The 90,919-nt window shown below is 60.6% G+C and carries 51 protein-coding genes, 3 tRNA genes and 1 other RNA gene (1 of these 55 only partly in view); 44 read left to right on the top strand and 11 right to left on the bottom strand.

Annotated elements, in window-relative coordinates; all coding sequences use genetic code 11:
• From VI215_02565 to VI215_02485, 17 genes are all read left to right on the top strand, one after another.
• A partial coding sequence (locus VI215_02565; protein HEY6191188.1) for a T9SS type A sorting domain-containing protein occupies positions 1–3,184 on the top strand: 3,184 nt, incomplete at its 5' end.
• A 439-nt stretch (positions 3,185–3,623) separates the two neighbouring features.
• Positions 3,624–7,823: a T9SS type A sorting domain-containing protein gene (locus VI215_02560; GenBank protein ID HEY6191187.1), complete on the top strand. Its 4,200-nt coding sequence runs from the start codon at positions 3,624–3,626 to the stop codon at positions 7,821–7,823.
• 540 nt (positions 7,824–8,363) lie between these two features.
• Positions 8,364–13,544, top strand: coding sequence for a T9SS type A sorting domain-containing protein (locus tag VI215_02555; protein ID HEY6191186.1), 5,181 nt, complete (start codon positions 8,364–8,366; stop codon positions 13,542–13,544).
• A 634-nt stretch (positions 13,545–14,178) separates the two neighbouring features.
• Positions 14,179–21,237, top strand: a complete 7,059-nt coding sequence (locus VI215_02550; GenBank protein ID HEY6191185.1) for a T9SS type A sorting domain-containing protein — start codon at positions 14,179–14,181, stop codon at positions 21,235–21,237.
• Positions 21,238–21,404: 167 nt separating this feature from the next.
• Entirely contained in the window at positions 21,405–23,186 is a 1,782-nt protein-coding gene (locus tag VI215_02545) for a YCF48-related protein (protein ID HEY6191184.1), read from the top strand.
• 235 nt (positions 23,187–23,421) lie between these two features.
• On the top strand, positions 23,422–24,177 hold the full coding sequence (locus tag VI215_02540; GenBank protein ID HEY6191183.1) for a glycosyltransferase family 2 protein: 756 nt from the start codon (positions 23,422–23,424) through the stop codon (positions 24,175–24,177).
• The gene (locus tag VI215_02535; GenBank protein HEY6191182.1) at positions 24,170–26,269 is read left to right on the top strand and encodes a tetratricopeptide repeat protein; all 2,100 of its coding nucleotides are present in this window, start codon (positions 24,170–24,172) and stop codon (positions 26,267–26,269) included. Before VI215_02540 ends, VI215_02535 begins: the two co-directional genes overlap by 8 nt.
• An 80-nt stretch (positions 26,270–26,349) precedes the next feature.
• Positions 26,350–28,284, top strand: a complete 1,935-nt coding sequence (locus VI215_02530; protein ID HEY6191181.1) for a tetratricopeptide repeat protein — start codon at positions 26,350–26,352, stop codon at positions 28,282–28,284.
• 17 nt (positions 28,285–28,301) lie between these two features.
• Positions 28,302–30,101: a tetratricopeptide repeat protein gene (locus VI215_02525; GenBank protein HEY6191180.1), complete on the top strand. Its 1,800-nt coding sequence runs from the start codon at positions 28,302–28,304 to the stop codon at positions 30,099–30,101.
• Between the two features lie 208 nt (positions 30,102–30,309).
• On the top strand, positions 30,310–30,990 hold the full coding sequence (locus VI215_02520) for a DUF1573 domain-containing protein (protein HEY6191179.1): 681 nt from the start codon (positions 30,310–30,312) through the stop codon (positions 30,988–30,990).
• A gap of 467 nt (positions 30,991–31,457) precedes the next feature.
• Positions 31,458–33,341: a YCF48-related protein gene (locus VI215_02515; GenBank protein HEY6191178.1), complete on the top strand. Its 1,884-nt coding sequence runs from the start codon at positions 31,458–31,460 to the stop codon at positions 33,339–33,341.
• Positions 33,342–33,587: 246 nt separating this feature from the next.
• Positions 33,588–34,856, top strand: coding sequence for a YCF48-related protein (locus VI215_02510; protein ID HEY6191177.1), 1,269 nt, complete (start codon positions 33,588–33,590; stop codon positions 34,854–34,856).
• A 384-nt stretch (positions 34,857–35,240) separates the two neighbouring features.
• A complete protein-coding gene (locus VI215_02505) occupies positions 35,241–42,170 on the top strand; it encodes a YCF48-related protein (GenBank protein ID HEY6191176.1) in 6,930 nt (2,309 codons plus the stop codon).
• A 451-nt stretch (positions 42,171–42,621) separates the two neighbouring features.
• Complete coding sequence (locus VI215_02500) at positions 42,622–44,277, top strand: PAS domain-containing protein (GenBank protein HEY6191175.1); 1,656 nt, start codon at positions 42,622–42,624, stop codon at positions 44,275–44,277.
• A complete protein-coding gene (locus VI215_02495) occupies positions 44,255–44,962 on the top strand; it encodes a response regulator transcription factor (GenBank protein HEY6191174.1) in 708 nt (235 codons plus the stop codon). The genes VI215_02500 and VI215_02495 overlap by 23 nt, the downstream gene beginning before the upstream one ends.
• Before the next feature lie 492 nt (positions 44,963–45,454).
• Positions 45,455–45,928 carry a response regulator transcription factor gene (locus tag VI215_02490; GenBank protein ID HEY6191173.1) on the top strand — a complete coding sequence of 158 codons (474 nt, stop codon included), beginning with the start codon at positions 45,455–45,457 and terminating at the stop codon, positions 45,926–45,928.
• A 68-nt stretch (positions 45,929–45,996) separates the two neighbouring features.
• Positions 45,997–49,368, top strand: coding sequence for a fibronectin type III domain-containing protein (locus VI215_02485; GenBank protein HEY6191172.1), 3,372 nt, complete (start codon positions 45,997–45,999; stop codon positions 49,366–49,368).
• An 82-nt stretch (positions 49,369–49,450) separates the two neighbouring features.
• Here VI215_02485 and VI215_02480 read toward each other — a convergent pair whose 3' ends face one another.
• Positions 49,451–49,912: a response regulator transcription factor gene (locus VI215_02480; protein ID HEY6191171.1), complete on the bottom strand. Its 462-nt coding sequence runs from the start codon at positions 49,910–49,912 to the stop codon at positions 49,451–49,453.
• A 344-nt stretch (positions 49,913–50,256) separates the two neighbouring features.
• On the opposite strand from VI215_02480, the gene VI215_02475 reads away from it, so the two are divergent.
• From VI215_02475 to VI215_02450, 6 genes are all read left to right on the top strand, one after another.
• Positions 50,257–51,846 carry a T9SS type A sorting domain-containing protein gene (locus VI215_02475; GenBank protein HEY6191170.1) on the top strand — a complete coding sequence of 530 codons (1,590 nt, stop codon included), beginning with the start codon at positions 50,257–50,259 and terminating at the stop codon, positions 51,844–51,846.
• Between the two features lie 362 nt (positions 51,847–52,208).
• Positions 52,209–52,283 (top strand) — tRNA-His (locus tag VI215_02470).
• A 107-nt stretch (positions 52,284–52,390) separates the two neighbouring features.
• Positions 52,391–52,463 (top strand) — tRNA-Glu (locus VI215_02465).
• Between the two features lie 54 nt (positions 52,464–52,517).
• A complete protein-coding gene (locus VI215_02460; GenBank protein HEY6191169.1) occupies positions 52,518–53,492 on the top strand; it encodes a sugar phosphate nucleotidyltransferase in 975 nt (324 codons plus the stop codon).
• 14 nt (positions 53,493–53,506) lie between these two features.
• Positions 53,507–54,652, top strand: a complete 1,146-nt coding sequence (metK, locus tag VI215_02455; GenBank protein HEY6191168.1) for a methionine adenosyltransferase — start codon at positions 53,507–53,509, stop codon at positions 54,650–54,652.
• 40 nt (positions 54,653–54,692) lie between these two features.
• Complete coding sequence (locus VI215_02450) at positions 54,693–55,973, top strand: adenosylhomocysteinase (protein ID HEY6191167.1); 1,281 nt, start codon at positions 54,693–54,695, stop codon at positions 55,971–55,973.
• Between the two features lie 92 nt (positions 55,974–56,065).
• Here VI215_02450 and VI215_02445 read toward each other — a convergent pair whose 3' ends face one another.
• The 8 genes from VI215_02445 to VI215_02410 all read right to left on the bottom strand — a co-directional run bounded on the left by VI215_02445 (position 56,066) and on the right by VI215_02410 (position 67,381).
• Positions 56,066–57,544 (bottom strand): DUF4173 domain-containing protein, encoded by a 1,479-nt coding sequence (locus VI215_02445; protein HEY6191166.1) that lies wholly within the window; start codon positions 57,542–57,544, stop codon positions 56,066–56,068.
• A gap of 14 nt (positions 57,545–57,558) precedes the next feature.
• On the bottom strand, positions 57,559–57,861 hold the full coding sequence (locus VI215_02440; protein HEY6191165.1) for a transcriptional regulator: 303 nt from the start codon (positions 57,859–57,861) through the stop codon (positions 57,559–57,561).
• Positions 57,858–58,460, bottom strand: coding sequence for a hypothetical protein (locus tag VI215_02435; GenBank protein HEY6191164.1), 603 nt, complete (start codon positions 58,458–58,460; stop codon positions 57,858–57,860). The genes VI215_02440 and VI215_02435 overlap by 4 nt, the downstream gene beginning before the upstream one ends.
• A gap of 173 nt (positions 58,461–58,633) precedes the next feature.
• Positions 58,634–59,641: a cation diffusion facilitator family transporter gene (locus VI215_02430; GenBank protein ID HEY6191163.1), complete on the bottom strand. Its 1,008-nt coding sequence runs from the start codon at positions 59,639–59,641 to the stop codon at positions 58,634–58,636.
• Positions 59,638–61,932, bottom strand: coding sequence for a thioredoxin domain-containing protein (locus tag VI215_02425; GenBank protein HEY6191162.1), 2,295 nt, complete (start codon positions 61,930–61,932; stop codon positions 59,638–59,640). Before VI215_02425 ends, VI215_02430 begins: the two co-directional genes overlap by 4 nt.
• Positions 61,933–62,004: 72 nt before the next feature.
• Positions 62,005–62,080: transfer RNA gene (locus tag VI215_02420), tRNA-Ala, on the bottom strand.
• Positions 62,081–62,147: 67 nt separating this feature from the next.
• Positions 62,148–63,884 carry a DUF885 domain-containing protein gene (locus VI215_02415; protein HEY6191161.1) on the bottom strand — a complete coding sequence of 579 codons (1,737 nt, stop codon included), beginning with the start codon at positions 63,882–63,884 and terminating at the stop codon, positions 62,148–62,150.
• Between the two features lie 221 nt (positions 63,885–64,105).
• Positions 64,106–67,381, bottom strand: a complete 3,276-nt coding sequence (locus tag VI215_02410; GenBank protein HEY6191160.1) for a PDZ domain-containing protein — start codon at positions 67,379–67,381, stop codon at positions 64,106–64,108.
• A 252-nt stretch (positions 67,382–67,633) separates the two neighbouring features.
• On the opposite strand from VI215_02410, the gene VI215_02405 reads away from it, so the two are divergent.
• From VI215_02405 to VI215_02370, 8 genes are all read left to right on the top strand, one after another.
• Complete coding sequence (locus VI215_02405; GenBank protein HEY6191159.1) at positions 67,634–68,278, top strand: nucleotide exchange factor GrpE; 645 nt, start codon at positions 67,634–67,636, stop codon at positions 68,276–68,278.
• 2 nt (positions 68,279–68,280) lie between these two features.
• Positions 68,281–69,456, top strand: a complete 1,176-nt coding sequence (dnaJ, locus tag VI215_02400; GenBank protein ID HEY6191158.1) for a molecular chaperone DnaJ — start codon at positions 68,281–68,283, stop codon at positions 69,454–69,456.
• A gap of 42 nt (positions 69,457–69,498) precedes the next feature.
• A complete protein-coding gene (locus VI215_02395; protein HEY6191157.1) occupies positions 69,499–69,981 on the top strand; it encodes a helix-hairpin-helix domain-containing protein in 483 nt (160 codons plus the stop codon).
• Positions 69,978–70,850, top strand: a complete 873-nt coding sequence (locus VI215_02390; protein HEY6191156.1) for a hypothetical protein — start codon at positions 69,978–69,980, stop codon at positions 70,848–70,850. Before VI215_02395 ends, VI215_02390 begins: the two co-directional genes overlap by 4 nt.
• Complete coding sequence (gene rsmD / locus VI215_02385; protein ID HEY6191155.1) at positions 70,847–71,392, top strand: 16S rRNA (guanine(966)-N(2))-methyltransferase RsmD; 546 nt, start codon at positions 70,847–70,849, stop codon at positions 71,390–71,392. Before VI215_02390 ends, rsmD begins: the two co-directional genes overlap by 4 nt.
• 21 nt (positions 71,393–71,413) lie before the next feature.
• On the top strand, positions 71,414–71,917 hold the full coding sequence (gene coaD, locus VI215_02380) for a pantetheine-phosphate adenylyltransferase (GenBank protein HEY6191154.1): 504 nt from the start codon (positions 71,414–71,416) through the stop codon (positions 71,915–71,917).
• Positions 71,914–73,116 carry a pyridoxal phosphate-dependent aminotransferase gene (locus tag VI215_02375; GenBank protein HEY6191153.1) on the top strand — a complete coding sequence of 401 codons (1,203 nt, stop codon included), beginning with the start codon at positions 71,914–71,916 and terminating at the stop codon, positions 73,114–73,116. Before coaD ends, VI215_02375 begins: the two co-directional genes overlap by 4 nt.
• 69 nt (positions 73,117–73,185) lie before the next feature.
• Positions 73,186–73,545, top strand: a complete 360-nt coding sequence (locus VI215_02370) for a zinc ribbon domain-containing protein (GenBank protein HEY6191152.1) — start codon at positions 73,186–73,188, stop codon at positions 73,543–73,545.
• A 154-nt stretch (positions 73,546–73,699) separates the two neighbouring features.
• Here the strand turns inward: VI215_02370 and VI215_02365 are convergent, their stop codons facing one another.
• Positions 73,700–74,278, bottom strand: coding sequence for a hypothetical protein (locus VI215_02365; GenBank protein HEY6191151.1), 579 nt, complete (start codon positions 74,276–74,278; stop codon positions 73,700–73,702).
• 180 nt (positions 74,279–74,458) lie between these two features.
• Positions 74,459–76,186, bottom strand: coding sequence for a lamin tail domain-containing protein (locus VI215_02360; GenBank protein HEY6191150.1), 1,728 nt, complete (start codon positions 76,184–76,186; stop codon positions 74,459–74,461).
• Positions 76,187–76,440: 254 nt separating this feature from the next.
• Here VI215_02360 and VI215_02355 point away from each other — a divergent pair, with 254 nt between their 5' ends.
• The 13 genes from VI215_02355 to VI215_02295 all read left to right on the top strand — a co-directional run.
• Positions 76,441–77,610, top strand: coding sequence for a hypothetical protein (locus tag VI215_02355; GenBank protein ID HEY6191149.1), 1,170 nt, complete (start codon positions 76,441–76,443; stop codon positions 77,608–77,610).
• A gap of 3 nt (positions 77,611–77,613) precedes the next feature.
• Positions 77,614–79,023: a glycosyl transferase family protein gene (locus tag VI215_02350; GenBank protein HEY6191148.1), complete on the top strand. Its 1,410-nt coding sequence runs from the start codon at positions 77,614–77,616 to the stop codon at positions 79,021–79,023.
• Positions 79,024–79,087: 64 nt separating this feature from the next.
• A complete protein-coding gene (locus tag VI215_02345) occupies positions 79,088–79,456 on the top strand; it encodes a response regulator (protein ID HEY6191147.1) in 369 nt (122 codons plus the stop codon).
• A 192-nt stretch (positions 79,457–79,648) separates the two neighbouring features.
• Positions 79,649–79,749, top strand: an RNA gene (ffs, locus tag VI215_02340) — signal recognition particle sRNA small type.
• 42 nt (positions 79,750–79,791) lie between these two features.
• Entirely contained in the window at positions 79,792–81,474 is a 1,683-nt protein-coding gene (locus VI215_02335; protein ID HEY6191146.1) for a T9SS type A sorting domain-containing protein, read from the top strand.
• A 629-nt stretch (positions 81,475–82,103) separates the two neighbouring features.
• Positions 82,104–83,762 carry an Rne/Rng family ribonuclease gene (locus VI215_02330; protein HEY6191145.1) on the top strand — a complete coding sequence of 553 codons (1,659 nt, stop codon included), beginning with the start codon at positions 82,104–82,106 and terminating at the stop codon, positions 83,760–83,762.
• 59 nt (positions 83,763–83,821) lie between these two features.
• Positions 83,822–84,925, top strand: a complete 1,104-nt coding sequence (gene gcvT / locus VI215_02325) for a glycine cleavage system aminomethyltransferase GcvT (GenBank protein HEY6191144.1) — start codon at positions 83,822–83,824, stop codon at positions 84,923–84,925.
• On the top strand, positions 84,915–85,679 hold the full coding sequence (locus VI215_02320) for a 2-phosphosulfolactate phosphatase (GenBank protein ID HEY6191143.1): 765 nt from the start codon (positions 84,915–84,917) through the stop codon (positions 85,677–85,679). Before gcvT ends, VI215_02320 begins: the two co-directional genes overlap by 11 nt.
• A gap of 14 nt (positions 85,680–85,693) precedes the next feature.
• Positions 85,694–88,156 (top strand): DNA translocase FtsK, encoded by a 2,463-nt coding sequence (locus tag VI215_02315; protein HEY6191142.1) that lies wholly within the window; start codon positions 85,694–85,696, stop codon positions 88,154–88,156.
• Positions 88,157–88,819, top strand: a complete 663-nt coding sequence (lolA, locus tag VI215_02310; protein HEY6191141.1) for an outer membrane lipoprotein chaperone LolA — start codon at positions 88,157–88,159, stop codon at positions 88,817–88,819.
• Between the two features lie 30 nt (positions 88,820–88,849).
• Positions 88,850–89,905 (top strand): lysylphosphatidylglycerol synthase transmembrane domain-containing protein, encoded by a 1,056-nt coding sequence (locus VI215_02305; GenBank protein ID HEY6191140.1) that lies wholly within the window; start codon positions 88,850–88,852, stop codon positions 89,903–89,905.
• A complete protein-coding gene (locus tag VI215_02300) occupies positions 89,895–90,578 on the top strand; it encodes a hypothetical protein (GenBank protein HEY6191139.1) in 684 nt (227 codons plus the stop codon). The genes VI215_02305 and VI215_02300 overlap by 11 nt, the downstream gene beginning before the upstream one ends.
• A 145-nt stretch (positions 90,579–90,723) precedes the next feature.
• Positions 90,724–90,919, top strand: the beginning of a protein-coding gene (locus tag VI215_02295; protein HEY6191138.1) for a peptidylprolyl isomerase. It continues 458 nt past the right edge of the window; 196 of the gene's 654 nt are visible here — the first part of the coding sequence; its start codon is at positions 90,724–90,726; its stop codon lies off the right edge, out of view.

The following is a 90,919-nucleotide window of genomic DNA, read 5'->3' as shown; positions in this document are numbered from 1 at the left end:
CAGGGCCTCGGGACCCCAGTCGCTCGGCACCGCGCTGGGCGGGCGCATCGCCGGAGCCGTGGACATCAACGGACACCTCGTAGGGGGTGACATTCTCCTGATCGTGGACTACACCAACGGCGGATCGAAGCCTGTGATCAGTGTCCGGGAGTGGAGCACCAACAGCGGGGGATCCTGGTTCCTGATCGCCGATTCTCTCACGACCGGGAAAGCATTCGTTGTGACCAACACCAGCAATGTCGCGGCTGTAGCACCCGGACAGGGCGTCTCGCCCAACGGGTCCTTCACCGACACCACCGTTGCGCTTCAGTTCGTCGAGTTCGGCCTCGATCTGACGGGATTAAACCTCTTGCCGATCGATCCCTGCAATCCGCTGGCAACGGCGTTGTTCCAGACTCGATCCTCGGCGTCATTCACAAGTTCGTTGATGGATTTTGCGCTGGGCAGATTCGCGGTCATTCCGCCTCCGCTGGCGGACGCCGGACCCGATCAGGCCAGCTGTCCGCAGGGTGATGTATCCACCTTCACCCTCGCAGGAAGCGCGGCGAACGGCACCCCGCTCTGGTCGGTCCTGAGCGGACGGGTCGCAATTACGGACCCGACTTCGCTCACCTCCACGATCACCGATACCGGAACGGGAACCGCTGTTCTCCTTCTGACGGTGACGAGCAACCAGAATTGCGGCGCGGCGACGGACACAGTCGTCTTCACAATCAATCCGAACCCGACGGTCTCGGTGAACAACACCGACGTCTGCGGAGGAGTTTCGGGCACGCTCACGGCAACGCCCTCCGGCGGAACCGGCGCGAAGACGTTCGCGTGGAGCACGGGCGCGACGACCTCCACGATCAGCTCGAGCACGGCTGGAACCTATAGCGTCACCGTGACCGACTCGAAGGGCTGCACGGGCTCCGGGTCCGGGACGCTCTCTCTCAATCCGAATCCGACGGTCTCCGTGAATAGCCCCACGGTATGCGCGAGCGCATTGCCTGCGACCTTGACTGCGACACCGGCCGGCGGGACGGGTGCTGCTACGTTCTCGTGGAGCACCGGGGCAACCACCTCGACGATCAGCACGAGCACGGCCGGCACCTACAGCGTGACGGTCACAGATACGAAGGGCTGCACGGGCTCCGGTACAGGCACGCTCACGGTCAATCCGAATCTGACCGTATCGGTCAATAACCCGGCGGTCTGCGGCGGGCTCGCGGCCACCCTGACGGCATCCGCCAGCAGCGGCACGCCCGCTTACACGTATTCCTGGAGCACCGGCGCGACGACCTCGACGATCAGCACCACCACGGCGGGAACGTTTTCCGTTACGGTGACCGATTCGAAGAGCTGCACCGGCTCGGGATCGGGCACGGCGACTGTTAATCCGAATCCGACGGTCTCGGTGCCGAACGTGGAAGTTTGCGCGAGCGCGGCTCCTGCGACGTTGACCGCGACGCCATCGGGCGGAACGGGCGCTTCGACGTTTGCGTGGAGCACAGGCGCGACGACCTCGACGATCAGCACGAGCACTGCCGGCACCTACAGTGTGACGGTCACGGACACGAAGGGCTGCACGGGCTCGACGTCGGGTACGTTGACCATCGATCCGAATCCCACGGTGACGGTGGCAAATGACAGCGTCTGCCCGGGAAGCTCGGCGACTCTGACGGCCAATGCGTCCGGCGGGACAGGCGCGAAGACGTACGCCTGGAGCACCGGCGCGACGACCTCCACGATCAGCACGAGCACGGCCGGGACGTATAGCGTGACGGTGACCGATACGAAGGGATGCACCGGCTCAGGTTCGGCGAGCGTCATTACACGGACGCCGCCGTCTCCGAGCGCGACAGGCGGATCGATCACCTGTTTCGATCCCTGCACGACGATCTCGGCGAGCCCGGCGGGCCTGACCTATAGCTGGACGGGACCGGGTGGATTCACCTCCTCTGCCCAGAGCCCGACGGTCTGCGACTCGGGGGATTACTCGGTGACGGTGACCGATACGCACGGTTGCACGGGCACCGCATCGGCGCATGTGTCGAATGTTATTCCACCGAGCGGGACCTGCGGGGCGGACGGCGCGATCACCCTGGGCTTCGAACTCGACGGCGATCCAAACGCCGTCGCGCCGAATCCTCCGGATGATTGGAATCTGATCTTCAACGGATCGGCCCACCCGACTTCCACGACCGGAATAGTCTCTGATTTTCCGTCGAAAGCCGACGACTATTTCGTGATCGGAACGAAGGACATCGTGGATGTCACCCAGTGGCACTATAACGTTCAATCGACCCCGGATAAGGACGATATCCTGAACGCGGGAGCGGCCGAATACGGTACGCGGCTCTATTTCTTCGGCGACCGGTACTCGGTGAACGGGAATGCGCAGATCGGATTCTGGTTCTTCCAGGACACTGTCCATCTTAATACGAGCAGCAACACATTTACCGGACAACATGAAATCGGAGACCTCCTGGTCCTCTCCAACTTCATCCAGGGCGGAGGGACTCCGGTCATCTTCGCGTACGAATGGGTCGGAAGCGGCGGATCGGATGGTTCGCTGAACAAGCTTACGCTGAACGCCTCCAATTCGTTTGCAATAACCAATTCGACGGTGAGTACGCCGCCATGGCTCTACAACCCGAAGGGAAAATCGCCGTCGTCTTATCCGAAGGGCGCATTCTTTGAGGGCGGAATAGACGTGGCGTGTCTGCCCGGTGTGAACCCCTGTTTCGCCTCATTCTTGATCGAAACAAGGGCATCCGCATCGGTGACCGCCGAATTGAAAGACTTCGTCATCGGGAGCTTCACAGTGGGAGTCGGCGCCCAGGCGCAGGCAGCACTGGCTCCACGCCTCAATGGCGGCGAGCAGGCTCAGTCTGTCGCGAAGCCGGCCGGTTATGCTCTCCATGCGAACTATCCGAATCCGTTCAACCCCACGACGCAGATCAAGTTTGATCTGCCCGAGGCGAGCCATGTCAGGTTGAGCGTGTTCAACATCCTGGGCCAGGAAGTCGCGTCTCTCGTGAACGGGACGATGGGGGCGGGCTTCCAGTCGGTCGAATGGAACACCTCGAACCGGGAGGGAGCGGCATTGCCGTCAGGTGTTTATTTCTACAGGCTGCAGGCGACTTCCTTGACGAGCGGAACGGAGTTCCACGGGGAGATGAAGATGGTGTTGATGAAGTAAGCCGTCAGGAAATGGATAAAACGATGGGGTGGTTCCAAGCGAGCCACCCCGTTGTTTTACTCCCGCGTCATTCTCGATAGACAATCGGATGATGCGTCGCCGTCAAAAATAATTCGCGATCATTCGCAAATTAATATAATCAGGTAAAGCGAAAATGTGACTATTGACACTATTGGATTACTTTCGTACTATGGACCTGTGCGCTAAGACGGGAGCTTTGTTTGTTCGTCCCAGGTTTACTCTCTATCCGGCTCTGAAGCAATAACCTCTCTGTAATTGAGTTCAAAAACTTTTTTTAATTCGATCTATAATTCCTTTATGGACGGGGGGTCTATCACCTTTTCCCGATTTCTTTTCTTCTCACCGTCCCTGAGAATTAAAACCCACTTATCCAATGAGTAACTTTTCATCCACAACCACATCACAGGAGAGTATCGTCATGATGCTCAATACAGTATCCAATATGCTTCGCGCAAGGGTCACGGCATTGCCGGCGCTCTGTTGCGCGATTCTGGTATGCACGCTCGCGTTCACGAGCGGCGCATACGCGCAAACTCCTCCTGCCGGTACTCCCGGCAGCGCGGCGAACGTCGAGATCGACGCCAACTTCTTCTCGGGCGTCACCTTCACGGGCGCAGCGTTTCTCTCCGGCAACGACTGGTCGCAAGGCCCGACCGGGAGCGCGCTCCTTCTTCAATCCGGAGGAGTTTCGGTTCTCGGGTTGAACAACGCCACGAACAGCCTTTGGTTCCGCGATCCGAACTGGGGAACGGGGAACGACGGGACGCAGTACACAGGCGGCCAGAAGAACGACCAGGCGATCGATTCCGCCAGCACACACTGGGGCGTGGTCGACTCGACCTTCGGCGGCGGAAGCCCACAGAAGAACGACATCACCAACTGCTACATCAGCACGCAGGTGGACGGAGCGACGGGCCACCGTTGGGTGGTCGCGGGCTTTGAGACACGCGCAACCAACGGCGTGAGCTTCGCAGGTTTGGAATTAGACCAGAAGGGTATGTTCGTCGACCGCAGAGTGCCTGGAAGCAACAAGATCACCGGACGCGCTTCGGGCACAGGAGCAGTCGGCGGCCGCATCGCGGGCGTAGTCGACATTAATAACCACCTGGTCGGCGGCGATATTCTATTGATCGTGGATTACACGAACGGCGGATCGAAGCCGGTCGTGAGCGTCCGCGAGTGGAGCACCAATAGCGGCGGATCGTGGGTCCTGATCGCCGATTCACTCACCGCGGGCAAGGGATTCGTCACCACGAATGCGGCGAACATTCCGGCGGTAGCTCCGGGACAGGGCGTCTCACCGCAGGGAAACCTGACGGATACGACGATTGCGTTGCAGTTCGTCGAATTCGGCCTCGATCTCACGGGATTGAACCTGTTGCCGATCGACCCATGCAACCCGCTGGCAACAGCGCTCTTCCAGACGCGTTCCTCAGCGTCGTTCACAAGTTCTTTAATGGATTTTGCCCTCGGCAAGTTCGCGGTCATTCCGCCTCCCGAGGCGCATGCGGGGCCCGACCAGGCGGTTTGCCAGACAACCGATCCCACGACATTCACGCTCGCGGGAAGCGCGACGAACGGTACGCCATTGTGGTCGGTCCTGAGCGGCCGGGTTGCGATTACGGACCCCACCTCCCTGACGACGACGATCACCGACACGGGAACAGGAACAGCGGTTCTTCTTTTGACGGTGACGAGCGGCCAGGGCTGCGGCGCTTCGCTCGATACGGTCGTGTTTAATGTGAATCCGAACCCGACGGTCTCGGTCAATAGCCCCGAGGCATGCTCAGGGAGTTCGGCCACGTTGACCGCCACACCTTCGGGCGGGACGGGCGCCGTCACATTCTCATGGAGCACAGGCGCGACAACCTCGACGATCAGCACGAGCACGGCCGGAACCTACAGCGTGACCGTGACCGATACGAAGGGTTGCACGGGCTCAAGCACAGGCACCCTGACGGTCAATCCGAACCCGACGGTTTCCGTCAATAGTCCGGAAGCATGTTCAGGGACTTCGGCCACCCTGACCGCGACGCCGAGCGGCGCACATGCAGCCGGCGCGACATTCTTATGGAGCACAGGCGCGACGACCTCGACGATCAGCACGAGCACGGCGGGGACCTACAGCGTGACCGTGACCGATACGAAGGGTTGCACGGGCTCCGGTTCAGGCACCTTCACGGCGAATCCGAATCCGACAGTCTCGGTGAATAGCCCGGAGGCTTGCGCGGGGTTCGCGGCCACATTGACCGCAACGCCATCCGGCGGGACCGGTGCCAAGACGTTTGCCTGGAGCTCGGGCGAAACGACCTCGACGATCAGCACGAGCACGGCCGGAACCTACAGCGTGACCGTGACCGATACAAAAGGTTGCACCGGCTCGAGCACAGGGACGCTCACTGCCAATCCGAATCCGACCGTCTCGGTCGACAATTCCTCGGCCTGCCAGGGCGGCGCTGCGACACTGACAGCGACCCCGTCGGGCGGGACCGGCTCGAAGACGTTCGCATGGAGTACCGGCGCGACGACATCGACGATCAGCACGAGCACGGCTGGAACCTACAGCGTGACCGTGACCGATACGAAGGGCTGCACCGGAACAGGTTCAGGGACGGTTGGAATCAACCCCGGACTGACAGTCTCCGTCAACAGTCCCGAAGTCTGCGCGAATACGCTTCCCGCGACGCTGACGGCGACTCCGAGCGGCGGCACTCCCAACTACTCGTTCTCATGGAGCACCGGCGCGACGACTTCCACGATCAGCTCCAGCACGGCCGGCTGTTACTCTGTAACGGTCACCGATTCGAAGGGATGCTCGGGCACCGGCTCAGGTTGCCTGACGATCAATCCGAACCCGACGGTTTCGGTCAACAGCCCGGAAGTCTGCGCAAGCACGCTGCCGGCGACGCTGACTGCCACTCCGAGCTTCGGGGCGGCTCCGTCCGCATTTGGCGCGGCGGGCGTTGCCTCGACCTTCCTCTGGAGCACCGGCGCGACGACCTCGACGATCAGCACCAGCACGGCGGGCTGTTACTCTGTGACGGTGACGGATACGAAGGGTTGCACCGGCTCAAGCTTTGGCTGCCTGACCGTCAATCCGAATCCGACAGTCTCGGTGAATAGCCCCGAAGTTTGCGCGAGCACACTTCCGGCCACTTTGACTGGCACGCCATCGGGCGGAACGGGCGCGAAAACGTTCGCATGGAGCACCGGCGCGACCACCTCGACGATCAGCACGAGCACGGCTGGAACGTACAGCGTGACCGTGACCGATACGAAGGGTTGCACAGGCTCGAGCACGGGCACCCTCACGGTGAATCCGAACCCGACAGTCTCAGTCAATAGCCCCGAAGTCTGCGCGAGCACTCTTCCGGCGACCTTGACTGCAACGCCTTCGGGCGGTACGGGCGCTTCGACCTTCGCATGGAGCACAGGGGCAACGACATCGACGATCGGCACGAGCACTGCGGGCTGCTATTCGGTGACGGTGACGGATACCAAGGGTTGCACGGGCTCAAGCTCGGGCTGTCTGACAGTCAATCCGAATCCGACAGTCTCGGTGAATAGCGCGTTGGTCTGCCCCGGCGACTCCGCCACGTTAACGGCCACGGCCAGCGGCGGAACCGGCTCAGTTACATACGCGTGGAGCAGCGGCGCGACGGCCTCCACGATCAGGACGAGCACTGCCGGTACCTACAGCGTGACCGTGACCGATACCAAGGGATGCACAGGCTCCGGATCCGGAACGATAACGCTGAAGACCGATTGCGGCGGGCACATATTCCCGACTCAGACCACCTGCAGCGAGTTCGCGAGCGGAACGGCCACACGTCTCCCGTCGCTTTGCTACAAGCCGGCAAACGGAACGGTCGGCACCGCAACCCCCGGAGTGTTCTTCTACTTCGCGCAGATCACCGCGCCGAGCGCGAGCTTCTGCGTCGACGTGACACAGACCAAGGCTTGCAGCACGTTCAAGCTGAACCGGATTCAGAACGGCAACCAGATCTACATCTACTCCGACGCCTGCCAGAGTCTGACGCAGGGCACCGAACCTTCACCCGGCCAGGGACGTGTCTGCATCACCAACGCGACACCGGGCAACCACTACATCATCTCGGTGAAGTATAGTGTCAAGTCGATCCAGGGCGGAACCTACAGCGGTGCGCCTCCGACCTGCCAGTACAACTTCATCACTTCGGTCGCCGGCACGCCGATTCAGACCACCGCCGACAGCATCAATGCGGCGCCGAATTGCGTCGGGCTTTCCGCCCTCGGCAAGACGGAGTTCAAGGGAGCGTCCGAATTGAGCCTCGCAACTCCGGCTCAGTACGCGCTCCACACGAACTATCCGAATCCGTTCAATCCCACGACGCAGATCAAATTCGATCTGCCCGAAGCGAGCAGCGTCCGTCTGAGCGTGTTCAACATCCTCGGCCAGGAAGTCGCAACGCTCGTGGATGGCGTGATGGATGCGGGATACCAGTCGGTCGATTGGAGCACTGCGAATCCTGAGGGTGCGGCCCTGCCTTCCGGGATCTACATGTACCGGCTGCAGGCCACCTCCATGACGAGCGGGAAGGAGTTCCACGACGTGATGAAGATGGTGTTGATGAAGTAAGCTGGAAGTAATAAGTCTCAGCAATGGGGTGGACCCTTCCCGGGGCCACCCCATTGTTTTTATTGAACTTTGCGGTGGAGTCAGTCTCGAAGAAACGACCGTCTCGTCTTCGGTGCAAGACGCTCGGGAAATCGGGTAAAACGTGCCGATGGAAATTGTTAAAAGTGTTGATCCGGACTCTATTTTCTTGACTTTTGGAGCCCACTTTTTTATCTTGAAACATCCAACGAAGGTCCGTTTCACTCTCAAAAATTTTCCTCCCGTAACGCTCAAGAGAATTCCTCCGGGGCGTTTTCCGTCGGGAACAGTCTCCATAGAAAATTTCTTTTCATGGCGAGGCAACAATCATTTCACTCTCTATCCACAAGCCGGCATGGGACAAAGCGGGCCACCGGTATCCTTTCATTCATCCCATTTCATAAAGGGGCACAATTCATGAACGCACTTCTTACAACTTCGCCGCAGCACAAGGGACTTGTTTCCTTGCGTCTGCTTTGTAGCGCTCTGCTTGTATGCGCGCTTGGATTGACAGGCGGCGCAATGGCACAGACGCCGCCGAACGGGTCGCCGGGAAGCGCGGCCAACGTCGAGATCGACGCGAACTTCTTCTCCGGCATCACCTTCACCGGCGCGACGTTTCTTTCCGGTAACGACTGGTCGCAGGGACCGACCGGCAGCGCGCTGTTGCTTCAATCCGGAGGACACTCCGTCCTGGGCTTGAACAACGCGACGAACAGCCTGTGGTTCCGGGACCAGGATTGGGCGACACAGAACGATCCGACACAGTACACGGGCGGACAAAAGAATGATCAGGCGATCGACTCCGCCAGCACGCACTGGGGCGTGGTCGATACCACCTTCGGAGGCGGAAGCCCGCAGAAGAACGACATCACGAACTGCTATATCAGCACGCAGGTCGACGGAGCAACCGGCCATCGGTGGGTGATCGCCGGGATGGAGACACGGGCTGTGAACGGAAACAGTTTCGCAGGCCTTGAACTCGACCAGAAGGGTATGTTCGTGGACCGGCGGGTGCCGGGGAGCAACAAGATCACAGGCCGGGCATCGGGCACAGGAGCCGTCGGCGGACGCATCGCAGGCGTTGTGGATATCAACAACCACCTGGTTGGTGGAGATATTCTATTAATAGTCGATTATACCGGCGGCGGAAACAGACCAATAGTCAGCGTGCGCGAGTGGAGCACCAATAGCGGCGGATCATGGGTACTGATAGCGGATTCTCTCACCGCAGGCAAGGGATTTGTCGTGACGAACCTCGCAAACATTCCGGCGGTGGCGCCGGGCCAGGGCGTCTCACCGAACGGAACGCTGACCGATACGACGATTGCGCTCCAGTTCATAGAGTTCGGCCTCGATTTGACGGGATTGAACCTGTTGCCGATCGATCCCTGCAACCCGTTGGCGACGGCACTGTTCCAGACGCGTTCCTCTTCGTCGTTCACAAGTTCATTAATGGATTTTGCACTTGGCAAGTTTGCGGTCATTCCCCCGCCGGAGGCGCATGCGGGACCGGATCAGTCTGTCTGCGCGGCGGGAGATGTGACGACGTTTACGCTTGCAGGGAGCGCAACAAACGGCACGCCGTTATGGTCGGTTCTGAGCGGACGGGTTGCGATCACGGATCCCACTTCGCTCACGACGACGATCACGGACACGGGAACCGGAACAGCGGTTCTTCTTCTGACGGTGACGAGCGGCCAGGGCTGCGGCGCGGCGCTCGATACGGTCGTGTTTAACGTGAATCCGAACCCGACGGTCTCGGTCAATAGCCCCGAGGTCTGCGCGAGCACGCTGCCTGCGACCCTGACCGCCACACCTTCGGGCGGGACGGGCGCCGTGACATTTTCATGGAGCACAGGCGCGACGACCTCTTCGATCTCGACGAGCACGGCCGGCACGTATAGCGTGACCGTGACCGACACGAAGGGTTGCACGGGCTCAAGCACAGGCACCCTGACGGTCAATCCGAACCCGACAGTCTCGATCGCTGCTGTCGAAGTTTGCGCGAGCACGTTGCCCGCGACTCTGACTGCGACGCCAGCGGGCGGAACGGGGGCCGCGACCTTTGCGTGGAGCACAGGCGCGACGACCTCGACGATCAGCACGAGCACGGCAGGAACCTACTCGGTGACGGTAACGGACACGAAGGGTTGCACGGGCTCGGGCTCAGGCGCCCTCACAGTCGATCCGAATCCGACCGTCTCGGTCAATAGCCCGGAAGTCTGCGCAAGCACCCTGCCGGCGACCCTCACTGCGACGCCCTCGGGCGGAACGGGCGCAAAGACCTTTGCATGGAGCACGGGCGCGACGACCTCGACGATCAGCACGAGCACGGCAGGAACCTACTCAGTGACGGTAACCGATACGAAGGGCTGCACAGGCTCGAGCACGGGCACGCTCACGGTGAATCCGAACCCGACAGTCTCAGTCAATAGCCCCGAAGTCTGCGCGAGCACTCTTCCGGCTACCTTGACTGCCACACCCTCGGGCGGGACAGGCGCTTCGACGTTCGCATGGAGCACAGGCGCGACGACCTCGACGATCAGCACGAGCACGGCGGGCACCTACAGCGTGACCGTGACCGACACGAAGGGTTGCACGGGCTCAGGCTCGGGCACGCTCACCGTGGATCCGAATCCGACGGTCTCGATTGCGAACGTGGAGGTTTGCGCGAGCACGCTGCCTGCGACTCTGACCGCTACGCCCTCGGGCGGGACAGGCGCTTCGACGTTCGCATGGAGCACAGGCGCGACGACCTCAACGATCAGCACGAGCACGGCGGGCACCTACAGCGTGACCGTGACCGATACGAAGGGTTGCACCGGCTCGGGTTCCGGCACCCTGACTGTCGATCCGAACCCGACGGTTTCGGTCAACAGCCCGGAAGTCTGCGCAAGCGCGCTCCCGGCGACCCTGACTGCGACGCCCTCGGGCGGAACGGGCGCAAAGACCTTTGCATGGAGCACGGGCGCGACGACCTCGACGATCAGCACGAGCACGGCCGGAACCTACAGCGTGACCGTGACCGATACGAAGGGTTGCACGGGCTCAGGCTCGGGTACGCTCACGATCAACGCGAACCTTACCGTTTTGGTGAATAGCCCCGAAGTCTGTTCAGGGACTTCGGCCACCCTGACCGCAAGTGTAAGCGGCGGAACTCCGGCCTACACCTATTCCTGGAGCACGGGCGCGACGACCTCGACGATCAGCACGAGCACGGCGGGAACGTACAGCGTGACGGCGACTGACACGAAGGGTTGTACCGGCTCAGGCACAGGCACGTTGACGGTGAATCCGAACCCGACCGTTTCTGTCAATAGCCCCGAGGTCTGCGCAAGCACGCTCCCGGCTACCTTGACTGCGACGCCCTCGGGCGGAACGGGCGCTGCGACGTTCGCGTGGAGTACCGGCGCGACGACCTCAACGATCAGCACGAGTACCGCGGGCACCTACAGTGTGACCGTGACCGATACGAAGGGTTGCACGGGCTCAAGCACGGGCACGCTGACGATCGATCCGAACCCGACGGTCTCGGTCAATAGCCCCGAGGTGTGCGCAAGCTCGCTCCCGGCTACCTTGACTGCCACGCCCTCGGGCGGAACCGGCGCCAAGACCTTTGCGTGGAGCACCGGCGCGACGACCTCGACGATCAGCACGAGCACCGCGGGCACCTACAGTGTGACCGTGACCGATACGAAGGGTTGCACGGGCTCAAGCACGGGCACATTGACCATCGATGAGAATCTGAATGTCTCGGTCAATAGTCCCGAGGCCTGCTCGGGATTCTCTGCGACACTCACCGCAACGGTGAGCGGGGGTGTGCCCGGATACACCTACTCATGGAGCACGGGCGCGACGACCTCGACGATCAGCACGAGCACCGCTGGAACCTACAGCGTAACGGCGACCGATACGAAGGGTTGCACGGGCTCCGGCACGGGCACGCTGACTTCCAATCCGAACCCGACGGTCTCCGTCAATAGCCCGGAAGTGTGCGCGAGCACATTGCCCGCGACATTGACTGCGACGCCCTCGGGCGGGACAGGCGCTGCGACCTTTGCATGGAGCACGGGCGCGACGACCTCGACGATCAGCACGAGCACGGCGGGCACCTACAGCGTGACCGTGACCGACTCGAAGGGATGCACGGGCACCGGCTCGGGCACTCTGACGGTCGATCCGAATCCGACTGTTTCCGTCGCAGCAGTCGAAGCATGCGCAAGCGCTCTCCCGGCGACCCTGACGGCGACGCCCGCGGGCGGGACCGGCTCAAAGACATTCTCATGGAGCACCGGCGCGACGACCTCGACGATCAGCACGAGCACGGCCGGAAGCTACAGTGTGACCGTGACCGATACGAAGGGCTGCACGGGCTCGGGCTCGGGCGCTCTGACGGTCGATCCGAATCCGACGGTCTCTGTCAATAGCCCTGAAGTCTGCGCAAGCACGCTTCCCGCGACATTGACCGCGACCCCGTCGGGCGGAACCGGGGCATCGACCTTCGCATGGAGCACGGGAGCGACGACCTCGACGATCAGCACGAGCACAGCCGGGACTTACAGCGTGACCGTGACGGATACAAAGGGTTGCACGGGCTCGGGCTCGGGCACTCTGACGGTCGATCCGAATCCGACCGTTTCCGTGAATGACGCCTCAGTCTGTCCCGGCGATTCCGCCACGTTGACGGCGACGCCTTCGGGCGGAACGGGCGCTTCAACCTTTGCATGGAGCACGGGCGCGACGACCTCGACGATCCGGACCAGCACCGCCGGCACGTATAGCGTGACGGTGACGGATACCAAGGGTTGCACGGGCTCAGGCTCCGGCACGCTCTCGCTGAAGACCGGTTGCGGCGGACATATCTTCCCGACGCAAACGACCTGCAGCGACTTCACGAGCGGCACGGCCCAGCGCCTGAACGCGCTCTGCTATCAACCCTCGAGCGGCACGGTCGGCACCGCGACGCCGGGCGTCTTCTTCTACTTCACAAAGGTGACGGCGCCGAGCGCGAGCTTCTGCGTCGACATCATACAGACGAAGGCGTGCAGCAGCTTCAAGTTCCTTCGGATTCACCAGGGCAACCAGATCTACATCTACAGCGCCGATTGCCAGAGTCTGCGGCAGGGAACGGAACCGAGCCCCGGTCAGGGGCGGGTCTGCATCACGGGTGCGACGCCGGGAGCGGATTACATTGTGTCGGTGAAGTACAACGTCAAGTCGATCCAGGGCAGCACCTACAGCGGTGCGCCTCCGACCTGCCAGTACAACTTCATCAGCTCGATCGGCGGTTCGCCGATCACGCCCTCCGCCGACAGCATCTCGGCGACGCCCGGATGTTCGGCGGGGATCGCACCGGCGAAAGCGGGATTTGGGGACGCGTCTGAGATGAGCGCTGCAGTACCGGCTCAGTACGCTCTCCATGCGAACTATCCGAATCCGTTCAACCCCACGACGCAGATCAAGTTCGATCTGCCCGAGGCGAGCACTGTCCGACTGAGCGTGTTCAACATACTCGGCCAGGAAGTCGCGACGCTTCTGGACGGGGCGATGGATGCGGGATACCAGGCGGTCGAATGGAACACTGCGAATCATGAAGGAGTTGCCTTGCCTTCCGGAATCTACATGTACCGGCTGCAGGCGACCTCCATGACGAGCGGGAAGGAGTTCCATGAGGTAATGAAGATGGTGTTGATGAAGTAAGCTGGAAGTCATCAGTCTGAGCGATGGGGTGGTCCCTTCCCGGGGCCACCCCATTGTTTTTATTGAACCAAGATCAGTCAGTGCATGGAAAGATGGCGCCGTTTCCCGGCCCCGTCAACCCGGCCGGCGGAGAAACAGGTAAAGCGTATCGGAGAACATTAAAAATCGGGTAATGCGGGCTCATCTCCCTTGACTTTTGGGCACCCGTTTTCTATCTTTACTCACCCAAAGGGAAGTCCGTTTCTCAACCAAAAAAAACTTCACCTCTAGTGACGCCCGGGAGCGTTTCACCCGGTGCGTCTTCCACCGGGAAGCAGTTTCACCACCAAATTTCTTTTCCATCGCGGGACGGCGACAATTATTTTTCGATCTCTATCTCGCCATCGTACCCTCCGGTTCACCGGAGAATCCTTGCGACATGATAGTCGCCGCAAGATTTCGCGCTATCTCAGTTCGAGTTCTTGTTCTACCCAATTGGGAGATCTCGACCCTCTAATCCGTCTTTCATCCTTTTGGAGTATTGATTTGAATCACTGCACAGTTGTATCTTGATTTGTTTCTTTTCCGGGCTCAGTCAGGTCGAATTCGTTTCCACTTTTCTCTTATCATCACAACACTAAAGGGGCATAGTCACATGAACTCACCTTCTACTTTTTTCGCGCGGCTCAAGGGACTCGTTTCCTTGCGCATGCTTTGTTGCGCGATGGCCGTCTGCACGCTCGTCTTCACAGGCGGAGCATTCGCGCAGACGCCTCCTGCCGGTACTCCCGGAAGCGCGGCGAACGTCGAGATCGACGCGAACTTCTTTTCGGGCGTCACCTTCACGGGCGCAACGTTCCTCTCCGGCAACGACTGGTCGCAGGGACCGACCGGAAGCGCACTGCTGCTTCAGTCCGGAGGAGTGTCTGTTCTCGGATTAAACAACGCCACGAACAGCCTCTGGTTCCGCGATCCGAACTGGGGCACGGGGAACGACGGGACGCAGTACACCGGCGGCGAAAAGAACGATCAGGCGATCGATTCGGCGAGCACCCACTGGGGCGTGGTCGACTCGACCTTCGGCGGCGGAAGCCCTCAGAAGAACGACATCACCAACTGCTACATCAGCACGCAGGTGGACGGCGCGACGGGCCACCGTTGGGTGGTCGCGGGCTTTGAGACACGCGCCACCAACGGTGTGAGCTTTGCAGGACTTGAGCTGGACCAGAAGGGCATGTTCGTCGACCGGCGCGTTCCGGGAAGCAATAAGATCACCGGACGCGCATCGGGCACGGGAGCGATCGGCGGCCGCATCGCAGGCGTCGTCGACACGCTCGGCCACCTCGTTGGCGGCGATATTCTGTTGATCGTCGATTACACCAACGGCGGAACGCGGCCTGTGGTCAGCGTCCGCGAGTGGAGCACCACCAGCGGCGGATCGTGGGTACTGATCGCCGATTCACTCACCGCGGGCAAGGGATTTGTGACGACGAACGTCGCCAACATTCCCGCGGTTGCGCCGGGACAGGGCGTCTCGCCGCAGGGCAATCTCACCGACACGACGATCGCTCTTCAGTTCGTCGAATTTGGCCTCGATCTCACGGGATTAAACCTGTTGCCGATCGATCCCTGCAACCCGCTGGCGACGGCGCTCTTCCAGACGCGCTCTTCAGCTTCATTCACAAGCTCTTTGATGGATTTTGCATTGGGCGGGTTTGCAGTCATTCCTCCGCCGAGAGCGAACGCGGGACCCGATCAGTCTGTTTGCCAGACGACCGATCCCACGACATTCACGCTCGCGGGGAGCGCGCAGAACGGCACGCCGTTGTGGTCTGTATTGAGTGGACGGGTTGCAATTGCCGACCCGACTTCGCTCACGACGACGATCACCGATACGGGAACGGGAACAGCGGTTCTTCTTTTGACGGTGACGAGCGACCAGGGCTGCGGCCAGGCGCTCGACACGGTGGTGTTCAACGTAAATCCCAATCCCACAGTTTCGGTGAATAGCCCCGAAGCGTGCGCAGGGACTTCCGCAACACTCACTGCGACGCCCTCAGGCGGAACCGGCTCCAAGACATTCTCATGGAGCACCGGCGCGACGACCTCCACGATCAGCACCGGCACGGCCGGGACCTACAGCGTGACCGTGACGGACACCAAGGGCTGCACGGGCTCAGGCTCCGGCACTTTGACCGTCAATCCGAACCCGACCGTCTCGATCGCAGCCGTCGAAGTTTGCGCGAGCACGCTTCCTGCAACATTGACCGCGACGCCTGCGGGCGGAACCGGCGCGAAGACGTTCGCATGGAGCACCGGCGCGACGACCTCGACCATCAGCACGAGCACCGCGGGAACCTACTCGGTAACGGTAACGGATACCAAGGGCTGCACGGGCTCGGGCTCGGGCACGCTTACGGTCGATCCGAACCCGACGGTTTCGGTGAATAATTCAGCCACCTGCCAGGGCGGGGCCGCTTTACTGACGGCGACACCCTCGGGTGGCACAGGCGCGAAGACATTTTCATGGAGCACAGGCGCCACGACCTCCACCATCAGCACGAGCACCGCGGGCACCTATAGCGTGACCGTGACCGATACGAAGGGCTGCACGGGATCGGGTTCCGGGACCGTAACGGTAAATCCGGGACTCACTGTCGATGTCACGAATCCGGAAGTCTGCGCGAGCACGTTGCCTGCGACTCTGACCGCGACGCCGAACGGCGGCACTCCGAATTTCACGTACTCCTGGAGCACCGGCGCGACGACCTCGACCATCAGCACGAGCACGGCCGGCACCTACAGCGTGACGGTGACCGATTCGAAGGGATGCTCGGGCACAGGCTCAGGCACTCTGACGGTCAATCCCAATCCGACTGTCTCGATCGCGAACGTCGAAGTTTGCGCAAGCACATTGCCTGCGACACTCACGGCGACACCGGCGGGCGGAACGGGCGCCGCGACCTTTGCATGGAGCACGGGTGCGACGACCTCGACGATCAGCACGAGCACGGCGGGAACGTATAGCGTCACGGTAACGGACACGAAGGGTTGCACCGGCTCAGGCTCGGGGGCCCTGACGGTCGATCCGAATCCGACGGTCTCGGTTGGAGACGTCGAACAGTGCGCGAGCGCGCTTCCGGCGACCTTGACTGCGACGCCGGCCGGCGGAACGGGCGCCAAGACATTTGCCTGGAGCACTGGCGCGACGACCTCCACCATCAGCACGAGCATTGCGGGCACCTATAGCGTGACGGTAACGGACACGAAGGGCTGCACGGGCTCAGGCTCTGGGACCTTAACGGTCGATCCGAACCCGACGGTCTCGATCGCAAACGTCGAAGTCTGCGCGAGCACATTACCTGCGACACTCACGGCCACACCGGCCGGAGGGACAGGCGCCGCGACCTTTGCATGGAGCACGGGTGCGACGACCTCGACGATCAGCACGAGCACCGCCGGAACCTATAGCGTAACGGTCACGGATACCAAGGGCTGCACGGGCTCAGGCTCAGGCACACTCACGGTCGATCCCAATCCGACCGTCTCGATCGCCAACGTCGAAGTCTGCGCAAGCACATTGCCTGCGACACTGACCGCGACACCGGCAGGCGGCACCGGCGCGAAGACGTTCTCCTGGAGCACAGGCGCGACGACTTCCACCATCAGCACGAGCACGGCTGGTACGTACAGCGTGACCGTGACAGATACGAAAGGCTGCACGGGCTCCGGCTCCGGCACTCTGACTGTCGATCCGAATCCGACGGTCTCGGTCGCCAACGTGGAAATCTGCTTCAGCGGGCTTCCGGCGACGCTGACCGCGACACCTTCGGGTGGCACGGGCGCGAAGACGTTCGCATGGAGCACAGGCGCGACGACCTCGACAATCAGCACGAGCACTGCGGGGACCTATAGCGTAACCGTAACGGACACAAAGGGTTGCACGGGCTCCGGCGAAGGCACGCTGACGGTCAACCCGAATCCGACCGTCTCAATCGCAAACGTCGAAGTCTGCGCAAGCACGTTGCCCGCGACACTGACGGCGACGCCGGCCGGCGGGACGGGCGCCGCGACCTTTGCATGGAGCACAGGCGCGACGACCTCGACGATCAGCACGAGCACTGCCGGCACCTATAGCGTGACGGTCACGGATACGAAGGGCTGCACGGGCTCCGGCGAGGGAACTCTCACGGTTGATCCGAACCCGACGGTCTCGATCGCAAACGTGGAAGTCTGCGCAAGCACGCTTCCTGCGACGCTGACGGCGACGCCCTCGGGCGGAACCGGCGCAAAGACGTTCGCATGGAGCACAGGCGCGACCACCTCGACCATCAGCACGAGCACTGCCGGAACGTACAGCGTGACCGTGACTGATACGAAGGGCTGCACGGGCTCAGGCTCAGGCACACTCACGGTCGATCCGAATCCGACCGTCTCGATCGCAAACGTCGAAGTCTGCGCGAGTGCGCTGCCGACCACGCTGACGGCGACGCCGTCCGGCGGAACCGGCGCAAAGAGCTTCGCATGGAGCACAGGCGCGACCACATCGACGATCAGCACGAGCACCGCCGGCACCTACAGCGTCACGGTGACCGACACGAAGGGCTGCACCGGCTCCGGCACAGGCACGCTGACAGTCAATCCGAATCTCAATGTTTCAGTGAACAGCACAGAAGTCTGCAGCGGCGTCTCCGCCACACTGACGGCAACCGTCAGCGGCGGAACTCCTGCATATTCCTATTCGTGGAGCACGGGCGCCACGACCTCGACGATCAGCGTCAACACGGCGGGGACGTATAGCGTGACGGCCACCGACACCAAGGGCTGCACGGGCTCCGGCACGGGCACGCTCACGGTGAATCCGAACCCGACGGTCTCGATTGCAAACGTCGAAGTCTGCGCAAGCACGCTGCCTGCGACGCTGACGGCCACACCGGCCGGCGGCACAGGCGCGGAGTCGTTCGCCTGGAGCACCGGCGCGACGACCTCGACGATCAGCACGAGCACAGCCGGCACCTACAGCGTGACTGTAACCGATACGAAGGGCTGCACGGGCTCCGGCGAGGGCACGTTGACCGTCGATCCGAATCCGACGGTTTCGATTGCAAACGTCGAAGTTTGCGCAAGCACGCTTCCGGCCACGCTTACGGCCACACCGGCCGGCGGCACGGGCGCGAAGTCGTTCGCCTGGAGCACGGGAGCGACGACCTCGACGATCAGCACGAGCACCGCGGGCACCTATAGCGTAACCGTAACGGATACAAAGGGTTGCACGGGTTCCGGCGAGGGCACCCTGACGGTCAATCCCAATCCGACCGTCTCCATCGCAGCCGTTGAAGTCTGCGCAAGCACGCTTCCTGCAACGCTGACGGCCACACCGGCCGGCGGCACCGGCGCGAAGAGCTTCGCATGGAGCACGGGCGCGACGACTTCGACCATCAGCACGAGCACTGCCGGCACGTATAGCGTGACGGTGACGGACACGAAGGGCTGCACGGGCTCCGGCGAAGGCACTCTGACGGTCGATCCGAATCCGACTGTCTCGATTGCCAACGTGGAAGTTTGCGCCAGCACGCTGCCAGCGACACTGACCGCAACACCGGCCGGCGGAACAGGCGCCGCGACCTTTGCATGGAGCACAGGCGCGACGACCTCGACCATCAGCACGAGCACTGCGGGCACCTACAGCGTAACGGTGACGGATACGAAGGGCTGCACGGGCTCCGGCTCGGGCACGCTCACGGTCGATCCGAATCCGACCGTCTCCATCGCAGCCGTTGAAGTCTGCGCAAGCACGCTTCCTGCCACGCTGACGGCCACGCCGGCCGGCGGCACGGGCGCAAAGACGTTCGCGTGGAGCACGGGCGCGACGACTTCCACGATCAGCACGAGCACTGCCGGCACCTATAGCGTGACGGTAACCGATACGAAGGGCTGCACGGGCTCGGGCGAGGGCACTCTCACGGTCGATCCGAATCCGACAGTTTCGGTCGGTAACGTGGAAGTCTGCGCAAGCACGCTTCCCGCGACGTTAACCGCGACGCCTTCCGGTGGGACAGGCGCAGTCACCTTTGCTTGGAGCACGGGTGCGACGACCTCGACCATCAGCACGAGCACTGCCGGAACGTATAGCGTAACGGTGACGGACACGAAGGGCTGCACGGGCTCCGGCTCGGGTACGCTCTCCGTCGATCCGAATCCGACTGTGACTGTTGCGAATGTCGAAGCCTGCGCAAGCGCTCTGCCTGCCACCCTGACCGCCACTCCGGCGGGCGGGACCGGCGCCAAGACCTTCGCGTGGAGCACCGGCGCGACGACTTCGACGATCAGCACGAGCACTGCGGGCACGTACAGCGTGACGGTGACCGACACCAAGGGCTGCACAGGCTCAGGCTCGGGCACGCTCACGGTCGATCCGAATCCGACCGTTTCGGTCAATAGCGTTGAAGCCTGCGCAAGCATTCTCCCTGTCTGCCTTACAGCCACACCATCTGGTGGAACTGGGGCTGTGACATTTGTGTGGAGTACAGGCGCGACAACGTCCTCGCTTTGCGGCAGCACTGCTGGAACCTACAGCGTGACCGTAACGGACAGCAAGGGCTGCACGGGCTCCGGCTCGGGCACTCTGACGGTCAATCCGAATCCGACGGTATCTGTTAACGACGCGCTGATCTGTCCGGGCGATTCTGCGACGATGACGGCGACGCCCTCGGGCGGCACCGGCGCTTCGACCTTCTCCTGGAGCACCGGCGCGACGACCTCGACGATCAGGGTCAGCTCTGCCGGAAGCTACAGCGTCACGGTGACGGATACGAAGGGTTGCACGGGCTCCGGCTCGGGCACGCTGACGTTGAAGACGACCTGCGGCGGGCATATCTTCCCGACACAGACGACCTGCTCCGACTTCACCAGCGGCACAGCGCAGCGGCTCAACGCCCTCTGCTACAAACCGGCGAGCGGGGTTGTCGGCACGGCGACACCGGGCGTCTTCTTCTACTGGACGAGGGTGACGGCTCCGAGCGCCAGCTTCTGCGTCGATATCGTACAGACGAAGGCATGCAGCAGCTTCAAGTACGCCCGGATTCAGCAGGGCAACCAGATCTACCTCTATACCGACGGCTGCGCGAAGCTGCGTCAGGGAAGCGAAATCACGCCGGGTCAGGGACGCGTCTGCATCACGGGCGCGACGCCGGGTGCGAGCTACATCATCTCGGTGAAGTACGACGTCAAATCGATCCAGGGCGGCACCTACAGCGGTGCTCCTCCGACGTGCCAGTACAACTTCATCTCGAAGGTCGGCGGCTCGTTCGACGGTCTATCCGCCGACAGCATCTCGGCGGTTCCGGGTTGTGCCGCGGGTCCGGTGGTTGGAACTTCGGGCCTCCGTGACGCTTCGGAGATGAGCGCCGGAACACCGGTTGAGTACGCTCTCCATTCGAACTATCCGAATCCGTTCAACCCGACCACGCAGATCAAGTTCGATCTGCCGGAAGCCAGCACCGTCAGGTTGAGCGTGTTCAATATCCTCGGGCAGGAAGTCGCCACCCTGGTGGATGGAATGATGGAAGCGGGTTACCAGTCGGTCGAGTGGAACACGGCGAATCATGCGGGCGATGCGCTGCCGTCGGGAATCTACATGTACCGGCTGCAGGCGACCTCCACGACGAGCGGGAAAGAGTTCCACGACGTGATGAAGATGGTCCTGATGAAGTAATCTTTGTCAGGCATGAGGAATACATGGGGTGAGTCTGTCCGGCTCACCCCATTTTTATGTGACAGGTTGAGAATTTCCATTTTTTCGAAAATTCTGATTATATTATAGCCCCACAACAGAGGACGACACCCATGCGGACAGCTATCATACTCTGGATGAGTTCTTTGATGACCCTCTCTACGATGGTCGGCCAGGTGAACACCTGGGAAACCCAGTTTCCCGGCTCGACGGAAACGCTCCACGGCATTACATTCGTGAACGCGACCACCGGCTGGGCGGTCGGCGACGAGGGGACGATCCTGAAATCGACGTCCGCCGGGATTAACTGGGCTCCTCAGATCAGCGGAACGAGCGAGCCGCTCGAAAGCGTCTTCTTCATCGATTCGCTTCGCGGGTGGATCACGGGGGGATGCGACGGATGCGGCGGAGGCATCATATTGAAAACGACCGACGGCGGCGCGAACTGGGCGATCAAAGACACCGGCAGGATCCTTTCCTCCGTTCAGTTCGTCTCCCCGACCCTGGGCTGGGCGGTCGGGTTCAACGGCCTGATTTTGAATACGACCGACGCGGGGGAGAGCTGGAACACCCAGGAATCCGGCGTGATCTCGTGCCTGGAATCCGTTTCCTTCGTCGATGCGTCGACCGGCTGGGCGAGCGGACTTCTTCCCGGTGCAATCGTGAAGACGACCGACGGCGGCGCCACCTGGACGCCTCAAACCAACGGTGTTGACGGGAACGAGGATATCGATGCCGTCCGCTTTGTAGACCATCAAACCGGCTGGTACGTGGGGTACGGGTTCGATACGGCGGCGGTGGGAGTCATCAAGAAATCGACCGACGGCGGGGTCTCCTGGATCCCCCAATCGAGCAACGCGAGCGTGGCGCTCCTCGGTCTGGGATTCCTCAGCCCGACGACCGGCTGGGTGGTCGGCTCGGCGGGCACGCTCCTGAAGACCACGAACGGCGGCAGCGTCTGGGCGCCGGAATCGTCCGGCGCGTTCCTGGAGCTCGACGACATCACTGTCCGTCCCGGAGAGGGGGCATGGATATCGGGCGGAGGAGGGAATGTCATCAGGAATAATTTCGGGCCGCTCCTTCTCAGGCGCGGGCTCGCGGTCAACGATTTGTGGAACCTGGTCTCGGTGCCGCTCGCGGGCGTCAACGGCACCAAGAGCCTCCTCTTCCCGACGGCGGTAACCCCGGCCTTTTATTATGTCGCCGGCTCGGGTTACCTTCTCGCGGACAGCCTGTCTCTCGGGCGGGGATACTGGGAGAAGTTCTCGGGGGCGCAGACCGTCAATGTCGCCGGTACTTCCGTCGACAGCCTGACCATCAACCTGACTCCGCCCTGGAATCTCATCGGGGCGATCAGCAGGGAAATCGCCGTGGGCAGCCTCGTCCAGAATCCGCCGGGATCCATCCAGTCTGTCTTCGGCTACAACGGATCGTATTTTGCGGCGACCACACTCAAACCCGGACAGGGCTACTGGATGCGGGTCGGACAGAATTGCACCGTCACCCTCCGGTCGACGGCCGATCCGAACACTCCGAGGGCGATGCTCACCGACGTCTCGCGCCTGAGAACCGACGAGCTCCCGCCTCCGGCGCCGGGCGAGGTTCGTGCGCCGGGTTCCGTCCGGAATCTCCCCACCGAATATGCCCTGGGCCAGAACTATCCCAACCCGTTCAACCCTGCGACGAAGATCTCGTTCGACCTGCCGGAGGAGAGCATGGTCGATCTGACGATCACCAACACGCTCGGGCAGACGGTCGCGGTCCTTCTGCACGGGACGGTTGCCGCCGGATATCAATCGGTGGAGTGGAAGGGCTCGGACGGCTTCGGAACGCCGCTCCCCTCCGGGGTCTACCTCTACAGGATTCGCGCCGCGTCTCGATCGACGGCGAGGGAATTTTCGCAGGTGAAAAAACTGATCCTCATGAAGTAGCATCCAGATCCCGCTTTCTTCACGAGGGGAGCCTTCCGGCTCCCCTCGCCGTTCATGAGCTGCCTCGGGCCTGGTCGTTTCGCGACCGATGATTCGGGCTCGGTAGGCGCAGGCTTTAGCCTGCGTTAGACCGTACGCGACCTGAAGGTCGCGCCTACCGATTCCTCGGGCTCGGTAGCCTGCGGAAGGACCCGCCGTGTTGACTGCGGCCATCCACTTTCGTATCTTGGCTCCCATGTATAAAGGAAAAAAGGTCGTGGTTGTCATGCCCGCGTACAATGCCGCGAAAACGCTGCGCAAAACGTACGACGAGGTGATGGAGCAGGGGGTCGTCGATCTGGTGATCGTCGTGGACGACGGGAGCAGGGACGAGACCGCGGCGATCGCAAAGACGCTCGACCGGGTCCGGGTGCACGCGCACGCCGTCAACCTCGGTTACGGGGGGAACCAGAAAACGTGCTACCGGCTCGCCCTGGAGGAAGGGGGGGAGATCGTGATCATGGTTCATCCCGACTACCAGTACACCCCGAAGCTCATCCCCGCCATGGTGTCTATCATCGGGAACGACCTCTATCCCTGCGTCCTGGGCTCAAGGATCCTCGGGGGGTACGCCCTCAAAGGGAAGATGCCCGTCTGGAAATATGTCGCAAACCGCTTCCTCACGCTCGCGGAGAACATGCTCACCGGGGCGAAGCTCTCCGAATACCACACCGGGTTCAGGGCCTTCTCCCGAGACCTTCTGGAGCAGCTTCCGCTGGAGAATAATTCGAACGATTTCGTCTTCGACAACGAGATGCTCGTGCAGATTCTCTGGCTGGGGCACACGATCGCCGAGGTGACCTGTCCGACAAAATATTTCACCGAGGCTTCTTCGATCAACCTTTCGAGGAGCATCAAGTACGGTTTCGGATGCCTCTCGACCGCGATGGCATTCCGCCTCGCGAAAATGAACCTCGTCCGGTCGCGGCTCTTCCCCGCCAGAAGTGAGTAAGAAGCCCGGCCCCCAAAAGGTCGTTCCCGGGGCGGGGCGAACCCTCTTCCTGCTTCCGGCGGCCGCCCTCGCGGCGCTCGCGTTTCTTCTCTACGCAAACAGCATTCAAAACGGGTATGTCCTGGATGACGGCATCGTCATCACGAAGGACACCTTCACGCAGCAGGGGATCAAGGGGATCCCCGACATCCTCACCACCGACGCGTTCACCGGTTTCTTCGGAAAAAACAAGGACCTGGTTTCGGGGGGGAGATACCGTCCGCTCTCGATCGTCACGTTCGCGATCGAGCAGGAGTTCTTCGGAGGCAACCCCCACATCAGCCATTTCCTCAATATTCTTCTCTACGCGCTTACGGGCGTCCTGATGTTCGTGGTCCTGAGCAGGCTGTTGAAGACCTCCCGGGCGGACGCCTGGTGGATGACCGTCCCCTTTCTCGCATCGGCGTTCTTCATCGCGCATCCCGTCCACACCGAAGTGGTCTCCAACATCAAGGGAAGGGACGAGATCCTCTGTCTCCTGTTCTGCCTGCTGGCGCTCTACCTGCTACTCGAGTTCGTCGCGACAAGGAGAACTCTCTACGCCGCGCTCACGCCACTGGCGTTCTTTCTCGCGCTGATCTCGAAGGAGAACGCGATCACCTATCTCGCCGTGATCCCGCTCGCACTGTTCTGTTTCACGAACTCCTCTCCGAAGAAGCTGGCGCTCTGGATGGCTCCGCTGGCGGTCATCGCGGTCGTCTTTCTCGCCCTCAGGTCGCATTTTGCGGGGGGCGCCGAGTCGGGCGACATCACGGAGGTTCTCAACAACGCGTTCGTCTATGCCGGCACGTCACAGAAATTTGCGACGATTTCCTCCATCCTGGGAAGGTATCTCCTGCTCCTCCTGTTTCCGCATCCGTTGAGCCACGATTATTATTACAACCAGATCCCGATCATCGGGTGGGACAGCCCCGCCGCGATCATCCCGCTTCTTGTCTATCTGGCGCTCGGGATCTACGCGCTCGCCGCTCTTTCAAAGAAGCGGCTCCCCGCGTTCGTGATCCTCTATTACCTGGCGACGCTTTCGGTCGTCTCCAACATCTTTCTTCCGGTCGGCACGACCATGTCGGAACGCTTCCTCTATCTCCCTTCGGTCGGTTTCTGCCTGTTCCTCGGCTGGCTGCTCGTGCAGCTCTCCCGCCGGATTCCGGCCGCCAACGCCAGGACCGTTCTGGCGGCGGCCGCCGTGGCGATACTCGGGGCGTACGGGTTCAAGACCGTGGACCGCAACCCCGCGTGGAAGGACAATTTTACGCTTTTTGCGACCGACGTCTCCGCCTCTCCCAACAGCGCGAAGGTCCATAACGCGCTCGGGGGGGAGTTGCTGCGGCTCTCGGCCGATGAAACGGACCCCGCCAAAAAACGCAAGATGGTCGATGAGTCGCTTCTGCATCTGAAACGGGCGGTCGAGATCCATCCCACCTACTCGGAACCGTGGTTCAGCATGGGGAATATCTACTACCAGCGCGACACGAACGACCGGGAGGCGATCGGGTGTTACGAAAAGGCGATCGCCGCCCGGCAGGGTTACAGCGACGCGTATAAGAACCTCGCGGTGGTCTATCTCCATTCAAAGCAGTATGAAAAAGCGCTCGAGACGCTCCGGAGACTCGCGACGGTGGATCCCGGAAACGACGACGCGTATTACCAGATGGGGTTGATCCACCAGAATACCGGCAGGATCGACTCCGCCATCGCCGATCTGAAGAGCGCGATTGCGGCGAATCCCTCCGGCGCTCAGGCGTACACGCAGCTGGGGATGATCTACGGAAAAGAGAAGCAAGAGTTCGACACCGCGATCGTCTACCTGCAAAAGGCGGTGGCAGTCGACCCGGGCAACCTCGACGGGTACAACAATCTCGGAACAGCGTACGCCCTGAAGGGAGATTTCGACGCCGCCATCGGCGTGTTCCGGAAGGCCCTCGACGTCGATCCGAGAAGCACACGAGTCTACCAGAACCTCGGTCTTGCGTACCAGTCGAAGGGGGAGAAGGCCGAAGCCCAGCGCTGCTTCGACAAAGTCCGGGAACTCTCCGCCCGTGGCGGGGGTTAAATGAAACCCAATCAAGATCCCGTCCCAAAACGCGCCGGGATGACGAGAAAAAAAGATGGCGCGAGCGGTCACTGAGGCACATGCCACGAAAAGATAAAAACAAGAGGGGGACATCTCCGGCGGAGCCGCTCAAGCGGCGGCTTCTCCTGCTCGGCATTGTGCTCGGGTTAACCATCCTCTCGTTCGCGCCCGCGTTGACCGACGGTTTCACGAACTGGGACGATCCAGGCTATGTCCTCGAGAACCTCAGCATCAGGGATCTCTCCGGAAGCGGGGTTAAGACCATCTTCTCTTCCTACGTGGAGGGAAATTACCATCCCCTGACGATGCTTTCGCTCGCGGTCGAATACCACTTCTTCCAGCTCAACCCGGCCGTCTACCACGTGACGAACGTACTCCTTCACCTGCTGAATACGGCGCTCGTCTTCTGGTTCATCATGCTCCTCACCGGGCGGCTGGAGACCGCCACCATTACGGCCCTGCTCTTCGGGATCCACCCGCTCCACGTGGAGTCGGTGGCCTGGATTTCCGAGCGGAAGGACGTCCTCTTTTCATTCTTCTACCTGGGGGCTCTTGTCGCCTATGTTCTCTCGCTGCGCCCGCAGGGGGATCGCAGGCGGTATCTGGCCGTCGCGCTGATCCTCTTCGTCCTCTCCCTCTTCTCGAAAGGGATGGCCGTCACGCTTCCCGCCGTCTTCCTTCTCGTCGATTACTATCTCGGGAAGGGAATCACCGTCAAGACGATCGCGGAGAAGTGGCCTTTCCTCGTCCTGTCGATTGCGTTCGGCGTCGTCGCCGTTTTCGCCCAGCAGGCGAAGGGTGCAATCCAGGATATCACGCTCTTCCCGCTCTATGAGCGCGTGCTGTTCGCCTGTTACGGGGCGGTCGAGTACCTGGTGAAACTGGTCCTGCCTCCGCCGCTTTCCGCGTTCTATCCCTATCCTCTCAGGGCGGGGGGGCAACTGCCGCTGATCTATTACGCCTCGCCCGTCGTGTTGCTTCTCGGAGGGGCGATCGTCTGGAAATCGATACGGCATACCCGGGACGTCGCGTTCGGAGTGCTGTTCTATTTTGCCACGCTGGTCCTCGTTCTCCAGCTTCTCCCGGTCGGCAGCGCGATCATCGCGGACCGCTACACCTATCTCCCCTACATCGGCATCTTTTTCCTCATCGGGCAGGGGTACTACGCCGTCGCGCGGGGCCAGGCGGAGAGGTTTCGGCGTTTGAAACCGGTCCTGATGATGCTCCTTCTCGGATATGCCGGCTGGCTCTTTTTCCTGACGCGGGAGAGGTGCGAAGTGTGGAAAGACAATCTGACCCTCTGGACCGATGTCCTCAAAAATTATCCCATGGTCCCGGTGGCGTATAACAACAGGGCGCTGACCTATAAGAGCGCGGGGAGCTTCGACCTTGCGATGGCCGATTACAATAAAGCCCTCGAAATAAAGCCGGACGACACCGAAGCGTTCAGTAACAGGGGAAACATCTATCTGATGACGGGGCGGTACGATCTCGCCCTCGCCGACCTGAACAAGGCGCTCGCCGTAAAGCGCGACCTGCCGGTCACGCTCAACAGCAGGGGCGCCGTCTATTTTAACCTGGCGAAGTACGATGAGGCGCTCGCAGACTTTAACAGGGCGATCGAACTCCAGCCCGATTATCCCGAAGCCTATTTGAATCGCGGGAACGCACTCAGCGTGAAGAAGGAGTATGCCTCCGCCATCCGCGATTATGACGAGTATCTCCGTTTCGAAACCCGCCAGCCGAACCCCTATTACTGGAGGGGCCTCGCCAGGGCGAATACCGGCGATGCGGAGGGAGCCCTGAGCGATTTCGACGCGTGCCTCGCGCTGAATCCAAAGTTTCCGGCAGCTTACTATGAGCGGTCGCGGGCCTATCACTCCCGCGGGGATTATCAAAGCGCGCTCCGCGACGCCGCCACCGCGGGATCGCTCGGTTTCAAAGTGGACGAAGCATACCTCGCGGAACTCAAGGCCGGACATGCCCAGAAATAACGCCCGGAACCGGTAGGATGAAGAAACAGAAACAGAAGCAGAAACATGAGCAGGCGGCAGGGGCGATCTCCCCGGGGCGATTGAATCTCGCGGTATGCCTCTTTCTCGTCGTGTCATCTCTCGCGGTCTTCTGGCAGGTCAGGGGCCACGAGTTCCTCACCTACGACGACCCGGATTATGTGACGAGGAATCCCCATATCCGGGACGGGATCAGCCCCCAGGCTGTCCTCTGGGCGCTGACAAGCGGATATGCCGCGAACTGGCATCCCCTGACGTGGATTTCGCACATGATCGACGTCCAGCTCTACGGGATGGACCCCGGCGGGCATCATCTCACAAGCGTGTGGATTCATGCGGCGAGCGCGCTCCTCCTGTTCCTGACGCTCAGGCGGATGACGCGCCGGTTGTGGCCCAGCGCGTTTGTGGCGGCCCTGTTCGCGCTTCACCCGCTCCATGCGGAATCGGTTTCCTGGATCGCCGAGAGGAAGGATGTGCTCTCGGGCTTCTTCTGGATCCTCACAATGTGGTGTTACGCAGCTTACGCCGAGAAGCGGAGCACCGGAACCTACCTCGCACTCCTCCTGTCGTTCGCGGTCGGGCTGATGGCGAAGCAGATGCTCGTTACGCTCCCGTTCGTCTTGCTCCTTCTCGATTATTGGCCGCTGAACCGGCTGAGGCTTCCGGGCGACCCCGCGGGGGCGGCGAAAGAGCCCCAGGCGCGCGAGGGTACGGGCGGCGGATCCTCCACCGGGAGAGTCATTCGTGAAAAAATCCCTCTCATTGCGCTCACCGTCATCTCGAGCGTCGCGATCTACCTCGTTCAACAGGGCGGGGGAGCGATGTCGACGCGGGATCTTCTGCCGCTCGGAGCGCGCGTTTCAAATGCCATCGTGTCGTATGTGGTGTATATCGAAAAGACGCTTTGGCCCTCGGGTCTCGCGATCTTTTATCCCCACCCCGGAAGCACACTGACCCTCTGGACAACCGGGGTTTCGGCGCTCATCCTCCTCCTTGTGACGGGTTTTGTCCTGCTCAAGGGGCGGCGCTATCCCTACCTCCCCGTGGGTTGGTTCTGGTATCTCGGGACGCTCGTCCCGGTCATCGGACTCGTGCAGGTGGGGATACAGGCGAGGGCCGACCGGTACACCTATCTGCCTATTATTGGCCTCTTCATCATGATCGCATGGGGGCTTCCCGACCTCCTCAGCGGCTGGCGCAACAGGAAGGAACTGCTCGCGGGAGGGGTATTGGTCGCCCTCGCTTCGTGCATCTACCTCACGGCCACTCAGACGGCCTACTGGAAAGACAACAGCTCGGTCTTTGGGCATGCCGTCGAGGTCGTTGAGAATAATTTCCTGGCCCACAACGACCTTGGGAGCGCGCTCGAAAAAAAGGGAGAAATCGATGCCGCGATCGCCCATTACAGGGAGGCGATCCGGCTGAAACCCGACTTCGTTCTCGCGCAGAGCAACCTCGGTGCGGCGCTCGGCCGCCAGGGAAAATTCGACGAAGCGATTTCCCATTTGCAGGAGGCGATCCGCCTCAAGCCCGACCATGCGGATGCCCACAACAACCTGGGGATCGTCTATGCCATACAGGGAAAGGACTCGGACGCGGCGAGGGAGTTCTCGGAGGCCGTGCGGATCGACCCTGACCAGGCCGATGCGCATTTTAATCTCGGCGTTCTCCTCGCGCGGCAGGGGAGGCTCGATGAGGCCATTACGCACTATGAGAGAGCATTGGAAATCAATCCCTCCCAGGAAAACGCCCGAAACGCCCTCTCCGAGGCGCGGGCTCTACAGACCAAGAAGAGGTAGGCGCGACCTGCCAGACCGAACAAACGCAGGCTAAAGCCTGCGCCTACCAAGCCGACTCCTCGTTCCCACGCTCTGCGTGGGAACGCATACCGCGGCGCTCCGCGCCGCAACGGGAAAATCGAGCAAAAGATCTGTGATTTGAAGCAAACCTGGGCTCGCAGCCTAACTAATTCGTTGATAAACTCACGTGAATTGTTTATTTTAGATTATGCGACATCTGATATACGGTATCCTCTTCTGGTTGGCGGGTTTCACCACGCTTCTCGCTCAGCCCAAGCTTGAAATTGTGGGCGGCTCGGCGATCCAGTTCGGCGACTTCTATTCCGGCCTGACGAGCGTCAAACACGCCGTCACGATCAGAAATCTCGGAAACGAGACGCTACGTATCGACACAGTGATTGCGACGTGCGGTTGCACCGCCGCACTCAGCTCTTCCAAGAGGATCGCTCCTCATGATTCCGCCCAGGTGGCCATCACCTTTAAGATCGGCTCCTATCGGGGAAATATCGGCAAGACCGTCAGGGTCGTCTCGAACGATCCTGAATCTCCGGCAAATATCAATTTTTCGGTGAATATTCTCGAGGTCCTCAAACCTGATCCGGAATACATGTATTTTTACAACGTAAAGGTCGATTCCGCCTCCACGAAGACCTTCCGGCTCAAGAACGTGACCTCCGAGACTGTTACGATTCTGAAAGTGAAATCGAAGGATTCACAGCTTTCGATCGTCCGCCAGCCCAAGAAGGTGCTGAAACCGGGCGAGGAAACCCATCTGGTCGTCTCCCTGAAACCGCACCAAACCGGGTATCTGCAAGGGGAGCTCGAATTGGCCACAAGCTTCAAACCCTCTCCCATCGTCACCCTCGGTTTCAACGCCGTAGGGAAGTAATTCCTAAGGGGTTTCTCCCCTTGTTTTAGCCTCATTCTTCCCAAAATTTCCCCCAAACCATGTCATCCTGAGCGCAGCGAAGGATCTCTCCGGTATTCTGGCGTACGATGCTAGATCCTTCGGTCGCTCCGCTCCCTCAGGATGACAATTCAAGAATAGCCCGGCTAAATCCCTCTTTCATGCCGGAATGAAGGTCCCGCACCGGCTTCATTAATACTCGTTAATCTTCCCCTCTCCACCCCTTTTCCCATCCACTAAAACCCCTCTAACCAAGCCCAGGACGCAACTTTAGAGGTCTCCGGGTTGGAAGTGCCTCTTTCTAGGGGTATGGAGGGTCGGGTGTAGGGAAATTACTGAGTCGACCCGGGGGATTTCCCGATTGTATCAGCCTCGTTTTGAGGGCATATTTGGGTAGTAATTTTAATCAAACAAAAAGGGCTACCAAAATGACCAATACGCTGAGACTGATGACGATAAGCTTCATTCTGACCCTTGCGGGATACCATGCGAACGGGCAGGCGACCCTCTCCGGGGTCAAATACATCAATTCGACGACTGCCGTGGCAGTCGGATCAGCCGGAACGATCCTCCGCTCGAACGACGGTGGAATCACCTGGGCCACGCAGCCAAGCGGCACCTCGACCTATTTGTTCGCCCTTGCTTTCCCAAGCTCAAGCACTGGAACAGTGGTGGGCGGCGATCCGGTCAGCGGCACGCAAACAGTCGTGCATACCGGAAACTCCGGCTCCAGCTGGGGCTCACAATTGACGGGCACAGCCCTCCCCATGATCGGTGTGGGATTTGCGGACGCAAATAACGGGTTCGCGGTAGGGTACGGCGGGCATCTCGTTCATACCAACGACGGCGGCGCAACCTGGCAGAATATTGTCACGGGAGTCCTTTCGACTCTCGATAATGTCGCCTATATCGATGCAAATACCGCCACAGTCGTCGGCGATCTGGGAGTTATCATGAGGACGACGAACGCCGGCGCGACCTGGACTCAGCAGTCGGGCGCGGGCGGAAACGACATCTATGGCGTCTCCTTCACCAGCCTTTCGACGGGAACCTGCGTCGGAGTCAACGGAACGATACTCAGAACGACAGACGGCGGATCTACCTGGGTCAGACAGACGAGCGGCATCACGGGCTACCTGAACGCGGTCTGCTTCGTCGACGCAAACAACGGATGGGCAGTCGGAAACGGCGGGACGATCCTTCACACGAATAACGGCGGCGCAAGCTGGACGAGCCAGAGCCTCGCCATCGCAAACTGGTCTGACGTCTCGTTCATCGATGCGAACAACGGATTGGTGGTCGGCGATCACGGCACCACGATCATCCGGACGGTCAATGGCGGAGCAAGCTGGACACAGCAAACCGTCGGCGGCACACCGCCCCCGCCGCCTGCCGCTCCCGTGCTCGCTTCCCCTGCAAACGGCGCCACGAATCAGTCCGTGGCCCCGACACTCAGCTGGAACGCTTCCTCGGGCGCCACTTCGTACCATCTGCAGGTTTCGACGAGCTCCACCTTCTCGCCGGTCGTCGTGGACCAGAATGGCCTGACCGCAACGTCTTCTTCCGTAAGCGGCCTTTCGAACGGCACAACGTACTACTGGCATGTGAGCGCCTCCAACTCAGGCGGAACATCCGCATACTCAGGCGCATACAGTTTTGCCACAGGCGCGACCACTGGACAACCGGCGTGCTCCGTCAACCCGGCGAGCTACAACTTCGGAACCGTGGCGCTTGGATCGAGCGCCACGACGACCGTGACCGTTACGAATAGCGGTACCGCGACGCTCACCATCAGCAGCATCCAATCGACGGGTTCGAATTTCACCGTCGGAGTTTCCAGCGCCACCCTGGCGCCGGGAGCGAGCCAGACGGTTTCGATTACGTTCACACCCACGACAAAGAACGCCACGGTAAGCGCGAGCATCAACTTTGTGAGCAATGCTCCCAGCTCCCCTTCTGTCGCAGTAACGGGCAAGACCGGGCGCGCGGCCAAAGCCATCACCGAAGCCGCCGGCGCCGAGGTAGGGTCGATTCCGGTAGAGTACTCGGTTTCCCAGAACTATCCGAACCCCTTCAATCCGACCACGACGATCTCCTACGCCCTGCCCGAGCCGAGCGTCGTGCGCCTGAGCGTTTACAACGCCCTTGGCCAGGAAGTCGCCACGCTTGTGGATGGACAGGTTGGGGCGGGCTCCCAGTCGGTCGCGTGGAATGCCTCAAACCGGACCGGTTCGGCGCTTCCCTCCGGAATCTACTTCTACAGGGTGCACGCAACGGCGGTTTCGAGCGGAAAAGAGTTCAGCGAGACGAAGAGAATGATGTTAATGAAATAAGCTCATGGAGAGCCGCTGTACCAAAAGAGGGATAGGCCGAAAGGTCTATCCCTCTTTCATTAAAAAATACTAATCAAGAATCACTTGAGTAAATCGGCCTGGATCGCTATTATGGAAAGTGTTTCAAAATTGAGTCGTCCCACGACCAGTGAATCCGGTCACAATGAACTGGACAACCCCGGGCAACATGATTACATTGGGTCTGTCTATGCTGAGGATCACGATGAGAACGAAGGAGGGCACGAGATGAAAAGAACGATACTGCCTGCGATGGTGGCTGCCATGCTCCTGACGGGAGCACATGGGGTGCACGCACAGGGGAGCTTGTCCGGAGTCCAATTCTGCGGAACATCAATGGCGGTAGCCGTAGGTTCCGGCGGAACGCTCCTTCGCTCGAACGACGGAGGGGTGAACTGGTCTTCCGTCAATAGCGGAGTTAGTTCCTACCTTCTGGCTCTCTCGTTCCCCAGTTCCAGCGTCGGCACGGCGGTGGGCGGGGACCCGATCAACGGCACACAAACCGTTCTTCACACGGCAAATTCGGGTTCAAGCTGGAGTTCCCAGTCCACCGGGAGCACGCAGCCGCTCCTCGGGGTTGGATTTGCGGACGCGAATAACGGGTTCGCAGTCGGTTACAGAGGTACGATACTCCATACGACGAATGGCGGCTCAACGTGGGAAAACCAGGTCACGGGAGTTCTCACTCCTCTTGACAACATCGCCTGCATCGACGCCAACACAGCCACGATCGTGGGTGATCTCGGTGTGATCATGAGAACCACGAACGGGGGCGCAAGCTGGTCTCAGCAGTCGAGCGGGACGGCAAGCGACCTTTACGGAGTCCATTTTACGAGCTCCTCCACCGGGACTGCGGTCGGGATCAACGGAACGATCCTCAGGACGGTCAACGGCGGAGCGACCTGGACCAAACAGACAAGCGGAACGACCAATTACCTGAATGCGGTCTATTTTCGGGATGCGAACAACGGCTGGGCGGTGGGGAATAACGGGGTGATCCTCCATACGACGAACGGGGGGAGCAGCTGGACGGATCAAAGCGTTTTCATCGCGAACTTTTCAGACGTCTCCTTCAAGGACGCGAATACGGGGCTTGTCGTGGGAGATCACGGCAGGACGATTCTCCGTACCACCAATGGGGGCGGCAATTGGACGGTTCAATCGAGTATCAGCGCCGTAGGCGGATCCGATGAGCTTCCCCGGACGATGTCTCTCTACCAGAATTACCCCAATCCCTTCAATCCTACCACCACGATAGGTTTTTCGCTGCAGGAACGGACAATGGTTCGCCTCGTCGTCTATAATACGGTCGGTCAGGAGGTCGCCACTCTATTGAATGGTGAATCCGGACCCGGTTTTGAGTCTGTCAACTGGACCGCTCAGGATGCTGCCGGGAGAGCCCTTCCCTCCGGAGTCTATTTCTACGAGCTACGGGCGGGATCTCCTTCGCAATCGAACGTTGCCCCGGTCGGCATGAAGATGATTCTGTCGAAGTAGAGTAGTTGCCCTCCCAGGGAGGGGGAGGTTCTTTCCCGGTTTGTGGTTACAGCACTTAGTTGAAATAAAACGTTAACTGCGTCACGCCCTGTGGCGCAGCATCGGCCGTCAGGTAAGAATCACCCCCCAGCATTCTCCACCCCCTCATTCAAGTAACAGAACCCCTTCTGGCGTCTCGCAAAATTCCTCGATTTTGAAAGCATTCGAAGGGAGGAATATTAAATTATTTTAATAATTCAATTCGTGCCTTTCCATATCGCCCCGTGTACCCCATTTCTGACCGGGTGACAGTTATCACTGACGCATTGAAGGAGGTGGCGTTCTGGATTAAATTGACGCATGATTGAAACAGAAGTTAACGCGGACATTCAAAAGGAAGCCAAAATGAAGCATTTGATCCTGACAATTGTGATGTTGGTTCTCTTCACGGGCTTTGGAATTGCCCAACCAACGCTATCTGGGGTACAATTCATCGACGCCTCGTCTGCCGTGGCGGTAGGCACCTCCGGGACCGTTGTCCGGTCGAATGACGGAGGAGTGACCTGGTTTACGCAGCAGAGCGGCACAATCCGCTACCTTTTCAGCGTATCCTTCGCAAATTCGAGCGAAGGAACGGCGGTCGGCGGAGACCCGGTGAGCGGAATCCTGACCATCATCCATACTGCGAATTCCGGCTCATCCTGGTCCTCCCAGTCGGCCCCGGTCAGCCAGCCCCTCGTGGCGGTCTCGTTTTGCGACGCAAGTAATGGGTTTGCGGTCGGATATGGGGGCACGATCCTCCACACGGTGAACGGAGGAGCCACCTGGGTTTCCCAGACTACGGGCGTGCTTTCAACCCTCAACGGCGTCGCCTGCATCGATGCGAACACGGCCGTTATCGTCGGAGATTTCGGGGTCATCATGCGAACGACGAACGGAGGGGGGAGCTGGTCACAGTCCTCGAGCGGAACTGCAAACGACCTGTATGGCGTCAGATTCCTTAATTCCACCACCGGATGGGCCGTGGGCCTTCTCGGGACGATCGTCAAAACGACAAACGGCGGCTCCTCCTGGAGCGCGCAGTCGAGCGGCACAACGAATATATTGAATGCGGTCTCGTTTGCGGATGCCAGCAACGGATGGGCAGTCGGTAACGGAGGTGTGATCCTCCATAGCTCAAACGGAGGCAGCAGCTGGTCAAGTCAGAGCCTGGCGATCGCCAATTGGGCGGACGTCTCTTTTATCAGCTCCAGCACCGGCCTTGTGGTGGGTGACCACGGCACCACCATCATTCGCACGGTTAACGGCGGGTCAAGCTGGACAACGCAGACCGTCGGCGGCGGAAATCCGCCCCCGGCTGCGCCGGTCCTCTCATCCCCCTCGAACGGCGCATCGAATCAGGCGACTTCCCTGACACTCTCGTGGAACGCCTCAAGCGGCGCGTCAAGCTACCGCGTCCAGGCCTCGACGAGCTCGTCCTTCAGCACACTCTTTCTGGACGACTCCACGGTCACGACGACGTCGCGCGCAATCGGTTCCATGGCGAACAACACCACCTATTACTGGCGGGTCAACGCGAAGAGCACCAACGGCACCAGCGGATGGTCGAGCGTCTTCAGTTTCACGACTCTGCCCCTCGCTCCGGGAGCCTTCAGCCTCTCATCCCCGTCCAACGGCGCAACGGTGCAGCCGGTGAGCGGAACGCTGTCATGGGGGTCCTCTGCGAACGCGACCGGGTATGATGTCTATCTCGGCACGACGAATCCCCCCACGACGGTGGTGAGCACAAACCAGGCGGGAACCTCTTATTCGTATAGCCTGCTGTCGAACGGAACAACGTACTATTGGAACGTCGTCGCGAAGAACGGCGGCGGCAATACGAGCGCGACAGGCGGGCCCTGGAGTTTTGCGACTGCGGTCGCGGCTCCGGCAGTTCCCGTTCCGTCGTTGCCGGCCAACGGAGCGACGAACCAGCCGACCTCGTTGTCGATGTCGTGGGCCGCGTCGGCGGGAGCCGCCTCGTACCGCGTGCAGGTTTCAACCAGTTCCGCGTTCAGCACGTTCGTGCTGGACGATTCAACGGTCACGGGAACTTCCCGGGCCGTCAGCTCTCTTTCGAACAATTCGACCTACTACTGGCGCGTCAACGCGAAGAACACGGGCGGAACGAGCGGTTGGTCCGCCGTCTGCAACTTCACGACGGTCCCGTTGCTTCCGGCCGTGGTCACCGCGGCCGCCGGCTCCGTCACGACCAGCTCGGCGACGGTGAACGGCACGGTCAACCCGAACGGCGCCTCGACAACGGCATGGTTCGAGTGGGGGACATCGAGCACGCTTTCGACCTTCACCGCCACGACGGCGCAGTCGGTCGGATCCGGCACGAGCGCCTCGGCCGTGAGCGCGAATTTGACGGGATTGAGCTTGAACACAACCTATTACTATCGCGCCGCGGGACAGAATAGCGGCGGCACGCAGAAGGATGTGATCCTGAGTTTCACGACGGGAGCCAACCTGCCGACAGTGACGACAACTTCCGCGAGCTCCGTTACGACCAGCTCGGCGACGATGAACGGCACCGTCAACCCGAACGGCGTCTCGACAACAGGCTGGTTCGAGTGGGGCACGTCGAACACGCTTTCGACCTTCACGGCCACGACGGCGCAGTCGGTCGGCTCCGGCACGAGCGCCTCTCCTGTGAGCGCGAATCTGACGGGATTGAGCGCGAACACGACGTACTACTACCGCGCCGCGGGACAGAATGTCGCAGGCACGCAGAAAGACGCGATCCTGAGTTTCACGACAGGAGCCAATCCGCCGACCGTTACGACCACGGCAGCGAGCTCTGTCACGACGAGCTCGGCGACCATGAACGGCACGGTCAACCCGAACGGCGTTTCAACGACCGGGTGGTTTGAATGGGGGACCTCCAGCACGCTGTCGACGTTCACGTCCACGTCCGCCCAGTCGGTCGGATCAGGCACGACCGCCGCCCCGGCAAGCGCAAACCTGACGGGACTGAGCGCGAACACCACCTACTACTTCCGCGCCGCAGGACAGAATAGCGGCGGGACGCAGAAGGGAACGATATTGAGCTTTACGACGGGCGCGAATTCCCCGTCGGTGACCACGACGGCCGCGAGCTCGGTCACGACGAGTTCCGCGACGATGAACGGGAGCGTGAATCCGAACGGCGCATCGACGACGGCATGGTTTGAGTGGGGTACATCGAGCACGCTTTCGACGTTAACAGCCACGACGGCGCAGTCGGTCGGATCCGGCACGAGCGCCTCGCCCGTAAGCGCGAACCTGACGGGCCTGAACTTGAACACGACCTATTACTACCGCGCCGCGGGACAGAATAGCGGCGGCACACAGAAAGACGCGATCCTGAGCTTCACGACGGGTGCGAATTTGCCCACGGTCACCACGACGGCGGCAAGCTCGGTCACGACGAGTTCGGCCACGATGAACGGCACGGTGAACCCGAACGGCGTTTCGACGACTGCCTGGTTTGAGTGGGGCACCTCGAGCACTCTTTCGGCCTTCACGGCCACGACGGCACAGTCGCTCGGGTCAGGGACGAGCGCCTCTCCTGTGAGCGCGAATCTGACGGCGTTGACCGCAAACACGACCTACTACTATCGAGCCGCGGGACAGAATGTCGCAGGGACGCAGAAGGACGCGATCCTCAGTTTCACGACAGGGGCAAACGCTCCGTCGGTGACCACGACAGCGGCGAGCTCCGTCACGACGAGCTCCGCGACGATGAACGGGAGCGTGAACCCGAACGGCGTTTCAACGACTGCCTGGTTTGAGTGGGGCACATCGAGCACGCTTTCGACCTTCACCTCCACGACGGCACAGTCGGTCGGATCCGGCACGAGCGCCTCGCCCGTAAGCGCGAACCTGACGGGCCTGAGCTTGAACACGACCTATTACTACCGCGTTGCGGGACAGAATAGCGGCGGGACACAAAAAGACGGGATTCTGAGCTTCACGACGGGGGCGAATTTGCCCACGGTCACCACGACGGCGGCAAGCTCGGTCACGACGAGTTCGGCCACGATGAACGGCACCGTGAATCCGAACGGAGTTTCGACCACTGCCTGGTTTGAGTGGGGCACGTCGAGCACGCTTTCGACCTTCACCTCTACGACCGCGCAGTCGGCCGGCTCCGGGACGAGCGCCTCGCCCGTCAGCGCCAGCCTTTCAGCTTTGAGCGCGAACACGACGTATTACTACCGGGTCGCCGGGCAGAACGTTGCGGGAACGCAGAAGGACGCGATCCTGAGCTTCACCACTTCGGCCAATCTGCCGACAGTGGCGACGACGTCGGCGGGCTCCGTCACGGCAAGTTCGGCGACGATGAACGGCACGGTAAATCCGAACGGTGCCGCCACGACGGCATGGTTCGAGTGGGGGACTTCGAGCACGCTTACGACGTTCACGGCCACGACGGCCCAGTCCGCGGGCTCGGGGACGATCGCCTCGCTTGTCAGCGCGAACCTGACGGCGTTGAGCGCGAACACGACGTATTACTACCGCATCGCGGCGCAGAATAGCGGCGGGACGCAGAAGGACGGAATTTTGAGTTTCACCACGAGCGCGAATCCGCCCACCGTGGCGACCGCCGCGGCGGGCTCCGTTACCTCGAGCTCGGCGACGCTCAACGGCACGGTCAACCCCAACGGCGCCCTGACAACGGCATGGTTCGAGTGGGGTACGTCGAGCACGCTCTCGAGCTTCAGCTCCACGAGCGGACAGTCGGTCGGCTCCGGCACGAGCGCCTCCCCTGTGAGCGCGAACCTGACGGGTTTGAGCCTGAACACGACCTACTACTTCCGCGTCGCCGGACAGAACAGCGGCGGAACGCAAAAGGACGCGATCCTCAGCTTCACGACGGGCACAAATCCCCCGTCGGTGACGACGATGGGAGCGAGTTCGGTGACGACGAGTTCGGCGGTCACGAACGGATCGGTGAATCCGAACGGATCCCCGACGATGGCCTGGTTCGAGTGGGGGACTTCAAGCACGCTCTCCAGCTTCACCTCCACTTCGCAGCAGTCGGTGGGTTCGGGCACGACGGCCACACCCGTGAGCGCGAATCTGACGGGCCTGAGCCTCGGCACCACCTATTACTACCGCGCCGCCGGACAGAACAGCGGTGGCACGCAGAAGAACACGATCATGAGCTTCACCACCGGCGTCAATCCGCCCACGGTGGCGACGAGCGCGGCGAGTTCGGTGACAACAAGCTCGGCGACGATGAACGGCACGGTGAATCCGAACGGCGCTGCCGCGACGGCATGGTTCGAATGGGGCACCTCGAGCACCCTCTCGACGTTCACCTCGACGACGGCCCAGTCCGTCGGCTCGGGGACGACCGACGCGTCCGTGAGCGCGAATCTCACTTCACTGAACGCGAACACGACCTACTATTACCGGGTCGCGGGACAGAATAGCGGCGGGACGCAGAGAGACGGAATTCTGAGCTTCACGACGGGCGCGAATCCGCCGGCCGTGGTCACGACGGCGGCCACTTCGGTCACCTCAGGCTCGGCGACGGTCAACGGGACCGTGAACCCGAACGGAGTGTCGACTGTCGCGTGGTTTGAGTGGGGGACTTCGAGCACGCTCTCGACCTACAGCTCCACGAGCGCGCAATCGATGGGTTCGGGGACCAGCGCGTCGCTCGCGAGCGCGAATCTGAACTCTCTGAGCGCGAATACGACCTACTATTACCGCGTCGCGGCGCAGAACGGCGGCGGCACGCAGAAAGACGCGATCCTCAGCTTTACCACGGGCGCGAATCCCCCCACAGTTGCGACCACGGCCGCGGGTTCGGTGACTACGAATTCGGCGACTTTGAACGGAACGGTCAACCCGAACGGAGCCTTGGCGACGGCATGGTTCGAGTGGGGCACATCGAGCACGCTTTCGACGTTCGCGTCCACGAGCGCGCAGTCGGTCGGCTCGGGCACGAGCGACTCGCCCGTGAGCGCGAATCTGACGGGCTTGAGCGTCAACACGACCTACTACTTCCGCGTCGCCGGACAGAACAGCGGCGGAACGCAGAAGGATGCCATCCTGAGCTTTACCACGCTGGATGCTCCTCCGGCGGCGCCTTCGCCTTCATCGCCCGCAAACGGCGCGACGGGCCTGGCGACTTCGCCGACCTTGTCATGGGCCGCATCCGCCGGAGCAAGCTCTTACCGCTGCCAGCTCTCGACCGATCCCGCTTTCGGGACGATGACGGAGGACGATTCGAACCTGACCGCGACGTCGGACGTCGTCGGACCCCTGGCTTTCAACACAACCTACTACTGGCGCGTCAATGCGACGAACGGAGCCGGAACGAGCTCGTGGTCGCTCACCTGTTCGTTCACGACGGCGGGCGGAGCGCCCTCGTTCTCGGTCAACCCGACAAGCCTGAATTTCGGGACAGTGGTGATCGGCACGCCCCTGAAGGATTCGGTCACCGTCAGCAACAGCGGCAGCGGCACGCTGACGATCGACACGATCTACTCGCTCTCGACCAAGTATAAGGTAAGTCCGAGCAACGCGAGCGTGCCCGCCGGCGGAAGCCAGCTCGTGTACGTCACGTTCACACCGACGAACAAGAACGCGGTGACTTCGGCGATCGTCTTCAAGTATAACGGCGCGGGCTCGCCGGACAGCCTCCCGGTAACGGGCAAGGGCGGATCCGCTCCCCGCGTGAGGAAAAATACGACGGTCATCAATTTCGGACCGGTGGCGCCGGGGTCGATGAAGATGGACAGCTTCTCGCTCTATAACGTCACCAGCTCGAACGTCGTGATTTCGAGCGTCGTCTCGACCGACACCGTGTTCAGCGTGACTCCCACATCCGCGACGATCCCTCCGGCGGACAGCCAGTGGTTCGACGTCAGCGCCACGCCGCTCTCCGAGCAGCAGTCGAGCGGATACATCATTGTCAATTACGCCGACGGCTCGACGCCGGATTCGATCTTTGTGCAGACGGACCAGATCTCCGGCGTCAAGATCATCGTCGGCCGGCCGGCTGAGTTCGCATTGAGACAGAACTATCCGAATCCGTTCAACCCGGCGACCACGATCCGGTTCGAGCTCCCCGAAGCGAGCATCGTGACCCTGACCGTCTACAATATCCTCGGCCAGGAGCTCACGAAATTGGCGGACGGCGAGATGGAAGCGGGTGTCAAGACCGTCGTGTGGAATACGTCGGACCAGAACATCGGACAGGTGCCGTCCGGCGTCTACTTCTACCGGCTTTCCGCGAAGGGGTTGCATTCGGGAGTGGAATTCGGCCAGGTCATGAAGATGACGCTGATAAAGTAAGCCTTTCCCGGCGTCGGGAGAATCGGGTGGTTCCGGAAATCCGGGGCCACCCTTTTTTTTGGGAAAGGAGTAAATCGGGTTCGCGTTCGCAAAAAACTTTATCGCGCCAAGGGCTTGATTTTCCTGCTTATAGGAATGCGAATTCTCTAAAGGACACTCACCCGGATGCCATTTCGCAAGGCGAATATTCTCCGTCGCAATTCGCTCATGGATCGGGGCCGCTGCTTCACGAAATACCCGATTTGGCGGCACGTTAAAATTTATTAACGAAAAAGCCCTTGAACCCAAGCATTCCATTGTTTATTTTTCCTAAGGTGGGAGGGGAGTATTTTATTCGTAGGCCGTGCATGGGAAGCCACTACACGGATAACGAGTCTGTACCGGAGTTTGCCCGGAAGTGCGCGGAGCGGTTGTTGTGGAACCGGAAGTAGCAAGCGGAACACCCTTATTGATGAAACCAAGAAAAGACCATATTGCACGCCCATACTCTCAGGACCGGGCTCTCACTCACATGGAGTTGGAGCAGGTCCTCGAGGAACGGACGCAGGCCATCAACGAGCGCGATGAGGCGATGGCCAATCTGCGCGCCGCTCAAACCGAACTGGAATCGCAGGTTCGCGCTAGAACCGCCGAATTGATCAAGGTAAACCAGGCCTTAAAGTCCGAAATCGAACAGCGCCAACGGGTCGAAGAGAGCCTGACGTTTGCGCTTAGCGCGGCCCGTATGGGGGAATGGGACCTGGATCTCGTTCACGACACGTCCCGGCGCTCCTTCCGCCACGACCAGATTTTCGGATACACTTCCCCGCTTGCTCAATGGGGAAGGAAGAGCTTTCTCGAGCATGTCGTTCCCGAGGACCGGAAGGCGGTTGAGCAGGAGTTTCGCCGCGCGATCGAAACGGGAGAACAATTGAACGTCGAGTGCCGGATTCTCTGGCCGGACAAGAGCCTTCACTGGATCATCGCGAGCGGACGTGTTTTTCACGACAGGCGGCAGAAGCCGGTCCGCATGGCGGGGGTGGTGATGGAAGCCACCCAGTTGAAGCTTGCGGAAGAAAAGCTGCACTTCAGCGACCGGAGATTCCGTTCGCTCATCGAGAACAGCATCGACGCCATCATACTCGTTTCCGCCGACGCAAGGGTTCTCTATACAAGCCCGTCCACCGAGCGGATCCTGGGATACGCTCCCGAGGAGTTCATGGGCAGCGATTCGCTCGGGATGGTGCATCCCGATGACCGTGAGACGGCGGTGGAGCGATTCACGGGACTGATCGCCAGCCCCGGCAAGCCGGTGATGGGGGAAAGCAGGCTCCGCCACAAGGACGGATCGTGGGTCTGGACGGAGAGCATTTCGACCAACCTGCTCGACGAGCCGAGCGTGCGCGCGATCGTCATAAATTTCCGCGACATCAACCTGCGGAAGGCCGCGCAGGGAGAATTGGAGTCGACGAACGAGAGGTTGGAGCACCTCTCCCGCCGGCTGCTCGAGGTGCAGGAGACCGAGCGCCGTTTCATCGCCCGCGAACTGCACGACGAAATAGGCCAGGCCCTCACGGCTCTGAAAATCAATCTGCAGGAGATCCTCAGGAATCCCGATCCCGAGGCGCGCGTTTCCCGGACGCTCGATTGCGTCGGGCTCATCGACCAGACCGTTCTGCAGGTGCGGAATCTCTCGGTCGAGCTGCGCCCTTCGATCCTGGACGATCTTGGGCTCGTCGCCGCGCTTCGCTGGTACCTGGACCGTGTGGCCAAACGCTCGAGTTTTGAGCAACATTACAGCGCAGAGGGAGTGCAGTCCCGCCTTCCGAGCGATCTTGAAACCGCCTGCTTCCGGGTCGCGCAGGAGGCGCTCACGAACATCATTCGCCATGCCGGCGCACATGCCGTGTATGTCAAGCTTGTCCTCACCGACGGATCCCTCCGCCTGACAATCTCGGATGACGGCAAGGGATTCAACGTGCAGGAATCAATGGAAAAGGCGATGCACGGGGCGAGTCTCGGGATCCTGGGAATGCAGGAACGGGTCACTCTTCTCGGGGGCACATTAAATTTCATATCGACAGCCGGAAAAGGCACCGACCTCATTGCTGATTTCCCACTCAAATAGGGCGAGCCAGGAAAGCCCGGCGGCTTCAAGCCGCCCGGCGACGGCAACGCTGCGTATCTTGCTGGCCGACGATCATTCGTTGGTGCGCTCCGGGCTTCGCTCGCTCCTCGGCGAGCTGACGGGCGTGGAGGTTGTCGGCGAGGCGAGCAACGGGAGGGAAGCGCTGGACCTGATCCGCTCCCTGCAGCCCGACATCGTGATCATGGATATCTCCATGAAGGAATTGAACGGGTTGGAGGCCCTTACCCGCGCGTCGAAGGAATTCCCGCACGTGAAGATCATCATTCTCACCATGCACGCGGACAACGATTACGTGATGAGGGCTCTGGAATTAGGGGCGAAGGGATATCTTCTCAAGGACTCTCTCACATCCGAGCTCGAGCTTGCCGTCCGCTCTGTCGCGCAGGGTCAAAAGTACCTGAGCCCCCGGGTCTCGAAGGATGTGCTCGACAGCTACGCCAGGGGGGAACGGAGCGCTCCCGAGGAACTGACCTCCCGCCAGCGCGAGATCCTCCAGTTGATCATGGAGGGCGCCACCACCAAGGAGATCGCGGCTCAGTTGGGCCTCAGCCCGAAAACCGTCGAGGCGCACCGCGCTCAGATCCTCGAGCGCTTAAAAATCCGGGACATACCGAACCTGGTTCTCTACGCCATCCGCAAGGGTATCCTCGATCCGCATTCGTAGCATTCCCGCAGCGTTTCCCCAGCCGAATTTGTCATCCTGAGCGCAGCGAAGGATCTCGATCCATTAGGGGGAGATTCTTCGCTTCACTTCGTTTCGCTCAGAATGACACCAGTCGCGCCGCTCCCTCAGGATGACACCGTAGAAGTAATTCAGCCTCGACTCGTTTTCATCTGTGGTACGAGATTTCACTCCTTCTCCACCTGACCCGATTTACTCATTTGAAATCTTTCATTGTGTTTCGGGTCACTTCGGCTTTATCCTAATCTGTATTAATTAGCGAACAAGTAGTTTCCCGCGAGTAAGTCGCGCGTGGGAGAGGAAGCGGCGCCAGGAGGGAGGTTCGGTTCTCTCGATGCTCTCTTAACCAATAAGTGAAGAGCCAGACGGAAATAGGGCATTATCCCCATCTCTCTAGGTGTTTTCCTTATTGTTTAAGCCTCGATGTGAGGCTATCTTATGGAAGTCAATTTAAGTTCCATAAGAGAGCCAGACATGACCGAGCAAGTTACAATCAGTGCAACACAAAAGAAAGCCGAAAGTGGCAATCTCCGGCAGGTGTCTCAAACACCCGACCTTCGCACCGGCAAAAGCGTGCGGATCTTCCTGGTGGATGACAACGCCGATTTCCTGCTGGGCGCCACGAGATTTCTTTCGCTAACACCGCACTTTCAGGTTGTGGGGACGGCGACCTCGGGGAGGTTCGCGCTTGACCAAATACCTCAGCTCAATCCCGACCTGGTCATCATGGATATGGTCATGCCGGGAATGAACGGAATCGAGGCGGCCAGGATTATCAAGTCACAGTCTGCCTCCATTCGTGTAATCCTCACGAGTTTCCAGGAGGGGCGGGAGTATCAGCTCAGCGCGGAAGCTGTCGGCGCTGACGCATTCCTCTCGAAATCGGGGTTCGGAGAACATGTCAACATGTTCATCGACAGCCTCTTTCACTCGCCAAAGGCGGCGTGAAGGAGGAAATGACCGCGAAACAAGATAACGGGAGTCTTGTAACATCAATTCATTGGAAGGGGCATATAATGAAGTTTCTTTTCCTGTTGGCAGCGTTGGGAGTGTTCATGGTCAACCCGTCGTTTGGACAGCCCACATTGTCCGGTGTAAAGTTTATCAATTCAACGACCGCAGCCGCGGTCGGATCAGCGGGGACGATTCTCCGCTCGAATGACGGCGGAGTATCCTGGTTCACGCAACCGAGCGGGACCTCGACGTACCTCTTCGCTCTCGCGTACCCGACGGCGACGACCGGAACCGTGGTAGGCGGCGATCCCGTCAGCGGCCTTCAGGCCGTATTTCACACGGCAAATTCGGGTTCGAGCTGGGCATCCCAGCTCACGGGGCTTACCCTCCCGATGCTCGGAGTTTCGTTTTCGGACGCGAATAACGGATTCGCGGTAGGATACGGCGGACATCTCGTCCACACGACCAACGGCGGGGCAACCTGGACGAGCATCGTCACGGGCGTCCTCTCGACGCTCGATAACGTCGCCTGCATCGACGCCAACACCGCAACGGTCGTCGGAGATTACGGGGTCATCATGCGGACCGTCAACGGCGGCGCGACCTGGACACAGCAAACCGGCGCCGGTGGAAACGATTTGTATGGGGTTTGCTTTACAAGCGCTTCGACCGGGACCGCGGTGGGCGTGAACGGCACGATCATCAGGACCGTGGATGGCGGGTCGACCTGGACGAGACAGACGAGCGGTACGACCAATTTTCTGAACGCAGTCTCTTTCGTCGACGCGAATAACGGCTGGGCTGTCGGAAACGCCGGCGTGATCCTTCACACGAATAACGGAGGAAGCAGCTGGAGCAGCCAGAGCCTCGCCATCGCAAACTGGTCGGACGTCTCCTTCATCGATGCGAACACGGGACTGGTGGTGGGCGACCACGGCACCACGATCATCCGTACGGTAAACGGCGGAGCAAGCTGGACGCAGCAAACTGTCGGAAGTCCGCCTCCCCCGCCTCCCCCGGCCCCGCTTCTTGCCTCGCCTGCGAGCGGATCCAGCGGTCAGCCGACGGCGTTGACCCTCTCCTGGAACGCATCTTCGGGCGCCACTTCGTATCATGTGCAGGTTTCGACCAGCTCCACGTTTTCCCCTCTCGTCGCGGATCAAAGCGGTGTGACTTCAACTTCCTACTCGATCAGCGGACTACAGAACGGGACGACATACTACTGGCAGGTCAATGCGTCGAATGCGAACGGTACCAGCGCCTATTCCTCGGCCTGGAATTTCGCGACAGCGGCAAGCCTGCCGCCCCCGCCGGCAGCGCCGGTACTCGCCTCGCCCGCGAGCGGTTCCACGGGCCAGCCGACAGCCTTGACGCTCAGCTGGAACGCATCTTCCGGCGCGACATCGTATCACCTGCAGGTTTCGACGAGCTCCAGCTTTTCGCCCCTCACCGTGGATCAGAACGGTCTGACCGGGACATCCTATTCGGTGAGCGGACTTGCCAACAGCACGACCTATTACTGGCGGGCCAGCGCTTCGAATTCAGGCGGAACGAGCGCGTATTCCACGGCCTGGAATTACACGACCACGGCAAGCCTGCCCCCGCCTCCTGCGGCGCCGGTGCTCGCTTCGCCGGCAAGCGGCTCGGCAAGCCAGCCGACTGCGTTAACGCTCAGCTGGAACGCATCTTCCGGCGCGACTTCGTATCACCTGCAGGTTTCGACGAGCTCCAGCTTCTCTCCCCTCACAGTGGATCAAACCGCTTTGACCGGGACTTCCTATTCGGTGAGCGGATTGGCAAATAGCACGACCTATTACTGGCGTGCCAGCGCCGCGAATTCAGGCGGCGCCAGCGCCTATTCCTCGGCCTGGACCTTTACGACGGCCCCCCCGGCGGTTCAACCCCCGGCGGCGCCGACTCTCTCCGCTCCGGCGTACGGTTCCACCGGCCAGCCGACGGCTCTATCGCTCTCCTGGTATGCCTCCTCCGGCGCGACATCCTATCACTTGCAGGTTTCAACCAGCTCCAGCTTCTCGCCCCTTACCGTGGATCAGAACGGCCTGACAGCGACATCCTACTCGGTGAGCGGGCTCTCGAACAGCACTGTCTACTACTGGCAGGTAAGCGCTTCAAATTCAGGCGGGACGAGCGCCTACTCCGGCGTCTGGAACTTCACGACGACTGCCGCCGCAGTGCAGCCGCCCGCGGCCCCGGGCCTTGCCGCCCCCGCGAACGGGTCGACGAACGAGCCGACCTCCTTTGCGCTGAGCTGGAACGCCTCGTCGGGAGCGACGTCCTATCGTTTGCAGCTTTCCACCAGCTCGACCTATTCCACGCTGGCCGTGGATCAAAGCGGGCTCACCTCGACCTCCTCCACCGTCAGCGGATTGGCGAACAGCACGACCTACTACTGGCGGGTGAACGCGTCGAATTCGGGGGGCACGAGCGCCTGGTCGGGTTCATGGAACTGCACGACGATCGCAGCCGCTCCTCCCGCGCCCATCCTTGCGGCTCCCGGAAACGGCTCGTCGAATCAACCGACGTCGTTAACGTTCAGCTGGAACGCTTCTTCCGGCGCGTCGTCATATCATTTGCAGGCTTCGAAGAATTCCGCTTTTTCGACTCTCGATGTTGACCAGAACGGCTTGACGGGAACCTCCTCCGCCGTGAGCGGCCTCTCGATGAACACGACCTACTACTGGAGGGTCTCCGCGTCGAACGCCGGCGGCACGAGCGCGTACTCGAGCATGGCCAATTTTGCCACCCTCGCGGGAGCCCCCTCGTTCTCCGTCACTCCGGCCAGCTACGACTTCGGGGGGGTCGCGATTGGAGCGAGCGCCACGACCACGGTGGTCGTCACCAACGGCGGGACAGCCACGCTGACGATCAGCAGCATCCAGTCCAACTCGTCTGTCTACACGGTCGGCTCTTCCAGCGCCTCGATCGCGCCGGGGGCCAGCCAGTCGATCCCCATCACGTTCAAGCCGACGGCGAAGAACACGACCGTGAACGCAAGCATCAGCTTTTCCCATAACGCGCCGAATTCTCCCGGAGTCGTCACCGTCACGGGCAAGAACGGCGGAGGAAAATATGTGATCATCTCCTCGCCTTCAAGCATTGCCGGTCCTCTTCCGGGTGAATCCTCCATCGCCCAGAACTACCCGAATCCCTTCAACCCGACCACGACGATCACCTACGCGCTGACCGAGCCGAGCATCGTGAGGCTGAGCGTGTACAACGTTCTCGGGCAGGAAGTCGCGACTCTCGTGGACGGAGCGGTCGGAGCCGGGAACCAGTCTGTCCTCTGGAATTCGTCAAACAGGACGGGGGCGGCGTTGCCGTCCGGCATCTACTTCTACCGGGTCCGGGCGACATCGCTCGCGACGGGGAAGGAGTTTACCAGCGAAACCAGGAGGATGATTCTGATGAAGTAAGCTGACTCCGTCAGCAAGGAATTGAAAAGGGATGGGCCTCCGGGCCCGTCCCTTTTTTTGTGCAATCGCTTTGCGGGGCGCGTTACTCCGTTGCGTCGCACCCCTTCATTTTCTTGAATCGATCGAGCACCGGCGGAAGATTCTCCTTGAGAGTGCGCTTGGGGATAAGCCCGTCCAGGTTCATCTGATGCGCGATCTCCTTGAAGATCCCCTCCTCATGGATCGTCACAAAGACGATTTTCGAATCCGGGGAGATCCTCTTGATGACCTGGACCGCCTCCGGCCCGGCGATCCCCGGCATCGAGATATCCATCAGAATGAGATCGGGCCTCAGGGATTGAGCCAGATTGATGGCGCGTATTCCGTTCCCCGCCTCTCCGACCACGTCGATGTTCCTCTGGCTTTCCAGAAAAGAGCGCAGGTCCGACCGGAACGTGTCGTTATCGTCCGCGATGAGGATCCGCAACGCCCCCGGAGGAGGCTGAAGCTGGCTTTCCAAAGAGGTCATATCGGTGTCGGTGATCATCTCTGCTCTTCGGGACATCTGCTCGTGTTTCCATTCCGGGGGAGAGAGGGGGTACGCACCCGGTCTCGGGCGGCGTGGGGGGAGCGCATCGACGGCGCGTCCACGTCAGCGGGGAGATCTACGCCACCTGTCTATAAAAGTATAAACATTTATGCAGGCTTTGTCAATCGGGTAATCCACGTAGTTCTCCGGTTTACCCTCCCCCGCGCTAAAATTCCATGCCGGAAGGAATAAATCGCCGATCTCGTGGGGTTTTCCGTGGCCTCCGGTGGAAGCGCGACCGCCGGGCGATTGGATGTAGCGCAAATATTCGGTACATTCCCCGACCTACGTATCACGCATCCATCATCAGAGGAGATTTCATGAACGTTCTTCGCCAACTTTGCTGCATTCTCTTCGTCGCCCTGACAGCCGCCTGCGCGACGCGCGCTTATTCGAATACCCCGGGAACACACCGGCTCGACGCCCCGCGGAACTTCTCTTCCAGGACGGCCGGCTCCGGAACCGGCGCTCAGCCATTTCAGGTCAGGAATGGCACAATTTCATTCAGTCCGAGCCAGCTGCCCGGTTTACCTCCGGGGATCAGGAGTACGTCAGGCGCCTCAACTTTCGTCAGGACGTCGCAGCTCCATGAGACCTGGGACACGACCGGAAGCGTGTGGAAAAGCAAGAACAGGCATACTTTTACCCTCGATGGAAGCGGCCACACGACTGTGGACCTTGCGGAGAGCTGGAACGGAAGCGCGTGGGTGAACAATTCGCAAACACTCTACACCTACGACGGGAGCGGGAACCAGACGGAATATCTCTTCCAGTCCTGGAATGGCTCGGCGTGGACCAACGTTTCCCGGTACGACTACACCTGGGACGGCAGCGGACATGTGACATCGTATGCGTACCAGACCTGGAACGGGACGGCATGGGTCAGTGCCATCAGGTTCCTTTACACCTACGACGGGAACGGCAACCCGACCCAATATGAATACGACAGCTGGAACGGGACCGCCTGGGCGGGTATCTTCAGGTATGTTTTCACCTATAACGGAACTGTTCTCGCGAACTATCTCTATCAAACTTGGAACGGATCTGCGTGGGCGGACCTCAACCTGTACACGTTCGCGTACGACGGGCTCAGCCGCGATACGGCAACCGTGACGCAGGTATGGTCCGCGGGCATGTGGATGAATGTCAACAGGCTCGCGAGCACGTATGATGTCGCCGGCAACCTGGCCACGGAGACCTCCCAGAACTGGGCCGGGGCTTCCTGGACGAATGTGAACCGGTTTTCGTATACGTACGACGGGAGCCACAACAACACCGAAGACTTGTACCAAACCTGGAACGGGTCGGCCTGGGTGAACGTGAACAGATACGCCTTCACGTTCGACGGATCGAGCCACGAGACCGAAGAAGTCGACCAGTCGTGGAACGGCACTTCATGGGGGAACGATTACCGCTCCGTCTGGGTCTACGACGGGAGCGGGCACCTGACGCAATCCATGGATCAAACCTGGGATGGATCCGCATGGTCGAACGGGGATCAAGCGCTTTACACGTACGACGGGAACGGGAACCGGACCGTGGAAGTCGACCAGACATGGAACGGCACCGCGTGGATGAACACCCACCGTTATACCACCACCTGGCAGCAGGTTGTCTCCGCGGTTCACGAGGGAAATAACGCGCCGGGAACCTTCAGGCTCTCCGCGAATTACCCCAATCCGTTCAATCCGGAGACCAGGATTTACTTCTCGATTCCAACCGAGGAATACGTCTCGTTAACCGTTCATGATATTATCGGGCGCCAGGTTGCAACGCTCGTCGGGGAGCGGAAGGTGCGGGGCGATTATTCGGTGACATGGAAAGCCGACGGCCAGCCGACCGGCGTCTACTTCTACCGGATCACCGCAGGCGGGCAGGTTCAGACGAGGAAGATGGTGTTGATGAGGTAAGTTCTCCAACGCTCCGATCTGGATTTGAGACCCCGGCTTTGTGCGGCCGGGGTCTTTTTTTGCGCGTCGGCTCCGCCGGGTTTCGGTAGGCGCGACCTTTAGGTCGCGTGCCGTTTAACGCAGGCTAAAGCCCGCGGCTACCAAGCCCGAATCATCGGTCGCGCAACGACCAGGCCCGAGGATTCGGTAGCCGCGACCTTCAGGTCGCGGGCCTTTCGCTGCGGCGAAAAAGCGTACCCCACGCTCTCATTCCTTGATTATTCCACAAGTTTTGACTATCTTTTGTGCGCTCAATCCCCCGAAGGCCTTTCATGCGACCCCCGGCGCCGCGGGGGAGCGCGCATGAGCGGCAGGATTCGATGGTGTCCATAGTTCAGTTTGGTTAGAACGCCAGGTTGTGGCCCTGGAGGTCGTGGGTTCAAGTCCCACTGGACACCCAAGGCGGTTTTTCCGGAATATCGGACCGGAATATTTGGAAAAGAGCGAACACGTCTCACGAAGTCCGGGTCTGAGCGATTGAGTGTTCCCTTCCGTTCTCGGACTCGCCCCCATCGTCTAGAGGCCTAGGACACGAGCTTTTCAAGCTTGTAACACCGGTTCGAATCCGGTTGGGGGCACGATCATCCCGTCCCTGGCGCATGTGAAATGAAGCTGAGACCACTCCATATCGTATGAGAGCCATCATTCCCGTCGCGGGCTTCGGCAGCCGGCTCCGGCCGCACACGTTCACGCTCCCGAAGGTGTTGCTGAACGTCGCCGGCAAACCGATCATCGGGCACATTCTCGATCAGATCATCGCGGCGGGCTTCGACGAAGCCACCTTCATCGTGGGCTACCTCGGAGACATGGTTCGCGACTATGTGAAGTCCCAGTACCGGATCAAAGTCGACTTCGTCGATCAGGACGAGCGGAGGGGCCTGGCGCACGCCGTCTACCTCGCAAAAGACGGGTTCTCATCGGGGCCGTTCCTGATCATCCTCGGGGACACGATCTTTGACGTCGACCTGAAGCCCATCATGTCCGGCACATACACCTCGATCGGAGTGAAGGAGGTGGAAGACCCCCGCCGGTTCGGCATCGCGGAGCTGAAGGACGGGTTTGTGACGAAGCTGACCGAGAAGCCGGAGCACCCCGTGAGCAATCACGCGATCGTCGGGCTCTACTGGATCGACAAGCCCCGTCTCCTGCAGGAGTGCATCGAGGAGCTGATGGCGGCGGACCGGAAGACGAAAGGGGAATTCCAGCTCACCGACGCGCTTCAATTGATGATCGAGCACGGCGAGAAGATACGGACGTTTCCCGTCGAGGGGTGGTACGACTGCGGGAAGCCGGAAACCCTGCTGGCCACGAACAGGCATCTGCTCGGGAAACAGCCCCCGCCCGCCGCCAGGGACGGCGTCGTGATCGTTCCCCCGGTCTACATTTCCCCGAAGGCCAAAATCGTTCACTCCGTCGTCGGGCCGTTTGCCACGGTCGCCGACGGCGCGGCGGTGACCGAATCGATCGTAAGAAACTCCATCATCGGCGAAGGGGCCGAAGTGAACAAATCGCTCCTCGAAGGCTCGATCGTCGGGATCAACGCGGTCGTGCGCGGAACCTTCAATCGCATCAATATCGGAGACTCCTCCGAAATCGACTTTCATTAACCGAAGGGCACCACATGTCTCATCTCTTCACTTCCGAATCGGTCTCCGAGGGGCATCCGGACAAGATTTGCGACCAGATCTCCGACGCGGTCCTGGACGCGCTGCTGGCCGAGGATCCGATGTCCCGCGTGGCATGCGAGACGTTTGTGACCACCGGCCTGGTCCTGATCGGCGGCGAGATCACGACCAAGGCGTACGTGGAGTTTCAGACGCTCGCCCGCAGCGTCATCCGGGAGATCGGGTATACGAAGGCGGAGTACAAGTTCGACGCCGACTCCTGTTCCGTCATCTCGACCGTGCACCAGCAGTCGCCCGACATCGCGATGGGCGTGAACAAGGGCGGCGCGGGCGATCAGGGGATGATGTTCGGATACGCGTGCAACGAAACTCCGGAATACATGCCGATGCCGATCATGTTCGCGCATAAGATCGTCAAGCGCCTCTCCGAGATCAGGAAATCCGAACGGAACGGCCTCATGTCCTACCTCCGGCCCGACGCGAAATCCCAGGTCACCGTCGAATACGAGGGGAGGACCCCCCGCCGGATCCACACGGTGGTCGTCTCGACCCAGCACGACGGCGACGTCTCCCAGAAGCGGATCAGGGAAGATATCATCAGGCATGCGGTGCGGGACGTTCTCCCGGAGGAGCTGATCGACAAGAATACGATTTTTCACGTGAACCCGACGGGGCGGTTTGAAATCGGCGGCCCCCACGGCGACAGCGGCCTGACGGGCCGCAAGATCATCGTCGACACGTACGGGGGGCGGGCGCCCCACGGGGGAGGAGCGTTTTCCGGAAAAGACCCCTCGAAGGTCGACCGGAGCGCGGCATACGCCATCCGCCACATCGCGAAGAACCTTGTCGCGGCGGGTCTCGCCGACGAATGCATGATCCAGATCGCCTATGCGATCGGAATTCCGGAGCCGGTCTCCATCCACGTCAACACCTACGGAACCGGAAAGCTGCCTGACAACGGCATCGCCAAGATCATCATGAAAGAAATAGACCTGTCGCCCGCCAGCATCATCAAGCGGCTCAACCTGCGCCGACCGATCTACCGCAAGACCGCCGCCTACGGGCACTTCGGGCGCACCGGCAGGGAGTTTCCCTGGGAGCAGCTCGACCTGGTGAAAACTCTGCGCAAAGCCCTCCGCTGATAATTACACGCATCATCTTCCACTCATAACCGGGAATAGCATGGATTATAAGAAAGGTCAATTCAAAGTTGCAGATCTGAAGCTGGCAGCCGAAGGGAGGCGCCTGGTCGCATGGGCGGAATCCAGGATGCCTGTGCTGATGGCGCTCAGGGCACAGTACAAGAAAACAAAACCGCTGAAGGGCTACCGCATCGCCGGATGCCTTCACGTGACGAAGGAAACGGCGGTGCTCGTCAGGACATTCGTGGACGCCGGGGCGGAGGTGAGCTGGAGCGGATGCAACCCCCTCTCCACGCAGGACGCGGTGGCCGCGGCGCTCGCCGCCGACGGGGTATCCATCTTCGCCTGGCACGGCATGTCCGTAAAGGATTTTTACTGGTGCATCGAAGAGACGCTGAAGATCAAGCCGAACCTGACTCTCGACGACGGCGCCGACCTGATCTTCACGATCCACAACAAGCATCCGGAATTCGCGGGCAAATATGTCATCGGCGGCACGGAAGAGACGACCACCGGCGTCCACCGCCTCCGCGCGATGGCGAACGACGGCGCGCTCAAATATCCCGTCATGGCGGTGAACGACGCGGAGACGAAATGGGATTTCGACAACGTCTACGGAACGGGGCAGTCGACGCTCGACGGGATTCTCCGGGCGACGAGCGTGCTTCTTGCCGGCAAGAACGTCGTCGTCGCGGGGTACGGGCACTGCGGCAGGGGAGTGGCCTCGCGTGCGAAGGGGCTCGGCGCAAACGTCATCATCACGGAGGTGAAACCGACCGCGGCGCTGAAGGCGACGCTCGACGGCATCCGGGTGATGCCGATGGATCAGGCGGCCCGCATCGGCGACATTTTCATCACCGCCACCGGGGTGAAGGACATCGTCGTCGACCGGCATTTCAAGTCGATGAAGGACGGAGCCATCGTCTGCAACACGGGGCACTACGACTGCGAGGTGAACCTGGCGCATCTGAAGAAGCTCTCGAAATCGGTCAGGGAAATACGGCCGAACAACGAAGAATACCTCCTCAAAAACGGCAGGCGGATCTACGTGCTCGCGAAGGGACGGCTGGTGAACCTCGCGGCCGCCGAAGGGCATCCGTCGGAAGTGATGGACATGTCGTTCGCCAATCAGTTCATGGCCCAGCTTCGGCTCGTGAGCCTGCACAAGCAGGGGAAAAAGCTGAAGAACCAGGTCTACGATATTCCCGCCGAGCAGGACCAGGAAATCGCGGTGGTGAAGCTGAGGACCATGGGGCACAGCATCGACAAACTCACTGCGGAGCAGAAGCGGTACGCGGAGGATTACAGCTCGGGCACCTGATCTGCATGATCGCCGTGGTTCTTCCGAAGGGTGATCTGACGATCACCCTTCTTTTTTTCTGCCCGGCGGCACTGCCCTTCGCACGGGAAAGCTCACTTTGCGATCATTCCCCGGAGGTCGTCCTGGCGCTCGCGGATCAGGGCGAGGGCGGAGTTTTTCGCCAGGCTCCACGTGCGCCAGTCTTCCTGCTCGCGGCGGAGGCATTCCTCGAGAAGGTACCGGGCGATGACTTTGCGATCCTCAGTCTTGTAGGAAGGGAGGGCCTGAATCATCTCCGGCACGGCGTCGAGGCTGAGCGAGGTGAGATACTTCGGATCGAACCGCTTTCCTTCCGACGACCGCGCCGAATTGATGCGAACGATGAGACTGTCGGGGTTTGCCAGGTGGAGGCAAAGGAGCGCCGCGAATCCCAGGAGAACGGCGCCCGTCGTGAACCGCTCGCGCCGCCCGCGAAGGACGGTCAGGCAGAACCATGCGAGGACGGCTGCGAGCCAGGCCATGAAGACGCCCGCGTAGATCCGCTGCTCCGTGACGCCGAACTCACGCCCGTAGAGGACGAGGCGATGAGCCGCCGAAGCCATCACCACGAGCACAAGGAGGATGAGCAGCGCCGCCATCCACCGGAAGATCGATTCGTGGGACGGCCGCTCCTTCCGCAAGAGCCAGTGGCCGCCCAGGAGGAGGGGGAGCGTGAGCGCGCCGGCGGCAATGAGTTCGAAGAAGCCCCGCCGCGCGTACTCCGCCAGCGTCAGATCGGGCGTGGACGACACCACATGCGCGCCGCCGAAGAGATACCCCATCTGCACGATCACGAACGTCAGGAAGAGGAGATTGAGCGAGCCGAGGACAAGCGCCACTTCGGTGATCCCGAGCGATGCGCGGGCGGGCATGGCAAAGGACTCGATCCGGAGCTCCGACCGCACGAAGACCCTCCGCAGGTAGCCTGCCGCGATCCAGGAGAAAAATCCCGTAAAAAAGAGGTGGAGGAAAAGGGAAGCCAGATCGATATCGAAGATCGTGTTGATAAAGTTCTCGAATGCCGCATCGGCGGAGACGAAGAGGGCTCCGAACACGACAAGGATCGGGAGCGCGATCGCCAGGCCGCGGGCGAGGGAGAAGAGACGCGCTGAGCGGGCGGTTTGCCCGATGCCGCTCCAGTCGATGTCCCGGGCGAGAAGGAAAATGGGCCCCACGAAACAGCTGAGGCCGATCGCCACAAGCTCGAACAGGTACTCCATAAAGCTCAGCACCCGCAGAGTCGGTCCTGGGCGGCCGGCGCTGAGGAGGGCCAGCGCCCCGGCGATTCCGGCGACGTTCAGAAGCTTCAGGGGGATGGAATCATGCCAGGCGAAAAGCAGGGCGAACCCTGCGACGACTCCCGGGAGCCACCGGCGCCGGGCGGCGCCCCCGGACCCTGGGAGCGAGAGCCAGAGGATAAGCGCGAGCAATCCCGCCCAGATCGCTGCATTGAGTCCCCACGGCCCGGCGCGAAGGAGCTGGTCTCCCAGCAGGCCGAGGACAAGCGCCGCAGCGGCGATGAGTTTTCCGGGTTTGACCTGTTCCTCTGTCACGGCCGTTCCTCTCTCTATTCGTGGGCGTTCCTGATCAGCTGCTCGAGGGCGTCGAGATGTACGCCGAACGCCCGCCTCCCCATGGCCGTCGCCACATACGTGGTGAGCGGTTTCTTTCCCTTAAACTCCTTCCGCACGGCGACGTAGCGGTTTTTTTCAAGCGCCGTCATGTGGGTCGAGAGATTCCCGTCCGTCAGGTTCAGCATCAGCTTCATCGCGTTGAACTCGACGGATTCGTTCACCACGAGAATCGACATGATCGCAAGCCTGGTGCGATTCTCGAACATCCTGTTGAAATGTTCCAGAATCTCTTTCACTTCTCGTACTTCACGTACATGAGAATGCCGTACACGATGTGCAGGGCGCCAAAACCCGCCGCCCACAGAAGGAGCCATGCATCGGCAAAAAACAGGCCGGTCAGGCCGAGCACGATTTCGGCGATGCCGAGATATTGAATCTCGCGCACCGTGTACTTCGAGCAGTTCAGGAGCGCAAGCCCGTAAAAAACGAGGGTAAACGGCCCGATGCCCATGACCCATCCCCGGCTCCATGCCGCGAGGCACACGACCCCGCCCGCGGCCAGGGGGATTAGGAGGGCGGCGAGCAGGTATTTCGTCATTCCCGACCAGACGGGGTGGCCGATCTTCTTCGCCATTCGCGTGGTGAAGAAGATCGCGAGGCCGATCGCCGCGATCAGGACGATCCCCGCGTCGCATGCGAGGAAGAGAGCGGTTTCGGCGCTCCCGCCCCGGCCCTCCGGAAGACCGAGTTTCCAATATGCCGCCGCCGCTCCCGCCAGGGCCGCCGCGCCCGCGCTCACTCCCGCCAATCCGCTCAGTGAGAGGAACTTTGAGGACCGCTCCATCATCGTCCGGATTTCAGAAAGATCTTTCAGGGGGCCATCGATCTGGTTCATGCGATTCAACCTCGCCGTCTATGCGTTATTACTTGGAATTAGAGAGTACTTTGTAGTACAAAGTTAATGAACCGATTCATCAAAGTCAAGTGTATTCGGGAAGGGGGAGCGTCCACCGATGCCTCGGGTTTGGTAGCCGCAGGCTTTAGCCTGCGTTAAACGTCACGCGAAACTCACCCCGAAACGCCGGGCTTGTCGCTCCTGAGGATTTTCTTGTGCACTTCGTCGTGGCCTTCGATCGGCTCGAGATGGCTGATGATCTCCAGGCGGTTCGGAAACGCCTTGTGCATCGCCTCCTCGATCAGGGTGGCGCGCTCGTGGGCCTTGGCGATCGTGAGGTCGTCGGGGAAGAGAAGGTGGAACTCGACCAGAAGCCGGTTTCCGGCGTTCCGGTACCGCAAGCCGTGGAACTCGATCTGAAGCCGCGCAGTCTCGATCTGGAGGATTGATTTCAGGTCCTTCTCCGTCTCCGGATCGATTTCGTCCATCAGCCCCTTGATCGAGCGCCGGAGGAGGTTCCCGCCGGTCCAGAGGATGTTCGCCCCCACGATGATCGCGAGAATCGGGTCGAAGGGGAGCCAGCCCGTCGCGAGCACCAGGAGGAGGCCGACGATCACGCCGAGGCTCGTCCAGCTGTCGGTGAGGACATGCTTGCCGTTCGCCTCGAGAACGATGGAGTTGTGCTTTTTCCCCTGCCGGACCAGGTACCAGCCCAGACCTCCGTTGACCGCTGTCGCGACGACGATAAAGAGGGTTCCGGTGTCGAGATTCCGGATCGAGAGGCCGGTCAACCATTCGTGCACCGCCTCATAGATGATGTAAAGCGCAGCAAGGACGATCATGAGGCCTTCGAAGCCCGCCGAGAAAAATCCGATGCGGTCGTGCCCGTAGGGATGCGCCTCGTCGGCGGGCTTCATGCTCAGCATCAGGCTGTAAGCCGCGAACGAGACGGCGATGACGTGGACCACCGACTCCGCGGCGTCGGAGAGGATCGCGGTCGAGCCCGTGATCACGTAGGCGTACATCTTGATGACCAGCATGAAGAATCCGATGAGGAGCGAGAGGCGCATCGCGGACTTCATCTGCCTGATGTCGCCGGACGAGTACGGGGCCGGGCGTTCGAGGGCCTCGTCCATCCCAACCCCGGATACCCTGATCTTTTCTGTCTGGTTCGCGCTCATTTATGAACCCCGAGGGGATGCTCGAGCAACCGCGAGACGACCGCGGGGTCCGAGGAGGGAAGCTGGCAGGCGTAGTTCTCGCAGATGTACGCCGTCGCCTTCCCCGGCTCCGGTTTGATCCCCGAGATGAAGGGAAGGTAGGAGGCGAGTTCCCGTTGATCCGTTCCCCCGTCCGCGAGCAGGAGAACCCGGACCGGCACAAAATGCGAATGAACTTCGGCGAGCAGGCGCTTCGTTTCCTCTCCGCCCCAGTCTCCCGCGATCACGATTTCCTTCGGGGTCGCGAGGCTCCAATCGAGCGCAACGAGCATCTCGGGCAGGGCTTCGGGCGTGGCGCGGATCCTCGCTCCGAACGCCGCGATCGTCTTCTCGGCCCTCGAGCGCAAATCCTTGCTGTCGGTCATCTGCGCCAGACGAAGGAGGTTGAGCGCCGCGATCGAGTTTCCGGAGGGCTCCGCGCCGTCATAATCCTCCCTGGTCCGGATCAGGACCGTCGGATCCTTACCCGAGCCGTCGAAATAGCCCCCGCGGTCGGAGTCCCAGAAAAGCTCGTTCTGCTTGTCCGTGAGCGTGATCGCTGACCTGAACCATCGCATGTCGAAGGATGCTTCATACAGGTCGAGCAGTCCTCTGACAAGAAAAGCGTAGTCCTGCAGTGTTCCCTCGAACCGCGCCTCCCCGTCGCGGTAGCGGCGGCGGAGAGTCCCCGTCTTTCCGTCGTAGAGCTTTGACATCGCAAAATCCGCGGCGCGGCCGGCCAAGGCGAGGTCCTTCTCGTCATGCAGGACCTGGTAGGCTTTCGAAAAAGCGGAGATCATCATTCCGTTCCAGGCCGTGATGACCTTGTCGTCGAGCTGCGGTCTCGGACGTTTTGAGCGAGCGGCGGAAAGAGTCGCCCTCATCCGGGAGAGGAGAAGGGAGACCTCCCGCGGTTCTTTTCCGAACTTTGAGCCCGTTTCCGCGATCGTGTGGGCGGCGTAGAGAATATTCCGGTTGGTGAACGCATGGAGAGGGTCTTCGGGGGCGTTACCGGAGTCGAGGACCCCGTAATGATATTTGAAGATCGCCTCGTTCTCTTTCCCGAGGAGATTCCCGATCTCTCCGCTCGTCCAGAGATAGAAGGCGCCTTCCTCCTTCGAATCCGGTTTGGAAGGGTCGGGCGCGCTCTCCGCATCCTCGGCCGAATAAAAACCGCCTTCGCCGCCCGTCAGATTGCCCGCCACATAGTCGAGGACGTCTCGCGCGACGGAGGAGTAGGTCTCGTCGTGCGTTATCTGGAAAGCCTCGAGGCAGGAGATGGCGATCCCCGCCTGGTCGTAGAGCATTTTCTCGAAATGAGGCACGCGCCACTCACCGTCCACGGAGTAGCGGTGAAATCCGCCTCCCACATGGTCGTGGACTCCTCCGTCCGCCATTTTCCGGAGGGTGGTCAGCACCATCCCGAGCGCGGAATCCTTCCCGGTCAGGCGGTAATAGCGAAGGAGAAAATCGAATACGACGGGCCTCGGAAATTTTGGGCCGGAGCCGAACCCCCCGTTCCCGGAGTCGTAGCCCTGAGCGATCGATTCGAAGCCGGCGTGGAGCGCGGATTCGCCGACGGGGGAGCTTGAGCCGCTCACCGAGCTTCTGAGATACTCTCCGATCTGCTTGCTCGATTCGAGAATCCGGGATCGGTCGGTCTCCCAGAGGTGGCTGATGCGCTGCACGAGTTCCGGAAATCCCGGACGGCCGTGCTGCGGCGTGGGGGGGATGTAGGTTGCGCCGAAAAAAGGGGTCCGGTCCGCTCCCATGAAGACGGACATCGGCCAGCCGCCCCCTCCGGTCATGGCCTGCACGGCGGTCATATAGACACGGTCGATGTCCGGACGCTCCTCGCGGTCGACTTTGATGCAAACGAGCTTTTCGTTCATGAGCCGTGCGATCGCCGTGTCCTCGAAGACCTCACGCTCCATGACGTGGCACCAGTAGCAGGTCGAGTACCCCACGGAGAGGAAAATAGGTTTGTCTTCCCGGCGGGCTTTCTCAAAGGCCTCGTCTCCCCAGGGGTACCAATCGACGGGGTTAAAGGCATGTTGAAGAAGGTAGGGGCTCTTCTCGTGGATCAGGCGATTCGGATTCTTTCCTTCTTTCAAGTGCCGCCGGATGGATGGTGAAAGGCTGTCTCTTGCGGTTGTCTGCCGGGCGATCCCGCCGGGGCCCGCCGCGGTCGGAAACGCCGAGTAAAATCCCGCCGCCGCCGAGACGATCAAGACCGTGGCGCCGATGATCCGGGGTTTCCACGGCTTGCTCAAGCGCGGCCCGGGCCGGGGTCCGCGCCCCCTGGCGTGACAACATGTGAGGCGGTTAAGGGTGATCCGCCGGAATGGTGGAGCTGATCGGGATCGAACCGACGGCCTCCTCGTTGCGAACGAGGCGCTCTCCCAGCTGAGCTACAGCCCCATCTGAATCTGTCGTGTGGCGTACACCAAAAGTTACGAAAGAATTCACGCCGAAGCAAGAGAGGCCGTCACTCTCCGAGCATGAGCTCCTGGATGTACTTCACACTGGGAGATCCGTGGTTCAGGAAGTCTTCGTGGAACTTTTTCAGGGAAAACGCCTCTCCCATCTTCTTCTTATATGCCTCGCGCAGGTCCCATATTTCCTGAAATCCCACGAAGTAGGTCGAGAGTTGCGCGGAGGTCAGGTTTGCGCGGCGCCACTTCCCGGCGGCTTCGCGTTCCTCCTGAAAACCCTGTTTCGTCAGCAACCCCATCATTTCCGCCTGCGTCATCCCGTAGGCGTGGATCTTCTGATCGATGATGGAGTTCAGGACCACCCTGACGTACCACTTCAGGTTGATGAGCTTCATCCGGGGGTCGCCGTCCATGTACCCCGCCTCGACCATCATGCGCTCCGCATAGACGGCCCAGCCTTCGACCATCGATCCGCTTCCGAAGACGTTCCGGATGATGGAGGGGCACCGGTTCGCAAAGTAACCCTGGACATAGTGTCCCGGCACCCCCTCATGGATGCTCAGGTCGCGGATCGACCAGCTGTTATACTCCCGCAGGTACGATTCGACCTGCTCGGGGGTCCACTCGGGCGGAATGGGGGTGACATTGTAAAACGATTTGAGATTCTTTTCCAGCGGTCCGGGAGACTCCATGGAGGCGACTGCAACCCCCCGTTCGTACTCGGGGGTTTCGCGTATGACGAGCGGCTGTTTCGCGTCGAGCGTGAGGAGATCCTTCTTCGTCACGAACTCCTCGAGCTCCGGTATGATCTTCTTGATCACGTCCATCAGCTCTTCTTTTTTGGGATGATCGAGCACGATCTTGTCGAGCACTTTCTTGATCACCTCGATCGTGTCTTTTCCGGCTGCCGCCTCGCCGTAGTACTCCTTGTAGAGCGGGGCCGCAAGCGCATACATCTCCCCGTGGACCCGGACGTTTTCGGATTCGGCCCGCTGCAGAAGCTCGGCGGGAGTGATTTTGGATTTCAGCGCGTGCGAGAGCTTCTTCTCGTAGAGATCCTTTCCCAGCCGGAAATCCCTCGTGGCTCGCGGCTTCAGATCGGTCTCCAGCCATTTCCCGAACTCCTCGAGGGCGGCGACCGCCTTTGCCGACGCGCCGGCCACCTCCGACTGGATCTCGGGCGAAGCGTCCTTCGCGGCTTTGGTCAGTTCGTCTTTGTACAGGCTGATGTTTCCCTGGTTCTGGCTGATGGCGGTTTGCACATGAATCAGCGGGGCATTCTTGAGGTTCGCCTTCGCCTGGTCCAGAAACCTCGAGACCTGCGTCGCCCGGGCCGCGGCGTTCTTCAGGCGCTGGTCGAGCGGCGCGAATTCCTGGTAGATCAGGGAGGCGATCGCGTTCCCGAGAGCTCCCGTGTAGACCATCGGGTTCCATTCATATTCCCGCAGCTCCTCGAATCCGAAAAGGTTCTCGTCGATGCTTTCCGTGAGAATTCTGCAGTCGATGCCCTTGTCCTTCGACATCCCGGCCGGATCGAGCCGTTCGAGGTGCGACTTGAACGACTTCAGCCGCGCGACCTCCTTGTCGACCGCGGCGGGACCGACGTCGTCGAGGACGTTGTCGTAGTCGTGGACGCCGATGCCCGTCGCCGAGATCGGATTCGCGGCGAAATAGCCCTTGAGAAAGTCGGCCGTCATCTCGTCGGACAGCTGGTCGTCACTCTGGGCGAAGGCATGAACCGCCGGAAGAACGAGGGAAAAGGCGAGGCAAATCGCCGATAAGAGTCGCATAACGGGTTCCTGTTGAAGTGAGTTGGGGGTTTGAAAGCGGCTTGAATATAGCGAGATTGGCGCACCTTTGCAAGCCCGCGACCTGAAGGTCGCGGCTACCGATGCCTCCGGGTTGGTAGCCGCAGCCTTTAGGCTGCGGGCGCGCGACCTTTAGGTCGCGCATGTCGTTACCTCTGCAGCCATCTCCTTGTAACCGCAGCCTTGGGGATGCGTCCGTGCGTTTATTTCTTAATCGGGTAGCCCGGCGCGGGGGGCAGCGACTGCTCCTTCGTCTTCAGCTCCTCGAGAATCACGTCGATGGCCTTGGTGAGCTGCTCGTCGATCCCAGCGTATTCCTTCGCGGGATCGTTGTCGACCACGATGTCCGGATCGACGCCGTGACCTTCCATGATCCACCCCTCGCCGTTCACCCCGTAGCGTGAGAATTCCGGCTTGTTCAGGAACCCGCCGTCGAGGAGCGGGAGCGTGCCCCGGATGCCGACCACGCCGCCCCACGTCCGTTTGCCGATCAACTGCCCGAGGCCGTGCTTTCTAAAGCGGTAGGGGAAAATGTCCCCGTCGGACGCCGAGAACTCGTCGATCAGGCAGACCTTCGGCCCGAGAATCATGTCGGACGGGTCGGGGGTGGGGATCGTGTTCCGAGCGATGTCCACCATCGCGATCTCCCTCCGGAGGCGTTCGATGATGAGTTGCGAAACGAACCCGCCGCCGTTGCCCCTGACATCGATGATGATCGCCTTCTTCCGGAGCTGGGGGTAAAAATGCTTGACGAACTCGTTCAGCCCGTGGGCTCCCATGTCGGGCACATGGAGGTACCCCACTTTTCCGTTCGTGGCGGCATCCACCTTCCGCATGTTCTCCTCGACCCAGTTATAGTAGTAGAGGTTCGACTCGTCCGCGATCGGCCTGACGACCACCTTCCGCGAGCCCTCCCTGCCCGGCCCGGAGTTCAGGGTCAACGTGACCTGCTTGCCGACAGTGTTGACCAGCGATTCGTACAGATTTGCCATCTTGTCAGTCGGCATTCCGTTGACTTCAACAATATAATCCCCCTCGTTCGCGTTCACGCCGATTTCTGTAAGGGGGCTCCTGGCGGAATTGTCCCAATTCTGGCCTTTCAGGATTTTCTTGATCCGGTACTCCTTCGAGGCGGGGTCTCTTTCAATTTGCGCGCCGAGGAGGCCGGTCTGAACCCGCCTGGCTTTGGGCATCTCCCCTCCGCCCACGTAGGTGTGGCCGCTGCTCAGCTCCCCGATCATTTCGCCGATGATATACGTCAGGTCCGCCCGGTGGTTGACGTAGGGGAGGAGGGCTTCGTATTTCTTCCGGACGCCCGGCCAATCGACCCCGTTCATGATCGGGCTCCAGAAGAAGTCGCGCATCTGCCTCCAGCACTCGTTGTAAATTTGATTCCACTCCGCCCGCTTGTCGAGTTTGACCTCCATCCCGGAGAGATCCAGTTTGTCCTTGAGGTCGATCTTGCCCTTCGGAAGGTCGAGGATGTAATACGCGTTGTCTTTCCCGACGAGGATCTTTTTCTGATCGGCCGAAACCTCGTATCCGTCGATTTCCCCGAGGCTGGTCTCTTTCAGCTCGCCGAGGTCATACATCGAGAACTGCGCCTTTTCATCCTTGGTGCCCTGCCGGATGTAATAGAGGGCGCCGGATGTCGCGACGAGATCGCGATAGGAGGCGGCCTGCACGGGGATGCCCGCGATCCGGTCTTTCAGGCCGTCGGCGTCGACCTTTACCGTGACGGGCGCCTCTTTCTTGTCGCCCTTGTCGCCGTCTTTCTTCTCCTTGGATTCGTCCTGTTTGGGTTTCTCCTCCTTCCGCGACACCTCGTCGCTCTTCGGCTTGAAGGGCGAGTCGGCGCTCTTCGAGAGCGTCACCAGGTAAATGCGCTCGAGGTCAAGGTACGCCTGGTCGAACTCCGTCTGGCTGAAGGTGGGATTGAAATCCCGGTTGGATTGAAAGAAGAGGTATTTGCCGTCCGGACTGAAGACCGGATCGGAGGAGGAGTACCAGCCGTCGGTGACCTCGACGGTTTTCTTGCTCTCCAGAGAGTAGAGGTAGATTTTGTTCATCACCTCGGCTTCGGGTTTCACATACGCGATCCACTTGCTGTCGGGCGACCAGTGGTAATCGTTAAATTCGAACGCCTCAGCCCTGGCGACCTCCGTGATCGCCTTGGAATCGACTTCGACGTAGCGGATCCGCTGCCGGCGGTCCGCCCACATGATCTTTTTGCTGTCGGGCGACCAGAGGATCCGGTATTTGTACGTGTCCTCTCCGCTCGTGACCTGTTCCGCGGCCCCGCTCCCGTCCTGCGGCTCGATCGTGATCTCGCCCTCCCCGCTTGCGTCGGAGATGTACGCGATCCACTTTCCGTTCGGGGACCATTTGGAGTTCCGCTCGTGCACGCCCGGAGTGGCCGTCAGGTTGCGTGTCGCGCCGTACTTCGCGGGGACGGTGAAGACGTCGCCCCTCGCGCCGAATAACGCGCGCTTGCCGTCGGGGGAGATTTCATAATTCGTGACCGCGTCCCCGACCTTGACGATGCCGCCCCTGCCGCCCAGAAGATCGTCCTCGATCGAGACCGGCACCTTCTCGGCCTTCTCGGTCGCGAGATCGAGACGGTAGATGTAGCCGCCGTTCTCGAAGACGATCGCGTTGTCGCCCAGGGACGCGAACTTGCAGTCGAACTCGGTAAACGACGTGAGCTGCCTGGTCTCTTTGGAGCCGAGATCGTAGACGTAGAGGTTCATCCGCTTGAGGGTGTCGCGGTCGGAAAGGAAGTAAATCTTGTTTCCGCTCCACATCGGGATGATGTCCCCGGCGGGGTTATTCGTGATGTCCTCGGTTTTTTTCGTTTCGAAGTCGTAGATCGAGATGTCGTCCGTCAATCCTCCGCGATAGCGCTTCCAGGTCCTGAACTCCCGGAAGATCCTGTTGTAGGCGAGCTTCTTGTCGTCGGGCGAGTAGGAGCAGAAGCCCCCGCGGGGCAGGGGGAGAGGCTCGGGCAGATCCCCGTCGAGCGACGCAAGGTAGAGCCGGCCCTTAAAATCATTGAACTCGCGCATGCGCGAGCGGAAAATGACATGCTTGTCGTCGTGTTTCCAGCCCATCACGATATTGTTCGGACCCATGCGGTCGGAGACGTCGTCGCGGCCGAGCGTCGGCGTGACGGTGAGGCGTCGCGGGATTCCGCCTTCCGAAGGCATCACGTAGACTTCGGTGTTCCCGTCATACTGCCCGGTGAAGGCGATCCACTTGCCGTCGTGCGAAAATCGCGGAAACGTCTCGAATCCCTCCGAGTTCGTCAGCTTGCGCGCGACACCGCCGGTCGATCCGACCGTATAGAGATCTCCCGCGTAGGTGAACACGATCCGGTTGTCGTGAATCGCCGGAAAACGCAGGAGCCGCGCTTCCTGCTGCGCCTCAAGGCTCAGGAATGAAACGAGAAAGAGGAGGGATATCCGGAAACATGCACTCATAGAATACTCCGATCGGGTTGTTGGACGATTAGTGAACGCTTGCGATTGATGAAGCGGCGACAAGAGGGAGCGGATGGGAATGGATTTTCGGTCCTGCCGTGGTGGAAGGTACGCTTCTTCGGGTTATTTTCCTAAGAGTATACGTAAGAACATGGCCGGGAGTTACCTTGACAAAGTGCCCGGAAATTCATATTATTTAGTGTGTTTTTAGCGATTTTTCCCGTAAGCACCCCACAAGGCCCCAGGATCTGAATGACCGAGAAGAAACCGGTGCGGAAGAACGATCTTCCCGAAGGAGAGCACGAGATGGAAAACGGCGCCCCCCAGGTGCCGGGAATGAGCGATGCCGACCTGCTCGCCTCGAGGATCGCGGAACTCGAAGGGAGCGTGAGCCAGTATAAGGATCAGCTCCTCCGGAAGGCCGCCGAGTTCGACAATTACAAGAAGCGGGTCGATAATGATTACGCCTCGATCGTCCGGTTCTCCAACGAAGACCTGATCCTGAAGCTCCTTCCGGTCCTCGATGACTTCGAGCGTTCGTTTAAGATGGCCGGACGGGGAGGCGATCAGCCCGGCGCCGCGACGGGCGGAGGGGAGGATTCCTTCCGGCGGGGAATGGAGCTCATCTACAATAAGTTCAGAAAAATCCTCGAAGCGCAGGGAATCAAGCCGATCGAGGCGCTCGGCAAGCCGTTCGATCCGCATCTCCACGAGGCGCTCCTTCAGATGCCGCGGAACGACGTCCCGCCCCATACCGTGATCGAGGAGGTCGACAAGGGGTATATGCTGAACGACAAGGTTCTCCGGCATTCGAAGGTCGTGGTCGCCGCCGACAGCTCCCCGGGCGAAGAAACACCCGGCGGCGCGGGCGGGCCGGAACGGGAGGAAACGAGGTAACCGTGGCGAAGCGCGACTATTATGAGATCCTCGGCGTTTCCCGCAGCGCCAACCACGAGGAGATAAAGAAAGCGTACCGGAAAGCCGCTCTCCAGTTTCATCCCGACCGGAACCCCGACAACAAGGAGGCCGAGGAGAAATTCAAAGAGGCGGCCGAGGCATACGAGATCCTCGGAGACCAGTCGAAGCGGCAGCGCTACGATCAGTACGGGCATGAGGGGCTCCGGCAGGGAGCCGACTACCGGGGATTCTCGGACGTCAACGATATTTTCTCAAGCTTCAACGACATTTTCGGCTCCGCGTTCGGCGGCACCATGTTCGAAGAGGTCTTTGCGGGGGGGCGGGGACGCGCCCGCTCGCGCGCGCAGAGCGGCCCTCCGGGCTCCGACCTGAAAATCCGGCTGAAGCTGACGATGGAGGAGGTTGCAAGCGGGGTCGAGAAGAAGCTGAAAATCAAGCGATGGAAGGTCTGCGACACGTGCGCCGGGAGCGGCGCGAAGCCCGGGAGCTCGAAGACGGTCTGCAAGAACTGCAACGGGACCGGAGAGATCCGGCACGTATCGCGGTCCGTCTTCGGGCAGTTCGTCAACGTCTCCACCTGCCGGAACTGCAACGGCGAGGGACACATCGTGAAGGATCCGTGTGAAACCTGCTCGGGGGAAGGACGCGTCCAGGGCGAGACCACGATCAAGGTGAACGTCCCGGCGGGCGTGTCCGAGGGGAATTACATCCCTCTTCGCGGCCAGGGAAATGCGGGGCAGCGAGGCGGCGGCTCCGGCGACTTGCTCGTGATCATCGAGGAGGAGGCCCACGCGCTCTTCCAGCGCAACGGCCAGGATATCCTTCTCGATCTGCTGATCAGTTTTCCGGAAGCGGTGCTCGGGACCGAGGTCGAGGTCCCCACGCTTGCCGGCCGGTCGAGGTTGAAGATCGAGGCGGGGACTCAATCGGGGAAAATTCTCCGCATGAGGGGCAAGGGGATCCCGGACCTGAACAGCGGTGCGCGCGGCGACGAGCTTGTGCGCGTCAACGTCTGGATCCCGACCCACCTCTCGGGGAAAGAGAAGGAACAGCTGAAGGAATTCTCGAAAGTCGAGTACCTGAAACCGAAGGAAGGCGACCGCTCGGCGCATTCCGACAGGAGTTTTTTCGAGAAGATGAAGAACATCTTCTCGTAGGCGCCCGGACGAGGTTCTTTTTGCGCCGGGGAGGGAGGGCTCATGCGCTTGTTGAACGAACTGAACAGGAACCTCGGGTTCACCCCGCAGGAGGGCCGGGTCGTCCTGTTCCTTGTGGCGGCATTCCTTCTTGGAATCGGCCTCAAGGTGGTTAAATCTTCGAGGACGGAAAGGCCGGCATTTGACTACGCGGCATCAGACTCCGAATTCGAGGCCCGCTCCCGGCTTCTGGACCGCATCGACTCCTCCGGGGCGGACGAGTCCGCGGGGAGCGGATCCGGCCCGCAGAGCCGCGCGAAAAACGAATACGCCTCTCAACTACTTCCGCGAAGTATCAATATCAACACTGCATCCAAAGACGAATTGACGAGATTGCCGGGGATCGGCGAGGCGATGGCCGAACGGATCCTCGACTATCGCGAGGAGAACGGGTCGTTCTCGACGGTCGGGGAGCTGATGAATATCCGGGGGATCGGCCGGAAGAAGCTCGACCGGATCTCCCCCTACTGCACGGTGGGGCCATGATGTTCGGAACCTATGTCGCGGGCATCAGCGTCGCCGACGACCGGGCGCACCTCGCGGTGCTCCAGGTGAAGAAGGGGGACGTCCGGCTGAAGTATCTCGGGGAATTCGCGCGGGCCGGGGAGAGAGAACTCTGGTTTCTCGAGGAATTGCTTGCGGGAAAAGAAAAGGCCCTGAGGAAAGTCTCGCGGGTGTCGGTCGCGCTCGATCACGCGGAGGCCGTGCAGCACTGCTTCCCGTCGGACAGTTCGCTGAGCGGATCCGACGAGCAGGACCAGATCGTCTGGGAATTGTCCAACCTCATTCCGGCCTTCGATCCGGAAGCATACACGCGCGAAAAGCACCTCCTGCAAACCCACGCCCACCGGCAGTTTTCGGACGTGCTGGTCGTCGCCTACCGGAAATCGCTTCTTAAACATGCGGAAGCGTCGCTTCGATCGAAAAACATCGGCCTGGAGGACGTGGGCACGAATCATTTCGGGGCCCAGCACGCCCTCTTTCTCGCGAACCCCGAAGTCAAATCGAAAATGGTGGCGCTGGTGCACGTCATGCGGAATCGTGTCGATGTCGGGTTGATCAACCGGGGAAAGCTGATACACTACCGGACCGCCCGGGCCGAGTCGGCGCCGGCCGTTTTGGATGTCCTGGCGGACCGACTGAGCTCGTTTTCCGTTTCGGACATCTTCCTTCACGGGCCGGCGGTGAGCCCCGGGTTGACGGAAGAGGCGGGGAAGAGATTTGCATCGGCGGTGACGAACCTGAACCCGTTCAGGGAAATGAAAGTCGCTTCCTCCTTCGGCGAGTTCGACTCCTATCGGGGCAAGGAGCATCGCTTCGCCTCCGCGGTGGGGAGCGCGCTGAGGAGCCATTGAGAATCATCACGGGAAAATACAAGGGGCGGAGGCTCCTGGCGGCGCCCGACAAGAGCATCCGGCCCGCGATGGACGTGGTGAAGGGGAGCATCTTCAATTCGCTCCAGAGCCGGTACCCCATCGGAGACGCGCGGGTCCTGGACCTGTTCGCGGGGACGGGGAGCCTCGGTTTCGAGGCTCTGAGCAGGGGGGCGGCGGAGGTGACCTTCGTGGACGACCAGACTTCGGCTCTCGACGTTATCGAGGAAAACGCCCGCAACCTGGAGTGTCTCGAACAGTGCACGCTGGTCTGCGACGATGCTCTGGCGTTCGCCCGCCGCGAGAAGGGAGAGTACGGACTCGTGTTTGCGGACCCGCCCTATGCGTACCCCGAGACGCCGCTTCTTCCGGGCGCGATCTTCGAGCGGGGGTTGCTCGGGAAAGCCGGATTTCTTATCATTGAGCATGCCAAACGGACGGAGTTCAGTCTCTCCCCGCTCTACCGCCTCGCGCTGCGGAAAGAGTTCGGCGCCACCCATCTCAGTTTCTTCGTTCATGCGTAAGTCCAGGAAGGGTCCACGACCATGAGGATTGCGATTTATCCCGGGACATTCGATCCGATCACGAACGGGCACATCGACGTCGTCGAGCGGGCGAGGGAAATCTTCGACCGCGTCGTCGTCGCCGTGGCCCGCACGACCTCCAAAACGCCCCTCTTCACGGCGGCGGAGCGGGTGGAGATGATTTCGGAATCGCTCGGCCGGTTCAAGAATGTCGAAGTAGACAGCTTCGAAGGGCTGCTCGTCCGGTACGCCCGATCGAAGAAAGCGACGGCAATCGTGCGCGGGCTCCGGGCCGTGTCCGATTTCGAGTATGAATTCCAGATGGCGCTCACGAACCGGAAGCTCGACGGCCGGCTCGCGACCGTCTTCCTGATGCCCCATGAAAAGTACACGTACCTGAACTCCAGCATCGTCCGGGAACTCGCCCTTTTGGGCGGAGACGTGAAGGAGTTTGTCCCGCCCGGCGTCCGGCGCCGGCTCGCCGCACGGATGAGCTCCGTGAGGAGAAAGTCGCGCCCGGGGTGAAGTCCCTTTCCCACAAAGTCCAGCGGATCGAAGAGTCTTCGACGCTCGCGTTCACGCAACTAGCGCGCCGGATGCAAACGGAGGGGGTCGACGTCGCGAACCTCACCGCGGGAGAACCCGATTTCCCCACGCCCCCGCACGTCAAGATGGCGGCGGTTCGCGCGATCGAGGAGAATTTCACCCACTACACGGCAAACCAGGGAATCCCCGAGCTGCTCGCGGCCATCGCCGCGAAATTCGAACGGGATAACAACCTGCGCTTCGGGAAATCGCAGATTCTCGTCTCGTGCGGGGCCAAGCACTCGATTTACAACGCGCTCCAGGCGATCTGCAACGCGGGAGACGAGGTGGTTATCGCCGCTCCCTACTGGGTGACCTATCCCGAAATTGTGAAGCTGGTGGATGCGCGTCCGGTGATCGTCTCCGCTTCGCGCGAAGCGGGCTTCAAGATTTCGGCGGCACAGCTCAGGAAGGCGGTCAACGCGAAGACGAAGGCTTTTATCTTCAACTCGCCGGGCAACCCGAGCGGCAACGCCTACACGCAGGGGGAGATCGAGGAGCTGGCCGACGTGGTGAAGGAGAGCGGCATCTTCGTGATCTCGGACGAGATCTACGAAAAGGTGATCTATGACGGCGTGCGGCATTTCAGCATCGGAAGCATCAGGGCGATCGCCGACCAGGTCATCACGGTCAACGGCGTGTCGAAGGCGTATGCGATGACGGGGTGGAGGATCGGGTATCTGGGAGCGGCGGGGCCGGTCTCCGAGGCGGCGGCGAAGGTGCAGAGCCAGGTGACGTCGAATGCCTCCTCGGTCTCGCAGCGGGCCGCGGCGGTGGCGCTGTCGGCGCCGGAAGGCGACGTGGGGGAGATGGTGAAGGAATTCAACCGCCGAAGGGATTTTGCGTACCGGGAATTGTCGCGCATCCCGGGAATCGAGTGCCATGAACCGAAGGGGGCGTTTTATCTCTTCCCTTCGATGAAGACGGTCCTGGGAAAACGGATCAACGGCGCGCTCATCAGGGACGATATGGACCTTGCCCACTTCCTCCTGCGCGAGGAGCACGTCGCCGTCGTCCCCGGAGGGGCCTTTGGCGCCAAGGACCACCTGCGTCTCTCCTACGCCTGCTCGATGAAGGAGCTGGAGAAGGGGCTTGACCGGATCGCTTCCGGATGCAAGAAACTGCGCGAGGCGTTCTGAGGTCGACTCGCGCCACGATCGCTCTATTGTAGAGGCTGCAGAAGAAGAGAAACACTAACGGGATGAACGATGCCTACGTACGCGTACCGTTGTAACTCGTGCCAGCACGAGTTCGAAGAGCTTCAAAAGTTTTCCGACCCGCCGTTGGTGACCTGCCCGGTCTGCCACAAGGATTCGCTTGTGCGGATGATCGGGGGCGGCGCCGGCCTCGTCTTCAAGGGGAGCGGATTCTACTCGACCGACTATAAGAAGAGCTCTGCGGGCTCCTCTCAGGATAAGAAAGCGCCGGCTTCCGACAAAAAGAAAGACGCGGCGCAAGAACAAAAAGGTGATACGAAACCGGAGAGTATGCCGGAATCGAAATCCGAGTCGAAGCCTTCAGGGGAGAGCGACAAGAAATCGGGCGGAGATTCAAGCCCGTCATCCTAACGCATCCCGTTCCCACGCTCCGCGTGGGACCGCAGCCTGAAGGCTGCGGCTACCCAATGGACTGTCATCCCTAGCACATTCGCTTCGCTCAGTGTAAACTCCGCGAAGGATCTCCCCGGTTACCGAAGCCTCTCCTGCGTTTTCGTTACCCCGCTCAGAGCCATATCGTGAGCCCGGCGCCGACGGAAAACTGATTGTATCCGTAGCGGTTCACCGCATCCTCAGGATCGAGAGTGACCTGCATATACTGTCCGGCGATATTCACGAGCGCCTGGCCCGCGATCGGCGCCTTGATCCCTCCCCGAAATCCCCAGCTCGCCCCGTGTGTCTTCGACCCGTCCGATTCCTCCGTATAACCGATCAGGCCTTCAATAAACGGAAACCCTGCATTCTCGGTTTTGAAGTTGTAGGCGGCATTGAAGAATAGATTCACCTGGCTGAACGAGGACCCGCTCCCGCTGACAACATTGACACCGAACGGATCGACGCCGATCTCCACTCCGTCGGCCACGAAATAGCCGAACGTGGGGGAAAAGGAGATGACCGTATAGTTGTTCCCCGAAACACCGTTACCGACCGGCGTGATGCTCTGGAAGGAGAAAGTTCCGCCGAGCTCGGCTACCCCCTGGTTCGCAAATTGCTTCTGGCCCTGGGCGGGGGACGGTTGGGACAAGAGGAGGGCGGTCGCGAGGAGAATCAGCGCCTGCAGACTCGTATTCCGGTTGATTGTCATGACTTGCTCCTTTCTGAAGTGAATTGAGGCGTTCTATGCATGACTCAGCTATCTCACCGTTCCGGTTGAGGTCTTTCTTCACGAACAATGGCATCCCCGTGAAAGTTCGCAGTTCCCACGCTCCGCGTGGGCCCGCAGCCTAAAGGCTGCGGCTACCCGTTCCCACGCTCCGCGTGGGAACTACAATTTTGCCGCCACTACCACAACCCCCTTGACTGCATCCAGCGTTCGCCCGTCCGAATCGCGCGCCTCCAGGAAAACGACATAAATCCCGATCCCGGCCTTGCGCCGGTCGTCGTCGAAACCGTCCCAGATCAACTCGCCTTTCGGTCCGCTCGGCTCTCCGTCCGCCAGGATCCGGATCAACCTTCCCCTGGAATCAAAGACCCTGGCGCGTATGACCGCGCTCCGGGCCGGTATCGAGTAGCTCATGATTGTGGCGTCCTCGAACCCGTCCCCGTCGGGTGAAAACGGATTCGGCGAAAATGAAATCGAACCGCCGGGCGCCGGGGCCGGAGTGAAGAGTGTGTTTGTTCTTCCCGGCGTCCCCCCGAGAGGGGAAGCGCTGGTGCTCCAGTTGCGCGGGTCGTTTCCCGCCAGGCCGGGGTTGATACGCTCGAGCGACCGCCCGCCGGGATCGTCCAGGTTGGGGTTCTGCCACCCCGGGAGGTAATGGACGCTGTCGATCGTCGTCCCGGTCGCGTCCGTCACTCTCACCTCATCGCCTGAATTATTGAGGCTGAACGCGCCCGGTTTGATTGCGACGTGAGAGAATTCAGAGGCCAGGTAGGGGAAGCGCGAGAAGAGGGAGGAATCCGACCCGATGACGGCATACTCTCCGGGACCGATGACGAAGGCCGAGCGCGCGATCACGTGCGCGCTTCCACCGACTCCGCCCGCATCATAGATGCTCCAACCGTGAAGATCGACGGGCACGGGGCTCCGGTTCAGGAGCTCCGCGTACTCGCAGTTTCCGGGGAGGGGGTCGTACATGATTTCGTTAACGATAAGCGTGGCGCGCGCGAACGCGACGGAGAGGGTTTTTCGGAGCAGGTCGTTCGACGCATTCCGGTCGCCCGGCAGCCGTACGACCGCGATGATGGTTCTGTCGCCATTGGTCAGATTGCGGAGGGTCGATTCTACCGCGAGCGTCTCTCCCGGTTGAAGCGCGCGATCCGAGACCGGGGATCCGAAGAGTTCTTCGATCCCGGGGAGCGAATCCGCGTTGGCGTCGGCGTAGAAATCGACCTTGAGGTTTCCGATCGCCGAGGTGCCGGCGTTCCTGATCGTCGCTCTGACCCCCACCGAATCGCCGGCGCGCGGTATCGCCGGGAAAAAAACCAGTCCGGTCACCGCGGCGTCAAACGCCGCCCTTGCCGAGATCACGACGTCATCGAACCGGATCGTACCGGTCGAACCTGTTCCATCCCCGAGAATATTCCACCGTATGCGGACGGAGGTCTGGCCGACCAGGATTTCGGGAAGCCGGTACGTGCGTGGAACGTAAGAGGTTACGCCTGCGTTTTTCAACGTATCGCCGATCCGGATCCCGAATGAGGCGCCTCCGTCGGTCGAAGCCTCCACGAGCAGACCGGAATTATGGCTGGCCGAACGCCGCTCGTAAAAAGTCAGGCTGTCGGGTTCCCGGTCCGTGAAATCCAGGACCGGAGCGGCGAGGGTCTGTGAAAGCGTCGCATTCGTGCTTACCACTGCGGTCGATTCGGAGAAGGGGACCGAGTGTGTCGTGACAAAATCGCCCGCAGCTGAGCGGTTGGAAGTAGTGACCCACCCGGCAGGAAGGGCGGGAAGTAAAACCGTGTCGAAATTCTCCCTGAATGGAAACTGTCTGATCTGGGCCTGGGCGATCCCGATGAGTGTGACGAGCAGGAATACATATAGAGTGCGCATACCTCCCCCTTTTGTTGTAACAGGTGAATGTGTTGCCCGGGAGGCGCGCCGTGTGCCGGCAGGATGGTGCTTCAATCTGGAGCGACCTCGATTCGGAGGTCAATGGAATGATACCTCTTTTGCCGTCGATATGCAATAACCGGTTTGAAATGAAGGGTTTTTGATTGATGAACGTCACGGCTTCTTTCTAAATTTTTTTATATATTCCTGCTGAATTAAAGGCTGCAATCGAAGGCCCCATTCCAGGATTCTCATTGATTATCCGCCTCCTCATAGCTTCGGTTCTCGTTTTGGCTTGCCCTCGCTCGGTGAGGAGCCAGGCATCGGGAGATACGTCCCTCGCAGTCGTGCTGTCGCGGGCGTATGCATCGCTCGCCGCCCACTCGCCGGATGCGGCGGCGCTCTTCGAACGCGCTGCGGCTATGGATTCGACGAACGTGCTCGTCCGGATGCAGCTTGGATACCTCTATCAGTCCCAGAAGCAGTACGATCTGGCCGCCGCGCATTTTCTTGCCGCGGACCGCTTCCACCCGTCCGATTCAACCCGGCTCCAGGCTGCCTACGCTCTCTCCTCGGCAGGCCGGAAGGAAGAATCGGACGCCCTGCTCCAATCGCTCCGGGATAGCCGTTATCCCGACATCCGCGATGCGGCAAACAGCCAGCTCGCCGCCTCGTCCCCGACCGGCTCGGCGTCCGACTGGTGGACCCGCGTTTACGCGGCGCCCTACTACGACACGAGATGGAATACGACCTTTTTTCAATTCAACCTTGAGCGGGGATACTCGCTCACATCCGACCGGAAGCTGGGCGCGTACGGCACGGTCATGTATTCGGGCGACGCGCGGTCCGGCGGCGGACAAGTGCCTGTGATTTTCTCCGACAATTCGCTGATCCTGGGGCTGGGGTTGCGGGCGCGTCCGTTGACCGGGCTCTCCGTCAGCGTCCAGGAGGGGATTGCCTTCGACGTGGTTTCACGCCCGACTTCATCGAGCCCGCGAAACGATTTCAGGGCCGTCGCGGTCTACTCCTACGGGATCTACGCCCCGTTCAACGTCCACCCGGAGGTGAAAACACCTTTTTACCCGTGGGCGGACATGTATAGCTCGTTCGGCTACTACTCGCGCTACGAGGACGGGATCGGGTATCTGCAGGGGCGTCTCGGGCTCCGCGTGCTTGAGGTGTCGAAGACGGCGGGCGACGTCTATCTCCGCGGAGATCTCGTCAGGGACACGGAAAAACTGTTCTACAACAATGAAGTCGAAGGGAGCGTGGGACTCCGGCTGATCCCTGACGTGGATTGGGGATTTTATCTCGCCGCCGAGTTTCACCGGGGGACCTACTGGGACGTAGGCGGGCCGCCTGTGCCGTACGACTCGTATTACAGCTCGTTCAGATTTTTCCTCATCTTCGACCGGACGTTCTGACCCATGCTCGATTGGCTGATAGAATTCTTCCGTTCATCGTATCACGTGCTCTATGTCGCGACCTTCATCGTGGCCGCATTCCTGTTTGTCAGCGGGCTGGACGACGTCTTCATCGACCTCTACTATTGGTTCCACTATCTCCTGAACAGAAAGAGCTTCACGAAGTACACACGCGAGTCACCGGAAAAACTCCACGAGGTGGAGGAAAAACCGATTGCGATCTTCGTTCCCGCCTGGAACGAATTCGACGTCATCGACAAGATGCTTCTGAACGCCTGCCGGACGATCCAGTACAAGAACTACGACATTTTCGTGGGCGTTTATCCGAACGACCCGGAAACGATCAAGCGGGTGGAGGAGGTCAGCGGGTTGTTTCCGAACGTCCATGCGGTCGTGTCCACCCATCCGGGTCCTACGACGAAGGCGGACAATCTCAACCAGATCCACGAAGGGATGATCCGGTGGGAGAACAAGACGGGCGTTCGCTACGACATCGTTCTTCAGCATGATTCGGAAGATGTCATCCACCCCATGTCTTTGAAGATTCAAAATTATCTCATCCCCGAATATGACATGGTTCAGATGCCGGTGTTTCCCCTGAACATGTCGCACACGAATCTTGTCCATTGGGCGTATGCGGACGAGTTCGCCGAATACCATACCAAGGACCTCCACGTGCGCCAGCGCTTCAGCGGGTTCGTCCCCTCCGCGGGGGTGGGCACCGCGTACAACCGCTGGCTGATCGAATTCGTCGGCACCTCGTACGCGAAGAACATCTTCCGGTCGAAATCGCTCACGGAGGATTACGACCTCGCTCTCCGCCTGGCGCTCGGGAAAGCGAAACTCCTCTTCGTGCACGACCCGTTCGGGATCAATTGCGCGACGCGGAGCTTTTTCCCCGACAAGCTCGGCGCTTCGATCCGTCAAAAGAGCAGGTGGGTGACGGGCATCTGCCTGCAATCCTGGAACCTGATCGGGTGGAAGGGGGATGCCAGGTTCCGCTTCGTCCTCTACCGCGACCGCAAGGCGGTGATGACAAACGTCATCAACTTTTTTGCCTACCTCGTCATCCTTTATTTTATGGCGTACGAGGCAATACGGTTCGGCTTCGCCCCGCAGCACCAGCTTCCGCCGATCGTCGTGAAGGGGACGATGCTGTTCGACCTCGTCGTGCTTGATACGTCGCTCATGTTATGGCGGATACTACACAGGTTTGTGAGCGTGCGGCGCGTGTACGGACTCTGGGCCGCCACGCTCAGCATCGTGCGGCTGCCCATCTCGAACATCGTCAATTTCAGCGCGACCGGGAGGGCGCTGTTCATGTTTTACCGTGCGAGGATGAGGAAGCGGGACCTCAAGTGGGAAAAGACCGACAACCGTTTCCCGACTGCCGTGGAGCGGGCAACGCGATGAGGCATGGTTCCTTCGTCCAGGAGGTAGAAGCAAGCGTATCCCACCAATCCGAAAGAGGAGTGTCATGACAAAAGAGACTCGCGTGCTGTATGTGGACGACGAAGACGCCCTGAGAGAGCTTGTCAAAAATCAGCTCGAGGGGGAGGGGTTCAAGGTGGAAACCGCCGATGACGGCGACACGGGTATCGACATGCTCGGGAAGCACACGTTCGACGTGGTGCTCCTGGACATGCGGATGCCCCGCGTGAACGGGATCGAAGTGCTGAAACATATCCGCGGAAAAAAAATCACCTCCCGTGTCATCGTCCTGACCGCCGTCGACGACCTCTCGGTCGCCATCGAGGCGGTGAAAAACGGCGCGAACGATTACATGACGAAACCGTACGACCTCACCTCCCTGGTCAGTTCCATCCGGAGGGTGCTCTCGAAATAGCCCTCGTTCCGCCGCTCCGCGGCGGAATGCATACCCGGACGCTCCGCGTCCGAACCTGGTCGCGGCGCAGAGCGCCGCAAATCTGCGTTCCCACGCAGAGCGTGGGAACGAGAATAAAGAATGTCGCTCGCCGCGCTCTCCACGCCCCGTTGGATTTCACTCCATTTTTTCGTACCATACGCATGCCCTTGAGGTCAAGTCCTGTGCGACGGAAAGCCTCCGAACCCCGCCAGATCCGGAAGGAAGCAACGGTAGGAAGTCATTTCCGGGTGACACGGGTTAGCTTGACCTCTTTTTTTTGATATCATTCAATCAGTTATTTATTCGGGAGAGCCATGCGTATTTCAACCGCCTTTATCTTCCTTTTGTGCTTCGCGTTTTCCGTCACGGCCTTCTCCCAGTGGAAATGGCTTAGCGGTTTCTCCGGGAGCGGAGTCATCGCAATCGGGGGGTATGGCGATACGGTCTTTATCAGCACTTCCCCCGGGTTGGCGGATTCGTTCAAGGTCTACCGGTCGGGCGACTACGGTCTCACGTGGGTGAGATCGGATCACCTGCTCCCCGTCGATCTCGCAAGCGGAGTCCAATCGTTCGCCTCGATCGGATCGAACCTGTTCCTGGGGATGACCTCGTACGGGGTCAAACGGTCGACTGACGGAGGAAGATCCTGGAACGCGACGTCGAGCTTCTACTCGCTTGCCGACGCCTACTCCCTCGCCACCCGGGGCGATACGCTCTTCGTTGGGTACTATAATGTCGCCTGGTCGACGAACCTCGGTTCGAGCTGGACGCATGCCAGCTTCGGCCATCCCGCGAGCATCACCACGTCGGTGCTCCCCGTCGGCTCCAGGATATTCACGGCGAGCCAGGGGGTTTCCAGATCGACCGACGGAGGCTTGAATTGGGGGCCGGTGAATTCCGGATTGCCTTCGGTCGACACCTACTACCTCGCTGCGCTGGGCTCGACGGTGTTCGTCAACGTCTACGGACACGGGGTTTACCGGACCGTCAACTCGGGGGGATCATGGCAGGTTGTCAACCACGGCATGGGGAGTGATTCACTCGCCGTAGGCAGCATCACAGCCGCTCCTCCCTACCTGTTCGCGGGGACGAATGCGGAGGTGTACGTCTCGAGAGATTCGGGCGCGAGCTGGCAACCGACCGGATTCGCAAACAACGTGCAGTTCAACACCCTCACGGCGGTCGGCCCGTATCTCTACGCCGGGAGTCTCTACCGGCACGCGCTTGCCGACTTCTATCCCGCGGCTTCCGTCGCAAAGACCATCAGCTCGACAGGGAGCTATCAGTTTGACGATCTGTCGGGCACCACCGGCGTAACGCTCAACATTACCTCGTTGAATGGCGCCGCGGCGGTCACGGTCTACCGTTTCAAGGATCCTCCGGCGAATCCCGCTTTCACCGCGACGCCGCCGGTCAATCTGAGCCAGTACCGCTGGGTCATCGACGGGTCCGAGGCTTCGGTCACGGGGGAGATCCGGATCAGCCTCTCGGCGTTCTCCACCGGCGTCGTGAATCCGGGCGACGTGCATATCTATAAACGGAGCACCTCGGGGACCGGCGCTTTCACCGAGCTTCCGACGACCTACGATGCGGGGACGAACGAGATCGTGGCGGCGATTAACGGGTTCAGCGAATTTGCCCTCGGCTCCGGTTCGGATCTCCTCGGAGTGGGAGAGGGCCGCCCACGGATCCCTGGACGCTTCGAACTCGGTCAGAACTATCCAAACCCGTTCAACCCCGCCACCGTGATCGGGTTCGGGCTGGAGAGCCGCTCCATCGTCACCCTGAGGGTTTTCGATCTTCTCGGAAGGGAGGTCGCCACGCTCCTGAAGCGGCAGCCGATGGAGGAAGGCCCGCAGCAAGTCAGCTTTTCAGCCGGGGAGTTGCCAAGCGGCGTTTATCTGTACCGTCTTGAGGTCGAAGCCCGGCCCGGCACAGGATCATCTGCGACGGTGCCAGCCCGTTCGATCGTAAGAAAAATGGTCCTGGTAAAGTAAGCAGCTCCGGGTAGGTGCAGCTTTAGGCGACCAGGAAACGGCCCACGACCTGAAGGTCGTGGCTACCGTGACCTCTCGCGTCCTCTCACTTTTCCTCGTTCCGCCGCTCTGCGGCGGAATGCATACCCGGACGCTCCGCGTCCGAGCCTGGTCGCGGCGCAGAGCGCCGCAAATCTGCGTTCCCACGCAGAGCGTGGGAACGAGAATAACATGTCATCCTGAGGGAGCGGAGCGACCGAAGGATCTCGTCTTTCCGAGCTGCAAGATCCTTCGCTTCGCTCAGGATGACAAAATAAGACACCACCATTTGTCCCGGGGTATTGCAATCTTCTCCAATATTTCGTATTTTATAGCCAGATTCTTAGGTTTTGCTTTAAATTTTAGAGAATTCAACGATTTCTTCATGCCAATTCAATTCGCAACAGGTCTCCGGTCAACGATGATGAGCATTGCGCTACTGACCTGCGTTCCCCTTTTCCGGGGAACCCGGCTCGCCTCGTTCCGTGACTTCGCCTCGGCACCGATCCGAAGGCGGCGTTGCAGCATCAACCCATCATTTAAGAACCCTTTGCAGGAACCTTCCACAAGTTTTCGATCGGAAAAGGGTTCGGAGGAGCGAGAACCACTTCATGAAAAAAGAAATTATCATCAATTCCGTCTCAGATGAAATTCGTATTGCCATAACTGAGGAAAAGCGGCTTGCCGAGCTCTATGTCGAAACCCCCGAGAAAGAGCGTATGGTCGGCGATATTTACCTGGGGAAAGTTGCAAAAGTCATGCCGGGTATCAGGGCGGCATTCATCGATCTCGGCCTTCAACAGGATGCATTCCTTCATTTTTCCGATATCGGAAGTTCCCTCCACGAGTATTCAGCGCTGATCGGAGACGAGGATTCGGACGTCGACACCGATGAGGATTCCGACGAGGATGAGCCCTCCGGCGCTCAGGACAAATCACCCTCCGGTAATCAGCCCGAAGTAGCGACAGCCCCCGTCAGGACGACCACCCAGCAGCAGCCCCAGCGTTCCGGCAGAAACGACGGAAGGTCCAACTACTCCGTTCCGGACCTCAAGCGCGACCAGGAGATCATCGTCCAGGTCACCAAGGAGCCGGTGGGGAAGAAGGGCGTCAGGGTGACCTCTGAGGTCTCGCTCCCCGGACGCTTCCTGGTGCTTCTCCCCTTCGACGGCAAGATCGGAGTTTCCAAGCGGCTTACGAACTTCCGGGAAAAACGCCGGCTCCGGCGGATCGTTCGGAGCATGCTGCCGGAAGGTTTCGGTGTGATCATCCGGACCGTCGCGCAGGACAAGGAAGAAGAGACTCTCAAACAGGACCTCGAATCGCTCCTGACCACCTGGCGGGAGATCGAAAAGGGGCTGAAGACGGAGAAAGCCCCGGCCCTCCTCTATAAGGACATGGCCACGACCTCGAGCGTCATCCGGGACCTCTTTACGGACTCCGTGGAGAGGGTCGTCATGGATTCTCCGAAGCTCTACCGGGAGATCAGCTCCTATGTCAAGCTTGTCTCCCCCCAGCTGCTCGACAAGATTCAGCTCTACAAGGAGCGCGAACCGATCTTCGACGCCTACAAGGTCGAAAAGGAGATCGCCGCCTGCCTCAACCGGAAGGTGTGGCTGAAGAGCGGCGGCTATATCATCATCGAGCAGACCGAAGCGATGGTCGTGATCGATGTGAACAGCGGCCGGTACGCCGCAAAGCGCGAACAGGAATTGAACTCTCTCCGGACGAACCTGGAGGCGGCGAGGGAAGTCTGCCACCAGATCAGGCTCCGCGACCTCGGCGGAATCATCGTGATCGATTTCATCGACCTCGACGATGAGCGGAACAGGAAGAGGGTGTACGACGAGTTGCGCAAGGAATTCCGGAAGGACCGCGCCAAGGTGATGGTCCTCCCGATGACGGAAATCGGCCTCGCGCAGATCACCCGCCAGAGGATCCGGCAGAGCATCCTGCACAGCTTCACCGACCCGTGCCCGGTGTGCGGCGGAGGGGGTCTCGTTCAATCCAAGTCGAGCATCGTCAACCAGATCGACCGCTGGATTCGCCGGTTCCGGTCGGAGTCGAGGGAGTTCAGGCCCCTCCGGTTGCGGGTCCATCCCAGCATCGCGGCGTATCTCGGCGAAGGGATGATCAGCAGGCTCACGAAAATGAAATTCAAGTACAAGGTGTTCATGAAGCTCGAAGAGGACCCGAAGCTTCCGATTGCGGAGTTTCACTTCTTTTCGCAGAAGCAGAACCGGGACATCACCGACCAGTATAACTCCTGATTCCGGTCCCATTCCGGCCCCATTCCAGAAAAGCTGAACGAACTCCCGGAAATGACCCGATGAAACATACCGCCTTCTTCGAGATGCACCGGAAACTCGGCGCGAAGCTGGTTGAATTCGGCGGATATGAAATGCCGGTTCAGTACGCCGGCATCATCGAGGAACACAAAGCGGTCCGGTCGGGCGTCGGGCTCTTCGACGTCTCCCACATGGGGGAGTTCGAGGTGCGGGGAAGCGGGGCGCAGGAGCTCGTCCAGCGCGTCACGACGAACGACGTCTCGAAGCTGTCCGACGGGAAGGCCCAGTATTCCGCCATGTGCTACCCCGACGGCGGCATCGTCGACGACCTGCTGGTCTACCGGACCGGCGACGCCTTCATGCTGGTCGTCAACGCCTCGAACATCGGCAAGGATCTCGAGTGGATCAGGTCGAACGCCGCCGGCTTCAGCGCGGAGGTCGTCGACCGGAGCGATGAGACATCCCTCCTCGCCGTTCAGGGGCCGAAGTCCCTCGCCACGCTGCAAAAAATCACCCCCGCCGATCTGTCCGCCATCCCCTATTATTCCTTCGTCCGGACGACAGTCGCCGGCGTGCCGATGATCGTCTCGCGCACCGGATACACGGGCGAGCTCGGTTTCGAGATCTACTTCGATTCCGCGGTCGGGACGGGTGAGGCGGTCTGGAACGCGATCATGGCCGCCGGGAAGGAACACGGCATCGTGCCGGTCGGGCTGGGCGCGCGGGACACGCTGCGGCTCGAAATGGGATATTGCCTCTACGGGAACGACATCGACGCGACGACGAACCCCCTGGAAGCGGGGCTCGGCTGGATCACCAAGCTCGGCAAAGGCGAATTCCTCGGGAGCGCCGAGCTGATAAACATCAGGAAGAACGGAGTGAAACGCAAGCTGGTCGGTTTCATGATGGAAGAGGAGAAGGCGTTTCCCCGCCACGGTTATGAGATCCGCCTGGACGGCGAACGGCTCGGAGAGGTGACGAGCGGGACGATCTCGCCGGTCCTGGAGAAGGGGGTCGGACTGGGGTACGTTACCGCGCGGGCGAGCAGCCCGGGAACCGGGATGGATGTCGTGATCCGCGGCCGTCAGGTGAAAGCTCGCGTGACGAGCATACCGTTTATCAAGAAGGAAGGCAATGGCGGGTAAGAACCACATTGAGATCAGCACGCACTTCTCGCCCCGGAACATCGACGAGATGTACCTGAAGGACAAGAACGTCGTGGTGATCGACGTGTTGCGGGCGAGCACGACGATCGCGGTCGCGCTCGGAAACGGCGCGAAGGAAATCATTCCCGTGGGGGACATCGAGAACGTCGTCAAGATCTCGGGCAGCCTCTTCGGGACCGTCACCCTGCGGGCGGGAGAACGGAACGCGAAGATGATCGAGGGGTTTAATCTCGGAAATTCTCCCCGTGAGTTCAAGGAGGAGGTCGTGAAGGGGAAGTCGATCATCCTGATGACCACGAACGGAACGGGAGCCATGGCGAAGGGCCGGCATGCGAAACACCATGTCGTCGCGAGCTTCGTGAACCTGTCGATGGTGGTGCGATTCCTGGCCGGGCTCAACTCGAACTTCATCATCATCTGTGCGGGCAACGAGAACAGCTTTTGCATCGAGGACTCGGTCTGCGCCGGCAAGATCATCAACCAGCTCGGCAGGGAGACGGACTCCGAACTCGTTCTCGACGACGCGGGAAAGGCGGCGGCGGCGCTCGACAAGAATTTCGGCAAGAACATCCTCAAGATGCTGGAGACCTCCCAGCACGGCGCCCTGCTGACGGAGCTCGGCTTCGGCGACGACCTGAAAGTCTGCAGCGAGCTCGATTCCGTGCAGGTTCTCCCCAAGTTGTCGGGAAACATCATCCGGGCCCACCAGGACGCTCACCCGCCCGGCTCGTGAAACTCACCGCTGAAATGACGCCCCGGACGCCCGACGGGGCAAGGAACTCTCCCCGGGCCCAGTCTTCGAAAGGCCGCAAGAAGCCTCCCGACGGACGTCGAAGGCAGATCGGCGGCATCCTCATGATGGCGGGCGGCCTTCTCGTCACGCTGAGCATCGTCGTCTACACGAGGAGGGACGAGGCGCTCCTCGAACATCTCTCGCCGCTCGACATCCTCCGGCTCATCTGGAACAGCGACGTGAAGGCGAGGGCGGGCGGCATCGAGAATCGCTTCGGCCTGTTCGGGGCTCTCGTTTCGAATTTCTTCATCAACTCCACCGCCGGCTACGCCTCGATCGTGATTCCCCTGCTGATGCTGATCTGGGGGTGGATCCTCCTGCGAAAGAGCGACGTGCGGAAGCCTCTCACGCTCACGAATTACGCCCTGATTCTTCTCCTTCTCTTTTCGAGCGCGATGGGAGTGGTGAACATCGCGGGCGGAAGCCTCGGGAAAGAATGGAGCGGCACCATGGGCGCCTTCATGGCGGACGTCGCCACGAAGCTCTTCGGCATCGGCGGCGCGTCGATCCTGTTCGTCATCGCGATCGCCCTGACGGCCGTCTTCGCCGTCGATCTCGATATCCACAAATCGCTCGACCGGTTCAAGTCGTTCGGCGAGGGGATCATGGACCGGCTCCTGAGGACCAGGCAACCGGGCGGTTCCAGCGTCGCCCCCCGGGACGCCCGGGCCGGCGAGGTGACGATTCGCCCCGCGGACGGAGAAGAGGAAGACCTCGCGGGTGCCGCCGCTAATGACGATGTTCCGGAGGAGCCGTACGACCTCTCTCCCGCCGTATCCCCCGGAATATCAGATGAGCCGGAGGACGCGATCGCCGGCCCCGATGTGAGTCCGCGAATCGCAGAACCCCCTCAGAGGGAAGCGCGCAGAATTCCCGGGCCTGCGCCTGTCGCGCCGGAACCGGCCGCCCCCGTCGAAAACGACGAGGGTGAGATCGACTATGTGTTCCCTTCGGTCGAGCTTCTCGATCCCCCCCGGCAGTCGGACGTGGTCGGACCCGATGAATTGAAGGCGAACGCCGAGCTCGTGCGCGGGAAGCTGGCCCACTTCGGCGTCGAAATCGAAAGCGTGAGCGTGACCCCGGGACCGGTGATCACGTTGTATGAGCTCGTGCCCGCCTCGGGCGTAAAGATCAGCCGGATCGTGAGCCTGGCGGACGACCTGGCCCTCGCGCTCGCGGCGCGCGGGATCCGCATCATCGCCCCGATCCCCGGCAAGAGCGCGGTGGGGGTCGAGATCCCGAACAAAAACCCGTCGATGGTCTACCTCCGGAGCGTCCTCAACTCGCAGCGGTTCCGCGACGCGAAGGCGAGCCTCCCGCTGGCGCTCGGAAAGTCCATCTCCGGCGAAGTCTATACCGACGACCTGGCGAAAATGCCCCATCTCCTGATCGCCGGCTCCACGGGGTCCGGAAAGAGCGTCGGCATCAACACGATCCTTGCAAGCCTGATTTTCCGGCTCCATCCCTCGGATGTGAAATTCATCATCATCGATCCCAAGAAGATCGAGCTGACGAATTACGGGAAGCTGAACCGCCATTTTCTCGCGGTCTCCCCCGACATCGACGAGGAAATCGTCACCTCTCCCGCGAGCGCCGTCAGCGTGCTGAAAGGCGTCGAGCTCGAGATGGAGAAGCGCTACGACAAGCTCGCCGCTGCGGGCGTCCGCAACATCCAGGATTACAACGAACGGTTCAAGGCGGGGAGGTTGAAGGACACGGAGGCCTTCACCCACCGCAAGATGCCCTACCTCGTCGTCGTCATCGACGAGCTTGCCGACCTCATGATGACCGCGGCCCGGGAGGTGGAGGAGCCGATCGCACGGCTCGCCCAGCTCGCCCGCGCCGTCGGGATCCATCTTGTGCTCGCCACCCAGCGCCCGTCGGTGGATGTGATCACGGGGGTCATCAAGGCCAACTTTCCCTCGAGGATCGCCTACCAGGTCGCCTCGAAGACCGATTCCCGAACGATTCTCGACATGAACGGCGCCGAACAGCTCCTGGGGAGCGGCGACATGCTCTACCTTCCTTCGGGGAGCCCCAAGCCGGTCCGGATCCAGAGCGCGTACGTCTCGATGGACGAAGTGGAGAGGCTGACCGATTACATCGCCCGCCAGCAGGGGTATAAGAGGGCGTTCCAGCTTCCGTCCGTTCTCGAGCGGAGGCGCGCCGGGATGAGCAGGTCGGGCGGAAACCGCGACGAGTTTTTTGAAGAAGCCGCGCGCCTCATCGTGCGCCATCAGCAGGGGTCGGTCTCCCTGCTGCAGAGGCGGCTGAAGGTCGGATATTCGCGCGCGGCGAGGCTTGTCGACGAGCTCGAGGCGGCCGGGATCGTCGGGCCGTTCGACGGGAGCAAGGCCCGCGCGGTGCTCATCGAGAGCGACCCCGAGCTGGAAATGAAGCTGAAGGAGATGGAATAGATGGCGGCGCCCGGGAAGATACGAACGATCCTGCGGGGCGCCGCGCTGCTCCTGATCCTGGGCGCCGTCGCCTTCCGGCCGCTCGATTCGGGCGACGCCGGCGACGTCCTGGAGAAGATGCGGGACAAGTACGATTCGATTCACGACGCGAAACTCACCTTCACCCGGCGCGTCGTCTTCGGGGTGACGCAGTCGAAACAGGACTTTTCCGGCACGCTCTGGATGAAGAAAGGCAACAAGTACCGGATCGAGCTCGAGGATCAGACGATCGTGACGGACGGCGTCTCGGCATGGAACTATTCACAGATCAACAACCAGGTGCTCGTCGACTCGTACAAGGAGGATTCCCTCAACTTCTCCCCCGACCGGATTCTCGTGAATGTTCCGGAGAACTACTCCGCCGCCCTGCTGGGGGAGGAAAAGGTCGGAACGGCGGAAACCTCCCTCCTGAAGCTCGTCCCCAGAAGCGAGAAATCGAACATCAAGTGGATGAAGCTCTGGGTCGACCGGAAGGAATGGCTGATGAAGCGAATACAACTTCTCGATGTCGCAGACAACCAGACGACGTACGACCTGGGGGGCATCACTCTGAACGCGGGCATCCCCGACAGCACGTTCCAATTCAAGCCGCCTCCGGGCGTCGAAGTGATCGATGTCCGCTGACCCCGCCACTCTGCAGGGCCTCCTCCCCGCATGACGCCAAGGCTTAAGACCGGGCTCAAATACGGGTTGAGCGTCTTTCTCACCCTCTTTTTCCTCTATTTCGCGTTCAAGGGGACGGATTTCGGAAAGCTCTGGGAGATCCTGGAGAACGCAAACTATTGGTGGGCGCTCGCCTCGCTTCCGGTGCTGATCGCGAGCCACCTGTTTCGCGCATGGAGGTGGGAATACCTCCTCCGGCCGATCAAGCGGGAGATACGCTTCCGGAACCTCTTTTCCGCCATGTCAGTCGGGTATCTGGTGAACAACATTCTTCCGAAGGTCGGCGAAGTCGTCCGCCCGTACGCCATCTCGAAGCTCGAGGGGATCTCGCGCAGCGCCGCGTTCGGAACGCTCCTGGTGGAGAGGATCTTCGACCTCATCTCCTTCCTCATCATGGTCGCGCTGATACCCCTCGTCTACTCCGGCCCGCTCACGCAGTCCTTTCCGTGGCTTGAAGAAACCGGCATCTGGCTCAGCGTCGCGACGCTGGCGTGCGTCGGGATCTTCACCTTCCTGATGCTCCGCCGGGACGTCCTGATGCGGCTGCTGAATTTCTTCACGCGCCATCTTTCGCCGGCGAGGGCGAAGACGGTGGAGGATATCTCGCATTCGTTCCTCGACGGCTTCCTCTTCCTGAAGCAGCCGAGGCATTATTTTCCGATCGCGATCCTGAGCGTGGCCGTGTGGGCCCTCTACATCCTCATGATGTACCTTCCGTTCTACGCGTTCGGGCTGACCGAAAAATTCGGGCTCGACCTCCGGTCCGCGGTGGTGGTTCAGGCCATCTCGTCGATCGGCTACATGGCCCCGACGCCCGGATCGACCGGCCCGTACCACTACTTTACCGTCCAGTGCTTGACGAAACTCTATAACGTGGACGCCGAGCTGGCGCTCAGTTATGCGACGGTGACGCATGCGATAGGGTATATCGCGATGACGATCCTCGGGATTTACTATTTCTGGGTCGACAAGCTTCACCTTGCCGATGTGACGAACGCCAAGCGCGCCGGCGACCGGCTTCCCGTCGAGGCGGGCAGTGTTTCGTAAGATCTGCCTTCTCCCGCTCCTCTTCGCCGCAGGCGTCGCAACCCTGCCCGCCCAGCAGGATTCCCTTGCCGCGCCGGGGCTGGCGATCGGACTGGGGGGAGGACTCGGCGTCACGCTGATCGACGCGGCGGACGTCGTCGACTATATCAACCTGACTTATCAGCCCTCCTCGAAGCTGCAGGATTTCACGACCGCCTCCGAATTCTTCGGCGCGGGCGAGGTCCGGGTTTCCGAATCGTGGGGCGTGAAGCTGGAATACTCCTACCTGTTAAAGTCCTATTCGGTCGCCCAGCCGTACGGGCCCGACTACTCCTTCTCCTATGGAATTCACATGCCGGTGGTGATGGCCCAGTATCTCGTCGCAGGCCGGGGGTACGCGTTCAAGATCGGCGGCGGAGCCGGGTACCATTTCGCGAAGTTTACCGAGGACGCCTCGGTCCTGGTCTCCGACAGCTATACCTCCAGGGGGGTCGGAATCAAGCTCGAAGCAGAGGGGAATACGGAGTTCGACGACCACCTCTTCGGCCTCATTTCCGTCGATCTGCGCGACGACCTGATGGGCGAATTCCGGGACCCCGGGAACAAGAGGATGATGATTCCTGTTCTGGACAAGCCGGCCACGATGGACTTTTTCAGCCTCGGTGTAAAATTCGGATTGATTTATTATCTTTAAGGATGTGTCATCCTGACCGAAGCGAAGGATCTTGCTGGTTGGAAAGACGAGATCCTTCGGTCGCTACGCTCCCTCAGGATGACAGAAGAGCAGGTTTTTCACGTACGTCCAATTCACCACTACAACTACTCATCATGGAGCACCAATGAGCAAACTACGATCCATCGCGGTCATGGCGATCGCGATCCTCTTCCTGGCCGGATCTCTCGCGGCCCAGTCGAAGGATTCCGTCAAAACAGTCGATTCCACCAAACAAGAAAAGCCGAAAACGGCGGTTCAGAAAGGAAAGGATCTTGTGGTCATCGAAACGAACATGGGGACTATCGAGCTTAAGTTGTTCC

The sequence above is a fragment of the Bacteroidota bacterium genome, from assembly GCA_036522515.1.
Classification (GTDB): domain Bacteria; phylum Bacteroidota; class Ignavibacteria; order UBA10030; family SZUA-254; genus VBOC01.
This window is presented reverse-complemented; position numbering and strand designations above follow the sequence as displayed.

Excerpts from the sequence above, each read along its gene's own strand:
- VI215_02560 (HEY6191187.1), top strand. The coding sequence starts at position 3,624 with ATGATGCTCAATACAGTATCCAATATGCTTCGCGCAAGGGTCACGGCA.
- VI215_02555 (HEY6191186.1), top strand. The coding sequence starts at position 8,364 with ATGGCACAGACGCCGCCGAACGGGTCGCCGGGAAGCGCGGCCAACGTC.
- VI215_02550 (HEY6191185.1), top strand. The coding sequence starts at position 14,179 with ATGAACTCACCTTCTACTTTTTTCGCGCGGCTCAAGGGACTCGTTTCC.
- VI215_02545 (HEY6191184.1), top strand. The coding sequence starts at position 21,405 with ATGACCCTCTCTACGATGGTCGGCCAGGTGAACACCTGGGAAACCCAG.
- VI215_02540 (HEY6191183.1), top strand. The coding sequence starts at position 23,422 with ATGTATAAAGGAAAAAAGGTCGTGGTTGTCATGCCCGCGTACAATGCC.
- VI215_02530 (HEY6191181.1), top strand. The coding sequence starts at position 26,350 with ATGCCACGAAAAGATAAAAACAAGAGGGGGACATCTCCGGCGGAGCCG.
- VI215_02525 (HEY6191180.1), top strand. The coding sequence starts at position 28,302 with ATGAAGAAACAGAAACAGAAGCAGAAACATGAGCAGGCGGCAGGGGCG.
- VI215_02520 (HEY6191179.1), top strand. The coding sequence starts at position 30,310 with ATGCGACATCTGATATACGGTATCCTCTTCTGGTTGGCGGGTTTCACC.
- VI215_02515 (HEY6191178.1), top strand. The coding sequence starts at position 31,458 with ATGACGATAAGCTTCATTCTGACCCTTGCGGGATACCATGCGAACGGG.
- VI215_02510 (HEY6191177.1), top strand. The coding sequence starts at position 33,588 with ATGAAAAGAACGATACTGCCTGCGATGGTGGCTGCCATGCTCCTGACG.
- VI215_02505 (HEY6191176.1), top strand. The coding sequence starts at position 35,241 with ATGAAGCATTTGATCCTGACAATTGTGATGTTGGTTCTCTTCACGGGC.
- VI215_02500 (HEY6191175.1), top strand. The coding sequence starts at position 42,622 with ATGAAACCAAGAAAAGACCATATTGCACGCCCATACTCTCAGGACCGG.
- VI215_02490 (HEY6191173.1), top strand. The coding sequence starts at position 45,455 with ATGACCGAGCAAGTTACAATCAGTGCAACACAAAAGAAAGCCGAAAGT.
- VI215_02485 (HEY6191172.1), top strand. The coding sequence starts at position 45,997 with ATGAAGTTTCTTTTCCTGTTGGCAGCGTTGGGAGTGTTCATGGTCAAC.
- VI215_02480 (HEY6191171.1), bottom strand. The coding sequence starts at position 49,912 with ATGTCCCGAAGAGCAGAGATGATCACCGACACCGATATGACCTCTTTG.
- VI215_02475 (HEY6191170.1), top strand. The coding sequence starts at position 50,257 with ATGAACGTTCTTCGCCAACTTTGCTGCATTCTCTTCGTCGCCCTGACA.
- VI215_02460 (HEY6191169.1), top strand. The coding sequence starts at position 52,518 with ATGAGAGCCATCATTCCCGTCGCGGGCTTCGGCAGCCGGCTCCGGCCG.
- metK (HEY6191168.1), top strand. The coding sequence starts at position 53,507 with ATGTCTCATCTCTTCACTTCCGAATCGGTCTCCGAGGGGCATCCGGAC.
- VI215_02450 (HEY6191167.1), top strand. The coding sequence starts at position 54,693 with ATGGATTATAAGAAAGGTCAATTCAAAGTTGCAGATCTGAAGCTGGCA.
- VI215_02435 (HEY6191164.1), bottom strand. The coding sequence starts at position 58,460 with ATGAACCAGATCGATGGCCCCCTGAAAGATCTTTCTGAAATCCGGACG.
- VI215_02430 (HEY6191163.1), bottom strand. The coding sequence starts at position 59,641 with ATGAGCGCGAACCAGACAGAAAAGATCAGGGTATCCGGGGTTGGGATG.
- VI215_02415 (HEY6191161.1), bottom strand. The coding sequence starts at position 63,884 with ATGCGACTCTTATCGGCGATTTGCCTCGCCTTTTCCCTCGTTCTTCCG.
- VI215_02410 (HEY6191160.1), bottom strand. The coding sequence starts at position 67,381 with ATGAGTGCATGTTTCCGGATATCCCTCCTCTTTCTCGTTTCATTCCTG.
- VI215_02405 (HEY6191159.1), top strand. The coding sequence starts at position 67,634 with ATGACCGAGAAGAAACCGGTGCGGAAGAACGATCTTCCCGAAGGAGAG.
- VI215_02395 (HEY6191157.1), top strand. The coding sequence starts at position 69,499 with ATGCGCTTGTTGAACGAACTGAACAGGAACCTCGGGTTCACCCCGCAG.
- VI215_02390 (HEY6191156.1), top strand. The coding sequence starts at position 69,978 with ATGATGTTCGGAACCTATGTCGCGGGCATCAGCGTCGCCGACGACCGG.
- coaD (HEY6191154.1), top strand. The coding sequence starts at position 71,414 with ATGAGGATTGCGATTTATCCCGGGACATTCGATCCGATCACGAACGGG.
- VI215_02370 (HEY6191152.1), top strand. The coding sequence starts at position 73,186 with ATGCCTACGTACGCGTACCGTTGTAACTCGTGCCAGCACGAGTTCGAA.
- VI215_02365 (HEY6191151.1), bottom strand. The coding sequence starts at position 74,278 with ATGACAATCAACCGGAATACGAGTCTGCAGGCGCTGATTCTCCTCGCG.
- VI215_02360 (HEY6191150.1), bottom strand. The coding sequence starts at position 76,186 with ATGCGCACTCTATATGTATTCCTGCTCGTCACACTCATCGGGATCGCC.
- VI215_02350 (HEY6191148.1), top strand. The coding sequence starts at position 77,614 with ATGCTCGATTGGCTGATAGAATTCTTCCGTTCATCGTATCACGTGCTC.
- VI215_02345 (HEY6191147.1), top strand. The coding sequence starts at position 79,088 with ATGACAAAAGAGACTCGCGTGCTGTATGTGGACGACGAAGACGCCCTG.
- VI215_02335 (HEY6191146.1), top strand. The coding sequence starts at position 79,792 with ATGCGTATTTCAACCGCCTTTATCTTCCTTTTGTGCTTCGCGTTTTCC.
- VI215_02330 (HEY6191145.1), top strand. The coding sequence starts at position 82,104 with ATGAAAAAAGAAATTATCATCAATTCCGTCTCAGATGAAATTCGTATT.
- gcvT (HEY6191144.1), top strand. The coding sequence starts at position 83,822 with ATGAAACATACCGCCTTCTTCGAGATGCACCGGAAACTCGGCGCGAAG.
- VI215_02320 (HEY6191143.1), top strand. The coding sequence starts at position 84,915 with ATGGCGGGTAAGAACCACATTGAGATCAGCACGCACTTCTCGCCCCGG.
- VI215_02315 (HEY6191142.1), top strand. The coding sequence starts at position 85,694 with ATGACGCCCCGGACGCCCGACGGGGCAAGGAACTCTCCCCGGGCCCAG.
- lolA (HEY6191141.1), top strand. The coding sequence starts at position 88,157 with ATGGCGGCGCCCGGGAAGATACGAACGATCCTGCGGGGCGCCGCGCTG.
- VI215_02305 (HEY6191140.1), top strand. The coding sequence starts at position 88,850 with ATGACGCCAAGGCTTAAGACCGGGCTCAAATACGGGTTGAGCGTCTTT.